This is a genomic window from Pseudochrobactrum lubricantis (genome assembly GCF_041929865.1).
Classification (GTDB): domain Bacteria; phylum Pseudomonadota; class Alphaproteobacteria; order Rhizobiales; family Rhizobiaceae; genus Pseudochrobactrum; species Pseudochrobactrum saccharolyticum.
Map to the genome: position 1 here is coordinate 481,761 of NZ_JBHEEE010000002.1, position 89,448 is coordinate 571,208.

Annotated in this window: 78 protein-coding genes and 2 tRNA genes (1 of these 80 cut by a window edge); 50 read left to right on the forward strand and 30 right to left on the reverse strand. The window is 51.3% G+C overall.

Going from position 1 to position 89,448, the window contains the following annotated elements:
* From JNC80_RS06745 to JNC80_RS06755, 3 genes are all read left to right on the forward strand, one after another.
* On the forward strand, positions 1-622 hold the 3' portion of the coding sequence (locus JNC80_RS06745) for an NAD-dependent succinate-semialdehyde dehydrogenase (RefSeq protein ID WP_151159028.1). Its footprint begins 836 nt before the window's first position; the window shows 622 of its 1,458 coding nt (coding positions 837-1,458); the start codon falls outside the window, past its left edge; the stop codon is at positions 620-622.
* A 343-nt stretch (positions 623-965) separates the two neighbouring features.
* A complete protein-coding gene (locus tag JNC80_RS06750) occupies positions 966-1,715 on the forward strand; it encodes a DUF1045 domain-containing protein (RefSeq protein ID WP_022711504.1) in 750 nt (249 codons plus the stop codon).
* Positions 1,716-1,738: 23 nt separating this feature from the next.
* Entirely contained in the window at positions 1,739-2,899 is a 1,161-nt protein-coding gene (locus JNC80_RS06755) for an alpha-D-ribose 1-methylphosphonate 5-triphosphate diphosphatase (protein WP_075654860.1), read from the forward strand.
* A gap of 152 nt (positions 2,900-3,051) precedes the next feature.
* Here the strand turns inward: JNC80_RS06755 and dusA are convergent, their stop codons facing one another.
* Positions 3,052-4,092, reverse strand: coding sequence for a tRNA dihydrouridine(20/20a) synthase DusA (gene dusA / locus JNC80_RS06760; protein ID WP_376709837.1), 1,041 nt, complete (start codon positions 4,090-4,092; stop codon positions 3,052-3,054).
* 86 nt (positions 4,093-4,178) lie between these two features.
* Positions 4,179-4,883, reverse strand: a complete 705-nt coding sequence (locus JNC80_RS06765; RefSeq protein WP_376709838.1) for a TIGR02281 family clan AA aspartic protease — start codon at positions 4,881-4,883, stop codon at positions 4,179-4,181.
* A gap of 180 nt (positions 4,884-5,063) precedes the next feature.
* Between JNC80_RS06765 and cobT the strand changes: the two genes are divergently transcribed.
* Positions 5,064-6,089, forward strand: a complete 1,026-nt coding sequence (gene cobT / locus JNC80_RS06770; RefSeq protein ID WP_376709839.1) for a nicotinate-nucleotide--dimethylbenzimidazole phosphoribosyltransferase — start codon at positions 5,064-5,066, stop codon at positions 6,087-6,089.
* A 467-nt stretch (positions 6,090-6,556) separates the two neighbouring features.
* On the opposite strand, the gene JNC80_RS06775 is transcribed toward cobT, so the two are convergent.
* From JNC80_RS06775 to JNC80_RS06785, 3 genes are all read right to left on the reverse strand, one after another.
* Positions 6,557-7,036, reverse strand: coding sequence for an Lrp/AsnC family transcriptional regulator (locus JNC80_RS06775; RefSeq protein ID WP_022711499.1), 480 nt, complete (start codon positions 7,034-7,036; stop codon positions 6,557-6,559).
* A gap of 118 nt (positions 7,037-7,154) precedes the next feature.
* The gene (locus tag JNC80_RS06780) at positions 7,155-7,817 is read right to left on the reverse strand and encodes a uracil-DNA glycosylase family protein (RefSeq protein ID WP_376709840.1); all 663 of its coding nucleotides are present in this window, start codon (positions 7,815-7,817) and stop codon (positions 7,155-7,157) included.
* A gap of 133 nt (positions 7,818-7,950) precedes the next feature.
* Entirely contained in the window at positions 7,951-8,493 is a 543-nt protein-coding gene (locus tag JNC80_RS06785; protein WP_376709841.1) for a thermonuclease family protein, read from the reverse strand.
* 787 nt (positions 8,494-9,280) lie between these two features.
* Here JNC80_RS06785 and JNC80_RS06790 point away from each other — a divergent pair.
* Positions 9,281-10,027, forward strand: a complete 747-nt coding sequence (locus JNC80_RS06790) for a tetratricopeptide repeat protein (RefSeq protein WP_183956639.1) — start codon at positions 9,281-9,283, stop codon at positions 10,025-10,027.
* Between the two features lie 92 nt (positions 10,028-10,119).
* Here JNC80_RS06790 and xth read toward each other — a convergent pair whose 3' ends face one another.
* Positions 10,120-10,899 (reverse strand): exodeoxyribonuclease III, encoded by a 780-nt coding sequence (gene xth / locus JNC80_RS06795; protein ID WP_075654865.1) that lies wholly within the window; start codon positions 10,897-10,899, stop codon positions 10,120-10,122.
* Positions 10,900-10,979: 80 nt separating this feature from the next.
* Positions 10,980-11,306 carry an iron-sulfur cluster insertion protein ErpA gene (erpA, locus tag JNC80_RS06800; protein WP_075654866.1) on the reverse strand — a complete coding sequence of 109 codons (327 nt, stop codon included), beginning with the start codon at positions 11,304-11,306 and terminating at the stop codon, positions 10,980-10,982.
* A gap of 266 nt (positions 11,307-11,572) precedes the next feature.
* Here erpA and JNC80_RS06805 point away from each other — a divergent pair, with 266 nt between their 5' ends.
* From JNC80_RS06805 to JNC80_RS06860, 12 genes are all read left to right on the forward strand, one after another.
* On the forward strand, positions 11,573-12,772 hold the full coding sequence (locus JNC80_RS06805; protein ID WP_376709843.1) for a deoxyguanosinetriphosphate triphosphohydrolase: 1,200 nt from the start codon (positions 11,573-11,575) through the stop codon (positions 12,770-12,772).
* 129 nt (positions 12,773-12,901) lie between these two features.
* Positions 12,902-14,659, forward strand: a complete 1,758-nt coding sequence (gene argS / locus JNC80_RS06810; RefSeq protein WP_376709844.1) for an arginine--tRNA ligase — start codon at positions 12,902-12,904, stop codon at positions 14,657-14,659.
* A 189-nt stretch (positions 14,660-14,848) separates the two neighbouring features.
* Complete coding sequence (locus JNC80_RS06815) at positions 14,849-18,421, forward strand: SPOR domain-containing protein (RefSeq protein ID WP_376709845.1); 3,573 nt, start codon at positions 14,849-14,851, stop codon at positions 18,419-18,421.
* A 190-nt stretch (positions 18,422-18,611) separates the two neighbouring features.
* On the forward strand, positions 18,612-19,634 hold the full coding sequence (nagZ, locus tag JNC80_RS06820; RefSeq protein WP_376709846.1) for a beta-N-acetylhexosaminidase: 1,023 nt from the start codon (positions 18,612-18,614) through the stop codon (positions 19,632-19,634).
* A 37-nt stretch (positions 19,635-19,671) separates the two neighbouring features.
* Complete coding sequence (locus JNC80_RS06825) at positions 19,672-20,574, forward strand: segregation and condensation protein A (RefSeq protein WP_376709847.1); 903 nt, start codon at positions 19,672-19,674, stop codon at positions 20,572-20,574.
* A gap of 35 nt (positions 20,575-20,609) precedes the next feature.
* Positions 20,610-21,320 (forward strand): SMC-Scp complex subunit ScpB, encoded by a 711-nt coding sequence (gene scpB, locus JNC80_RS06830; RefSeq protein WP_376709905.1) that lies wholly within the window; start codon positions 20,610-20,612, stop codon positions 21,318-21,320.
* Between the two features lie 285 nt (positions 21,321-21,605).
* Complete coding sequence (locus tag JNC80_RS06835; protein WP_022711486.1) at positions 21,606-21,830, forward strand: twin-arginine translocase TatA/TatE family subunit; 225 nt, start codon at positions 21,606-21,608, stop codon at positions 21,828-21,830.
* A 111-nt stretch (positions 21,831-21,941) separates the two neighbouring features.
* Positions 21,942-22,592, forward strand: a complete 651-nt coding sequence (gene tatB, locus JNC80_RS06840; protein WP_376709848.1) for a Sec-independent protein translocase protein TatB — start codon at positions 21,942-21,944, stop codon at positions 22,590-22,592.
* Positions 22,589-23,425 carry a twin-arginine translocase subunit TatC gene (gene tatC / locus JNC80_RS06845; protein ID WP_022711484.1) on the forward strand — a complete coding sequence of 279 codons (837 nt, stop codon included), beginning with the start codon at positions 22,589-22,591 and terminating at the stop codon, positions 23,423-23,425. The genes tatB and tatC overlap by 4 nt, the downstream gene beginning before the upstream one ends.
* A gap of 155 nt (positions 23,426-23,580) precedes the next feature.
* Complete coding sequence (gene serS / locus JNC80_RS06850; protein ID WP_376709849.1) at positions 23,581-24,861, forward strand: serine--tRNA ligase; 1,281 nt, start codon at positions 23,581-23,583, stop codon at positions 24,859-24,861.
* Between the two features lie 137 nt (positions 24,862-24,998).
* Positions 24,999-25,676 (forward strand): protein-L-isoaspartate(D-aspartate) O-methyltransferase, encoded by a 678-nt coding sequence (locus JNC80_RS06855; protein WP_022711482.1) that lies wholly within the window; start codon positions 24,999-25,001, stop codon positions 25,674-25,676.
* Between the two features lie 423 nt (positions 25,677-26,099).
* Positions 26,100-27,335: a LysM peptidoglycan-binding domain-containing protein gene (locus tag JNC80_RS06860; RefSeq protein ID WP_371257522.1), complete on the forward strand. Its 1,236-nt coding sequence runs from the start codon at positions 26,100-26,102 to the stop codon at positions 27,333-27,335.
* Between the two features lie 106 nt (positions 27,336-27,441).
* Here JNC80_RS06860 and JNC80_RS06865 read toward each other — a convergent pair whose 3' ends face one another.
* Positions 27,442-28,308 carry an ATP-binding protein gene (locus JNC80_RS06865; RefSeq protein ID WP_376709850.1) on the reverse strand — a complete coding sequence of 289 codons (867 nt, stop codon included), beginning with the start codon at positions 28,306-28,308 and terminating at the stop codon, positions 27,442-27,444.
* Positions 28,309-28,776: 468 nt separating this feature from the next.
* Between JNC80_RS06865 and yajC the strand changes: the two genes are divergently transcribed.
* The 4 genes from yajC to JNC80_RS06885 all read left to right on the forward strand — a co-directional run bounded on the left by yajC (position 28,777) and on the right by JNC80_RS06885 (position 33,220).
* Positions 28,777-29,118 (forward strand): preprotein translocase subunit YajC, encoded by a 342-nt coding sequence (gene yajC, locus JNC80_RS06870; RefSeq protein WP_022711479.1) that lies wholly within the window; start codon positions 28,777-28,779, stop codon positions 29,116-29,118.
* A 290-nt stretch (positions 29,119-29,408) separates the two neighbouring features.
* A complete protein-coding gene (secD, locus tag JNC80_RS06875) occupies positions 29,409-31,658 on the forward strand; it encodes a protein translocase subunit SecD (protein WP_376709851.1) in 2,250 nt (749 codons plus the stop codon).
* A gap of 292 nt (positions 31,659-31,950) precedes the next feature.
* Entirely contained in the window at positions 31,951-32,340 is a 390-nt protein-coding gene (locus JNC80_RS06880; protein WP_376709852.1) for an Mth938-like domain-containing protein, read from the forward strand.
* A 4-nt stretch (positions 32,341-32,344) separates the two neighbouring features.
* On the forward strand, positions 32,345-33,220 hold the full coding sequence (locus JNC80_RS06885; protein WP_376709853.1) for a phytoene/squalene synthase family protein: 876 nt from the start codon (positions 32,345-32,347) through the stop codon (positions 33,218-33,220).
* Between the two features lie 142 nt (positions 33,221-33,362).
* Here JNC80_RS06885 and trmFO read toward each other — a convergent pair whose 3' ends face one another.
* Positions 33,363-34,766, reverse strand: coding sequence for a methylenetetrahydrofolate--tRNA-(uracil(54)-C(5))-methyltransferase (FADH(2)-oxidizing) TrmFO (trmFO, locus tag JNC80_RS06890; RefSeq protein ID WP_376709854.1), 1,404 nt, complete (start codon positions 34,764-34,766; stop codon positions 33,363-33,365).
* A gap of 395 nt (positions 34,767-35,161) precedes the next feature.
* A complete protein-coding gene (locus JNC80_RS06895) occupies positions 35,162-35,314 on the reverse strand; it encodes a DUF1127 domain-containing protein (RefSeq protein ID WP_022711474.1) in 153 nt (50 codons plus the stop codon).
* Positions 35,315-35,763: 449 nt separating this feature from the next.
* On the opposite strand from JNC80_RS06895, the gene JNC80_RS06900 reads away from it, so the two are divergent.
* The 12 genes from JNC80_RS06900 (at position 35,764) to JNC80_RS06955 (ending at position 46,964) form a co-directional block, all read left to right on the forward strand.
* A complete protein-coding gene (locus JNC80_RS06900) occupies positions 35,764-36,219 on the forward strand; it encodes a hypothetical protein (protein ID WP_376709855.1) in 456 nt (151 codons plus the stop codon).
* A gap of 83 nt (positions 36,220-36,302) precedes the next feature.
* Positions 36,303-37,241 carry a sterol desaturase family protein gene (locus JNC80_RS06905; protein ID WP_376709856.1) on the forward strand — a complete coding sequence of 313 codons (939 nt, stop codon included), beginning with the start codon at positions 36,303-36,305 and terminating at the stop codon, positions 37,239-37,241.
* Between the two features lie 93 nt (positions 37,242-37,334).
* Entirely contained in the window at positions 37,335-38,510 is a 1,176-nt protein-coding gene (locus JNC80_RS06910) for a DUF2157 domain-containing protein (protein WP_376709857.1), read from the forward strand.
* Complete coding sequence (locus tag JNC80_RS06915; RefSeq protein WP_022711470.1) at positions 38,507-39,088, forward strand: GDYXXLXY domain-containing protein; 582 nt, start codon at positions 38,507-38,509, stop codon at positions 39,086-39,088. Before JNC80_RS06910 ends, JNC80_RS06915 begins: the two co-directional genes overlap by 4 nt.
* Before the next feature lie 133 nt (positions 39,089-39,221).
* Positions 39,222-39,304 (forward strand) — tRNA-Leu (locus tag JNC80_RS06920).
* A 283-nt stretch (positions 39,305-39,587) separates the two neighbouring features.
* Positions 39,588-41,054 (forward strand): metal-dependent hydrolase family protein, encoded by a 1,467-nt coding sequence (locus tag JNC80_RS06925; protein WP_376709858.1) that lies wholly within the window; start codon positions 39,588-39,590, stop codon positions 41,052-41,054.
* Between the two features lie 412 nt (positions 41,055-41,466).
* On the forward strand, positions 41,467-42,885 hold the full coding sequence (gene tig / locus JNC80_RS06930) for a trigger factor (protein ID WP_116087516.1): 1,419 nt from the start codon (positions 41,467-41,469) through the stop codon (positions 42,883-42,885).
* A gap of 103 nt (positions 42,886-42,988) precedes the next feature.
* Positions 42,989-43,456, forward strand: a complete 468-nt coding sequence (locus tag JNC80_RS06935) for a GNAT family N-acetyltransferase (RefSeq protein ID WP_376709859.1) — start codon at positions 42,989-42,991, stop codon at positions 43,454-43,456.
* Between the two features lie 247 nt (positions 43,457-43,703).
* Positions 43,704-45,203: an Asp-tRNA(Asn)/Glu-tRNA(Gln) amidotransferase subunit GatB gene (gene gatB, locus JNC80_RS06940; RefSeq protein ID WP_022711466.1), complete on the forward strand. Its 1,500-nt coding sequence runs from the start codon at positions 43,704-43,706 to the stop codon at positions 45,201-45,203.
* The gene (locus tag JNC80_RS06945) at positions 45,203-45,706 is read left to right on the forward strand and encodes a GNAT family N-acetyltransferase (RefSeq protein WP_022711465.1); all 504 of its coding nucleotides are present in this window, start codon (positions 45,203-45,205) and stop codon (positions 45,704-45,706) included. The genes gatB and JNC80_RS06945 overlap by 1 nt, the downstream gene beginning before the upstream one ends.
* A 214-nt stretch (positions 45,707-45,920) precedes the next feature.
* Entirely contained in the window at positions 45,921-46,316 is a 396-nt protein-coding gene (locus JNC80_RS06950) for an NADH:ubiquinone oxidoreductase subunit NDUFA12 (protein ID WP_022711464.1), read from the forward strand.
* A gap of 222 nt (positions 46,317-46,538) precedes the next feature.
* Positions 46,539-46,964 carry a DUF2155 domain-containing protein gene (locus JNC80_RS06955; RefSeq protein ID WP_051139045.1) on the forward strand — a complete coding sequence of 142 codons (426 nt, stop codon included), beginning with the start codon at positions 46,539-46,541 and terminating at the stop codon, positions 46,962-46,964.
* A gap of 12 nt (positions 46,965-46,976) precedes the next feature.
* On the opposite strand, the gene aat is transcribed toward JNC80_RS06955, so the two are convergent.
* The 6 genes from aat to JNC80_RS06985 form a co-directional block, all read right to left on the reverse strand.
* A complete protein-coding gene (aat, locus tag JNC80_RS06960; protein WP_022711462.1) occupies positions 46,977-47,591 on the reverse strand; it encodes a leucyl/phenylalanyl-tRNA--protein transferase in 615 nt (204 codons plus the stop codon).
* A gap of 5 nt (positions 47,592-47,596) precedes the next feature.
* A complete protein-coding gene (accC, locus tag JNC80_RS06965; protein ID WP_022711461.1) occupies positions 47,597-48,952 on the reverse strand; it encodes an acetyl-CoA carboxylase biotin carboxylase subunit in 1,356 nt (451 codons plus the stop codon).
* A 104-nt stretch (positions 48,953-49,056) separates the two neighbouring features.
* Positions 49,057-49,530 carry an acetyl-CoA carboxylase biotin carboxyl carrier protein gene (accB, locus tag JNC80_RS06970; protein WP_376709860.1) on the reverse strand — a complete coding sequence of 158 codons (474 nt, stop codon included), beginning with the start codon at positions 49,528-49,530 and terminating at the stop codon, positions 49,057-49,059.
* 220 nt (positions 49,531-49,750) lie between these two features.
* Positions 49,751-50,200 carry a type II 3-dehydroquinate dehydratase gene (aroQ, locus tag JNC80_RS06975; RefSeq protein WP_376709861.1) on the reverse strand — a complete coding sequence of 150 codons (450 nt, stop codon included), beginning with the start codon at positions 50,198-50,200 and terminating at the stop codon, positions 49,751-49,753.
* A 178-nt stretch (positions 50,201-50,378) separates the two neighbouring features.
* On the reverse strand, positions 50,379-51,152 hold the full coding sequence (locus JNC80_RS06980; RefSeq protein ID WP_022711458.1) for a DsbA family protein: 774 nt from the start codon (positions 51,150-51,152) through the stop codon (positions 50,379-50,381).
* A 108-nt stretch (positions 51,153-51,260) separates the two neighbouring features.
* Entirely contained in the window at positions 51,261-52,598 is a 1,338-nt protein-coding gene (locus JNC80_RS06985; RefSeq protein WP_116087922.1) for a M48 family metalloprotease, read from the reverse strand.
* Positions 52,599-53,192: 594 nt separating this feature from the next.
* Here JNC80_RS06985 and JNC80_RS06990 point away from each other — a divergent pair.
* Entirely contained in the window at positions 53,193-54,296 is a 1,104-nt protein-coding gene (locus JNC80_RS06990; protein ID WP_376709906.1) for a pyridoxal phosphate-dependent aminotransferase, read from the forward strand.
* Positions 54,297-54,404: 108 nt separating this feature from the next.
* Here JNC80_RS06990 and JNC80_RS06995 read toward each other — a convergent pair whose 3' ends face one another.
* Together JNC80_RS06995 and JNC80_RS07000 are read right to left on the reverse strand one after the other, a co-directional pair.
* Positions 54,405-57,380 carry a ribonuclease E/G gene (locus JNC80_RS06995; protein WP_376709862.1) on the reverse strand — a complete coding sequence of 992 codons (2,976 nt, stop codon included), beginning with the start codon at positions 57,378-57,380 and terminating at the stop codon, positions 54,405-54,407.
* Positions 57,381-58,515: 1,135 nt separating this feature from the next.
* Complete coding sequence (locus tag JNC80_RS07000; protein ID WP_376709909.1) at positions 58,516-58,707, reverse strand: hypothetical protein; 192 nt, start codon at positions 58,705-58,707, stop codon at positions 58,516-58,518.
* Here JNC80_RS07000 and JNC80_RS07005 point away from each other — a divergent pair.
* The 3 genes from JNC80_RS07005 (at position 58,634) to prfB (ending at position 64,073) form a co-directional block, all read left to right on the forward strand.
* Positions 58,634-59,818 carry an N-acetylmuramoyl-L-alanine amidase gene (locus JNC80_RS07005; RefSeq protein WP_376709907.1) on the forward strand — a complete coding sequence of 395 codons (1,185 nt, stop codon included), beginning with the start codon at positions 58,634-58,636 and terminating at the stop codon, positions 59,816-59,818. The two genes, JNC80_RS07000 and JNC80_RS07005, sit on opposite strands and share 74 nt — an antisense overlap.
* Before the next feature lie 381 nt (positions 59,819-60,199).
* On the forward strand, positions 60,200-62,668 hold the full coding sequence (locus JNC80_RS07010; protein ID WP_022711452.1) for a penicillin-binding protein 1A: 2,469 nt from the start codon (positions 60,200-60,202) through the stop codon (positions 62,666-62,668).
* A 276-nt stretch (positions 62,669-62,944) separates the two neighbouring features.
* Positions 62,945-64,073 (forward strand): peptide chain release factor 2 gene (prfB, locus tag JNC80_RS07015; RefSeq protein WP_116087919.1). Its coding sequence is split into 2 segments (ribosomal slippage): positions 62,945-63,013 and positions 63,015-64,073, totalling 1,128 coding nucleotides; the frame shifts between segments, so codons are not numbered across the junction.
* A gap of 67 nt (positions 64,074-64,140) precedes the next feature.
* On the opposite strand, the gene JNC80_RS07020 is transcribed toward prfB, so the two are convergent.
* Complete coding sequence (locus JNC80_RS07020; protein WP_075654887.1) at positions 64,141-64,500, reverse strand: hypothetical protein; 360 nt, start codon at positions 64,498-64,500, stop codon at positions 64,141-64,143.
* A 356-nt stretch (positions 64,501-64,856) separates the two neighbouring features.
* Positions 64,857-65,354, reverse strand: a complete 498-nt coding sequence (gene bcp / locus JNC80_RS07025; RefSeq protein WP_075654888.1) for a thioredoxin-dependent thiol peroxidase — start codon at positions 65,352-65,354, stop codon at positions 64,857-64,859.
* A gap of 382 nt (positions 65,355-65,736) precedes the next feature.
* Between bcp and JNC80_RS07030 the strand changes: the two genes are divergently transcribed.
* Positions 65,737-69,378, forward strand: coding sequence for a YhdP family protein (locus tag JNC80_RS07030; protein WP_376709864.1), 3,642 nt, complete (start codon positions 65,737-65,739; stop codon positions 69,376-69,378).
* A 74-nt stretch (positions 69,379-69,452) separates the two neighbouring features.
* On the opposite strand, the gene tyrS is transcribed toward JNC80_RS07030, so the two are convergent.
* Positions 69,453-70,706, reverse strand: a complete 1,254-nt coding sequence (gene tyrS / locus JNC80_RS07035) for a tyrosine--tRNA ligase (RefSeq protein ID WP_376709865.1) — start codon at positions 70,704-70,706, stop codon at positions 69,453-69,455.
* A gap of 251 nt (positions 70,707-70,957) precedes the next feature.
* Between tyrS and JNC80_RS07040 the strand changes: the two genes are divergently transcribed.
* A complete protein-coding gene (locus JNC80_RS07040; protein ID WP_376709866.1) occupies positions 70,958-72,079 on the forward strand; it encodes an anhydro-N-acetylmuramic acid kinase in 1,122 nt (373 codons plus the stop codon).
* 42 nt (positions 72,080-72,121) lie between these two features.
* On the opposite strand, the gene JNC80_RS07045 is transcribed toward JNC80_RS07040, so the two are convergent.
* Complete coding sequence (locus JNC80_RS07045; protein ID WP_022711445.1) at positions 72,122-72,796, reverse strand: alpha/beta hydrolase; 675 nt, start codon at positions 72,794-72,796, stop codon at positions 72,122-72,124.
* Positions 72,797-73,083: 287 nt separating this feature from the next.
* Between JNC80_RS07045 and JNC80_RS07050 the strand changes: the two genes are divergently transcribed.
* From JNC80_RS07050 to JNC80_RS07075, 6 genes are all read left to right on the forward strand, one after another.
* Positions 73,084-74,292 (forward strand): cysteine desulfurase family protein, encoded by a 1,209-nt coding sequence (locus JNC80_RS07050; protein WP_376709867.1) that lies wholly within the window; start codon positions 73,084-73,086, stop codon positions 74,290-74,292.
* A gap of 222 nt (positions 74,293-74,514) precedes the next feature.
* Positions 74,515-76,038, forward strand: a complete 1,524-nt coding sequence (gene sufB / locus JNC80_RS07055) for a Fe-S cluster assembly protein SufB (protein ID WP_376709868.1) — start codon at positions 74,515-74,517, stop codon at positions 76,036-76,038.
* 90 nt (positions 76,039-76,128) lie between these two features.
* Positions 76,129-76,884 carry a Fe-S cluster assembly ATPase SufC gene (gene sufC, locus JNC80_RS07060; RefSeq protein WP_022711442.1) on the forward strand — a complete coding sequence of 252 codons (756 nt, stop codon included), beginning with the start codon at positions 76,129-76,131 and terminating at the stop codon, positions 76,882-76,884.
* Between the two features lie 8 nt (positions 76,885-76,892).
* The gene (gene sufD, locus JNC80_RS07065; RefSeq protein WP_376709869.1) at positions 76,893-78,170 is read left to right on the forward strand and encodes a Fe-S cluster assembly protein SufD; all 1,278 of its coding nucleotides are present in this window, start codon (positions 76,893-76,895) and stop codon (positions 78,168-78,170) included.
* Between the two features lie 130 nt (positions 78,171-78,300).
* Positions 78,301-79,545 (forward strand): cysteine desulfurase, encoded by a 1,245-nt coding sequence (locus JNC80_RS07070; RefSeq protein ID WP_376709870.1) that lies wholly within the window; start codon positions 78,301-78,303, stop codon positions 79,543-79,545.
* 5 nt (positions 79,546-79,550) lie between these two features.
* Entirely contained in the window at positions 79,551-79,958 is a 408-nt protein-coding gene (locus JNC80_RS07075; RefSeq protein WP_139316353.1) for an SUF system Fe-S cluster assembly protein, read from the forward strand.
* Between the two features lie 33 nt (positions 79,959-79,991).
* Here the strand turns inward: JNC80_RS07075 and JNC80_RS07080 are convergent, their stop codons facing one another.
* On the reverse strand, positions 79,992-80,486 hold the full coding sequence (locus JNC80_RS07080) for an RrF2 family transcriptional regulator (protein ID WP_376709871.1): 495 nt from the start codon (positions 80,484-80,486) through the stop codon (positions 79,992-79,994).
* Positions 80,487-80,572: 86 nt separating this feature from the next.
* Between JNC80_RS07080 and JNC80_RS07085 the strand changes: the two genes are divergently transcribed.
* Positions 80,573-81,019, forward strand: coding sequence for a carboxymuconolactone decarboxylase family protein (locus JNC80_RS07085; protein WP_376709872.1), 447 nt, complete (start codon positions 80,573-80,575; stop codon positions 81,017-81,019).
* 54 nt (positions 81,020-81,073) lie between these two features.
* Here the strand turns inward: JNC80_RS07085 and JNC80_RS07090 are convergent, their stop codons facing one another.
* The gene (locus JNC80_RS07090) at positions 81,074-81,928 is read right to left on the reverse strand and encodes a cell envelope integrity TolA family protein (protein ID WP_376709873.1); all 855 of its coding nucleotides are present in this window, start codon (positions 81,926-81,928) and stop codon (positions 81,074-81,076) included.
* Between the two features lie 311 nt (positions 81,929-82,239).
* On the opposite strand from JNC80_RS07090, the gene sufA reads away from it, so the two are divergent.
* Positions 82,240-82,620: a Fe-S cluster assembly scaffold SufA gene (sufA, locus tag JNC80_RS07095; protein WP_075654899.1), complete on the forward strand. Its 381-nt coding sequence runs from the start codon at positions 82,240-82,242 to the stop codon at positions 82,618-82,620.
* A gap of 56 nt (positions 82,621-82,676) precedes the next feature.
* On the opposite strand, the gene JNC80_RS07100 is transcribed toward sufA, so the two are convergent.
* Together JNC80_RS07100 and JNC80_RS07105 are read right to left on the reverse strand one after the other, a co-directional pair.
* Positions 82,677-84,212, reverse strand: a complete 1,536-nt coding sequence (locus JNC80_RS07100; RefSeq protein ID WP_151159060.1) for a DEAD/DEAH box helicase — start codon at positions 84,210-84,212, stop codon at positions 82,677-82,679.
* A gap of 371 nt (positions 84,213-84,583) precedes the next feature.
* Positions 84,584-85,357, reverse strand: coding sequence for an NAD kinase (locus JNC80_RS07105; RefSeq protein WP_022711433.1), 774 nt, complete (start codon positions 85,355-85,357; stop codon positions 84,584-84,586).
* A gap of 141 nt (positions 85,358-85,498) precedes the next feature.
* Between JNC80_RS07105 and JNC80_RS07110 the strand changes: the two genes are divergently transcribed.
* Positions 85,499-85,574 (forward strand) — tRNA-Thr (locus JNC80_RS07110).
* Between the two features lie 262 nt (positions 85,575-85,836).
* Here the strand turns inward: JNC80_RS07110 and JNC80_RS07115 are convergent.
* Positions 85,837-86,148 (reverse strand): hypothetical protein, encoded by a 312-nt coding sequence (locus JNC80_RS07115; protein WP_376709874.1) that lies wholly within the window; start codon positions 86,146-86,148, stop codon positions 85,837-85,839.
* A 288-nt stretch (positions 86,149-86,436) separates the two neighbouring features.
* Between JNC80_RS07115 and JNC80_RS07120 the strand changes: the two genes are divergently transcribed.
* Positions 86,437-86,658 (forward strand): hypothetical protein, encoded by a 222-nt coding sequence (locus tag JNC80_RS07120; protein ID WP_139316355.1) that lies wholly within the window; start codon positions 86,437-86,439, stop codon positions 86,656-86,658.
* Positions 86,659-86,800: 142 nt separating this feature from the next.
* Here JNC80_RS07120 and JNC80_RS07125 read toward each other — a convergent pair whose 3' ends face one another.
* Both JNC80_RS07125 and JNC80_RS07130 read right to left on the reverse strand, forming a co-directional pair.
* Positions 86,801-87,001 (reverse strand): hypothetical protein, encoded by a 201-nt coding sequence (locus JNC80_RS07125; RefSeq protein WP_376709875.1) that lies wholly within the window; start codon positions 86,999-87,001, stop codon positions 86,801-86,803.
* A gap of 89 nt (positions 87,002-87,090) precedes the next feature.
* Positions 87,091-88,011: a DMT family transporter gene (locus JNC80_RS07130; protein WP_376709876.1), complete on the reverse strand. Its 921-nt coding sequence runs from the start codon at positions 88,009-88,011 to the stop codon at positions 87,091-87,093.
* A 117-nt stretch (positions 88,012-88,128) separates the two neighbouring features.
* Here JNC80_RS07130 and gcvA point away from each other — a divergent pair, with 117 nt between their 5' ends.
* Positions 88,129-89,031, forward strand: coding sequence for a transcriptional regulator GcvA (gene gcvA / locus JNC80_RS07135; RefSeq protein WP_376709877.1), 903 nt, complete (start codon positions 88,129-88,131; stop codon positions 89,029-89,031).
* Between the two features lie 255 nt (positions 89,032-89,286).
* Here gcvA and JNC80_RS07140 read toward each other — a convergent pair.
* Positions 89,287-89,448: porin (locus JNC80_RS07140; protein WP_376709908.1), on the reverse strand; the 162-nt coding region annotated here is incomplete at its 5' end.

The following is an 89,448-nucleotide window of genomic DNA, read 5'->3' on the forward strand; positions in this document are numbered from 1 at the left end:
CGCCAAGTTCCGCAATTCCGGCCAGACCTGTGTTTGCACCAACCGGTTCTTCGTCCAGTCCAAAATCTACAGCCGCTTTGTTGAGAAATTCACAGAAGCTGTGGAGCAGCTTAAAGTCGGCAATGGTATGGATTCCGGTACCCAGCAGGGGCCGCTGATTGATATGAATGCGGTCGAAAAGGTTGAAGAATTCATCGCTGATGCGACCAAAAAAGGCGGCCGCATTGTTACCGGCGGTAAGCGCCACGCACTGGGCGGCAGCTATTTCGAACCGACTGTGATTGCCGATGCCAAACCGCGTATGCGCTTCACCAAAGAAGAAATTTTTGGCCCTGTTGCACCGGTCTATAAATTCAAATCCGAAGAAGATGTAATCGAACAGGCCAATAATACCGAATACGGCCTTGCCTGCTATTTCTATACGCAGGATCTCGGACGCGCCTTCCGTGTGATGGAAGGGCTGAAATATGGTCTCGTCGGCGTCAATGAAGGACTGATCTCAACCGTTGAGGCACCGTTCGGTGGTCTGAAAGAGTCCGGTCTTGGCAAAGAAGGCGGACATCAGGGAATCGAAGACTATCTCGACACCAAATATGTCTGTATCGGCGGATTAGGTCTGTAAGCCTGAGCATATTTTAAATCGCCGGATGGCATATGGATATCAATGCCATCCGTTTCAGGCTGAGATTTTTGGCAGTTATCGGAAATCTTTTCTGACCTATTTTACCAATGTGATTGCCGGATTGACCAAAAGACGCTTAACTCTGTTGATTCAAAACGTCTTTTTGTAAAAACCTGTCCGGTGTTTTTCAGTTTTTTGGGTATTGAGGCGTTTTTTCAGCATCTTGTCATAATAGGTGCGGACTGTGATTGTATAGAGCCCGCATCATCAGGCCACTTATGGCAAAGCATGGTATGACATCGTCTGACATGCCGGTTCGTAAACCTGTGAAAAAGGGATTTTTATGCGATACGGAATATATTTCACACCCTCTGCTCATGATCCGTTGCTGCGGGTGGCTGCAAACTGGCTTGGCCGCAATGCCTTTAACGGTATGGTTGTGCGCACGCCGGTGATTGGTTCCGTCAGCCCTGATGAGGTCAGTGCTCTGACTGAAGAGCCTCGCCGCTACGGTTTTCATGCGACGCTGAAGGCACCGTTTCGCCTGCATGATGATTATGAAGAACATCAGCTTCTCTCTGCGATGATGCATTTTGCCTCCAGCTATCAGGCTGTGCAGCTGCCTAAGCTCAAAGTTTCGCAGATCGGACCTTTCTTTGCGCTGGTCGTGTCCGAGCCTTGTGCGGAACTTCAGCAGCTGGCCAATGATGTGGTGGTGCATTTTGAGCGCTTTCGTGCGCCGCTGAATGCACAGGAACTGGCCAAGCGCAAGCCCGAGAAAATGGATGCGATCCACCGTGCCAATCTCGACCAGTGGGGCTATCCTTATGTGTTCGAGCAATTCCGCTTTCATATGACCCTGACCGGCGCAGTGCCGGAGGAAAAACAGGCGCATGTGCGTAATGTGCTGGAAGAGTTTTTCGCGCCCGTGCTGAATGAACCGGTCAAGATCACCAATCTGGCTCTGTTTACCGAGGCAGAATCAGGTGTACCATTTGAAGTGCACTCGCTTCACCCGCTGACGGGTAAGCCGGTTGCTGCGCAGAATACGGTTTCAGCGGAATTGCAGCTGGAAAAAGCCGCGGCTGAATAGTCCTATAAAATTTAAGAGAAGATATGTCCGCTCCAAACCAAAGTAAATCTGCCGAAACAATCCTGACCAATGCACGGATCGTGCTGCCTGATGAAATTATCAGGGGCACGGTTGTCATGCGCGACGGAAAGATTGCTGCGATTGATAATACAATCTCGGCATCGGGTAAGGATATGCACGGGGATTATCTGATCCCCGGTCTGGTTGAGTTGCATACGGATCATCTTGAAGGCCATTATGCACCACGACCGAAAGTGCGCTGGAACCCGCTGGCGGCTATTCAGGCGCATGATGCGCAGATCGCCGCCTCCGGTATCACAACGGTTTTTGATGCACTGCGCGTCGGCCATGACGGCGAATGCGAAGTCGTGATTGATGACATGCTGTTGCTGGCGGATGCATTGCAGGCTGCACAAAGCAAAGGCCGTTTGCGCGCCGAGCATTATCTGCATCTGCGCTGCGAAGTTTCGTCCAATGATTGTATCAGTGCTTTTGAGCGTCTGCGTGGCGCATCGGGAGTGCGCCTTGCATCCCTGATGGATCACGCACCGGGGCAGCGGCAGTTTCCGGATATGGAATCTTACCGCATCTATTTCATGCGCAAGAACAAAGTCAGCGAAGACGATTATCAGGTCTATTGTGACCGGCGCGTTGGTGAATCACAGCGCAACTCCGCGAAAAACCGTGCGCTGATTGCTGATTATTGCCATGCCAACGGCATTATGCTGGCAAGCCATGATGATGCGACGCAAGCCCATGTCGATGAGTCCGTGGCTCATGGTGTGGCGGTTGCCGAGTTCCCGACAACGGTTGAAGCCGCTGCGGCATCGCACTCCAACGGTATCGGCGTGATGATGGGCGGGCCGAATGTCGTGCGCGGCGGCTCCCATTCCGGCAATGTCTCTGCTCTGGAACTGGCCGAAAAAGGCTATCTGGATATTATCTCGTCGGATTACATCCCTTTCAGCATGTTGCAGGGGGCTTTCAACCTTGCTCATGTGGTGGAGCATATTGATCTGCCGCAGGCTATCCGCATGGTCAGCACCAATCCGGCAAAAGCTGTCGGTATGACAGATCGCGGCTCAATCGCAGAAGGTCTGCGTGCCGATCTCGTGCGCGTTCATGCCATTGACGATGTGCCGGTAGTGCGCTCAGTCTGGCGAGAATCTAAAAGAGTGAGTTGATCTGCCCTCTGATGGCCTGCAAATTGCACCTTTTTCCGCTTCCGGTGCTCACGTACTATAAGTACGCTGCGCTCCGGTTCTCAAAAGGCACAATTTTCGTCTCACCATAAGGCAGATTAGGTCTGCGCTTTATATTTGCAGAATAGTTGCAATTATTCCGCTGCCTGTTCCGCACGGGCGGCGTTGTTTTCTTCCACCTCGGCAGCGGTTTCGCACATCACCTGATAGGCTTTGCGGATGATCTTGCTGTCCGCATCATTGCGTGTGGCATCTGTCGAGAGAATTTGCCGCCAGCGGCGTGAACCCGCCTGACCCTGAAACAGCCCGACCATGTGGCGGCTGATATGCGCAAGACGGCCGCCATCCGCAATATGCCGGTCAGCATAATCACACATCACGTCCAGCACCTCTTCCATCGACACCGGTGCGGTTTCATCGCCATAAACGAGGCGATCCACATCACGCAGCACCATCGGTGTGTGATAAGCCGTTCGACCCATCATCACGCCGTCTGTATGCTGCAAATGGGTTGTGGTGTCATCAAGGCTGGTAATCCCGCCATTAATGCCGACAAAATGCTGCGGATAATCCTGTTTCAGCCGGTAAACGCGGTCATAATCCAGCGGCGGGATATCGCGGTTTTCTTTCGGCGATAGTCCCTGCAGCCACGCTTTACGCGCATGTACCCACAGTGCATCTGCGCCTTCCGCAATCACCATGCGGCTGAGGTCTGAGAGTGCGGCTTCCTGATCCTGATCATCCACGCCGATACGGCATTTCACCGTTACCGGAATTTTCACGGCCTGTTTCATGGCGGCAACGCAGTCTGCCACCAGTCGCGGTGTCAGCATCAGACAGGCACCGAAAGCGCCCGACTGCACGCGGTCTGACGGGCAACCGACATTGAGATTGATCTCGTCATAGCCGAAGGATTCACCGATTTTGGCGGCCTCGGCAAGTTTCACCGGATCAGAGCCGCCAAGTTGCAGAGCGACAGGATGTTCCTGTTCCGAGAAGCCGAGCAGACGGTCACGCTTGCCATGGATGGCAGCATCGGCGACCACCATTTCCGTATAGAGCAAAGTATGACGGGTGAGCAGACGGTGCATAAAACGGCAATGCCTGTCCGTCCAGTCGAGCATAGGCGCGATGGAAAAGGTTTTGGCGGCATAGAGTTTTTCTGGTCTGGTCACAATGATCTTCTTTACGGCGTCTTCTCTGCGGATGTTTCTGCGCGGACATAATGGTTAAAGACCGGCCTGTCCAGCTTGACGGTTTTTCAGTCGGTCAGGATCAACTGATCGCGCTGCACAGTATAGGCGCTCAGGCTGTTCATGAAATTCATACCCAGCAGGCTGCCGCTGAGCTGGCCTTCCTGTGAAACCAGTGCGCGCAGGTTCTGGCGGGTGATATTGCCGATGCGGATTTCCTGCAACCGTACCGATGCAGCCATGGTGCGGCCATTGGCTGTGCTGACAGGATTCGTATAGCTGAGACTGCTGACATCAATACCGACTTTTTCAGCATCAACCTGTGTCAGCACGATTGTGGAGGCACCGGTATCGACCATGAAGCGCACGCGCTGGTCGTTCACCAGTGCATTGACCTCAAAATGACCGTTGGACGATTGGCCGATACTGACAGTTTCAGCACCATCAACACTATTTCCGCTGATTGCATTGCCCGGTATCAGCCCAGCGGTGACGCGATTGGCAATATTGGTCAGTTCATACTGATATTGATAGCCGGTGACGAGGCCGAGAATAATCACCGCCCAGATTGCAATATTGCGCATCATATGATTGAGCGGAATACCGGAACCCAGCAAACCGGCAGCCACGACAATGCCGAAAATGCTCATATAGGCCGCATCGGCAAAATCATCATTGGCAAGGCCGAGTGTTGTGCCGCTCTCGTCATTGACGATCAGAACGAGCAGGAGAATGGCAATTGCTGCGATAACCAGCCAGAATAAACGGTTCATGAAGTCATTGTTCCTGAGACTGTCGGATGATCCTGCCGAAGCAGGGCATGTCTTTATATGGAGGCTTTGGCCTGCGGGCACAATAATTTCATTTTTCTGCACTTTGAAAAACTGTGAGCAGGGCGTATAGCAGGCGCAGATGAATTTCCCCCACTACGGCTAAAAGACGGATTTGATAACGTGAGTACCAGCGGACTGCCATTTGATGATTTTCGTGAACTTATCAGCCAGCTTCCGGAAGCAAGCGAATTCGCTGGCGAAGCAGTGCGTGAACGTGAAGCGCGTTTGAGCAAACCTGTCGGCTCACTCGGGCGTCTGGAAGAGATCGCGGAATGGCTGGCTGCATGGAGTGGTAAAGCCAAGCCGCAGATCATGCGTCCTCTGGTGGCAATTTTTGCCGGTAATCATGGTGTGCTGGCGCAGGGTGTAAGCTCGCAGCCGCAATCGCTGACTATGGATATGGTCAATAATTTTGCTGCCGGCGGCGCTGCCATCAACCAGATTTGCATCGCCAATGATCTGGGGCTGAAGGTTTTTGATCTGGCGCTGGAGCATCCGACTGAGGATATTACCGTGACTGCGGCGATGGATGAGCGCACCTGTGCGGCAACTATGGCTTTTGGCATGGAAGCAATTGCCGGTGGTACGGATCTTTTGTGCATCGGTGAAATGGGCGTTGGCAATACGACCATTGCTGCTGCGATTTCTCTGGCGCTGTTTGGCGGTCAGGCTGAGGACTGGGTGTCACTGGCAGCCGGTGAAGATGCAAGTGTGTTGCCTGCAAAAATCGCTGCGGTGAAAAAAGCTGTTGCCCTCAATGAAGGTAATCTGCGTGATCCGCTGGAAGTGCTGCGCCGTCTGGGCGGTCGTGAACTGGCTGCGATCACCGGTGCAATTCTGGCCGCGCGTGCCGAGAAAATTCCGGTGCTGATTGACGGTTATGTCGCCAGTGCCGCCGCAGCCATTCTGCTGGCGATGAATGGTGATGCGCTGGATCATTGCCTGTTCTCCCACGTGTCTTCCGAGCAGGGGCATTGCTTATTGCTGGAGAAAATGGGTAAGACGCCATTGCTTGATCTGAATATCAGCCTTGGTTCCGGTACAGGTGCTGCACTGGCAGCCGGTCTGGTGAAAACCGCTGCTCAATGTCATGTCTCTATGGCAACTGCTGAAGATGCCGGTATGAATGGCCGCAGCGTTTCGTAATTCGAAACACAGTCTCAGAAATAAAAAAATCCGGCCGTGTGAGCGCGCCGGATTTTTTGCAACTTTGAGGCGGTGCTTTTTCGGTAATTTTTTATTGGGATTCAAAAATAATTTGCCAAAACTGCAATTAATTGCGGTTGTGCGCAGCCTGTCAGTTTTTAAGATAGATGCGTATTGGAGTATGAGGGTTTTAAGAGCAGGCGACAATTTTACTCAAAGTAATATTTGCTGAGAAGTCAGCCGAAGGATGTATTTACGCTGGTATATCCGCTGCGTTTTTTACAATTTATATTGGCCGGTATTTCATGTCGCCTGTAGCAAAAGTGGCACTATCCTTGCCGTGGGATAGTGCCATTTTTTGTGGAGCCGGGCATTTCCTTTTGGAATTGTAATACGGGAAATGCTCTGTCTGTTTATATTTCGCGCATCTTGTTCCGAAAGCCGTTTCACACTTTTCGGGATGCGCTTTAGTTACCGTCTTTATCCAGCACCATATAATCCAGCGGCAGTTCTGTCGTATATTTGATCTGCTCCATCGCAAAAGATGAAGAAACATTACGGATCTCGATTTTGCTGATCAGGCGCTTGTAGAAAGCGTCATAGGCGGCAATGTCCGGCACCACAACGCGCAGCAGATAATCAATATCGCCGCTCATGCGGTAGAATTCCACCACTTCCGGAAATTCCTGCACGACTTCAGCAAAACGCTTCAGCCATTCATGGCTGTGAGAGCTGGTGCGCACCGAAACAAAGACTGTGACGCGGGCATTGATCTTGACCGGATCAAGCACAGCGACGCGACGCTTGATAATGCCATCTTCTTCCAGTTTCTGAATGCGGCGCCAGCACGGAGTGGTGGACAGGCCAACTTTTTTGGCAATATCTGCTACTGCCAGCGTTGCATCTTCCTGCAACAGACGGAGAATTTTTCTGTCAAGTCTGTCCATTTTGCCTCACATTAAGCGCCGAATTGTATAATTTTGAAACTATATACCTTATGGATGAGCGCGCGATTAAACGCGAAGAATATAATACTATCAAATTGCATTAAGTTAGAAATTATTTTTATCTCGACAATAAAGGCCGGATTTTTTGACGAAGCACCGGCAAAAGCTCGTTTTCAAACCACGGATTACGTTTCAGCCAGCCGCTGTTTCGCCATGACGGATGCGGCAGCGGCAGCACGGCAGGGCCGTCATTCTGATTGCTCTCGATAAAGCGCCGCCAGTTTTTCACAGTCTCGGTCATATTGAGCGGTTTTTGCTGTGCCTGTAAATATTCGCGATAACTCGGATTGCGGGTGAGATGATATGCCTGCGCATGGCTGCCAATGGCAATAATCAGCTCGATTTGCGGCATGAGATCAAACAACCGGTCATGCCATGTCAGGCGACATTCACGGCGCGGGGGCAGGTCGCCGCCATGTTTGTCATAGCCCGGAAAGCAGAAACCCATGGGAATGATCGCAAAGCGCTCTGCGTCATAAAACTCTTCCGGCGTCACATCGAGCCATTGACGCAGCCGCACACCGGAGGGGTCGTTAAACGGAATGCCGGTATTATGCACACGGATACCCGGTGCCTGACCGCAAATGGCAATTCTGGCTGTCGGGGAGGAGATGCATACCGGCCTTGGCTCATGATCCAGCGGGCGTGGACCAAGCGGCTGGTCGCGGCAAATTCTGCAGTCATTGATCTGATGTTGCAGCGTCTGCAATGCCGTTGCCATATTACTGATTGCTCCGGTTGCGCTCATTCTAGAGCGTGTCGCACTTAAGTGTACTCATGTCACTCGCTCTAGAGTCTTTGTTTGGTCGCATTATCACAGCCGTCAAGTTGGTCCAACTTGACTGTGAAATGCTCTAGCGTGACTGATTTTCCCGCCGCCATTTGCCGGGGCGTTCAAATTCCCCCGCCCATAATCCGCGTTTATTCTTGCGTGCCTGTGCTTCCTCACGCTGATAGAGGCCGTAGGAGACTGCCCAGCCTTGCTCGACCATCGTGCGGTTGAGATCCGTCTCTCCGGCCTTGCAGAAGGCAAGGATGCGATCATACTGGTCGCGTCCGTCCGCTGTACAGGTAACAGTCTGATTGCCGATCAGGCGGCGTAATTCCGCAGTCGCATTGCGCCCGCAGCCATAATCTTTACCGTCCATATTACAGTTTTGTTGGGTTTCCGGCGTATCCATGCCTTTCAGCCTTATGCGCTGCCCCTGTATGGCAATTGTATCACCATCGTAAATATGCAGACTTCCGCCGCGACCGCTCAGTTGCGCAGGCAGGGCTTCATTCTTGTTCGCACGAACAGGCTGACGCGGCTGATTGCTGCCGGAAACAGTTTCTGCCCATTGCGGCATAAAAGACTGCATCAAAGCATATATGCCCAGCAACAGCAGTGCAGTCACAATCCCTGACCGGCGAAGGAAGGAATAGGGTTTGCGATAGTGCCTGCGATTGCTGCGGCGCTGCGGCTGTCGTCTGTAAGGTTGAGGTCTGCGCCCCGAAGCAGATGGTTTCATAAGGCGGACTATAAGGCGCTGTTGCCTGAAGAAAAGAGGATTATCGTAAGCACGGCTGAAATCGTATCTGCATCATCCTGAATTGCTGCCTGCATTCAGAGAATCGATTCTGGATAGCGATTCTTCAGAAAATCCTGCTTCTCTATAAAACCAAGATTTATAATCACTTGCTTAACTATATTTCGCAACGGGATGACAACTATGACGCTCTGAAACCGGATTGTTTCGTGGTTTTGAGGGGGCAATTTTATATATCAGCGTAAATTTGTGTTGTTTTGGTAACAGTATTTACCTTTCAGCCGCGCTAAGGTTCACGGAGACGAACTTGGCCTATTTCCCGCCATAAATGCGGAGCACCGATAGGAGGCAGGCAAAGTTTAGTCCTGACAAAATGTGAAACAATCTTTGCCCTTCATTGAGGTCGGTAATTGCAGAATTATAGTTTTTCTCAAAAAAATCCGCAGGTTAGCGTGCAGTCTTGCATGATGACTTCAGGTGCGGGCTCTGCTGAAGGAAATCTGTTTAGCCGACTTTATTCACAGGTCGCAATCTTGCCTGAAAAAATGGCTAGTTTTTCTCATCTTGTTAACTTGTCCTTTACCAAAGTTATTTTGGCAAACGATAATGAAAGAATGCTGTCGTGATCGGGTCGTTTAAGAAAATCGCGTATTCTGTGTGTGGAGCCGGTGTTGCACTCTATCTGGTGTGCAGCAGTGCGTTTGCCTTTGATATTCCGGACAATGCGGACAAGAAGAGCAATCCGTTTGAGGTTTTCAAATTCGGGGTATCCGCCTTTAAGAACGGCCATAAGGATGAAGCGCTGAAAGCTCTGCGCTATGCGGCAGATCAGGGACATCCGGGCGCGAACTGGAAACTGGCGAGCATGTATGCTCAGGGCGACGGTGTTCCGGAAAACGATTACGAAGCCTATAAAATTTTTGAAAAAATCGTTCATGAAGGCGCAGAGCCGGGTTCGCAGAACGAATCTTATGTGGCCGGTGCACTGGTGCAGATGGCGCGCTATCTCAAGCGCGGTATTCCCGGCACTCCTGTAAATTCCAATCCCGATATGGCCCGTGATCTCTATGTGCAGGCCGCATCCAATTTTGGTGACTCCACAGCCCAATATGAGCTTGGCGCTATGCTGCTCAAAGGTGACGGGGTAGAGAAGAACAAAACGCAGGCTGCACGATGGTTCCAGCTGGCTGCCAGAAAGGGCAATGCCAATGCGCAGGCTATGCTCGGCAATATGCTGTTTCAGGCCGGCAAGACTGTTCGCGGCCTTGCGATGCTGACGGCTGCTTTTGAGCGTTGTTCGGATCAGGATTGCGAATGGATCCGTGCGATGCAGGAACAGGCGTTTTCGGTTGCCGGTGAGGCTGACCGCCGTAATGCGATTGCACTCGTCGGCCAGCACTAACGTTGGGTAAAAACAGTTGTGCAGGCACCGTAACTTAGCAAAATGATTCAGTTTGCGGTGCTATGGTCTTCTAATCTTTGAGATAATTTATTTCAGCAGCTAAGCTGAATAACAACCGGCACATGGTCGGACGGTTTGTCCCATGCGCGTGTGTGTTTCTCGATTTCCGCACCATCCAGCAGATTGGCAGCTTCCGGCGACAGCATCAGATGGTCAATGCGGATGCCGTTATTTTTCTGCCATGCACCGGCCTGATAATCCCAGAATGAGAACATCTGTTCATCGCTGACATTGCGGATCGCATCATAAAAACCGAGATTTTCCAGGCGACGGAATGCCTGTTTGCTCTGTGGCAGGAACAGCGCGTCATTCACCCAGTTTTCCGGATGTTTGGCATCAATCGGCTGCGGGATGATATTATAGTCACCGGCGAGCACCAGCGGTTCTTCCAGTTCCAGACGGGTTTTCGCCCAGTCTTCCAGACGCTGCATCCAGCCGAGTTTATACGGGTATTTTTCCGTATCAACCGGATTACCGTTTGGCAGGTAGAGCGAGACGACACGGATCACACCTTTTTCAGTGGTGAATACGGCTTCGATAAAACGTGCCTGCTCATCGCTGTCATCACCCGGCAACCCGCGATTGACTTCAACCGGTGAGACCTTCGAGAGAATGGCAACGCCGTTAAAGCCTTTCTGACCGTGGGTTTCCACGTGATAGCCAAGGGCTTCAATTTCCAGTCGCGGGAACAGATCGTCTACGGATTTGATTTCCTGCAGGCAGGCGACATCCGGCTGGCATTCCTGCAACCAGTGCAGCAGATTTTCGATACGTGCTTTGACACCGTTAATGTTCCATGTGGCAATTTTCAAAGACGTATCCCCGTATTGAGTTTTATAAAAAAATCTGCCGCATTTCAGATCATGCGGCAGCTATTCATGGCAGAAACCGGTCAGATTGCGAAACTGACACCGCAGCCGCAGGATGACGTGACATTCGGATTGTTGATCTGGAAGGACTGTCCCATCAGATCATCAATAAAATCAATAACCGAACCGTCAATATAAGGCACGGAAATGCTGTCGATCAGCACTTTGGCACCGTCTTTTTCAATAATCAGATCATCATCATTGGTATCGCTGACGAGATCGAATTTGTAGGAAAAGCCTGAGCAACCGCCGCCCTCAACGGAAATACGCAGAGCTGATTTGTCGGCTTGTTTTTGCAGAATTTTGACAATGCGTTTGGCCGCCGCATCCGATACGGAAATGTCCGTCATAATAGTCACCTTAAAATCATGGGCGGTTCAAGTTCCGCACAGGATATATGTTGATAGGACTATAATATAGGTCAGAGGTGCAGAGGGCGCAATCTCCTGTCACACGTCATTTGCCCTAAAGTTTTATACTGCACTGCATATCAAACCTGTTATTTTGCACTGCAATCATGATAATGCAGCAGAGTGCAATTGTTGCGAAAGGCCAGATGTGCTTTGCGCAAGCTTGCAGATTTTTGGTTGATGAAACACAAATCATAACAGGAAGAATGATGGACAGTATTGGTTTCGGCTATCGTGAACGTGCTCCTTATGCATGCGACCCTGCGCAAACGCGCGGACGCCTGGTGCATGAGACCGAGAGCCGAACACGCACGCCTTATCAGCGTGACCGCGACCGCATTATCCACTCAACGGCTTTCCGACGATTAAAGCACAAGACACAGGTGTTTATCGCCCATGAAGGCGACCATTACCGCACAAGGCTGACCCACACGATTGAGGTGGCGCAGATTGCCCGTGCTTTGGCGCGCGCATTGCGGCTGGATGAAGATCTGGCAGAAGCCGTGGCGCTGGTGCATGATTTCGGTCATACGCCGTTTGGCCATACGGGCGAAGATGCCCTGAATGAGAAAATGGCGGATTATGGCGGCTTTGATCATAATGCGCAGTCGCTGCGCATCGTGACCTTGCTGGAAAAACGCTATGCGGAATTTGACGGTCTCAACCTGTCATGGGAAACGCTGGAAGGGCTGGTCAAACATAACGGCCCGCTGACCGGCGCTTATTCGGATGGGGAGCCGGTTCCGGGGTCGATCCTCAAATATAATGAGCGTTTTGATCTGGAGCTTTCAGGCTTTGCCAGTCTTGAGGCGCAATGTGCGGCCATTGCCGATGATATTGCCTATAATGCCCATGATATTGATGATGGTTTGCGTTCCGGTCTGCTCACGCTCGAGCAACTGGAAGAAGTGCCGCTCACCCGCGATATTCTGCAGGAAGTGCATCGCCTTTATCCGAAGCTTGATCCGGTGCGTCGTGGCCATGAACTGATGCGCAGGCAGATTACCCGTATGGTTGAGGATGTGATTGCGCATGCGCAGGATCAGATCAAAAAATTCAATCCGCAGAGTGTGGATGATGTGCGTGCGGCCAGTGAGATGATGGTGGGCTTTTCGCCGGATATGGCGATTGCCGAGAAAACCTTGAAGAAGTTTCTCTACCGGAATCTCTATTTCAACGCGCAGGTCGTGCCGATCCGCAAAAATGCCGATCAGGTCGTGAAAGACCTGTTCGATGCTTATATGACGGCGCCGGATGCGATGCCTGCCGACTGGCGGGCAGGGATTGCCGGTAACGAGACTTCGGCCTTTGCGCGCCAGATTGCGGATTTCCTTGCAGGTATGACTGATAATTATGCCGTGCGTGAACACCGACGATTGTTTGACCATACGCCCGACTTGGCTTAAACGGGCTGCAAAACTGCCATTTCTGACTGTGTGATTTGCGAGGCGCTGAGCTTCCCCATTGCATGACGTTCAATTGATTGAATGTGAATTGCGGCCTTGCTCCGCATTTATGTTCCGACAGGACAGATTATGAATATCTTTGCTGATTTCGACGTTAAAATTAAAAAGACACTGCAAGATCTTGGTTTGAAAGACAAAGACGGTGGTGAACTGGATGTTTCCCGTGTTGGTGTTGAGCCGCCGCGTGATGCCACACATGGTGATATTTCCACCAATGCGGCCATGGTGCTTTCCAAGGCGGTTGGCAGCAATCCGCGTGAACTGGCAGCCAAAATTGCCGAAGCGCTGAAAGGCGATGCGGATGTGGCCTCGGTTGATGTGGCAGGTCCGGGCTTTATCAATCTGCGCCTGAATGATGATTACTGGCAGCGTCAGCTGGGCGTTATGCTGGCAGAAGGCACCGATTACGGCCGTTCAAAAATGGGCGGTATGCGCAAGGTCAATGTGGAATATGTTTCCGCTAACCCGACCGGTCCGATGCATGTCGGCCATTGCCGTGGCGCGGTTGTCGGTGATGTGCTGGCTAACCTGCTGAAATTCGCCGGTTATGACGTAACCAAAGAATATTACATCAATGATGCCGGTGCGCAGATTGATGTTGTCGCTAAATCCGTGATGCTGCGTTACCGCGAAGCGCTGGGCGAAGATATTGGCGAAATTCCTGCCGGTCTCTATCCGGGTGATTATCTGGTGCCGCTGGGTCAGGCACTGGCCGAAGAATTTGGCTCGTCGCTGCTGGAAAAGCCGGAAGAAGAAGTTCTGCCGCTGATTAAAGACCGTTCGATTGATGCCATGATGGCGCTGATCCGTGATGATCTGGCCTCCCTCAATGTGCATCATGACCTGTTCTTCTCCGAGCGCAGCCTGCATGCTGACCATGCCAAGCTGATCCGCACCGCGATCAATGATCTGACGCTCAAAGGCCATGTCTATAAAGGCAAGCTGCCGCCGCCAAAAGGCCAGCTGCCGGATGACTGGGAAGATCGTGAGCAGACATTGCTGCGTTCGACCGAAGTCGGCGATGATATGGATCGTGCGCTGGTTAAGTCTGACGGCAGCTTCACTTATTTTGCTGCGGATGTTGCTTACTTCAAAAACAAGTTTGATCGCGGCTTTGAGGAAATGATCTATGTGCTCGGCGCGGATCATGGCGGCTATATCAAGCGTCTGGAGGCGGTGGCGAAAGCTGTTGCTGAAGGTAAGGCCGAGTTGACCGTGCTGATCTGCCAGATGGTCAAGTTGTTCCGTGATGGCGAGCCGGTACGTATGTCCAAGCGTTCAGGCCAGTTCATCACACTGCGTGATGTGGTGGATGAAGTTGGTTCCGATGCTGTGCGTTTCATGATGCTTTACCGCAAGAATGACGCGTCGCTGGACTTTGACTTCGCCAAAGTCACCGAGCAGTCCAAAGACAATCCGGTATTCTACGTGCAATATGCATCTGCGCGTGCGAACTCGGTTTTCCGTCAGGCGAAAGAGCAGCTTGGTCTGGAAAAAATCGAACGTGAAGAGGCGGCAAAACACCTGTCTCTGCTCACCGCTGAGAGCGAAGTGGCGCTGGTGCGTAAGCTTGCCGAATATCCGCGTCTGATTGAGACTGCGGCTATCCATCAGGAGCCGCACAGGCTCGCATTTTACCTCTATGACCTCGCAAGCGCGTTCCATTCTCAGTGGAATCGTGGCTCGGACAACCCGGACTTACGTTTTATTAAGGTTAACGATACAAACTTGTCACTTGCCAGGTTAGGGCTGGTGCAGGTTGTTTCTGATGTCTTGGTATCCGGATTGTCGATTATCGGCGCGGATGCTCCGACAGAAATGCGCTGAATAGAGTGAGGGCGGTTTAAGTTACCGCCTCTGATATTCAGGTAAAGACCGGCACGAAAGGCGCATTTGCTGCGTTTTCGTGCCGTTTTTGCAGGAAACTACTGTCAAGTTTTGCCCACATTGCCTTGCTATATTAGCAATGATTAGGGAGACGTCGGCGGGCGCTCCAGTTGAAATTAGGAAAACGCCATGACTGACAGTAGCGTGACGGGCCGCAATCAGAATCACAGTGATATTCGCGACGAATCGGCGCGGGATAATGATCCGCTGTTTGAATTGTCGCGCATTTTTGGCTTTGATGAACCGGCAGAACAAAAAAATATGCAGAATGCGCAGGCTGAACCGGAAATGTCTTCCGAGATGAGCCTTGAGCGGGAACTGATGGCAGATTTCGATGCTGAATTCGCGGCGGACTTCGCTGCTGAACCGGCACAGCCAGCCAGCAATTTCCAGCCGCAGGATGAAGCGTTCAGCCCTGTTCAGCAGACAGCTGCTGAGAGCCGCTCTTACCAGCAGGCTGTCGAGCCGCGCTTTACCGGCTATGCGCCGTTGCAGCGTGCCTATGCAGAAGAAAAAGCACCGGAACAGTCCCAGCCTGCCTTTCAGCAGGATATTCCGCAATATTATGCGGAAGAGCAGGATTATACGGCTGCGGAACCGCAGAATGCTTATTATGAGGCCTATTCCGATCTGCCTCAGGATGCAGCATTTTCAGAGCCTGTGCAGGCTGCGAATGAAGATTATTTCTCTTCGCTGGAAAATGAGCTGAGCCAGAGCTTTGAACCGGAAACCGCCTCGCAGGTTGCTGCTGAGCCGTATTATCAGGAGAACCAGTATGCCCAGCCTTATCAGGCGGGTTATGGTTCCCATGCGCCTGAATATTCGGAAGCCGCGGCCAATGTTTCGCAAGAGCAGGCCGCTCAGGATTTTGATCTGCCTGAACTGAATGCAGATGATTTCGATTTTTCTGATATCGGCCGTGAGCCGCAACAGGAATTTGTTGCCCAGAGCTATGACAATGTTTTTGCGGAAAACGAGGCTTACCGCCCTGTGAATGCAGCACAGCAGTCTGATACCAGCTTTGAGGATGAACTTTCATTCCTGCTGCAGGATGAAGCACCGGCTCAGACGGATAATTATGCTTATCAGGCACCGTTTGAAGCAACACCTGAAGCAACGGCCTATGCTGATCCGGTCGCGGCTTATGAGGATGAAGTTGTTCCGCTAACCGATATCGAGCCATTGTTTGATGCGCCGTCCATTGAGGTTGCCCCTGCTGTAGCCGATTTTGACGGTCAGGAGCCGGTTGCGGATCATTATGCCCATACAGATATGCAGGCCGAGGATGATTATACGCAGGCTGCACCGGTGCAGAATTACGATCAGATTGATGATGAGTTCTTTGCTGCTCCCGATCTGAGCCGCTTGCCAAACCGCACAGCCAGCGCCCAGACCAATTGGGAAGAGGACAGTGCTGATACAGCTGAAGCTCCGGCAGCCAGTTCCTTCGCGGATCTGTTCGGCGCCAGATCACAGTCTGATTACGCGGAAGAAACAACCGAAACCTATGAGCCGGAACAGGCTGTCGCTTTTGAAGAAGATCAGCAGACTGAAAACTTCAACTTCGGCGATGATTTCTACGAAGCAGAAGAAAATGCGCCCGTTGCAGAACAGGCCATAGAGCAGCCTTATGTACCGGAGCCGGCGGCTCCATTGGCGTATAATGAGCCGGAGGCTCCATTGACGTATAATGAGCCTGTGGCTCCGTTGGCGCATAATGCAGTGCGTGGTTATTCTTCCTACACATTCGGTGCGGCGACACCGGCAGCTGCGGCTGCAACCACATCTGCAGCAAGTACAGCAGAACGCTCTGTCAGCAGCTTTGCGGATACGATTGCAGCTATTCCGTCTGCTTATGCTTCGCAGCCTGTGCGTGACACTGCTCCTGCTGCAGCTTCCTACGAAGAACCGGCTTATGAAGAACCGGCTGCGGCGGATAATTTCTTCAGCAATGATGATTTCGATTTCTCATTTGATGAAGACCTGCAGCCTGCCGATGATTTCGCCGTTGCAGAAGCATCGGAAGAGCTGCCGCTTGATCTTGATCTGAATGATGAACCGGAGATTCCGGCCTATCAGCCTGCTCAGAGTGCAGCCTCCAAGCCGTTTGTACCGGCACCGGAAATCGAATCTGTTGTTGTGTCGGAAAACAAGGTTGAGCAGACACAGGCGCTCGATCTGCCTGAGGTCAGCTATGGCGATGATGTTAAAGAAACGGGGCTGAACAGTCTCGAATCAGAATTCGCAGAAATTTTCAGCACGATCAGTGTGAATGAAGCTGCCGCACCGGATACAACCAGTGAGGCGGATAAGGCTTTCGAAAATATCCTGCAGGATAATTTCGCAGACTATCATACGAGCGTCAAAACTGAGCCGGGAGAAACCGATTCAACTGGTGCAGGTTTCGGCACTATTGCCGGTGCTGCAGCTGGTCTTGCCGGTGCAGCCGTAGCGGGTGCAGCATTGCGTGGTTCTTCCGCGCAGAGCGGTGCAGGCCAGACAGGCAAGGCCACGCAGGATGATTATTATAATCACTGGGCGGCTCAGGGTGCGCAGAATAATGATTTCGACACCTATAATCTGTCCGAGAATTTTGCCCGTGATGAGGATGACTATACGGAAGCCCGTCCGCGTGAAGAGAACCCGTTGCGTAAACCTATCCTCTGGGCATCAGTCGCTGCAGCGGCTCTGATCGTTCTGGGCGGCGGTTACTATATGCTCAAATCCGGCGGTGTTGTCGGCGGCGAACCTGCTGTTCTGCGGGCTGACAGCCAGCCGGTTAAAGTCCAGCCGGAAAATCCGGGCGGTATGGTTGTACCAAATCAGGACAAGGCTGTTTACGATCAGGTTTCCGGTACCAAACCTGCTGCGCCTGAACAGAAAACCCTTATCAATACGGAAGAAGAGCCGGTTGATGTAGGTCTGTTGCAGGGTGCGGATGCGGAAGAAGACCGTTTGCTGTCAGATGAACCGGAAAGCACCAATAGTGCGACGCCTCCTGCTGCCAATAATCCGGCACAAGAGGCTGAGCGTGAGCTGGTAACACCACGCACGGTGAAAACCATGGTCGTGCGCGCTGACGGTACAATCGTACCGAGTGAAGCACCGGCGGCCACTGCGCCTGCAAATAATAATGCAGCTGCAACCGATAATGGTCTTGATGAGGCATCCCGCCTGATCAGCCAGAGTGCTGTTCCTGAACGTCTGGGTACTGATGCACCGGCACCTTCTGCACAGAGTGCAGCAGCACCGCGCGTTGTACAGACGCAGACTTTCACCGCTTCCGGTGAACAGGTCAAACCGCGTGAAGTGACAACAGCTCCGGTTGTGCCGTCCCGTCCTGCCGAGCAGCCGGTTAATGTTGTAGGCAATGTGGAGCGCCCTGCACAAAATACAACACCGCAGCAGGTTGCCAGCGCCACTGCGCCTGCAGCCAATGTTTCGGCCAATGTTCCTGCGGGCACATGGTTCATTCAGATCGCTTCGCAGCCGAGTGCAGAGCTGGCACAGAAAAGCTATGCCAATATGAGCTCGCGCTACGGTAATGTTATCGGTGGTCGTGGTGTTGATATCAAAAGAGCGGATATTGCCGGTAAAGGTACTTATTACCGTGTCCGTATTCCGGGTGGCACCAAGGCTGAAGCCGCAGCGCTCTGTGAGCGTCTGAAATCTGCCGGCGGCAGCTGCTTCCCGACACTCTGATCCGAAAATATGTAAAACAAACATGAAATGCGCTGTGTATCTTTAAAATACGCAGCGCATTTTCTCTTTATGGGTTATGCAGAGAGCATTATCTGATTTGTCGCATTATCGCGGACGTTAAATGAAGTCATTTATCTGCGAAATGCCTGTCTGATTTGTCATATTCCAATAGGCGAGGAGCATTGCCGCAATGACATTTAAAGCCATGATTACCGGTTTCGAAGGTACCACGCTGACCGAAGCCGAGCAGGAATTGTTCCGTCGTGTGCGTCCGTGGGGCTTTATTCTGTTTGCCCGCAATGTGGAAAGTCTGGAGCAGTTGCGCGCATTGACCGCGCAAATCCGCGATGTAACCGGACGGGATGAGACACTGATCTTTATCGATCAGGAAGGCGGGCGTGTGCAGCGTCTGCGCCCGCCGCTGGTGCCGAATTATCCGTCAGCATCGCAGATCGGTGCGCTTTATGAACAGGATGAAGAACAGGGTATGCGCGCCGCCTGGCTGCTCGGCCGTCTTCATGCTTTTGATCTGATGGGCGTTGGCATCAATGCCAATTGTCTGCCGGTGCTGGATGTGCCGGTTGAAGGCTCTCATGAGGTGATCGGTTCGCGCGCTTACTCCTATGATCCGGAAACTGTTGCGGTATTGGGCAATGCGGTTGCTGAAGGACTGATGGCCGGTGGTGTGCTGCCGGTGATGAAACATATGCCGGGGCATGGCCGTGCATTTGCCGACAGTCATAAGGAACTGCCGAGCGTTGATGCGCCTTTGAGCGAACTTTGTGCCCGTGATTTTGTACCATTCTGCCAGCTGGATGATCTGCCGGCCGCTATGACTGCGCATATTGTTTACAAGGCGCTTGATCCGGAACGTCCTGCAACGCTGTCACCGGTGGTTATCAATTGTGTGATCCGTGATATGCTGGATTATGACGGCTTGCTGATGAGCGACGATATTTCCATGAAGGCGCTGTCCGGTAATCTGGATGATATTGCCCGTGAGATTATCGCTGCCGGTTGTGATGTGGTGCTGCATTGCAGCGGCGTGCTGGAAGAAACTATTGCCGTTGCCGCTGCTATTCCTGATCTGAAAGATGAGAGCCTGCGCCGTGCGGAACTGGCTGAAGTCTTTGCAGGTGAAGCGGATCTGAGCAATGAGGCAGCGATCCGTGCGGAATTTAACGCTTTATTCCCAGAGGTCGCTGTTGCCTGATAATCGGGCAGAACTTCAATAAATAACAGGCCGGATGATGAGTACCGAAACCGCAAAGACGGATAATCCCCAGACACCAAAGGCCGATGTGCCGATGGATGATCTGTGGCAGTCAGAGACGGCACTCATCATTCCGCCGGATAGTGCCGAAGATCTGACCCTGCATGTGGATGTGCAGGGTTTTGAAGGCCCGATGGATTTGCTGCTGCACTTGGCACGCAATCAGAAGGTTGATCTGACACAGATTTCCGTGCTGGCGCTTGCCGAGCAATATCTGAAATTTATCGAGCTGGCACGCGACCGAAAGCTGGAACTGGCTGCCGATTATCTGGTGATGGCGGCATGGCTGGCCTATCTCAAATCGCGTTTGCTGATCCCCAAGGCCAAAGATGAGGATGGCGAGACCGGCGAACAGCTGGCTTCCGTCTTGCAATTCCGGTTGAAACGGCTTGAAGCGATGCGTGATGCGGCGGGCAAGCTGGTCAATCGTGACCGGCTGGGGCGCGATGTATTTGCCCGTGGTATGCCGGAAACGGTGCTGGTGGAAAAGACCAGCCTTTACAGCGCTTCGCTTTATGATCTGCTCACGGCTTATGCTTCACAGCGTCAGAGGCAGGCGGTTTCCCATGTGCAGATTGCCAAGCGCACAGTCTGGTCGCTTAAAGAGGCGCGGGTGCTGCTGGTGCGCATGGTAGGTGAATTGCAGGACTGGGTGGCGCTGGATGCGTTTCTGCTGGATTATATTGCGCGACCGGAAGATCGTGCGAGTGCGATTGCCAGTTCCTTTGCCGCCAGTCTTGAGCTGGTGCGTGAAGGGCGGATGGAATTACGCCAAAATGCAGCTTTCGAACCGATTTTTGTACGCGCTGCCGAACGTAAACCGGTGAGCAGTGTGCCAGATGATCTGAAGGCGGATCGCGAAGATAAGGATGAAGCGTGAGCGAGACTGAAATTTTGACAGCTGCTGAGGCTGAAATGCCGATCATATCTTCCGATGATGCCAATCCGTCCGTGCCGTCACGCGAGGCGCTGGGTGATGTGGTGCGTATGGTTGAGGCGATTATTTTCGCGTCTTCCGAGCCGGTGACGGAGAAAATGCTGTCGGAGCGACTGCCGCTGGATGTGGAACTGTTGCCGGTGCTGAAAGTGCTGCAAAGTGAATATCGTCTGCGCGGTGTCAATCTGGTCAAAGCCGGTGACGGCTGGGCGTTTCGCACAGCATCGGATTTAAGCTTTCTGATGAGCCGCGATCTGGTCAAACAGAAGAAACTGTCGCGTGCGGCGCTCGAAGTGCTGGCAATTATTGCTTATCATCAGCCGGTAACCCGTGCGGAGATGGAAGATATTCGCGGCGTGGAAACCTCAAAAGGCACATTGGATGTGCTGATGGAAACCGGCTGGGTGAAACTGCGCGGTCGCAGACGCACACCGGGACGTCCGGTGACCTATGGCACGACAGACAGTTTTCTGGATCATTTCGGTCTGGCAGAGATTCGCGATCTGCCGGGTATGGATGAGTTGCGCGGGGCAGGGCTGCTCTCCGCACGTCTGCCTTCGAATTTCTCTGTGCCGGTGCCGAGTGTTCGGCCGGATGAGTTGCTGGCGGATGAAGACCCGCTGACTGCCGGTGATATTGAAGAGCTAGGTCTTTTCATGCCGAAGGTCGAAGATGATGAGCGTAAATAGCCTTTTTCGCTGCTTCTACTGTTAAAATTGTCATAATTCTGTGCTTGTTAACTTTTAAGCAGCGGCGGGGTTGCAGCCATTTCAAACAGCGGCACGTTACCGGGTAAGGGCTTCAGCGGGGTTCTGCCGGATAAATGTTTTTTATTTTTGTAACTATGCTGTAGAACAAAGAGAAATTTCACCGGTTCTGTTTGAACAATGCTGTGATTGCGCTTAAATAGAGACTGAATTTGGATAATCCTGCTCCGGTATGAATATGCCGCGAGAGCATTTAGGGGATATAAGATGGGTAGTTTTTCGATCTGGCATTGGCTTATTGTTCTGGCGGTTGTGCTGCTGTTGTTTGGCCGCGGCAAAATTCCTGAACTGATGGGCGATGTTGCCAAGGGCATCAAAAACTTCAAGCAGGGCATGAACGAGCCTGAAGAAACCGATGTTGCTTCTTCCAAGACCATCGACAATGAGACCGGCGAACAGGTCAAGCCGACGAAGAAAACGACAAAACTGTAATTACAGATCATTCTGCCGGACTGTGCCGCCTTATGCGGCGCAGACAAACTTTGGCCACGCGTTCGCTTTGAACACAGGCCAAAGGCGGACAGATGGTGAAATGGAACGCCGATGTTAGATATAGGCTGGTCGGAGCTTCTGGTAATTGCGGTTGTTATGATCGTTGTTGTCGGCCCGAAGGATCTTCCGAAAATGTTGCGCGCCTTTGGCAAGGCAACAGGAAAGCTGCGCGCCACGGCGAATGAGTTCCGGACGCATTTTGATGAAGCAATGCGCGAGGCAGAGCTGGACGAAGTCAAAAAGACAATTGACGGCGTGAAGCAATATGACCCGCGCAAAACGGTGACGGATATTTTTGAACCGGTGCGCAGCGCCGGTGATGATTTGCGTGCCAGCCTGAATAATGCATCGCCGAAGCCGGAGGAAACACCGGTCGTGCCTATGGATTCGCCGCTCGATCTCTCTGAAATCAAAGAGGAAGAGGCGAAAGCGGCAGCGCCTGCTGCACAGCCTGTTGCTGCAAAGCCTTCAGCTGCTGTTGCCGAGCCTGCTGCTGCAGAACCGGTGAAAAAAGCCGCGAAACCCAGAGCTTCAAAAGCTGCGGCTGACACAGCGGCAAAACCTGCAGCAAAGAAAGCGCCGGCAAAAAACGATTCTGCGGTTAAAGCTGCACCGGTAAAGCAAGCCGCAGAGAAAAAAGCTGCTGCGCCCCGTGCAAAAGCCGCAGCGAAAACAACAAAAAAGACAGGAACTGAGCAGTGAGCAGTGATCAGGATGAAATAGACCAGAGCGCTGCGCCTTTGCTTGAGCATCTCATTGAGCTGCGCCGCCGCCTGATCTGGTCGATTGTGGCCTTTTTTCTGGCCTTTGTACTCTGCTTTGCTTTTGCCAAGCATCTCTTCAATTTGCTGGTTCTGCCTTATCAATGGGCGCTGGACTGGGCAGGGATGGATCGCAGCAAAGCCGCATTGATCTATACCGCACCGCAGGAGTTCTTCTTCACGCAGGTGAAAGTGGCGATGTTCGGCGGTCTGGTTCTTGCCTTTCCGATGATTGCTTCGCAGATTTACAAGTTTGTTGCGCCCGGCCTTTATAAGCATGAGCGTATGGCGTTCCTGCCGTTTCTGGTTGCCTCGCCTTTGCTGTTCCTGCTGGGTGGCGCACTGGTTTATTTCTTCTTCACACCGATGGTGATGTGGTTCTTCCTTGCCATGCAGCAATCGGGTGCGGATGGCGAAGTGCAGATTTCCCTGCTGCCGAAAGTGTCGGAATATCTCAGTCTGATTATGACGCTGATTTTCGCCTTCGGTCTGGTGTTCCAGCTGCCGGTTATCACATCGCTGATGGCCAAGGTTGGGCTGGTGACTGCGCAGGGCCTGCGGGATAAGCGCAAATATGCGATTGTGATTGCCTTTGTGGTGGCTGCCGTGCTGACACCGCCGGATCCTGCAAGCCAGATCGGTCTTGCTATACCGGCAATCCTGCTCTACGAAATCTCGATCTGGCTGGCACAGATGATTGAGAAGAAGCGCGCTCAGGCCGAAATTCTCAATAATCTCACACCTGCAGATGATAATGAGCAAAAATCGTCCTGATTTTCGTATCATGTGATAGAAATTGAAGGCAGCATTTATGCTGCCTTTTCATGCATTGCAGCGGATCAGTTGTGATCGTGTTGCGATATAAGATCCTGCCGTAACCGCTTGTTGTGATTACGGTGAACCTGAACCTAAAAATAACGGTACTTCCAATGCTGGACATTAAATGGATACGCGAAAACCCTGAAGCTCTTGATGCTGCTCTGCAAAAGCGCGGAGCCTCTGCTGTATCCTCCGATGTGTTGGCGCTGGATGAAGCCCGCCGTCAGCATATTGCCAAGGTGCAGGAAGCGCAGGAGCGCCGCAATGCCGCCTCGAAAGAGATCGGCAAAGCGATGGGCGAAAAAGATATGGCGACCGCTGACCGCCTGAAGGCGGAAGTTGCCGAGCTGAAAACCTTCCTCACTGAAGCGGAAGAAGAAGAGCGTCGTCTCGATAAAGCGCTGAATGATGTTCTCTCGAGCCTGCCGAATGTGCCTTATGACAGCGTTCCTGTCGGTAAAGACGAGAATGATAATGTCGAGACACGTCGTGTCGGCAATATCCGTAATTACGGTTTTGAACCGAAAGAGCATTTTGAACTGGGCGAAGCCCTCGGTCTGATGGATTTCGAGCGTGCTACCCGCATGTCCGGCTCGCGCTTTACCGTGCTGAAAGGTGCGCTTGCGCGTCTGGAACGCGCGCTCGGTCAGTTTATGCTTGATCTGCACACCACAGAACATGGTTATTCTGAAACCATGGTTCCGCTGATGGTGCGTGATGATGCGGTATATGGCACAGGCCAGCTGCCGAAATTCTCGGAAGATCTGTTCCGCACCACTGATGGCCGTTGGCTGATCCCGACAGCGGAAGTGCCGCTGACCAATCTGGTTAATGGCGAGATTGTGGATGGTGCTGAACTGCCGATGCGTGTGACTGCGCTGACGCCTTGCTTCCGCTCAGAGGCCGGTTCTGCCGGACGTGATACACGCGGTATGCTGCGCCAGCACCAGTTCTGGAAAGTGGAAATGGTATCGGTAACCGATGCTGAAACCTCGGAAGCCGAACTGGAACGCATGACCGGTTGCGCTGAAGAAGTTCTGAAGCGTCTCGGTCTGCCATTCCGCACTGTTACACTTTGCACCGGTGATATGGGCTTCGGCGCACAGAAAACCTACGATATCGAAGTATGGTTGCCGGGTCAGAATACATTCCGCGAAATCTCCAGCTGCTCGGTCTGCGGTGATTTTCAGGGACGTCGCATGAATGCGCGTTACCGTGCTGCCGGTGAAAAAGCGACCCGTTTTGTTCACACGCTGAACGGTTCCGGTGTTGCTGTTGGCCGTGCGCTGATCGCTGTGATGGAAAATTATCAGGAAGAAGATGGCAGCATCACCATTCCTGAGGCTCTGGTGCCTTATATGGGCGGCATGACCCGTATCGAAAAAGCCTGATATTCAGGTCTGGATTAAGGAAATGCCGGAGGCGGAAATGTCTCCGGCATTTTTATTTCTTCGCATTATCTCTGAATTTACAATTTTAAAGGATGATGCTGCCTGATCGGCTATAAATCTGACTTCGGGCAGGGTTCATGAATATTCACATGCAGGCAAATACGGGCAAATATCGCATGAGCGGCAAAGAAGGTTTTGCCTCTTTTGTATTGCGTATGCGCAGTCGCGGTTTGCACGATCCGCGTTTGTTTGCAGCAATTGAAGCTACGCCGCGTCAGCATTTCATCAATTCGGCCTATCAGGATTTTGCCTATAGCAATCGTGTTTTGCCGCTGGCTTGCGGCGAATCAATTGAGGGGCTGGACGATCAGGCGCGTTTTCTTTCGGCTTTGTCGCTTGAAGCGGGACATCGCGTGCTGGAAATCGGCACAGGCTCGGGTTTCACTGCCGCTGTTATGGCGCGCCTTGCCGCGCGTGTGACAACGATTGAGCGTTATAAGACTCTGGCAGAAGCCGCGCGCAATCAGTTTCAGGCACATCAGATCGAAAATGTTGTTTGCAAACATGCAGATGGCCGCCATGGTGTAGCTGGTGGTCCTTATGACCGCATTATCGTCTGGCTGGCTTCGGATGCAATGCCGCGGCAATATCTGGATTTGCTGGCAACGCATGGCGTGATGATTGCACCGGTCGGGCAGGGTGACGGGCAGCAGGTCATGTGCCGCATGGCCAAAGTCGGCAGCCGTTTTGAGCGTGAAGACCTGATGATGGTGCGTTATCAGCCGTTTATCGAAGGCTCTGCTGCGTTTCTCTGAAACTTCGGCTGATTTTATTTCCCGGTTTTTATGGTTGTCACAGCGCTCTGACAGGCTTCGGAGCAGCATGTCGTGTATCAAATTTGCCTGATTTAGCGATTATGGTATCCGTTTGATGAATCTTTTAATTTTTTTACAGCAATTTTAACCAGCAGGTAACATTAACGCGCTTTAATAAGTCTACTTAGAGTTTCGGGTATGGACGGGTTGAATATGCGTAAAAAAGTTTTGCATCATGCGTCCGAGCGTCTTCTGCGTCATAGCGCGGTCATCCTGCTTGCAGGTGTGGTTGCTGGCTGTAGCGGGGATATGACACGCTTTACGGATGGCCTTACGACTGGATCGACGAATAATCAGCGCGCGATTATGCAGTCACAGAATCAGTCCTATCAGCAGAATAACGGCGCGGATAATTATCCGTCGATGCCGGCTGCGCAGCGTGTGGCTTCCGGTAATGTGCAGCGTAACGAGTTGCCGCCGGTAGGAACTGCCGCACCGATGGGCGCTGCACAGGTTGTGCAGAATAATGTTCAGAACTCTGTTCAGTCCGTGCGCGATCAGGCGACACAGCAGGTTGCAATGGCTGGCAGCAATATGACCAATGCTGCGGCAAGTTCGGTTAATAATGCGATGGTGCAGCCGGGTGAAACACTTTACGGCGTTGCCCGCCGGTTTAATGTGTCTCCGAATGATCTGATGGCTGCGAATAATATTACTGACCCGAATATGTTGCGGGCAGGGCAGACACTGACAATTCCGGGCGTTAAAGCCGCTGCCGGCGGCGCATTGGTTGCTGCTGCCAATGGCGGTACGCAGACCCTTGGTCAGCTGAAATCAAACGGTACACAGGCTGTTGCCAATGCTCAGCAGGCTGCGACGAATAAAGTGAATAATGCTGTTGCCAATGCAGGCGCAAAAGTAGCTGCTGCGACCGGCGGTTATACTGTGCAGAGCGGTGATACGCTGCATGCGATTGCCCAGCGCAATGGTGTGACGGCTGCAGCTCTGAAACAAGCGAACGGCATGAGCGACGGTACAATCCGCGTCGGTCAGTCTTTGGTGATCCCTGTTGCAGCGACTGCTGCTGCAACGCAGGTCGCGGCTGTTGCCAAGCCGGTTCAGGCCGCAGTTGATACGACAGTAAAAACAGCTTCAACCCCGCCTGCAGCTGCAAAACAGGTGCCGGATGGCAGCGTGAAACCTTATACACCGCCGCAGGCGAGCAATAAGGTGATTGAAGAAGCCGAGCAGGATGTCGCCATGGCGCCTTCTGCAACCGGTATCTCGCAGATGCGCTGGCCGGTGCGCGGCAAGGTGCTGACCAGCTTTGGTCAGCGTGACGGCGGTACTGTGAATGACGGTATCGACATTATGGTGCCGGAAGGTACGCCGGTTAAAGCAGCCGAAAACGGTGTGGTTATCTATGCCGGAGACGGGCTGAAGGAATTCGGTCAGACTGTTCTGGTGCGCCACGAAAATGGTCTTGTGACTGTCTATGGTCATAACAGCAAGATCAATGTGCAGCGTGGTCAGAAAGTACGTCGCGGTGAGGAAATTGCCCGTTCCGGTATGAGCGGCAATGCAAAATCGCCAAAGCTGCATTTTGAAGTGCGCAAGAACTCAACGCCGGTTAATCCGTCGAAATATCTGGAAACATAATTCCCGGAATATAGAGCGCCGCGTGCCATGCAAAGGACGTTCTAACCCTTTAAAATTATGTTCTGAATTGAAAAAGCCCGCTGCATCATGCAGCGGGCTTTTTGGTTTATGCATGAATGGAAATGCCAAGCCTTCCGGCCAAATCTTGTACATATTGCCAGGCAACGCGGCCTGAACGGTTGCCGCGTGTGGTTGACCATTCAAGGGCTTCCGCATGCAGCTTCTCAACCGGATAATTGAAGCCGTAATGCGCGGCATAGCCGTCGACCATTGCCAGATAATCATCCTGATTGCATTTATGGAAGCCAAGCCACAGACCAAAACGGTCGGAGAGTGAGACTTTTTCTTCTGTCGCTTCCGACGGATTGATAGCGCTGGAACGCTCATTATCAATCATTTCACGCGGCATCAGATGACGGCGGTTGGATGTGGCATAGAAAATCACATTATCAGGACGGCCTTCGACACCGCCTTCAAGTGCAGCTTTCAGTGATTTGTAGGATGTGTCGTCATGGTCGAAGGACAGGTCGTCACAAAACAGAATGAAACGGTAGTCGCTCTCCTTGATGAGATTCATCAATACCGGCAGGCTGTTGATATCTTCACGGTGAATTTCAATGAGTTTCAGTGGTTTCTGCGCCGTTTGATTAACTGAAGCCTGCGCGGCTTTGACCAATGAGGATTTGCCCATGCCGCGTGCGCCCCAGAGCAGCACATTATTGGCGGGCAGGCCGCGGGCAAAACGCTCGGTATTGCTCACCAGCTGGTCGCGCACATGGTCAACACCATGAATGAGACCGAGATCAATACGGTTGACCTTTTTGACCGGTGCCAGTTCAAGGCGGGAAGGCTCCCAGACAAAAGTATCGGCACGATCTGCCTGTATCGGTTTCGGGACAGGTGGTGCCATACGCTCAAGAACAGCCAGCAGCTGATCCAGTTTTGCACTCAATATTTGCTCAGTCGTGTTCATTTTAAAGCCTGTATTCTATCCGCGGCACTCTTGTATCCGGTCATCAGACTTATGGCGGGATGCAAGAATGCCCGGATTTTAAGTAAAGCACTTGAGCATTCGCTACCGGCTTTACCGGACTGTTTCTGTTTGCTTCTTAAAGACTGCCTTCAAGAACAGTCTGACTTTAGCAAGATTATTGCCTTTGAATAGTACCCATGGGTACGGTTGTGTGAAAATATTGTATTTGTGCCTGTAGCCAAGGCCGGAGTGAAAAAAATGATGGCCGCACTGGTAAAGTGGATTAAGAATTTGCATCTATGGTTGCATAACGGCGTATAACCGTTGTAATGCGCAGTGAATAAATTTGATGCATGCCGGTGAAATATGACGGCTTTGACTACATAATTCCCTAACCCGCAATCGGTTTAAGGAATTCTGCAGCCGAGAAGCATCGGACAGTTTTCAGTTTGACGAGGAGTCACTTTCATGTTTGTTACCCCTGCTTACGCTCAGGCCGCCGGTGGTGCCGGTGGCGCGGATATGCTGATGAGCATTCTGCCGTTTATTCTTATTTTCGTTGTTATGTATTTCCTGATTATCCGCCCTCAGCGTAATCAGATGAAAAAACGCGGCGAAATGCTGACCAATATCCGCCGCAATGACACGATCATTACCGGTGGCGGCATCATCGCTAAAGTTACCAAAGTAATCGATGATAATGAACTGGAAGCTGAAATTGCTGACGGTATCAAAATCCGCGTTCTGCGCTCCACCATCGGTGATGTGCGCACCCGTGGTGAACCGGTTGCCGACAACAAGAACAAGTAAGCTTATTGCTTATTGTTATTAAAGCCCGCTTCGAGCGGGCTTTTTTATTGGTCTGAAACTATAATTTGATGTGCTGCAATAGCGCATCATCAGCTTAAAATCTGCGCCATCCGCCTGTGTGCCTGCTGAGATTTGTACGAATCACGTATAAGATCAGAAAATGAGGTGGTGTAAGCAGAATTTGCCGTGTTTTATTCGGCAGTTATTCTCAAAACATTGCTGTTACGTCTGATCCTGTCTGTTTTGCGGATTTGCTGCAAAGCGGCATCAATTTTACGGATGGATTGCCGATGCTCTATTTCCCGCGCTGGAAATCGGTACTGATCTGGCTGGTCGTTCTGGCCGGTTTTATCTTTGCATTACCTAATTTCTTTTCCGCTCAGCAATTGTCGGGTCTGCCTGACGGTTTCCCGAAAGGGCAGATTATCACCGGTCTTGATCTGACAGGCGGTACGCGCGTTGTTCTGGCATCGCCGAAAATTACTGCGGAAGATCTGGATAAAAGCGCAGCCGTTATGGCCGACCGTCTGTCTGAGCTGGGCTATGATAATGCCCGTATCAATGTGCAGAACAAAAACCAGATACGCGCTGAAGTGCCGGATGTTTATGATGCACAGCTCATCAAAGATCTCCTGAGCCTGAAAGGCGATATCAATTTCCGTCAGGCGAAAATTGTAACGACGCCTGATCCGCTGGCTGAGGGGCTGGTTCCGCAGGATTCAGAAATCATCTATTCGTTTGATGATCCGCCGGTTGGCTATATTGTTAAAAAAGCACCGGTTCTTACCGGTGAAGACATTGCCGATGCGGAAGTCGGCGTAAATACCGCGCAGGATTCAGTGATTACCATCTCCCTGACGGAAGAGGGCACAAAGGATCTGGCCGATTTTACGACCAAGAATACCGGCTCTGTTCTTGCTGTTGTGATTGATAATCAGATTGTGTCGGCTCCGCGTATTCAGGAGGCAATTACGACCGGTAATCTGCAGATCACCGGTGATTTTGATCTGGAAACACTGAGCAATCTTGGTGTTGTTCTGCGTTCGGGGCCGCTTGCTGCTCCAGTTCAGGTTCTGGAAGAGCGCAGCATCGCTTCGGCGCTTGGCCAGAATTATACAAGCTACGGACTGATTACTGCACTGAGCGCGCTTGTGGTTGTCGCTCTGTTTATGGTGCTGTCCTATGGCCTGCTTGGTCTGATCTCTGTGATTGCACTTGGCGTCAATGTCATGCTGATGATTGCCGTCGTGTCATTCTTCGGCGTTGCAGTCGGGCTGGCAACCATTGCCGGTCTGGTGCTGACAATCGGCATGGCCGTGGACAGCAATATTCTGCTGTTTGAGAAAATGCGTGAAGATCGCCGTAACGGTTATTCCGTTGTGCAAGCGATTGAATCCGGCTTTTCCCGTGCGCGTGCCTGTGTGGTGGATGCCAATCTGACAACGCTGATCGCGGCATTGGTATTGCTGATGTTCGGCAGCGGGCCGTTGCATGAATTTGCGATTATCGTGACCATTGGTGTTGCGACGTCACTTTTCACAACCTACACCTTCTCCCGTCTCCTGATTTCTCTCTGGGTTCGCCAGTCGAAGCCAACAGTGATTCCGGCGCGTTTCCTCAAGCTGGTGCCAACCAATACCAAAATCGGCTTTATGAAACTGAGCGGCATTACGGCGATTATCTCTGCCGCTGCCTGTGTTGCTGCCGTCGTGTTTTATTTCACCATGGGTCTGAATTACGGTATCGATTTCGACGGCGGTTCTTCTGTCGAGCTGCAGTCGCGTGAAGGACCTGCGGATCTGGATGATATTCGTTTGCGTCTGTCCGAGCTGAATATTGACGGTGCGCGGGTGGTGCAGGGTAAAAATGAAAACCTTGCCGAGCTGCTGATCGGTTCGCAGGATGCCGGTGATGATGCCGAGCAGACTGTTGTCGTGAAATTGCGCGACGAGTTCGAGCAGGATTATGATTTCCAGCGCGTCGAAGTGGTGGGGCCAACGGTTTCCGATCATTTGTCGCGGATTGGTAATGCAGCGCTCGGACTGGCACTGATCGGCGTTTTTGCCTATTTGTGGCTGCGTTTCCGCTGGCAGTTTGCTGTCGGTGCCGTGCTGGCAACGACGCATGATATTATCATTATGATCGGTGTTTTTGCGCTGTTCCGCTTTGAATATAATTTGTGGAGCCTTGCGGCACTGCTGACGGTGATCGGTTATTCGCTTAACGATACGGTGGTCGTGTATGACCGCGTGCGTGATAATTTGCGCCGCTATCCGCAGACGCGGGTCAGTATGCTGGTGGATGCTGCGATCAATCAGACGCTGTCCCGTACAATTCTGACCTCTCTGGTCACGTTGCTGGCGCTGATCCCGCTCTACATCTTTGGTGGTGCGGATATCGGTTCCTTTGCAGTGATGATGTCGCTGGGGATTATTATCGCGACCTATTCGTCGATCTATATTGCGGGGCCGTTGCTTTGGCTGCTCGGCATCAGACCGTCGGATGTCAGCGAAAATGCGGAACCGCAAACCGCAAGCTGAGTAATCAGCAATATATAACAATAAGCATTGCCCGCAGGTTCTCCTGCGGGCAATGCTGTTTTAATCAGGCTGAAATGCACTGTAATGAACTGGTAAAACTCCCATATTGTTGTAGAAGGGGCGCATATCAGTGCTTGTGCGCTTGAGCGTATCCCGAAAAGTGTGAAGCGGTTTTCGGATAAGATACGCGTAAAAACTAAAAGATAGAGCATTTCCTATGTTTCAAAATAAACTGGAAATGCTCTAGTGCGGGGCTGAGCAGATTATAGTGCTCAAGATAAAGAGAGACGAAATGAACACTGGCATTGAAATCCGTGAAGCGCATTTTCCGGGACGGGCACCGATTGATGCCTATGGAAATGGCGGTTTTCGTTTTGCGGAAATGTCGCATCGCGGTTCATTAATGTGTCTGCCGTCCGGCATTCATGGCTGGGAGCCAAAACAGCCGCCAATTCTGACGGTGGCTGATCTGGGCATGATCCTGCAGCAGGCAAGCGATATTGAAATTTTGCTGGTTGGCACGGGTATGGATCTGCGCCGGATACCGGAAGATGTTAAGGCTGTGCTGCGTGAACACCGCATTTCCTCCGATCCGATGAGCACCGGCGCTGCTGTGCGCACCTATAATGTGTTGCTTGCGGAAGACCGTGCCGTTGCCGCCGCTCTGATTGCCGTGGAGTGAGAGCGTGGCTGAAACTGACAATAAAGCCGTGACATTTTCAGCGGCCGAGACCGGACATTATCAGCATTGCCTGCAATTTCTGCGCCAGAGTGATTTTGACCGCTATCTGGCTGTGCTTTATGCGCCGGAAGATAAGCGGCCTGCGCTTGCTGCACTCTATGCATTCAATGCAGAAATCGCCCGTATCCGAGATGTGGTACATGATGCATTGCCGGGGGAAGTGCGTCTGCAATGGTGGCGTGATCTTATCAATGGCACCGAACATGGTGCAGTGACCGGCAATCCGGTGGCGGCTTTGCTGCTCAAGGCGATTGGCGATTATCAGCTGCCGCGCTCCGTGTTCGATGCCTATTGTGAGGCACGGATTTTTGATCTCTATAATGATCCGATGCCGAGCCGCAATGATCTGGAAGGCTATTGCGGCGAAACCGCTTGTGCCATTTTGCAAATGGCAGCAATGATCTTGGATGCCGATGCGGCGAAATCTTCGGCAGAACTCTCCGGTCATGCGGGTGTTGCGCAGGCTGTCAGCGGTTTGCTGCGGCTGATGCCTTTGCATCGCCGTCGCGGGCAGGTCTATGTGCCGGAAGATATGTTGCAGGCGGTGGGCGTTTCGACAGAGCAATTTATCAAGGGTGATGACAAAGCGGCGATGCAACGTGTCGTGGCTGTGGTGACAGCTCTGGCGAAGGAACATTACGCGGCTTTTGAAAAACAGCCGATGCCGGCAAGCCTGAAAGCAGCCTATCTGCCGGTGCGTTTGGTTCCGTTGGTGCTGAAACGCGCAGAGCGCAAAGCTGATCTGGTGGCCGAGCAGGGCATTGACCTGTCACAATTACGGCGCCAGTGGATTTACTTAAAGTCCTCACTCAAATCATAAGTAATAAAAAAGCCGCCTCTAGAGCGTGTTGCGTTTAAGCTGTGGCACTGTGCTCGCTCTAGTGCTTTGTTTTTACGCATGTCTTTACCCCAAAACCGGTACCCACTTTTGGGAGACATGCTCTGGAGGCGGCTTTAAAATGTTATTGCTGTTCTTGCAGCCAGATTTTGAAGTCACTCAAAGCGCGGGCACTAAGAGCGCGTTTTTTGGCCTGTGTCTTTTCCTTGCCGCGCAGACGCACACCTTCCTGTTTCGGAACTGTAACTTCCGGAAACAGGCCGAAATTCACATTCATTGGCTGGAAAGAACGTTTGCCCGGTTCATCATCGCTGACAAGATGACCGCCGGTAATGTGATTGAGCAAGGCGCCAAAAGCTGTCGTGACAGGCGGTGGCGGCAAAGTTTCACCACGCTGCTGCGCAGCCGCAAAACGACCGGCGAGCAAACCCATCGCTGAAGATTCCACATAGCCTTCACAGCCGGTAATCTGGCCTGCAAAACGGATCTGCGGGCGGGATTTCAGGCGCAGGCTTGTGTCCAGCAGGATCGGCGAATTGAGATAGGTATTGCGGTGCAAACCGCCGAGGCGGGCAAATTCCGCATTCTCCAAACCCGGAATCATGCGCAAAATCCGGGTCTGTTCGCCATATTTCAGCTTGGTCTGGAAACCGACCATATTATAGAGCGTGCCGAGTGCATTATCCTGACGCAGCTGCACAACTGCATAGGGCTTCACATCGCGATTATGGGCATTGGTCAGCCCCATCGGTTTCATCGGGCCGTGGCGCAATGTTTCAGGGCCGCGCTCTGCCATTACTTCAATCGGCAGACAGCCGTCGAAATAAGGTGTGCCTTCCCATTCTTTGAACTCGGTCTTTTCGCCGTCAATCAAAGCCTGAATAAAAGCCTGATATTGCTCTTTATCCATCGGGCAGTTGATATAGTCTTTGCCTGTACCGCCCGGACCAACTTTGTCATAGCGCGACTGGAACCAGCAGATATCCATATTGATACTGTCAAAATGGATGATCGGCGCAATCGCATCAAAGAAGGCGAGGGAATCGGCTTCAGTTTCCTGCGCGATTGCCTCTGCCAGTTCTGCAGCGGTCAGCGGGCCGGTGGCGATGATGGTGTTGCCCCAGTCTTCCGGTGGCAGACCTTCAACCACTTCACGCTGAATGGTGATGAGCGGATGCGCTTCAAGCTTTGCAGTGACCGCATCAGAGAAACCGTCACGGTCAACAGCCAGCGCACCACCGGCCGGAACCTGATTGGCATCGGCGCAGGCCATAATCAGCGAATTGGCCAGACGCATTTCAGCATGGAGCACGCCAACGGCATTGGTTTCAGCATCATCCGAGCGGAAGGAATTGGAGCAGACAAGCTCAGCCAGTCCGTGGGTCTTATGCGCATCTGTACCGCGCACCGGACGCATTTCATGAATGATGACGGGAATGCCTGCTTCAGCAATCTGCCATGCCGCTTCGCTGCCTGCGAGGCCGCCGCCGATAATGTGAACAGGTGAATAGGATGATAAATTGGACATGCTTTGTCCAATACCGCTTTTGCAACGCGGCATCAATCACCTCTGTGCCAGATCACAAGCTTTTGCGGATAGGAATAATGGATAAAAAAATAGCCCTGTCGCAGGAGGGAGGGCGACAGAGCTATCTTAAGGAGGACTGATATGGGGGGATATCAGTCAGCGCAGAATGGAGGACATAGTCCTGGCAGCGCTATGCCTGCTGAAAAACGGGAGGGACAACAGCAGGCAATAAAACATGACCGGTACGGGAGGAGGAATACCGGTCATGAAAGGGGAGGATGTTTATCCGTCCGCGCCGGTGGTTGAAAAACTCCGGCACAGATATTTCGTGGCATACATACTATCAGTTCAGGCGAATTCCCGATCCTGACAGTTTTAGCAATGACTTGCTTAAATTACATACCGGCAGTGTTGGACTTGCGGGCGATGTAAGGAATGTCGGAGCGGGAGATACCGAGATCACCGAGTTCACGGTTGGACAAACGGTTCAGTTCGGAAACTGTGTCACGGTAACGGCGCCAGTTGTTGAAAGAGCGAATGATGTTCATTTTTAAAACCCTCGATTGTGTTCAGTTGTGTTGTGTAATCTGTTGTCCTGTATATAGCCCGGGTAATCAGAAATGAGGAGAGACAAGATTGCATAGCTCCTCTGCGAGCCTTGCAGACCTCATTTAAACGATTTAAATCGCTATTTAGTCGCTATTTGGACAAAATTGGTGCCGGTCGCAATTTTCGTTCGTTAAACTGTGATTGCGGGTAATTTAAATGCGGTATCACGCATTAAGTCTCACAAAAATATCGCCTGTGGGTTGTGTAGAAATTGTGACATTTCAAGAGCTATGCAAAGCAGCACGGCATTAAGGTTAGCGACTGGTAAAATTGCGGGCTGGTTATTGAGTACCTGTGCGATTTTTGGATACTTGAATGCTGGGAATTTTCGTGGGAACCTTGTTTTCATGAAGGGGAACGGCTTGTTTATAGGGGGAGATCAGGTCGCTTGCTGAGTTCGCCTGTACTCATTGGCATGATCGTCGCCGGTATCATCATCGGCGCAGTGGCTGTTCATCTGCTTGGCGGTAACCGGCAGGCGGTTTTAAACACTGATAAGGATGTGCTGGAGCGTTTCCGGCAGGATTATCCGGAAAGCCTGATCACCCGCATTTATTATACTCAAGACCGGCGCACTGCTTTTTTCGACCTGCCGCAGCAGGGAACCGGTATTGTTCATGCGGTGGGTGCTAAATTTCTGACACGCATTTTAAAAGCGCAAGATATTGCGGAAATCCGGAAGCAGGATGAAACAAGACTGTTTCTGCAGATGCATGATTTTACATGGCCTGCGGCTGCTTTTTCTTTCGATGACAAAAAGACACGTGATCAGGTCTGTGAATGGCTGGAGCATTTCACAGTCAAGTTGGATCAACTTGACGCCCGTGATAGTGCGACCAAATAAAGAATCTGGAGCGAGCGCTATGATCCAATCTGCACGTAAACCGCTCTAGCGCGGCCTCAATAATAAAAAGGGGAGTTGTCTTTATGAATGATCCGGCATTCTTCGACGTGACACTGCTGGCAGTGCCCTTATATCTCCTTGCGATCATGATTGAGCTGGTTGCGGTGCGCTATTGGCATCGCAAGGGCGAATTTGAAACCCGTGATGCACTGACCAGCCTGTTAATGGGCACCGGTAATGTTGTGGCAGGGCTGTTGCTCGGTTTTGTTTCTGTCACAGCTTTGCTGTGGGTCTGGCAGTTCCGTTTCTTTGACCTCGGCCTGCATTGGTGGGTCTTTATTGCTGCCTTTATTTTTGATGATCTGCGCTATTACTGGTATCACCGTATTGCCCATCGGGTGCGTTGGGTCTGGGCGGAGCATGTCAATCATCATTCCAGCCAGCACTATAATCTGACCACAGCGCTGCGTCAGTCATGGACGGGGCAGATTACCGGCATGTTTATGTTGCAGGTGCCGCTGGTATTGCTGGGCTTTCATCCGGCAGTGATTGCTTTCGTCTATGGCTTTAATCTTATCTACCAGTTCTGGATTCATACCGAGGCAATCGGCAAAATGTGGAAGCCTATTGAACTCATATTCAATACGCCGTCGCATCACCGTGTGCATCACGCGACCAATCCGCGATATCTGGATGCGAATTTTGCCGGTACCTTGATTATCTGGGACAGATTATTCGGCACATTTGTGGAGGAACTGCCGGAGGATATGCCGCGCTACGGGATTGTGCGCAATATCGGTACTTTCAATCCGGTGCGGGTGGCATTTCATGAATGGGCGGGGATGATGAAAGATGTGTTTGCGCCGGGGCTGAGCCTGCGGCAAAGGCTGATGTATATGGCAGCGCCGCCCGGCTGGAGCCATGACGGCAGCCGTAAAACATCGGAAGATCTGAAAGCGGATTATGTGCGCCTGAACCCTGATGAAGCCGGTAAGCCGGGATTGCCTGAGCACTCGTCTTAATTTAACACGATAGTAAAGCTATGCGCTCGTCTATTGCATCGGGCAGGTTTGTTCTCATGCAAGCCGGAGCAACCATTATAACAGGATCGCCATTTGTCCATTTTTGTTTCCCTTGCAAGTCAGATCGACCAGTGGCAGTTACAAGGGCTGCTGGATCAGGAAACCGCAGACAGGCTGCGTCTTGATGTTAAAACCCGCAAGAACGGCTTTGGTATTGGCGGTGTTCTCGCCGTACTTGGTGCATTATTGCTTGGCGCAGCGCTGATCCTGTTTGTTGCAGCCAATTGGGAAGTTATACCGCGTGTCTGGCGCGTGGCGCTTATCCTGTTTGTCATGTGGAGCGGTTATCTTGGCGGCGCATGGTTGCAAAGGCGCGGTGAAAGCGGGCAAAGCAACACATTGGCGGCGATTTTTGCACCGGCGCTCTATCTGCTCTCGGCAATTACCTATGGTGCCGGTATCGCGCTGATCGGACAGATGTATCATATGTCCGGTGATATGACGACGGCGGCGCTGGCATGGGGCGTTGGTGTGCTGGTTGCTGCGGTGCTGCTGCGCGCGCCGATTTTGACCGCTGCGGCATTGGGTATCGGTGGCTTTTATCTGTCAACCGTGTTGAATGAGCTTGGCGGGCAGGTCAATCTGGTTGCATCCTATCGCTGGGTTATGCCGCTTTACATCCTCGCCTGTGTCGGAGCCATTATCTACACAAAAGCGGATAAGGCCATGCATTTGCTGGCAGCGCTGACACTGGCTTATTTTCTCACTCTGTATTTTGACATTGAAAATCAGGCGATCCTGATCCTGATGATTGCCCTTGGCGCTGTGCTGGTGATTTGTCAGGGGCGCTGGCCGGCCTTTGAACGCTACAGCTACGGATTTGGCTCGCAGCTGGCCGGTTATGGTCTGGCTTCTCTGCTGATCGCGCTGTTTATCTTTCAGGTTGAGCATAAAGACCTGTTCAATAGCTATGAGGCCGGTGCCGATGCGGTCTATTCGCTGGCGGCAATTGCCATCTGTGTTTTTGCGCTGATTATCGCCGGTGAAAAAAGCGGACAATTACGCTGGTTCGCCTATGCGGGCTTCTCTTTGCATGTGTTGTATCTGGCGACCGTGACTGTGGGGACGATGATCGGCACATCGGGTGTCTTCCTGATCGGCGGTCTGCTGGTGATGGGGCTGGCTTATTTGGTTACCCGTATGGAAAAATATCTGCATGGCTCAACTGTTAAAGCGGTGTCCGTTCATGATGGGGAGCAGCAGCCATGAGTTTTCTTAAAAAGCGCTGGCTTTATGTCGCTGCAATTCTTGCGGCATTGTTGCAGTCAGGTGTGATGCTGGCAGGTGTTCAGCAGCGTATAAGTATTCTGCGCAGCGGTTCGGAAGTGGTGCTGCGGACTTTGCCGGTTGATCCGCGTGATCTGATGCGCGGCGATTATGTTATTCTGAGCTATGAAATTTCCCGCCTACCTGCACATATGATTAGCGGTCAGCCGAAACGCAAAAGCGGATTGAACTATATTTATGTCGTGCTGGCGAAACAGGCCGATGGTTTGTGGGAGGCGAAGCGGGCGCAATTTGATGTTCCGGATGCATTAAAAGACGGCGAAATCTTTTTGCGCGGGGAGGTTGAGGCTCCGTTTCAGCTCTTTGACAGCTATTCAATCCTGCCCGTTGTTTATGGCATTGAGCGCTATTATGTGCCGGAGGGTGAAGGGCTGGCGGTTGAAAATGCCCAGCGCGACAGCAACGTGGATATCGTCCTGTCAGTGAATGAAAAAGGCGTCGCGGCGATCCGTGCGCTCAGGATTGACGGCAAGCAGGTTTTTGATGAACCGCTGTTCTGAGGTGAGGCAGCAAAGGGAAGTGATAAGATCTGTGTATGACAGTCTCTTATCAAAAATAATCTGTTTTTTCCCTTTGAAGCCTGAAAATTGAATGCTATAGAGCGGCGCACATCAAAGCATACGTGCTTCGGTTGCGGATATGGCGAAATTGGTAGACGCACCAGATTTAGGTTCTGGCGGGAGACCGTGGGGGTTCGAGTCCCTCTATCCGCACCACTTTTATTCTCTTTGATTTTTGTAAGTCTTTGTAATTGCTGCGTGTTTGATGCTGCAATTTTGGCGAAGGTGCGTTTTTGGCCGGTTTTGTGATACAAATTGTGTTACAATGCAGTTTGAGATGGCATTTTTTCTCATTGCCTGCTGTTTATAGTCTCCGTAGCAAATATATCCTGCCGGATCGTGCTGAATTTCATCAATTCTAAAACTTTATGGCCGAAGTTTCCGCATAATATATTTATGCTGATGCAGTCTTATCAAAGCTTTAGAAAGGTTTGAGGCTATGAGAAACTATGGTGCGCGTTACGGGCAATATGCTCATGGATTTGGATGCTTGTGCCATAGTCCGGCAATCACGCAGCTGAATGAACGCATTGGTCGCGGGCTGAGCCGCCGTTCTGTCCTGAGCGGCCTTGCGGCTGTAATGGCAGGTGCCGTAGTGGCTGATCCGGTTTCGGTACTGGCTCAGACGCCCGTTTCTGTTGCAGGCCAGCCTGTTTTGCTGAAAAATCTGCGCATTTTCGACGGAAAATCCTCAAAGCTGATTGAAGGGCATAATGTTCTGGTGAGCGGCGGAAAAATTGCGGATATTCTCAAAGCTTCAGAGAATGTTGCTGAGGCGCAGGTGATTGATTGCGGCAATCGCGTGCTGATGCCGGGTCTGATCGATGCCCATTGGCACAGTATTCTGGCGGCTATTCCGCAAATGGTGGCGATGACGTCTGACATTGCCTATGTGCATCTTGTTGCTGCACAGGAAGCGCAGCGCACTTTGATGCGTGGCTTTACGACCGTACGCGATATGGGCGGGCCTTCCTTTGCGCTGAAGCGTGCGATTGATGAAAAGCGTATTCCGGGGCCACGCATTTATCCGTCCGGCGCGATGGTGTCCCAGACCTCCGGTCATGGCGATTTCCGCCAGCGCAGTGATATTCCGCGCCATAGTGCGAATGATCTGAGCCTTGCGGAATCTGCCGGTATAGCTGCAATTGCGGATGGTGAGGCCGAAGTGCTGCGTCGTGTACGGGAGCAGCTGATGCTGGGCGCCAGCCAGATCAAGATTATGGTCGGCGGCGGTGTGGCTTCAGCCTATGATCCGCTGGATTCCCTGCAATTTACCGAGGCTGAAATCCGTGCGGCTGTCATGGCTGCCAAGGATTGGGGCACTTATGTCTGTGCACATGTTTATACGTCAGCCGGTATTCAGCGGGCGCTGGCTTGCGGCGTGCAGTCGATTGAACATGGCCAGCTGGCCGATGAGGAAACCGTCAGGCAAATGGCTGATGCCGGTGCATGGTGGAGCATTCAGCCGTTTCTGGCGGATGAGGATGCCAATGTTTATGCCTCGCAGATACAGCGCGACCAGCAGAAAATGATTGCCGAAGGCACGATCCGTGCATTTGAACTGGGGCCTAAATATAATGTCAAAATGGCATGGGGGACGGATATTCTGTTCAACCCGAAAGGCACAGCCTCGCAGGGACGTCAGCTGGCGAAACTGGCTCGCTGGTTTGATAATGGTGACGTGCTGAAAATGGCAACCGGCACCAATGCCGAATTGCTGGCGCTATCAGGAAACCGTAATCCTTATGGTGCAGCTGTCGGCGTTATCGAAAAAGGTGCAATGGCGGATATGCTGCTGATCGACGGTAATCCGCTGGAGGATGTGTCTCTGATTGCTGATCCGGACAAGAATATGAAGCTGATTATGAAAGACGGTATTGTTTATAAAAATATACTGACTGCATAATCCGCATCGGTAAAAGGCCGATAAAATCCGATGGATTGCAGGGTGAACATTCAATCGCATCTTGTATTTTGCGGGCGCTGATTGTAATGGGTTTGCGATAAATGGGATTCTGGCGCAATGCTGTCGCACGGGCTCTGTTACGAAATGTGACTTTATGCCGGTGAATGAGCAGATATTGTGCAGGAAATTCAATAGCAGAAATCAGGTATGGCTGCTTAAAATCCGTACCATTTATATATAGAGTCACTGTCATAATCCGGCAGGCTTTATATCCGTTCCGGGATGTCCCATAGCCTTTGCGCATATTTGTGCGCGGTATGTGACAAACAGAAAAACAAGAAATTTCGCTAGCCACGGCGGCTACGGTCATGTGGCCGGTCATGCGAAACGAAGACAAAGTGAAGGTTTTGACATGCAGGTTACCGAAACGCTCAATGAAGGGCTGAAGCGCGAGATCAAAGTCGTGGTTCCGGCACAGGATCTTGAAGCAAAGCTTGCTGAGCGCCTCGAAACCGCTCGCGGTCGCGCTAAGATCGATGGTTTCCGTCCTGGTAAAGTTCCTGCAGCACATCTGCGTAAGATGTACGGCAAGTCTTTCATGGCTGAGATCGTTAACGAAATTCTGAACGATTCAACCCGTTCGATCCTTGCTGACCGCAACGAAAAAGCTGCAACCCAGCCAGAAGTTGCAATGAGCGAAGACGAAGCAGAAGCCGAAAAGGTTCTGGCCGGTAAAGCTGATTTCGAATTCACCATGAATTACGAAGTTCTGCCGGCAATCGAAATCAAAGACGTTTCCGGTCTTAAAGTGACCCGTGAAGTTGTTGATATTTCGGACGAAGAAGTTGAAGAGCAGGTTAAGAAGATCGCTTCTTCCGCTCGTACTTTCGAAGCGAAAAAAGGCAAAGCTGAAGACGGCGACCGCGTTACCATGGATTACCTCGGTAAGCTGGAAGACGTTCCTTTCGAAGGCGGCGCAGATCAGGATGCACAGCTGGTACTCGGTTCCGGCCAGTTCATTCCGGGCTTTGAAGATCAGCTGGTCGGCGTAAAAGCCGGTGACGAAAAGCAGATCAAAGTAACTTTCCCTGAAAATTACGGCGCTGCCCATCTGGCCGGTAAAGAAGCAACCTTCGACATCACTGTGAAGGAAGTTGCTAAAGCTGCTGAGCTGGAACTGAATGACGAAGTTGCGAAGAAGCTCGGCATCGAAAGCCTTGACCGTCTGCGCACTGTTGTTCGTGAACAGATCGAAGGTCAGTACGGCCAGATCACCCGCCAGAAAGTTAAGCGTCAGATCCTCGACGGTCTGGATGCAGAATATCAGTTCGAAACACCAGAGCGTCTGGTTAATGCTGAGTTCAACAACATCTGGCAGCAGATCAATTTCGACCTGCAGCAGGCTGGCAAGACTTTTGAAGACGAAGAAACCACTGAAGAAGCTGCTCGTGAAGAATATCGCAAGCTGGCTGAACGCCGTGTACGTCTTGGTCTGGTTCTTTCCGAAATCGGCGAAAAGGCCGGTGTAGAAGTAACCGAAGAAGAACTGCAGCGCGCTGTTTACGATCAGGTTCGTCGTTACCCAGGTCAGGAACAGCAGGTTTATGAATTCCTGCGTAAAACTCCTGATGCAGTTGCTAATCTGCGCGCACCAATCTTTGAAGAAAAGGTTGTTGACCATCTGCTCGGCACAATCTCCGTCACCGATAAGAAAGTGACCAAAGAAGAGCTGACAGCTGAAGAAGAAGGCGCAGCAGAAGAAGCAAAGCCTGCTAAAAAAGCTGCTCCAAAGAAAAAAGCAGCTAAAAAAGCTGATGATGCAGCTGAATAATCAGCCCGCATAAAGTTATGAGAAAGCCGCGTTGCAAAACGCGGCTTTTTTGTTTGCTGTCAGAGGTGCTTTACTGTCACTTGCGTTGCGCTATTGTGCTGCAATGCAACCAAGACTGTATTATCATTTATGTAAATCGCTGAGTGACGAGCAGCGGCAACCTGTCTGGTCAAAGAATGTGGTTTTATCCGCCTTCCGGCCGGATATGATTGCAGAACTCCATACTTTGCTGTCAGCTTCCTATCAAGCTGTTGGCAATATAGTGCCGCCATTGCGTGACTGGTGGCAGGCCCTGTCCAATGATGAGGAATATGATGCCGGTCTGATTTTTCCGGTGACAGATATCCAAGGGCGGTTGATTGCTTTTGCGCAATGCTGGGGCAGTGCTTTTATCAAGGATATTGTCGTACATCCCGACTGGCGCAGGCAGGGCATCGGCGAAGCCTTATTGCTGCATTGTTTTCAGGTTTTCCAATTGCGTGGTGCGGAGAAAATCTGCCTTAAAGTGGAGAGTAATAACCCCTTTGGAGCAGAGCGGCTCTATCGCCGGCTTGGTATGGTCGGTATATGACCGTGCTGTGAGGTCATTTATCTTTGCAAGCCCATGCTTTGTTACGGGAATTTGTACTTTTTCCGTCAATGCAGGGTGCACTGTTGCACCATAATGTTTATAGTCCGCGCCATGATCGTTTATTGATGCTGAAACAGTGCTGTTGTGATGCACAGAACACTTGCCAGTCAGGCCGGTTTGTTTTAGCCAGAAGCATGAGAAAACGGCGGAGTTTAACTCGCGCCGCAAAACAGAGATTTAAGAGCCCATGTCCCTTATCGATACACGCACGCCAGACCCGAAACGCCTGATCTCCGGTGCCACCGGTGACTGGGAAATCGTGATCGGGATGGAAGTTCATGCGCAGGTGACTTCCAATTCCAAATTGTTCTCCGGTGCTTCCACCGAATTCGGTGCCGAGCCAAATGCCAATGTTTCGCTGGTGGATGCCGCGATGCCGGGTATGCTGCCGGTTATCAATGCGGAATGTGTGGCGCAGGCCATTCGTACGGGTCTCGGGCTGAAAGCACAGATCAATCTGAAGTCGGTTTTTGACCGCAAAAACTATTTCTATCCGGATCTGCCGCAGGGCTATCAGATTTCACAGTTTAAACAGCCGATCGTGGGTGAGGGCACTGTAACTGTGTCTGTTGGCCCTGATTCCAAAGGCCAGTTTGAAGATGTTGAGGTTGGTATCGAGCGTGTGCATCTGGAACAGGATGCCGGTAAATCCCTGCACGATCAGCATCCGAGCATGTCCTATGTCGATCTGAACCGTTCCGGTGTGGCGCTGATGGAAATCGTTTCCAAGCCGGATATCCGCTCATCGGATGAAGCACGCGCTTATATGACTAAGCTGCGCAGCATTCTGCGCTATCTCGGCACCTGTGACGGTAATATGGATCAGGGCTCGATGCGCGCAGACGTGAACGTGTCTGTTCGTCGTCCGGGCGGTGAATTCGGCACCCGTTGCGAAATCAAGAACATGAACTCGATCCGCTTCATTGGTCAGGCGATTGAATATGAAGCGCGCCGTCAGATCGGTATTCTTGAAGATGGCGGGAAGATTGATCAGGAAACCCGTCTTTATGATCCGGTAAAGGGTGAAACCCGCTCGATGCGCTCGAAAGAAGAAGCGCATGATTATCGCTATTTCCCTGATCCTGATCTGCTGCCGCTGGAATTCACACAGGCTTATGTGGATGAATTGGCATCAGCTCTGCCGGAACTGCCGGATGACAAGAAAACCCGTCTGGTCGAAACCATGGGTCTGTCTGTCTATGACGCATCCATTCTGATCACTGAGAAAGCCATTGCTGACTATTTCGAATCGGTTGCAGAAGGCCGTGACGGTAAAGTTGCTGCAAACTGGGTCATCAATGATCTGCTCGGCGCTTTGAACAAGGCCGGTAAAGATATTGAAGATGCTCCGGTTTCTCCGGAACAGCTGGGCGCTATTCTTGATCTGATCAAGGAAGGCACAATCTCCGGTAAAATCGCAAAAGACCTGTTTGAAATCGTTTGGAACGAGGGCGGTGATCCGAAAGAGATCGTCGAAGCCCGCGGCATGAAGCAGGTGACTGATACCGGCGCGATTGAAAAAGCCGTTGATGAAATCATCGCTGCCAACCCTGAAAAAGTGGCTCAGGCAAAAGAAAAACCGACACTGGCGGGCTGGTTTGTTGGTCAGGTGATGAAGTCAACCGGCGGTAAAGCTAATCCGCAGGCTGTAAATGATCTGGTTAAAGCGAAACTGGGCATCGAATAATGTGGCTGCGCTCTGCAAATAAGGATGATCTGAAGGCCGTGCACCAGTTGCTGGTCAAAACCTGGCATGCCACATTTGATGATGTGCTGGGCGTTGAGACCGTCAATAAGGTGACAGGTGAATATCATTCTGTTGCTGCGCTGACGCGTAATCTGGCCAAGCCTTATTCGGAATTTGTTGTGGCGGATGACGGCGAGGGCAACCTCGTCGGCATGGCTTATGCCAGCCAGAGCAAAGACGGTATTGCGGAGCTGCACCAGCTTTATGTCGATCCTGAGCAGCAGGTTCAGGGTATTGGCACTATGCTGCTGGCGGAGATTGAAATGGCTTTTCCTGATGTGGAGAAGCTTGCTCTCGAAGTGATTGCCAAGAATCAGAAAGCTCTGGACTTCTACACCCGCAAAGGTTTTGAAAAGACCGGCGAGACGAATGACTGGGGTACACTGAAGCTGGATATTCCGGTTATTAAAATGGAAAAGTCTCTGACAGGCTGGTCTATGTAACCGGAGCATCCCGCATTTAATTGTGCCTGTTGCGTCCGTACAAAGTTTTTTGCGTTAAGTGTTCTCTGGTGTTAATGGCATCACTTAACTGAGAAATGCTGAAAACAGCGGCAACTTGACCCTTGCGACGCGCCTCAGATAAGGGCATAAGCAGGGAATAATCTGCATGATCCTGTGCCTTTATGGTCAGGATAGTTCAGGATCCGGAAGTGCTATGAAAAAATTTATTATTCAGGTTTTTACCTGGTGGAACAGCCAGACTATCGGCACCCGTCTTCATACATGGCGCAAAGGTAAGCGCGTCGGTGAAGATGAGTTCGGTAATGTTTATTATACCGGTGGTAAGGATTCTGAAGGCCGCACCCGTCGTTGGGTTATCTTCAACGGCTATAGCGAAGCCAGTGCAATTCCTGCCGGCTGGCATGGCTGGATGCATCACCGCACCGACACGCCGCCGACTGAAGAAAACTATCAGCCGCGCGAATGGCAGAAGCCGCACCAGCAGAACCTGACCGGTACGCCTTATGCTTATCGCCCGCAGGGTGCGATCTCCGCATCCGGTCAGCGCCCTAAAGTGGGCGGCGACTATGATGCATGGACACCGAATTAAGTTTCAGTCCTGATAGATTTGACAGGCGGCATGGTTTTTCAGCTGTGCCGCCTTTATCTTTCCCCTAAAGTTATGTCCTGTGCAGTGGTATGCCGCTCTGGATTGGGGAAAACCCTGTCCGGCGAGTCTTTTTCTCACAAATGCCGTAAAGAACAGGCTAATTTTCCGGCGGGTGTTTTCTCCGCATCCGTTTATGCAACCAGTACCAAAGGCAGAATGTGTATGAATGTTTCTTCCGGACGATCTTTTGGAACAACATTTCTGCTGGTTGCAGGGCTGGCACTTGCCGGTCTGGGCGTAGCATCTGAGGCACGTGCCGAGCGTATTTCCAATAAAGTTGCGGAATTTTCCGGTCTGGACAAGATCACCGGCCGGATCACAACTTTTGACGTTTATATTAATGAGACAGTGCAATTTGGTGCGTTACAGGTAACGCCAAAGGTTTGCTACAGCCGCTCGGATAATGAAGCGCCGCGCACTGACAGTTTTGTGCAGGTGGATGAAATCACACTGGATCGCAAAATCCGCCGCATCTTCTCCGGCTGGATGTTTGCCGATAGTCCGGGTCTGAATGCTGTGGATCATCCGGTGTATGATATCTGGCTGAAAGACTGCAAGCAGACGTCAGACATTCCTGCGCCGCAATAAGGTTTGGCAGTTTCAGAACTGCGCAGGCGTTAAAATCGCTGGCAGCAACATATCTTCATAATCCTTTGCAGGAATTTCAACAGCGCCAAAACGCTGTAAATGCCCTGTAGTAAACTGCGTGTCCAGCAGTTTGAAACCATGTGCACGCAACCGCTCCACCAGATGCACGAGGCAGACCTTGGAAGCATCGGTGACATGGCTGAACATGCTTTCACCAAAGAATGCGCCACCCAGCGACACACCATAAAGACCACCGACAAGCTGCCCGTCCTGCCATGCTTCAACAGAATGGCAGTGTCCAGCTTTGTGCAGGGCAATATAGCCGTCACGGATCGTCTGATTGATCCATGTACCGGCATTGGGATCCCGCCTGATAGCACAACCTTCCAGCACCTGTTCAAAGGCGGTGTCATAGCTGATCTCGAACGGGGAGCGCTTCAGTGTTTTTTGCAGACTGCGGGAAATGTGGAACTTATCGAGCGGGATAATGCCGCGTTGTTCCGGTCGTACCCAGAATATTTCCGGATCATCAGCACTTTCTGACATAGGGAAAATGCCGGAGGCGTAAGCCCGGAGCAGAAGCTCCGGACTTAAATTTTGAGGCGGAGGGGATTTGCGTCCCGCCACCGGAGTTACTGACCCGATGCGTTTTTCTTTTCCAGATATTTTTCAAGCCAATGGATATCATAATCGCCATTGGCGATATCCGGATTGGCAATCAAATCCTGGAAAAGCGGCAGGGTTGTATCAACGCCGTCAACGACGAATTCATCCAGTGCACGACGCAGACGCATCAGGCATTCCACGCGGTTACGGCCATGCACAATCAGCTTGCCGATCATGCTGTCGTAATATGGCGGGATTTTATAGCCGCTATAGACGCCGGAATCGACACGAATGCCCAGACCACCCGGTGTGTGATAATGCTTAATCGTGCCCGGTGACGGTGTGAATGTGCGTGCGTTTTCCGCATTGATACGACATTCAATCGCATGACCGGAGAAACGTACATCGTCCTGCTTGACCGACAGGCCAAGACCGGCGGCAATACGGATCTGTTCATGAACCAGATCAATACCTGTGATCGCTTCGGTAATCGTATGTTCCACCTGAAGACGGGTGTTCATTTCGATGAAATAGAACTCGCCGTTTTCATAGAGGAATTCGATTGTACCGGCACCGCGATAGCCCAGTTCTGCAACCGCATTGGCGCAGATCATACCGATCTTGTCACGGGCTTCGGAATTCAGGGCAGGGGAATTGGCTTCTTCCCAGACCTTCTGGTGACGGCGCTGCAGCGAGCAGTCGCGTTCGCCCAGATGAACAGCTTTGCCTGCACCGTCGCCAACGATCTGAACTTCAATGTGACGCGGCTTTTCGAGATATTTCTCGATGTAAACAGCATCATCACCGAATGCAGCAGCTGCTTCCGAGCGTGCAGTATTATAGGCAACAGAGATATCTTCTGCCGATTTGGCAACCTTCATCCCGCGGCCGCCGCCACCGGAAGAAGCCTTGATGATGACCGGATAGCCGATTTCGGAAGCAATACGAATTGCATCCTGTTCACTGGCAACCCCGCCGTCAGACCCCGGAACAACCGGAATGCCGAGGCGTTTTGCAGTTTTCTTGGCTTCGATCTTATCGCCCATGATGCGGATATGCGCAGCGGTCGGGCCGATGAAGGTAATATCGTGAGCTTCAAGAATTTCAGCGAATTTGGCATTCTCGGAGAGGAAGCCGTAACCCGGATGGATTGCATCAGCACCGGTGATTTCGCAGGCGGCAACGATCTGGTGAATATTCAGATAGCTGTCGCGCGATGATGGTGGTCCGATACATACGCTTTCGTCTGCGAGACGCACATGCATGGCATCGGCATCGGCAGTGGAGTGAACGGCAACAGTCTTGATGCCAAGCTCCTTACAGGCGCGCAGCACCCGCAGGGCAATTTCGCCGCGATTGGCTATGAGGATTTTTTGAAACATCGGAGCTCCTGCCTCAGGCATAGTCTGAGGCAGACTATGCATTAATTCAAATTGGTCAGCGATGGTTGTATGTTTGAAAATACAGCCGTGATCTGTGAAAGATCTTATTCGATGACGATAAGAGGTTCGCCGAATTCAACTGGCTGGCTGTCGCTGACCAGAATAGCAGTCACTGTACCTGCACGCGGAGCAGCAATCTGGTTCATGGTTTTCATCGCTTCGATGATGAGAACGGTCTGGCCTTCTTTAACGCTCTGGCCGACTTCTACGAACTGCTTGGCACCTGGTGCCGGTGCGAGATAGGCGGTACCAACCATTGGCGAAGGCACGGCATTTTTGGATTTGTCAGCAGCTTTCGGTGCTTCTGCAGCCGGAGCAGGCGCAGCGGTGGCAACCGGTGCTGCGGCAGCAGGGGCAAAATATTGCTGAGGTGCTGCAGCCTGAACAGTGATATTGCGCGAAACGCGAATGCGCAGATCGTCCTGTTCAACTTCAATTTCTGTCAGATCGGTATCTTTGAGGATGTTCGCGAGATCGCGAATGATCGCCTGATCGATACCGGAGCTTTTGTTCGTCATGGGTCTGGCCCCTTTACCGCTGATATATATATTGTTGTTTCTTCAGAGCCTATTCCGATCCGGTTAAGGCAGATCGGAATAGGCTCCCATTTTTATTTTCGCAGTTTTGAACGGAAAACCGGTTCCCGTTTTTGCCTTAACTGCTTTTAGCATATGCCTGACGGTCAGGGTACATTATGCTGGTTTGGTATGCGTGGCATAATCCACTCTGAAAATCCGGTCAACTTTCGCGATTATGCTGATAACCGGCGAGAGCCCGCAGACCCATCAAATAACCTTCCGCACCGAAGCCGCACAGTACAGCTTTGGCAACCGGAGAAACGAAGGATTTGTGGCGGAACTCTTCACGGGCGTGAATATTTGAGAGGTGAACCTCAACCACTGTCACCTGAGCTGCGCGAATGGCATCAAGCAGCGCAATGGATGTATGTGTATAGGCTGCAGGGTTAATCAGAATCTGCGCGCCTTTCTCACCGGCTTCCTGAATCCATGTGACCAGATCGCCTTCGTGATTAGACTGACGGAAGTCAATTTCCACGCCCAGCTTTTCAGCTTCTTTGCGGCAGTTTACGTGAATATCATCAAGGGTCGTCGAGCCGTAAATTGCCGGTTCTCTTTTACCGAGCATATTCAGGTTCGGGCCGTTCAGAATGAAAATCACTTGTGCCATCGGGTGTGGTGTCGCTTTACGATTCCGTTATTCGTATGAATTCAGCTTGTCTGAAGTCTTTAACTCTTCCCATATAATGGGGAATGCTTTGCGGTTAAAGCCTGTAAATTGTATCCGTACAGGCTTTAACTGCATTTTCCGGCACTAAATTCAAATTTTATAGATAAAATTATGAATTTTATTTGTTGCCGGTGTTTGATTGACGCTGTTCAGCGATTTTTTCAGACAATGTTTCCAGACCGACCGCCCCCGGAACCAGCTCATTACCGATAATATAAGACGGTGTGCCGGAAATATTCAGCGCCTGAGCAACATTATAAGCGCTCTGGAAGGAGGTCACGACCTCTTTGCTTTTCATCAGTTCACGCAGTTTCGCTTCATCAGCGCCCAAAGAGGTAGCGATTTTCATTGCGCTCTCTTCGGTAGAGCTTTTCGGCTCTTTCATCAGCGCTTCGTGCAATTCCATGTATTTTTCAGGCATCAGACGCTTGAATGCCTGTGCAACCAGATGGGTGCGCATGGAATCCGGTCCGAGAATCGGGAATTCTTTCAGAACAAAGCGGACATTCGGATCGGCTTTGAGCAGCGCCTGCATATCCGGCATTGCGCGTTTGCAATAGCCGCAATTGTAATCGTAGAATTCAACTATGGTCACGTCGCCTTTCGGATTGCCGTAAACGGCATCATTGGCGTCGTTGAAAATCGAATCATGATTTTCTGCAATAATCTTGGACTGGCTGTCACGGGCTGATGCAGCCTGTTTTTCTTCCAGAGCGTCCTGCACTTCAAGCATCACTTCCGGATTGGCGATCAGATATTCGCGGACGATTTTCTCAACGGCAGCTTTATCGAGCGGCTTTGCTTCTTGTGCATGGGAAGCTGCAACGGCAGAAACCAGAGCAGCTGCGCCGAAAACAGTGGTAGCTAAACGGCGCTTGAAATGAATGGTCATAGGATCACTCCGGATAAACCGGCCTTGTCGTTCGGGTTAATGGTGGTAGTTCGCCATACTGGCGAAATGTGAAGTTCTGTTACGGAAAACCGGTATTGGTACCGTGGTTTATTTCTTTTTGGTCTTGGTATTGATGATGTCCTGCGCCCGCAGCCAGTCCGGCGAACCGGATTTCAGACGTGTCTGCGCACGGGTTGCGAAAATCTTAGCCTCATTGATACGGCCTGCATAATAATGCTGATCCGCAGTTGCGAGGTCCGAAAGCCCCATCTGTCCGGACTGGCCATAGGCCTGTGCCAGATAGCCGTAACCTTCCGAAAATTCCGGATCACGTACCATACCCGCTTTAAGCTCGCGGATAGCCGCTTCCATATTGGCTTTATTGCCGGTCAGCATCAAAGCGCGGCCATAGCTCATACGGATCAGGCTGGATTTGCGCGGATCAAGCGCGGCAGCCTGTTTGAACTCGGCAGCAGCACCGGCCGGATTATTGGCTTTCAGCAGCATTTCGCCCTTTATTTCGCGGAAATAAGGGTTTTTCGGCTGTTCTTTGATTAATGCATCAATTTTCGGAATGGCATTACGGGGATTGCCATTGAGGAAAGTGTAAATCGCATCGCCGTAACGTGCGCCTACGCCACGCGGATTGTTGCGGAACATGCGTTGCAGTGAGCCGAGGCCGCCGGAATAGGCCGCGATTTTTGCCCGCGCCATATCATGACGAAGCTGCAGGGCTTCCGGGTCTTTTTTCTCAAAATACGGGCTTTGATGAGCCAGTGTCGTCAGATTGGCAATACGGTCACGCGGCAGCGGGTGGCTGATACGATAGGCATCAACCTGTGTGCCGCTGATCGATAAGGCACTGGCAAAGCGCTCGAATGTTGTCAGCATGCCTTTGGCTGACTGGCCGGTTTTATTCAGATAATTGATTGCCGAGCGGTCAGCTGCTGCTTCTTCCGTGCGCTGATAGGACAGCAGGCTGCGCATGGCGATTTCACCGCCGCCCGCAGCAATACCGCCACCGGCACCGGCAATGGCGCTGTTACGGGTGGCTGCACCGGCAATCCCCGCACCAAGGCCGAGCAATGTGCCGATAACAGCCATGGTTTTGGCCTGTTTGAGTTGTTCACGCAGACGATCCTGATGGCCGCCGGCAAGATGGCCGGTTTCGTGAGCGATAACACCGATAATCTCATTCGGGGTTTCAGACTGGAGCAGGGCGCCGGTATTGATAAAGATACGCCGTCCGTCGACAAAAGCGTTGAAGCTCGGGCTGTTGACCAGAATTGTACCGATACGCTTTTTACCAAGGCCTGCGGCATTGAGAATTGGGGTCGTGTAATCGGTAACGAGGGCTTCAATTTCTGCATCACGCACGACCGGTACTGAGCGCGATTGCGCTGAGGCAGTGACTGCGGAACTGGCCAGAATAGCGGCGGAAATCATCAGAGAAAGCGGGCGGTACAACCTGTTGCGGACGGGAACCGGTGCCGGTGCTGCCGGTTGCGGCGCAGGGGCTGTATAAAGAAGAGCGGTTTCGGCCATCAATAAAATCCTGTTTTAAAAACGATCAAGAACGGTAGCACGGTATCGCATTCGCTCCGGACACTTTCATTTACCGCATGATGTATCCAAACAGGTCAGTTTGGACAGGGACATGCATCAGGTGTGAATCAGCTGCAATATTTATAATGCTGTTTTAGCTTACAGGATGCGAAAAACAGAATGATATATTCCGCCAGGAATCCGCAGTTGTGAACCACAGTTTATTTCATGATCTTTCAGGCCTTTTTTATGACCTGAACTGAAGTCAGGCTTAAGAAGTTTAAAGTTTCGGTTCGTTTTGCTGTTTTATAGCTAATATTTTGTGATTGTTATGCGGTTGTTGCGCTGTGCAGTTCGGGCTATGGAACAGCCGGTGTTTAAAGCTTAACCGGTTCTGCAGACTGCTGTTTCATACAGGCGGCAGAGCAGGTGTTTTTTGAGGGCAGAGAAGTGAGAGTTTTTTCCTACCGGAGTGAAGTTGATCCGTTTCATGCCATGGATGTGCTCGCTGAAGCGAACCGGCGCCGTGCAGAAGGCGCGCCGATGATCTCCATGGCGGTTGGTCAGCCTGCTGATCCGGCACCGCTCCGCGTGCGTGAAGCTGCGCAAAAAGCTCTGATTGATGGTAAAATCGGTTATACGGATGCGCTGGGCCTGATTGGTCTGCGTGAAGCGATTGCGGCCCATTATGCCGAGCAATATGGCGTTGAAGTCAGCCCGCAGCGCATTGCCGTGACGACCGGCTCATCGGCCGCGTTCAATTTGGCCTTCCTGACCTATTTTGATGCCGGTGACCGTGTGGCGATTACCCGTCCGGGTTATCCGGCCTATCGCAATATTCTGAAAGCGCTTGGCGTTGAAGTTGTTGAAATCGGCACCGGTGACGGTAAAAGTGCCAATCTGACTGCTGAAAGCCTGATTGCTGCCCATGCGGAAAAGCCGCTGAAAGGTGTGCTTTTCGCCAGCCCTGCCAATCCGACCGGCGCAATCATTGAAGATGATGAGCTGAAAGCCATTTTGGAGGCAGCTCGCGAACGCAATATTCGTGTGATCTCCGATGAGATTTATCATCGCCTGACCTATGATCGTCCTGACCAGACTGCACTGGCCTTTGATGATAGTGTGACGGTGATTAATTCCTTCTCCAAATATTATTGCATGACAGGCTGGCGTATCGGCTGGATGGTGCTGCCGGAAGAGGCGGTGCGCCCGAATGAACGTATTGCGCAAAGCCTGTATATTTCTGCACCGGAACTGTCACAGATTGCGGCGATTGAGGCTTTTAAGGCAACGGATGAGCTGGATATTATCAAGCAGCGTTATGCGCTGAACCGTTCTATCCTCGGTGAACATCTGCCGAAAATGGGGCTGACACTGGCCGCACCGATGGATGGTGCATTCTATGCCTATTGTGATGTGTCCCGCTTTACCAATGACAGCATGGCATTCGCCCGCAAAATGATTGCCGAGATTAATGTGGCCGCTACACCGGGGCTGGATTTTGATCCGCTGGAAGGTCACCGCACAATGCGCTTCTCCTATGCGGGCACAGCTGATGAAATGCGTGAAGCAATGCGCCGGTTGGAAGGCTGGCTCTGAGGTCAGTCCTCTTTTTGTACAAATTTGAAATTTAGTATGTACACGAAATAAAAAAAGCCGCCGGAAATTCCGGCGGCTTTTCTATTCTATGGGTTTTATCGGCAGGGCTTAAAAGAAGCCTTTTTTCTGCCACCAGCCGCCGCGTTTTGGCTGCTCTGCCGGTTCTTCCTGCTTTTCAGCCTGACTGATCTGCGAGGTCACAACCGGCTTGGATGCTTCCTGTGTGCTGCTGCGTTTACGGGCAGGCTTTTCTGCTTGCTGTTCCGCCGCAGGTTCTGCCACTTCAGTCACAATAACGGCTTCAGCAACTTCAGCCTGTGTTTCTGCAACCGGTTCCGCTGCTTTTTTAGCGCGCGGCTTGCGGGCAGGCTTGGCCGGTTTTTCTGCAGCTTTTTTGCTGGTGGTTTTGGCCGGAGCTTCATCACTCACAGTTTCAGCTTCCGCAACCACTGCTTCTGCAACAACCGGTTCACCGGCAGGTTCTGCCACTTCAGTCACAGTTTCCGCAGCGGTTTCAGCCGTTGCTTTTGCACCGCGTGGCTTCGCAGGGCGTTTACGGGCAGGTTTTGTAGTCTTCTTCTCGGATTTTGCCTCAGTCTGCGGGGCTGCTTCAGTCTTGGCCGGAGCATCCTGTGTCAGGGCCGCAGCCGGAGCCGCTGATTTCACCTGCGGGTTAAAGCCCACAAATTCCGGTGAAGGCAGAGGAGCCGAAGCTTTTTTCACTGCCTGTTTATAGGCAGTCAGACGGGTGACAGCTTCATCGCGACTGAAGCCGACAAATTCCACCGCAGGCATGCGGTTGTCATTGTCATATTCACCGCGACGGTTCTTGCGTCCGCCACGACGGCCGCGACGACGCTTCTTACGACGGTCTTCTTCCGACTGGGAAGGTGCGTCATCTGCGTCTGTATCATCGCCTTCATCTTCATCCGAAGCGGCTTCGCCCTGTGTTTCCGAATTATCGCGTTCACGGGCACCGCGACGGCGACGGCGGCGACGGCTGCGCTTGCGGTCGTCATTATTATCGTCGCGTGTGTTATCTTCATCGCCTGATGTTGCTTCGGTTTCCGCATCATCTTCCACATCGATGATTTCCGGATCATTTTCCTCGTCATAAGGCATGAACTGGATTGTCTGCGGAACCGGATTAACAGGACCGGCAGCCGGTGTGCCCTTATCAATCGCCAGATGCTGATGACCAACGGTTTCATCGATCTGCAGTTCAATTGTCAGGCCGAAACGGCTTTCCATTTCTGCAAGCAGGTGGCGCTTGTGGTTCAGCACATACAGCGCTGTGGCCTGCGGTGCGCGAACAGTAATATTGTTCTGCGAATTGCGCTGCAGGAATTCTTCAATCGAGCGGATGACATAAAGCGCCATCGAGGAATCCGAGCGGATCAGACCTGTGCCTGCGCAATGCGGGCAAGGCTGCATGGTGCTTTCAAGAACCGATGCACGGATACGCTGACGCGACATTTCGAGAAGACCGAAATGCGAAATACGGCCAACCTGAATACGGGCGCGATCATCTTTCAGGCAATCTTTCATGCGTTTTTCAACGGCACGATTGTTGCGCTTTTCTTCCATATCAATGAAGTCAACCACAACCAGACCGGCAAGGTCGCGCAGACGCAGCTGGCGCGCAACTTCTTCTGCGGCTTCCAGATTGGTCTGCAATGCAGTTTCTTCAATTGAATTTTCACGGGTTGAACGGCCGGAGTTGACGTCAACCGCTACCAGAGCTTCAGTCTGGTTGATGATGATATAGCCGCCGGATTTCAGTGTAACCTGCGGATGCAGCATCCGGTCAAGCTGGGCTTCAATCCCGTTGCGGGCAAAAATCGGCGTGGTTTCACGGTAAGGCTGGACGACGCGCGCATGGGTCGGCATCAGCATCCGCATGAAATCTTTGGCTTCGCGGTAACCGGCTTCACCGGCAACCAGAATATCCGTGATATCCTTGTTATAAAGGTCGCGGATCGAACGCTTGATGAGATTGCCTTCTTCATAGACGAGGGCAGGCGCCTGTGACTGCATGGTCAGCTGGCGGACATTATCCCACATACGCATCAGATATTCATAGTCACGGCGCACTTCTGCCTTGGTGCGGTTGGCACCGGCAGTACGCAGGATCACACCCATGCCCTGCGGCACTTCGAGTTCCTTGACGATATCTTTCAGGCGCTTGCGATCCTGAATATTGGTGATCTTGCGAGAAATACCGCCACCGCGTGCGGTGTTTGGCATCAGCACGGAATAACGGCCTGCCAGCGACAGATAGGTTGTGAGAGCTGCGCCTTTATTGCCGCGCTCTTCTTTAACCACCTGCACCAGAATAATCTGGCGGCGCTTGATAACTTCCTGAATCTTGTAGTGCTTGCGATGCGCACGGTTGCTGCCCGGCAGCTCTTCCATCGCATCTTCAGCGCCGACCGATTCAACCTGATCGTCTTCATCATCGTGATCGTCATCGTCGTCACTGTCTGATGCGTGCTGTTTACGCGGAGCTTTTTCACGGATTACCGGCTGGTCGGAAGAAGCAGCCATGACGGATGCATTATCATCCGCATCGTCATTTGCCTGTTCCTGAGCAGCATTGAGCAATGCTTGTGCATAGGCTTCCTGCGCTTCGGCAGCGAAGTCGCCGACAAATTCAGGTGCCGGTACAGCCGGTGCTGCAGCATGATCTCTGCTGTTGTTGTGATGACGGTGCCGGCCCGAGCCGCGACGGTCATTGTGACCGCGGCGATTGCGGCGTGGTGCTTCTTCACGCTCTTCATCATCTTCATCACGTGCTGCGCGGGCTTCTGCTTCCAGCAGCGCTTTACGGTCAGCTTCCGGAATCTGGTAATAGTCCGGATGAATTTCGGAGAAGGCGAGGAAGCCATGGCGGTTGCCGCCATATTCCACAAAAGCAGCCTGCAATGACGGCTCAACGCGGGTTACGCGTGCCAGATATACATTGCCTTTTAACTGCTTCTTATGCTCAGATTCAAAATCGAATTCTTCGATCTTGTTACCGCGCACCACTACGACGCGCGTTTCCTCCGGGTGGGAGGCATCGATAAGCATTTTGTTCGACATAAGTGTTTTTCCTTCCGGCGGAAAAACGCAAATCAAGAGGAACCGGAGACGCTTCGGGAGCGCCGGTTCGTATATATTCGCGGTTGCCGGATAAATTAAGGTTCGCCGGAACGCAGAGTACAGTCTTCACGCGCTGATGCCTTGCGGCAATCGCGATTTTCAGGCTGGCAATGGTCAAGTCTGCGTGACCCATAGCGGTTCCGATCGAAACGACCTCGAAAGACCTGATAAACAGGCCGATTATAGTGCCGCACAAATCCCAAAGGATAAAATATGCAGCAATTCAAAAGTGTTACGGCATTGTAAACTGCGTTTCTTACAACGCGTGATGCCGCAGATAACAGATTGCCGATTATGATTTCTCACATAGTCCGCAGTCTTTATGAGCAGTGGCCGGGGGAACCGTGCCAGTGCTGAATCCTTGTTCAGTTACGCTGAGCCGCCGGATAATCTTTCAAATCAGAATTATCACAAACGGCCGTTCTGCAGTTTTCTGACGGTTGTAACGTCAGGTTCTGAGCTGATCTGCCACGATAAGAGCCTGTCCGCGGGTGTTAACCGGACGCTGGACAGAGAATGATTCCGATGGCGGATCTGTAACCTGATAATGCTTTTAGGACCTGATCGCCCCTCTGACAAGCAGAATATAATAATGCGTCACACTCCGTTCAAACTAATCAGGCATGAATTTTATAATTTCGACATTTATCTCAATGTTTTAGAATGATTTTCTGATGTCGCTGACACGGGATTTAAGTGAAGATACGGCGGGCGGAATCTAAGCCGGCTTTATTTCATGCGTGATTTGTGCACGCAGCTTTGTCAGTTGCCTGTTATGACGGGAAATGGCATTGAAATTTTGTAATTATAAAAGCCTGATGCAGAGGCAGATTTGATGAAATTTGCAAAGGCTTCATTAACGATAAAGCTCTAGCATATCTGTGTTACGGGCGGTTGCAGCATCCGACAGAAGCGGGTGAGGCAGTGTGGTTTTTCTGAAACAGGAGAAATGAAACTGCTCAGACGTCACCGAACTGCCGCAAAGGCAATCATAATGCCCGAGCACGGGCGGGTGTTCGTAAATGCTGATTTGCGGGCAGGGGATTGCAAACTATGTGCAGGATCTGAACGAATCTCAGCTTTGCAATAATTTGATCGAGACGATGTTTTTACGAATTCTGACAGCCAATCTTTTTTCTTTAAAACCGGCTTTTCGCAAGTTTTTGCGGCGGCAGGCGCTGCTTTCGGCTTTTGTGGCAATAATACCGATAAATTCTGCATTTGCAGCGCAGGGCGCTAAGTCTGAACTCTCTGCACTGACCTTCAAAATGGCCGGTGATGATCTGCGCAGCCGTATCGTGGTTATGTTTGACAATGAGCCGAATGTAGAGACGCATCTTCTGGAGCGTCCGCATCGCCTTGTGATCGATCTGCCGGAAACCAGTTTCGGTTTTGACAAGGAATCACTGACGCCGCGCGGTCTGATTTCCGAGGTGCGCTACGGACTGATTGCGCAGACGCGGTCGCGATTGATTCTCAATGCCAAAGGGCCTTTCAAAGTTGAAAAGCTGGAAGTTGTAAAAAACGAATCTTCGTCCGGCTATCGTATGGTTGCCGATATTGTCGCCAGTTCTGACCGTGAATTTGCACAGGCTCTTGCCGATCAGAAAGTGACTACGGCCTCATTAAATGCGGACACTGGCGGGGCATCTCCTGCCATCAGCGATACGCTTGGCTCAAGCCACCAGTTTACTGTGATGATTGATCCGGGACATGGCGGCATCGACAGCGGCGCGGAAAGTGTGAGCGGCACGCTGGAAAAGAATGTGACGCTTGCTTTCGGGCGCGAGCTTCGTGATGAACTCATGAAGAACAAGAATATCAATGTTCTCATGACCCGCGAGGATGATACTTTCCTGCGGCTCGGGGAGCGGGTGCGTCTGGCGCGCCAGCATGAGGCGGATCTGTTTATCTCGCTTCATGCCGATACGATCCGCCATAAGGATATCCGTGGTGCAACGGTCTATACATTGTCTGACAAGGCATCGGATGATGTGGCCAGAGCTATGGCGGAACGCGAGAATAATTCTGATGCCAGTGCGGGTATTTACAGCGAAGAAGCACCGGTCGTTCATGATATCCTCATGGAACTGACCCAGCGTGAAACGCATTCTTTTTCGCTGAATTTTGCTGACGGGCTGGTCAAATCTCTGCAGGGCAAGGTTAATCTGATTAATAATCCTCATCGTTTTGCCGGATTTCAGGTGTTGCGTGCACCGGATGTTCCTTCGGTTCTCGTCGAAATCGGATATTTGTCGAATAAGGACGATGAGAAGCTGCTGAAAGATGCTTCATGGCGCAAACGTGCGGTGGAGCGTATTTCCCATGCAGTGGATAAATATTATACGCTGCGCAACAATGTTCAGGCGCAGCCGTAAAATCTGTGAGGGCTGCGTCAAAAGCGTCACAGAAATGAATAAAGAGTTAAAAACAGTAAATTCATCTTGTCTTTGACGTATTTGCTGTTCACTACCACGCTGTTGGTCTGGTTTAACACCGGATCAGGGTTCAGGTCAGGGCTCAGAGATGAATGGCTTGGAAGGGTTCATCAGGTTGAAAACAATTTTACGCTGCAAAGCCTGCTAAAATTGCCTGTGAATTTTTACCGGAGCGGATTACGTTCAAATTGGATCGCGGCATTCGTTCTGGATTCTTTAGTAGCCGCATTATCACTGTCGTCAAATTGATCCAATTTGACTGTGAAATGCTCTAAGTTAATGATATGTAGCAGATAATCTGAAACGGACACCGGATAAAATATGGTACGGCTCATCGGATATTTTTTCGGCATCGGAACGGTGCTGATGCTGATCGTTGCGGGAGGCGTTGCCTTCTATGTCGGCAGCATAAGCAAGGACTTGCCGGATTATGAAGTGCTGGCCAAATATGAGCCGCCGGTAACAACGCGCGTGCATGCCGCAGACGGTAGTCTGATGGCGGAATATTACAAAGAACGCCGCATGTTCCTGCCGATTCAGGCGGTTCCTGATCGAGTGAAAGCAGCCTTTGTTTCAGCGGAAGACAAGAGCTTTTATCAGCATCACGGGCTGGATTATCTCGGCCTTACCCGTGCGGTCTCCACCAATATTGTCAATAAGCTGACCGGTAATGACCGCCGTCCGGTGGGCGCGTCGACCATTACGCAGCAGGTTGCCAAAAATATGCTGCTCACTTCCGAGCAGACCTATGACCGTAAAATCAAGGAAGCGATTGTTGCGCTGCGTATGGAGCGTACTTTCAGCAAAGACCAGATTCTTGAGCTTTATCTCAATGAAATGTTCTTCGGTATGGGTGCTTACGGTATTGCCGGTGCTGCGCTGACCTATTTCGACAAGTCGGTCAATGAACTGACCATCAGCGAATCTGCCTATCTTGCAGCACTCCTCAAAGGCCCTGCCAATTATCATCCGTATCGTTATGCCCAGCGCGCGATTGAGCGCCGCAACTGGGTCATCGATCGTATGCAGGAAAACGGCTATATTTCTGTTGAGGATGCAAAAGAAGCCAAAGAAACACCGCTGGGCGTGAAGCCGCATAATGCGGATGGCCGTCTGTTTGCCAGTGAATATTTTGCTGAAGAAGTGCGTCGTCAGATTGTAACCCGTTACGGCAATGCTTCGCTGCTTGAAGGCGGGCTTTCCGTGCGCACAACGCTTGATCCGCAATTGCAGGTCATGGCGCGTAAAACATTGCATAACGGTTTCATCCGTTATGATGAGGCGCAAGGCTATCGCGGCCCTGTCAAACATCTCAATCTGAGTACAGACTGGGGTCAGGAACTGGGTGAAGTTGCCGGTCTGACCGACGTGCCGGAATGGCATCTGGCTGTTGTGCTGGACGCCACACCGGATGCGCTGGAAATCGGATTGCAGCCGGCCCGTGATCCGTCCGGCAAGATCAGTGAAGAACGTGCGACCGGCCGCGTTGCCGCTGCGGATATGAAATGGGCGATGCGCATGAATATCGGCGGCAAGCGCTCGACAGCGAAATCACCGGCAGGTGTGCTTGAGGTCGGCGATGTGATTTATGTGGAGAAAAAAGGCGAGGGCAGTGATGCTTACCGTCTGCGTCAGGTGCCGAAAATCTCCGGCGCGCTGGTTGCTATGGATCCGCATACCGGCCGCGTGCTGTCTATGGTTGGCGGCTTCTCCTATGCGCAGTCGGAATTCAACCGCGCCACGCAGGCCTATCGCCAGCCAGGTTCGGCCTTCAAACCGTTTGTTTATGCGGCAGCGCTGGATAATGGCTACACACCGGCATCCGTGGTGCTTGACGGCCCGATCTCTGTCGATCAGGGCGGTTCGCTCGGCGTCTGGAGCCCGAAAAACTATTCCGGCAAATTCTCCGGCCCTTCAACCCTGCGTTATGGTATTGAACAATCCCGTAACCTGATGACCGTGCGTCTGGCACAGGATATGGGCATGAAGACCGTTGCGGAATATGCAGAGCGTTTCGGTGTTTATGACAAGATGATGCCGGTGCTTTCCATGTCGCTTGGTGCCGGTGAAACCACTGTGCTTCGCATGGTCACAGGCTATTCGATCATGGCCAATGGCGGACGTTCGATCACGCCTTCAATGATTGACCGCGTGCAGGATCGTTACGGCAAGACTATTTTCAAGCATGATATGCGTCAGTGCCAGAATTGCAATGCGGAAGAGTGGAACAATCAGGAAGAACCTGAGCTGGTTGACGAGCGCGATCAGGTGCTCGACCCGATGACTGCCTATCAGATCACATCGATGATGGAAGGTGTTGTTCAGCGCGGTACTGCGCGTATGCTGCTGAGCCTGAACCGTCCGATTGCCGGTAAAACCGGTACGACAAATGACGAAAAAGATGCGTGGTTTGTCGGTTTCACGCCGGATATGGTTGTCGGTCTGTATCTCGGTATGGATCAGCCTGCACCACTCGGCCGCGGCGGTACAGGTTCCGGCCTCGCTGTGCCGGTGTTCAAGGATTTCATGACCGTGGCAATGCAGGGAGCGCCGAAAGTGGACTTCCGTGTGCCTGAAGGCATGACCATGATTGCAATCAACCGCCGTACCGGTATGCGTGCAACGCCGGGTGGCCCTGATGTGATTATGGAAGCCTTTAAACCGGGAACAGGCCCAGCTGACAGCTATTCTGTGATCGGTGCCGACAGCTTCCAGGAAGGCTCACCGGTGCAGCCGCAATCGCCGCAGGCGAATAAGGCAATTAATTCCGGATCTGGCGGTCTTTATTAAGCCTGCCCTGAGCCTGAAATATTGACAGGCTTAAACACAATCAGCATACAGACTTATAGAGCGGTTATTTTTCCTAAGCAGGAAAACCGCTCTATATCTTTATATTAACGCAGTTTCGGACGAATCGAAGCGAGATAAGAAAATAGTCCTGTGAACTGTTTTCCTCGCTGAGGCGGTTTCCACTTTTTCTGAAACTGCTTGTAGCGCCTGTATGCTTTTTTATTAAGGCCATGTGCTGACTGCGAAATTATTAAGACTGACAAAGGAGCCGCAGCTATGCGTGCTGAGATTGAGAACTTGGTTGACGAAATCAAGCAGGCCATAAGCCTGCTGAGGAGGCATCTTTGACTGGGATCAGTCACTGAAGAAACTCGAATATCTGAACAGCCGTGCTGAAGATCCGACCCTGTGGAATGACCCGCAGGAAGCACAGAAGCTGATGCGTGAACGCCAGCAGCTGGATGACAGCATTAACAGTATTCTGGCGCTGACCCGTTCGCTCGATGACAATATCGAGCTGATCGCGATGGGTGAAGAAGAGGGCGACAAGTCCATCATCACCGATGCGGAAAACGGTATTCGCGAGATCAAGGCGGAACTCGACAAGCGTCAGATTGAAATGCTGCTCAGCGGTGAAGCTGACGGCAATGATGCTTATCTGGAAGTTCATGCCGGTGCCGGTGGTACGGAAAGTCAGGACTGGGCGTCTATTCTGCTGCGCATGTATTCGCGCTGGGGTGAGCGCGACGGCCGTAAGGTGGAAGTTCTGGAAGTTCAGGCAGGGGAAGAAGCGGGTATTAAATCCGCAACCATCCTCGTGAAAGGCCATAATAGCTACGGTATGTTGAAAACGGAATCAGGCGTGCATCGTCTGGTGCGTATTTCGCCGTTTGACTCCAATGCCCGCCGCCACACATCCTTTGCCAGTATCTGGGTCTATCCGGTGATCGACGACAATATTGAAGTCGAAGTATCGGAATCCGATGTTCGTATTGATACTTACCGCGCCTCCGGTGCCGGTGGTCAGCACGTTAACACCACAGATTCGGCGGTTCGTATTACGCATATTGCCACCGGTATTGTGGTGCAGTGTCAGACCCAGCGTTCACAGCATAAAAACCGTGAACAGGCCTGGTCGATGCTCCGCGCACGTCTTTATGAAGAAGAGCTGAAGAAGCGTGAAGAAGCCGCCAATGAGGTGAATTCTTCCAAGACAGATATCGGCTGGGGACACCAGATCCGCTCTTATGTCATGCAGCCTTATCAGCTGGTCAAAGACCTGCGCACCGGTGTTGAAAGCACAAGTCCGGACGATGTTCTGGATGGTGATCTGGATGAGTTTATGGAAGCTGCTTTGGCGCAGCGCGTACACGGCAAGGATGCCGATGTACAGGATATTGACTGATCTGAGTTGATTAAATGAAAAAAAGCCGCCGGTGAGATGATCTTACCGGCGGCTTTTTTATGATCGGTTATTTCGGAACCGGGCCGGTGATGAAAGGATCAATTCCGGCAAAACTGGCAGCGGTGTTCAGATCAACCACGCCTTCGTGGAATCTGGCATCATAAATCTGATCCGGCAGTGGCGGCATCGGCTGGGCGGCGACACTCTTCTCAGATTTCAGCATGGTCAGGGATGTGTCAGGCAGCGGAGCCTGAGCCGGTAGAACAGAGGCAGCCAAAGCACCGGCAATCAGCACACCTGCACTCACACCATAGCCGATGAGTCCGGCAAGCAGAAAATTGCCTGCGCGGGACGGCAAACGCAGTCGCGCAACCGATGCGGAGAGTGGTGAGAGATAACGGGTCATGATCTTACCTGTGACTGACATAGTCTTATCCCGTAAAGCCTGCTATTCGTTCTGCTTTTCATCAAAGAAAAGCAGCTCTGTGATATTATCTCAGACAGATTTGCGGGTTTTGTATGGCAGAATGAGCTGCCTTTACTGCCTTGCAATTACCGTCTGAGCGGATCACTTGCAGAGCGGTTCTAGTAAAGTTGAAGCGTAGAACCGCTCTGTCTTATCTTTATTTCGCATTATCCAACGCAAAACCGGTTCCCACTTTTGCTGGAAATGCTGCAACTATAACAAACTGTGCGGACGGGTAAAACTATTCTGGACTGTTGCGCAGATCATACACCGTAACAGAGTTAATAAAGGGTTTCCGTGCCGGATTTTTTCGGTCTTCAACCGAGTTTACGGGCGGCTTCAAGCACAGCCTCGGCATGACCGGCAACTTTTACCTTGCGCCAGACCTGTGCGATTTTTCCGTCTTTGCCGATCAGGAAGGTGGAGCGCTCAATGCCCATATATTTGCGACCATACATGCTCTTTTCTACCCATACACCATAAGCATTGCTCAGAGCTTTTTCTTCATCAGCAAGAAGCTCAATGGTAAGATCATGTTTATCGATAAATTTGTCATGCTTGCGTACGCTGTCAGGGGATACGCCGATAATACTGACATTGATGGCATTAAATTCCGGTTTCAATGCGCTGAAGTCAATTGCCTCGCGGGTGCAGCCGCTGGTGTCGTCTTTCGGATAAAAATACAGCACATAGGCTTTGCCCTGAAGAGCGGCAGATGAGAGCATGTCATCACCGTTTTTAGGCAGGGAAAATGCCGGAGCCGGATCACCTGCCTGCAAAGCAATTGCGGCAACATTATCTGTCGGGTTGGTCATAAGTGCGCCTTTCTTCATCCTTATGGGAGCAAGGACTGAGCGTGTTACGTTTCATCTGATCCACGATACTGCTCTGCCTGTTATTCATGTGAATGGTTGAGGATGTGTTCTACAATGATTCTGCACGAGGATTAATGTTGTGCCGGATAATAGAAAAACTCAAAGCATCCGGTGTCATTTTCCCGGGGGTAGGTGATTTGATTTATTTCCGCGACTTGTAATCATGTGTTGTTTCTGAAATTTTGTCAGTTAATCAGGGCTTTGAAATAACGATTCATCAATGACAGCAATCTGATCTGTTTTATATTGATGAGAAATGACAGAATTTCTTTTGAAAATTATGCAGTTCAGGTGCAGCCAATCCGGATAGTGATTTAAGTTTTTGAAAGAAAAACCAAGAAAAATCCGCTTTAACAAGCGTGACATACAGCATCTTGATCAGTATCCGTCATCCGGTGCGGGGCCTGAGAATAAAGCTGTGCTGAAAGACTGCCCTGATTATAAGACCGGCTTACACAACAGAGCGGCCCGCAAGGCCGCGCGCAGAAAGCGCAAAGGCTTTATTGCGAAGTGCTGGCGTGCTTTCATCTCTGTCAGTTTCGCTTTGATTGTTTTGGCCGGTATCGGTTTTCTCGTACTGCGTACCGGTATCAGCAGCGATATGTTGCGCGATGAAGCACAGCAAAGATTGCAGGAAATCTTAGGGCCTGATGCCGGTGTGTCGATCAGCAAAGCGCAGGTTTCGCTGGACGGTAACAGACATCTGGCAATTGAAGCGCGTGATGTTGCTCTGAACAGCCGCATTCAGGATGTGTCCGTAGAAAAGCTGGGCGTTGTCAGGCTGGGGCTGGCACCTTTGCCGCTGTTGACCGGCTCTGTTCAGGTTGCCCAGATTGAAATCGGCGATGCTTTAATCCGTCTGCAAGAGGGGGAAACCAAGCCGAAGCCTTTTATCCGTTTGCCGTTTAATGACAGGGGACTGGTCGATTTTGATCAGCTGTCACGTGAAGTCTTTGCCGGTATCGATCAGACACTGGCACTGCTGGATATGCGCGGCACAAAAGCAATTGCATTGCACGATGTGACATTTGCTTTTCGCGCGATGGAGAAAGATCAGGAAATCCTGATCCGTAATGCGCAGGTCAGGCAGAACGGGCAGAAAGTTACGCTGGATGCCGAATTTGTCTGGCAGGGCAAAAGCACGGCATTGCAGGCGGAAATGATCCGTTCCGATGATCCCGCACATGCTTCTAACTTCTCTCTAACGCTGGATAATATTCCGGTCAGTCTTGGCTCGCCGGAAGAGGTCATGCCGCAAATGGGCAATGACCGGCCAAATCCGGCTTATTTTCATGTGAACAGCACGGCATCACTGGCTTTAACCGGACAGGCCTCTACTGAGGTGCAAAAGGAAACCCTCTCCGGCAAGCTGACGCTTGATGATGCTGTCGTGGATATGGGGCGTGAGCGCGGCATCAAAGGCAATATGGCACTGTCTTTTGAGCATATCGCCGGGGGTGAAAAGCTTGAGATTAAGGCGCTTGATCTCAATCTTGGCGGCTTGTCCACGGTGCTTGAAGGTGCATTCGGGGTAGAGCCGGTTGCTGAAACGGAAACGGCCGCGCAAAAAATCCGCGAACAGGCAGCGCGTATTGCGAGTGGTGAAATGTCAGCTGCAGGGCAGCAAACAGACACTCTGCCTGTTTTGAAGAGTGCACGATCTGCGATCGCGCAAACGGAAACCGATATTGCGGAGAAACCGGCTTACCGTTTTGAGCTTGTATCCAGAAAAGCCGTCAGTGCGCCGGAAAATTCTGCCGAAGCGCCTTTGCCATTCGGCGTGAAGATTGCCGGTCGTCTGATGCAGAATGCCAGCCGCGTTGACTTCAATGATCTGAATGTCAAAACAGATTCCGGTGAGCTTTACGGGCAGGGGCGCATGATCTTTGGTTATGGCTCTCCGGCGATGATTTTTATGCTGCGCATACCGGGTATGCCGGTGGCACAGGCCAAGCAGCTCTGGCCGCTCAATGTGGCTGACGGCGCGCGCGACTGGGTGCTGAAAAATCTGTTCGGCGGTCATATGACCGAAGGCCGGATTGATATTGCACTGCCTGCCGGTCACTTCAACGGACCGGGACTGCCGCCGGATTTGACGGAATCCGATATCAAGGCTGATTTCAGGGTTGAAGGCACACGTTTTGACGTGATCGGTGAGATACCGCCGGTGCGTGATGCAACAGGCACGATTGCGGTGCGCGGTGCGCATACAACCATCAAGCTTGAAAAAGGCACGGCCTTTACACCGGTTAATCGTCAGATCAATGTGGATGGCGGAACATTATTTGTGCCTTGGGGACGTCAGCGTCCGGTGATTGCGGATCTTGATCTGGATCTCAGCGGTGAGGCACCGGCGATCACAGAGCTTGTTGGCTATAAGCCGATCAATGCCTTGCGCAAACTGCCTTTCAGCGCTGAAGATCTCAGCGGCAATGTGAATGCGAAAGTAAAAGTGGCGTTTTCGGTTACCAAGGATGCACCAAAGGATAGTCTGAAATGGCAGGCTGATCTGGCTTTCAGCGATGTGACTTTGAAGAAACCGTTTAACGGTCAGAATGTGACGCAGGCCAAAGGCAATCTGAGCGTCAATGATGATGTGGCTAAAATCGATGCGACTGCACGGCTGAATAATATTCCGGCCAAGCTGGCACTGGTTGAGCCGTTGGCGGATACAAATATCAAGCGTCAGCAAAATATCCGGCTGGAGCTGGATGATAAAACGCGTGAGACTTATTATCCGGGGCTGAATGATATTTTTAAAGGCCCGCTGACGCTGGATCTGGGCGAGGAACAGGGCGAGATGCGCAAAATCTCCGCTGATCTCGGAAAAACACAGGTCAATCTGCCATGGCTCGGCTGGAAAAAAGGTACAGGCATTCCTGCGAAGCTGACAATGGATATGAAGCTGCCGAAGGAAGGCAAAGGGCCGGTACTGGTTCGTAACTTTGTCTTTGACGGCACCGGTTTTCATGTCAGCGGTGATCTGACGCTTGAAAATAATGAATTGCAGAGTGCAAATATCCGCAAGCTCAATCTGACGCGCAATGATGATCTCAGCCTTGAAGTGCGCAAATCCGGTAATGGCTTCCGTGCGGATGTTCGTGGTACGGCTTTTGATGCGCGGGCGCTGATCCAGCAGGCGGTTTCAGGCAATACGGATGAAAAGAAAGCCGGTCAAAGCAAAAACGGGGTGATGCCGCGCATTGTCGTCAATGCACAGATTGATGATGTGAAAGGGTTCTATGATGAGAGCCTGCGCAATGTCACCGTGTCTTATGAAACAGCAGGGGCGAAAGTCTCCGGCGTGTCACTGAATGCGGTGACAGGAAATGGCGCACAGGTCAGCGCGACATCCAGCAATCAGAAAGGTGCCAGTTCTGTGGCGCTGAGCTCGGCTAATGCCGGAGCGGTGCTGCGCTTCTTTGATTTTTACGACAAGATGCGCGGTGGCAGAATTACCGTTAATCTGACCTCGCAGGGCACGGGGCCCCTTTATGGCGCTATTGATGCTCGTGATTTCTCGGTCATTAATGAGCCGCGTCTGGATAAGCTGGTTTCTACCAGTTCCAATGGCGGCAAGAGCCTCAATCAGGCCGTGCGCGGTAATATTGATGTGACGCGGGTCGACTTTGAACGCGGCTATTCGCAGATTGAAAAGGGCTCCGGTTATCTGACTCTGAAGAACGGTGTTGTTCGCGGCCCGCTGATCGGTGCGACTTTTCAGGGCATTCTCTACGACCGAAACGGCAATATGGCGGTTACCGGCACATTCATGCCTGCCTATGGTCTGAACCGTTTATTTGGTGAAGTGCCGGTGCTGGGCGCAATTCTCGGCAATGGCCGCGATCGTGGTCTGATCGGGATTACCTATAAGCTGGCAGGCAATGCCAAGCAGCCGAATATTATCGTCAATCCGATTTCTGCGATTGCGCCGGGGATTTTCCGCTCAATCTTCGAATTCTAATCGGGTTTTGAAATTTGATAATAAAAAAGCGCGGATTACTCCGCGCTTTTTTGATTTCTCGTGATGAGAACTGCTTATTCCGGACGAACCAGAATGTGCTTTTTCTTACCCAGCGACAGCTTGATGATACCGTCTTCGGTTACGTCACCGGCAGTGATACCAGCGCGTTCATCCTGAACAGCCACATCATTGATACGCACAGCACCGCCCTGAATATGACGGCGTGCTTCACCGTTAGATGATGCTAGGCCAGCTTTAACCAGCAGAGCCTGAATACCGAGACCGGCAACCAGTTCGTCTTTGGCAATGCTCAGGCTTGGCAGGTTGTCAGAAATTGCACCTTCTTCAAAAGTTTTACGTGCAGTTTCCGCAGCCTGTTCCGCAGCTTCACGGCCGTGGAGCATTGCAGTGATTTCGGTGGCCAGAATCTTCTTGGTTTCGTTGATTTCCGAGCCGCCAAGTGCTGCCAGACGCGCAATCTCATCCATAGGCATGGTGGTGTAGAGCTTGAGGAAGCGTTCTACGTCGGCATCTTCAGTATTACGCCAGTACTGCCAGAAGTCGTAAGCGCTCAGCATGTCAGCATTGAGCCAGACAGCGCCATTGAGCGACTTGCCCATTTTCGCACCGGAAGAGGTGGTCAGCAGCGGCGAAGTCAGCGCGTAGAGCTGCGGTGTACCCATGCGGTGACCGAGATCAATACCATTAATGATATTGCCCCATTGGTCGGAGCCGCCCATCTGCAGGCGCATATCGTAGCGCTTGCTGAGTTCAACAAAGTCATAAGCCTGAAGGATCATGTAGTTGAATTCAAGGAAGGACAGTGACTGTTCACGATCAAGGCGGGTTTTAACCGAGTCAAAGGACAGCATGCGGTTGACGGAGAAATGACGGCCGACATCACGCAGGAACTCAAGATAGTTGAGACCTGCCAGCCAGTCGGCATTATTGACCATCAGCGCGTCGGTTTTGCCTTCGCCGAAAGTGAGGTAATTGGTGAAAACCTTTTTGATACCGGCAATATTGTCGGCAATGGTTTCAACCGTCATCAGCTTGCGGGCTTCTTCTTTAAATGACGGATCACCGACCATACCGGTGCCGCCGCCCATCAGCGCAACCGGACGATGACCGGTTTTCTGCATCCAGTGCAGCATCATGATCTGAATGAGGCCGCCCGCATGCAGACTGGATGCTGTCGGGTCGAAGCCAATATACGCAGTCACAGTTTCCTTGGTGAAGAGTTCATCCAGACCTGATTCATCGGAGACCTGATGAATAAAGCCACGTTCGGAAAGTGTGCGTAGAAAATCGGACTTAAAGCCGGACATTGATTTTTCCTGTCTGACAAAGGATTGTGATATGGGAAGACCCCAGAGAGCAGGCCGTGAATATTATTCCGGTGACTGACACAATCCAGCGTTTAACATTATTGCAGGGCAAATCACAATAAAGGTGTGACATCGTAAAAGGCGATTTTATCGCAAATTGCTGTCGTTTTGTGCCGTTTGTGTGGTTTATGTAACCTGCTTGTACCTGCCAACTGTACAAAACCGGAAATATTGAAAGCGGAAAGACAAAGATGACTGCACTCTATCGCGCACTCGGATTGATGAGCGGCACCTCTATGGATGGCATTGATCTGGCGCTGATCAAAACAGACGGTGAGCAGGTGGTTGAGCGCATTGCTGCGGGTAGCATGAATTATTCCGATGCGTTTCGTGCCCGTTTGAAACAGGGGCTTGTCGATGCCCGAAGCATCACGCAGCGTGATGAGCGAATTGGTATTCTTGAAAAACTTGAGCATGATCTGACATTGCTGCATGCGGTGGCGGTGCAGGATTTTCTGTTTGCCAATGGTCTGAATGCGGATGATGTTGATGTCATCGGCTTTCACGGGCAGACAGTGCTGCATCGCCCTGATGATGCGCTGACCGTGCAGATCGGTGACGGCGCATTGCTGGCACAGGAAGCCGGTATTGATGTGGTTTATGATATGCGCGCTGAGGATATGCGCCATTGCGGGCAGGGCGCGCCGCTGATCCCCGCTTATCATGCGGCCTTAGCATATAATCTGGAGCAGCAGCTGGATATGCCGGTTGTCTTCGTCAATATTGGTGGGATTTCCAATCTGACCTATGTCGATGAGACAGGGCGGCTGGCAGCTTTTGACAGTGGTCCCGGCAATATGCTGATCGACCAGTGGGTGGAACTGCACGGGCAGGGCAGTTTTGATGCCGGTGGTGCACTGGCATTGAGTGGTGCTGTAAATACCGAGTTGGCCGCGCATTATCTGGGCAATGCATTTTTCACCGGTAATCAGCGCCGCTCACTGGATCGCGGGGACTTTGCTGTGCCTTCAATCGGTGTTGTATCGGTTGAGGATGGTGCCCGTACATTGGCCTATGTCGCGGCGGCTTCGATCCTGCAATCAGCGTCCCATCTGCCGCAGAAGCCTCGCAGTTATGTTGTGAGTGGCGGCGGACGTAAGAACGCGGCAATTATGGCTGAACTCTCTGCCTTGGTGCAAGCTGAAGGTGCAGTTGTGCTTGATGCTGATACAGCAGGGCTGGACGGTGATTCCATGGAAGCCGAGGCTTGGGGCTATCTGGCTGTGCGTAGTTTGAAAGGCTTGCCGCTGACTTATCCCTCAACAACCGGTTGCGACAAGCCGGTGAGTGGCGGTGTGTTGGTAAGGGCATAAATAAAAAAGACCGGCGATTAGCCGGTCTTTTGCTTTTGTCGATTAGCGCAAGCGCTTCTGGCGGACTTCTGTCAGCTCACCCATCAGGCGGCGATCCAGATATTCTGAACATTCCGCAATCAGCTCATCACCCATGCCGGAAAAGAAGTGATTGGCACCGGCCATAGTGTTCTGCGTGATGGTGATACCCTTCTGGGTTTTCAGCTTGTCAACCAGAACCTGCACATCTTTAGGTGGTGCAACCTTGTCCTGATCGCCATGAATGATCAGGCCCGATGAAGGGCAAGGTGCGAGGAACGAGAAATCATAAGTGTTCGGCTGCGGCGCAATCGACATGAAACCTTCGATTTCCGGACGGCGCATCAGCAACTGCATACCAATCCACGCACCGAAAGAATAACCGGCAACCCAGCAGGTTTTGGAATCAGGATGCAGCGACTGCACCCAATCCAGTGCGCTTGCCGCATCGGACAATTCACCCGCGCCGTGATCAAACTCACCCTGACTACGTCCGATTCCGCGGAAGTTAAACCGCAGAGTCGTGAAATTGCGGCTCTGGAACATGTAAAACAGATCATAAACGATCTTGTTATTCATGGTGCCGCCGAATTGCGGATGCGGGTGCAGGATGATGGCGATTGGTGCATTCTTCTCGCTTGAAGGCTGATAACGCCCTTCAAGGCGACCCGCAGGACCATTAAAGATGACTTCTGGCATATGTACTCCGCTATAACCGCCGGGTTGCGTGACCAAATGGCTGGTTCGCAACACAAGTGTCGTATTTGTTATTTATAAGCCTGATTGTTACCAATCATGACTTTACGGCTTAAATTCTGAGCAAATCCTTGACTGTTTCGCTCATAAATCTTACAACCGACTTTAGAATCTTTCAAAACTGGAGGGTGTAAAAAAACACTCATGCAGCTTAATAGTCTGCTCTGGTTTGAAATTTCAAGATAATTGCGCGTTTAACGCAAATATGGTGCTTCGCGAAAGAGTCTGCAATGCCAAAGCCGCGTATCTATTTCGATTATAATGCCAGTGCGCCGCTGAGTGAAGCCGCGCGCGAGGCTGTGGCCGCGGCATTGAATGTGACAGGTAATCCGTCTTCTGTGCATCAGGAAGGCCGTGCAGCGCGTGCGCTGGTTGAATCAGCACGACGTGACGTGGCCGCCCTTTGCGGTGCGAAGCCGGATCATGTGTTTTTCACCTCCGGTGCAACCGAAGCAGCAAACACATTGCTGACTCCGCTTTATAAGATGGGGCGCTCGGAACTGCGCCTGTCGCATCTTTATGTTTCGGCCACTGAGCATCCGTGCATGTTGTCCGGCGGGCGTTTCGCTGCGGAAAACATGACTGTGCTGCCGGTTGATCATCAGGGCATTGTTGATCTTGATGTGCTGGAACAGGCGTTAAAAGCGCATGATAAATCCAAAGGCCTGCCGCTGGTGGCAATCCAATGGGCGAATAATGAAACCGGTGTTATTCAGCCGGTAGCGAAAATCGGTGCGCTGGTAAAAGCTGCCGGTGGTTTCTTCATTGTGGATGCCGTGCAGGCTGCAGGGCGCATCGCGCTTGATATTGCTTCTGCGGACTATCTCATTCTCTCTTCCCACAAAATCGGCGGCCCTAAAGGTGTTGGTGCTGTGGTAGCTATCTCTGATCTGGTTATGCCGTCTGCGCTGGTACGCGGTGGCGGACAGGAGAAAGGGCATCGTGCCGGTACTGAAGCCTTGCCGCTGATCGCCGGTTTTGGTGCAGCTGCACGCGAAGCTTTGGCAGCGCAGCAAGAGGGCAGCAATCTGCCGCGCTGGTCGGATGCAATCCGTACGGTAATCGAGAACGGTGTGCGCAAGCTGGCCGGTGATGTGCTGGTGCATGGTGATGCTGTGCCGCGCCTGCCGAATACGAGTTTTATTTCTTTGCCCGGCATGAAGGCCGAGACCATGCAGATCGCCTTTGATCTGGGCGGTATTGCACTTTCTGCCGGTTCGGCCTGTTCTTCCGGCAAGGTTGGCGCAAGCCATGTGCTGGCGGCGATGGGCTATGAGGATGAATGCGGTGCATTGCGCGTCTCGACAGAAAAGTCGGCGACAATGCAGGACGCGGAAGCATTTCTGACGATTTTCGAAAGACTGGTAGCCAGACGGGATCAGACTCGCAGTCCGGTTCAGGCACCGCTTTTGAGCGAATCGGAAAACAATGCCGCCTGAAAGGGCAGGTATTTCTGAATGGCCATTGTGGTTTTACGCACAGTAATGTGATGCAAAACCGGCCGGAGTTCGAAGTCTGGAGTAGTGCCTGTTTTTAACATGGCCAGCAATCAGACTTTTATAGCGCCCCAATGCGCACTATATGTTTATGACAGCAACATGATTGCTGCCATAACGTTTTTAACTGTCGGGCCTTGACCCTGACAAGGATGGAGAACGGCGATGCCTGCAGTGCAGGAAACGATCGATCAGGTCGCCACGCTTGACGTGGACCAGTACAAATATGGTTTTGAAACAACCATCGAAATGGATAAGGCTCCTAAGGGGCTGAACGAAGATATTATCCGTTTCATTTCTGCTAAAAAAGAAGAGCCGGAATGGATGCTGGAATGGCGTCTGGATGCTTACCGCCGCTGGCTCACTATGGAAGAGCCGAAATGGGCGCGTGTTGATTATCCGGAAATTGATTTTCAGGATATCCGCTATTATGCGGCTCCTAAAAATCAGACCGGCCCTAAGTCTCTGGATGAAGTTGATCCGGAACTGCTGCGTACCTATGAAAAGCTCGGAATTCCGCTGCGCGAGCAGGAAATTCTGGCCGGTGTGCGCAAACAGGGTGAACCGAGCGAGATTGACGGCAATCCGGCAGACAATGTCTATGCATCAGGCCGCGTGGCTGTTGATGCGGTGTTTGACAGTGTTTCCGTTGTCACCACTTTTAAGGCTGAGCTTGCCAAAGCCGGTGTGATTTTCTGCTCGATTTCGGAAGCTATTCGTGAGCATCCGGATCTGGTGAAGAAATATCTGGCTTCTGTTGTGCCGGTTTCGGACAATTATTACGCCACACTCAACTCCGCTGTCTTTACGGACGGATCATTCGTCTATGTACCAAAAGGCGTTCGTTGCCCGATGGAACTGTCGACCTATTTCCGTATCAACGAAAAAGACACCGGCCAGTTCGAGCGTACGCTGATTATTGCCGAAGAGGGCGCTTACGTGTCCTATCTGGAAGGCTGTACAGCACCGCAGCGTGATGAAAACCAGCTCCATGCAGCTGTTGTTGAGCTGATCGCGCTTGATGATGCCGAAATCAAATATTCCACAGTCCAGAACTGGTATCCGGGCGATAAGGAAGGCAAGGGCGGTATCTATAACTTCGTGACCAAGCGCGGCGATTGCCGTGGCGACCGTTCGAAGATTTCATGGACACAGGTCGAAACCGGCTCTGCGGTCACATGGAAATACCCGTCCTGTATTCTGCGCGGTGATGATTCACGCGGTGAGTTCTACTCGATTGCGGTATCCAACGGTTATCAGCAGATCGACAGCGGTACCAAGATGATCCATCTCGGTAAGAACACATCGAGCCGCATCATCTCCAAGGGTATTTCGGCAGGTAATTCCAACAATACCTATCGCGGTCAGGTTTCTGCCCATCGTAAAGCCACCAATGCCCGTAACTTCACCCAGTGTGACTCATTGCTGATCGGCAATGATTGCGGTGCGCATACTGTGCCTTATATCGAAGCGAAAAACTCGACTGCGCAGTTCGAGCATGAAGCAACAACCTCGAAAATCTCTGAAGACCAGCTGTTCTATGTGATGCAGCGCGGTATTCCGGAAGAAGAGGCGATTGCTCTGATCGTGAACGGCTTCGTTAAGGAAGTTATTCAGGAACTGCCGATGGAATTTGCCGTGGAAGCTCAGAAGCTTATCGGTATCTCGCTCGAAGGTTCGGTTGGTTAAACAGGGATGGCGGAGTGAGACTTCGCCCCTTTAACTAACATTCATTGATATTTTCGGATCCTGAGAGATCCGGTATAAAAGGTTACACTCATGTTAGAGATCATTAATCTGCACGCCAAAATCGCTGACACGGATACAGAGATCATCCGTGGTCTGAACCTCACTGTTAAAGCCGGTGAAGTGGCTGCGATCATGGGTCCGAACGGTTCGGGTAAATCCACGCTGTCTTACATTCTGGCCGGTCGTTCGGACTACGAAGTTACCTCCGGTGATATTCTGTATAACGGCGAAAGCATTCTGGAACTCGATCCTGCGGAACGTGCAGCCAAGGGCATCTTCCTTGCATTCCAGTATCCGCTGGAAATTCCAGGCGTTGCCACAATGGAATTCCTGAAAGTTGCGATGAATGCGCAGCGTAAGGCACGCGGTGAAGAAGAGCTGAAAATTCCTGAACTGCTGCGTCGCGTTAAGGAAGCTGCCGGCGGCCTGAACATGGATATGGCTATGCTGAAGCGTCCGCTCAATGTCGGTTTCTCCGGCGGTGAGAAGAAACGTGCGGAAATTCTGCAGATGCAGCTTCTGGAACCATCACTCTGCGTTCTCGACGAAACCGACTCCGGTCTGGACATTGATGCGCTGAAGATCGTTTCCGATGGTGTGAATGCTCTGCGTTCGCCTGACCGTGCTGTGATCGTGATCACCCACTATCAGCGTCTGCTTGAATATATTGTACCGGACAGTGTGCATGTTCTTTACAAAGGACAGGTTATCAAATCCGGCGATAAGAGCCTCGCTCTGCATCTGGAAGAAAACGGATACGCTGAAATCATCGGCGCAGCTGCTTAAAGAGAGGGATGAATATGAACGTCCATCTTCAGAAGGTCAGAACGCCGGCTGAGAGTGCATTGATTGATGCATTCGCTGTCCGCGTCGGTGATCTGCCGGGTGATACGGAAGTCGTAAGCGCCCGCGATAACGCACTGGAAGCTTTGAAAGTCAACGGTCTGCCTGGCCGTCGTATTGAAAGCTGGCACTATACAGATCTGCGCACATTGCTGCGCTCGGTTGCGCCGTTCGATGCGAATGTGAGCCATAAATCTGTTGCGCCGCTGCTCGACGGTTCTGCCGTGCTGACCGTTGCCAATGGTGTTGCGCAGAAGCCTGTGCAGATCGAAGGCGTACGCGTTGAAGCGATCCGCGATATTCTGGGACAGGGCATTGCTGCCCATACTCTGAAAACCCGTGGTGACGATGATGCGATCGGCCAGATCAACGCAGCCTATGCCAGCGATGGCTGGGGCCTGTCCGTTGCTGACGGTACCGAGCTGGAACAGGCTGTTGAGCTGCAGAATTTGCAGCCTTCCGGCCAGTCCCATGTGCGTTTTCCGGTTAAGATCGGCTCGAATGTCAAAGCGACATTTATCGAGCGCCAGATCGGCGGTGAAGCAGAAACTTTCGCAACCAGTATCGGTCATGTGACCATTGCTGATAATTCAGAGATCGTCTGGGTTATCGTGCGTGAGCATACGGATCTCTCCACGCAGTTGTCGCAGATCAATGTGACAATTGGTGAGAATTCCAAGCTGATCCTGTTCGTGATGAATGCCGGCGGCAAGCTGGTGCGTCAGGAAATCAATGTGGATGTAAAGGGCGAAGGCTCTGACTTCCAGCTGCGTACGCTCAACCTGCTTGGCGGCGAAACAGTGACTGACGTGACCATGAATGTTGGTCATCTCGTTGAAAACACCACCTCGACCGAGGTTGTGCGCAATGTGGTGACAGACAAAGCGCGCGGTATTTTTCAGGGCATGATCCGCGTTGCGCAGATCGCTCAGAAGACTGACGCGAAAATGGCCTGTAACACATTGCTGTTGTCAGATGACGCGGAATTTGCGGCCAAGCCTGAGCTGGAAATCTTTGCTGATGACGTGGCCTGCGGTCACGGTGCGACTGTGCGTGAGATTGAAAAGGATCACCTTTTCTATCTGATGGCGCGCGGTGTGCCTGAAAATGCAGCCCGTGGTCTGCTGGTCAAAGCCTTTATCGCAGAAGTTATCGAAGAGCTGGAAAACGAAATCCTCGTTGAAAAGCTTGAAGATATTTTGCAGAGCTGGCTCGAAAAGCACGCTTGATGATGTAAAAAGAGCGGGAAATTTCCCGCTCTTCTTCCCTGATATAGAGCACATGTTGCCTTATTGATTTTTGTGAGCACCTAGTGCTCTTGCCTGCTTTTTTGAGCACAAAGTGCTCAGGAGTACGATTATGAATCAATTATCGTCTGTACTGCAAAATTATGATGTTGAAGCAATCCGTCGTGATTTCCCGATCCTGTCGCGTGAAGTCTATGGCAAGCCGCTGATCTATCTCGATAATGGTGCCTCGGCACAGAAGCCGCAGGCGGTTATTGATGCGGTGACGAATGCCTATTCCAATGAATATGCCAATGTGCATCGCGGCCTGCATTACCTCTCTAATGCGACGACCGATGCCTATGAGCGTGCACGTGAAAAAGTGCGCAACTTTCTCAATGCCGGTTCTGTAGACGAGATTATCTTTACCAAATCGGCGACTGAGGCGATCAACACGGTTGCCTATGGTTATGGCATGCCAAAAATCGGTGAGGGCGATGAAATCCTGCTCACTATTCTTGAGCATCATTCCAATATCGTGCCTTGGCATTTCATCCGCGAGCGTCAGGGTGCCAAACTGGTATTCGCGCCGGTGGATGATGAAGGTGTGTTCCACCTTGATGAATTCGAGAAATGCATTACCCCGAAAACCAAACTGATTGCGCTGACCCATATGTCCAATGTGACGGGTACGGTTCTGCCGATTAAAAAGATCGTCGAACTTGCTCATGCGCGCGGCATTCCGGTGCTGGTGGATGGTTCGCAGGCTGCTGTGCATATGCCGGTGGATGTGCGTGATCTCGGTTGTGACTGGTATATTATGACCGGCCATAAACTCTATGGTCCGTCCGGTATCGGCGTGCTGTATGGCCGTATGGAAATGCTGGAACAGATGCGCCCGTTTATGGGTGGTGGTGAAATGATTGAAGAGGTAACCGTCGATAATGTTACCTATAATCATCCGCCGCATCGTTTTGAGGCCGGAACCCCGCCGATTGTGCAGGCTATTGGATTGGGCGCAGCGCTTGACTATATAGAGAGCATAGGTCGTGAGGCTATTGCTGCCCATGAGGCTGATCTGCGTCTCTATGCGCATGAGTCTTTGGCGAAAATTAACTCACTGCGTATTGTCGGCAATGCACCGGATAAAGGCGCGATCATTGCGTTTGAGATGCAGGGTATTCATGCCCATGATGTTTCAACTCTGATTGACCGTGCAGGAATTGCAGTGCGGGCAGGCACCCATTGTGCTCAGCCATTGCTGCAGCGCTTTGGAGTAACATCAACCTGCCGTGCTTCCTTCGCTATGTATAATACCCGCGCGGAAGTGGATGCTCTGGTTGCAGCGCTTGAAAAAGCAAGACAGTTTTTTGGATGATGAATATGGATACTAAACAGCAAGTGCCGGTCGCAGATGTGATCGCAGCAGATGAAGAAAACAGTGCTTCAAAAGTGTTTTCCGCTTCCGCAATTCCGGAAGAAGAATTGCTGCGCCTGACCGATGATATTATCGGCGCGCTGAAAACTGTCTATGATCCGGAAATTCCGGCAGATATTTATGAGCTCGGCCTGATCTATAAAGTTGATATTGAAGATGACCGTACCGTCAAAATCGATATGACATTGACTGCGCCTGGTTGCCCTGTTGCCGGTGAAATGCCGGGTTGGGTGGAAAATGCCGTTGGCGCGGTTGAGGGCGTTTCCCATGTGGAAGTGACCATGACCTTTGATCCGCCATGGACACCGGACCGTATGTCCGAAGAAGCTCAGGTTGCTGTGGGCTGGTACTGATTTTAAACGCTGCGGAAACGCAGCGTTTTTTATTTAGCGGGCATGTAAGCTAAGATAATCGGATACGAGTAACTTGCTGGAAGGGCTGATCTGCTGCTCGCCGTCCTGCATGAGATCGGCAATAGTCTGGCTGCGTAAAGCATCGCGCCAGAGCTGTTCAGCGGCCAGCATCCGCGATTTGATGAAACAATCTCTCTTATAGTTGCAGGAATCTTGCGATTTTCCCGGTGCGCGGCGGCGGATTTCCCTGCAAATAAAAGCCGGTTCTTTGCCGTCAATCGCTTCCACAATATCGAGCAATGTAATCTGTTGCGGAATATGTGCGAGCCGGTAGCCACCACGCGGCCCCGGAATAGCTATAATCACATCAGCAGCGGTGAGGGCACGCAGGTGCTTCAGCAGATAGCTCTCAGATACGCCGTGCAGCTCCGCCAGATGTTTCCCAGCCAGAACCTTATTCTCCGGTAGTCCTGACAATACGAGTGCGCAATGCAATGCCGCCTCAACACCGTCGCTCATTTTGCGCATATCACAACCTTGAGATTTGTTAATTTCCTATCGTCGATATAATATATCGATGATTCTCGGGCAAACTTTTATTTCGGACAAAACCTATGCAAAGCAGAATGAATATCGCGAAAATTACACCAGAGCTTTATCGGTCGATTAAGGTGCTGGACGCAGCCGTTGATGCAGCGGGGTTGGATAAGCGTCTGCTGCATCTGGTGAAAATCCGCGCTTCACAGATTAACGGCTGCTCCTATTGTACGGATATTCATGTCCGTGATGCTCATAAAGACGGTATGGATATGCAGACTTTATATATGACAAGCGCATGGCGTGAATCGCCGTGCTTTGATGCGCGTGACCGTGCTGTGCTGGAATGGACCGAACATCTCACGCGAGTTGCAGAACTTGGCGTGCCGGATGCTCTTTATGAGCGTGTGAAGGCACTGTTCTCCGAAGAAGAGATTGCCAAGCTGATTGTGGCTATTGGCATGATTAATTTGTGGAACCGGATTGGTGTCAGTACACAGCTCATTCATCCGCGTAAGCCATAAAACAAAAAGCCTGTCAGTGATGACAGGCTTTCCTACAGGTGATCGACAGAGGAGTTACGGAGCACCACATTCTTCCGGCACGCTTTTTTCAAGCGGCAGCGGTGATTTTGACAGCGTGCCTGCCATGATTGCCATTGGTTTGAATGGCGGCACTGCCTGCATGGCAGGATTGCTCATGCTGATCGTGTAGCAACCGGTATAAACCTGCGACTTACCTTCAGCGAGTTTGGATTCGATAGCAATCGGCACAGACCAATAGATCTGACCGGCACCCGGATCAGGTTCGCTGCTGCCGAGTTTAATGCTGACAGATTCTGTACCGGCATAGCCCTTGGCATATTTCTCAAAATCATCGCCTTGCTGGCCTTCAGCATAATAGCTGTAGGCACGCACATATTCTTTGCGGTTAATGGCATTGTAATAGGATTCCAGCAATTTCTGCGGTGTGCTGCGGTCATCCACATAATCGGGCAGAACCAAACCCTCAGCCACTTCTTTTGTGGCTTCAGGTGCCGGAGCATCGGGCTTGTCTGTGGCTTCTGTGGATTTTTTAGCGTCCGGCTTATCTGCAGGCACAGCATCTTCTTTCGGCTTTTCAGCTTCAGTTTTCTCCGCTTTCGCTTTCTCTACCTTGGCTTTTTCTTCCTCAGAATCTTTAGCTGCTGCTTCACCGGCCTTTTTCAGAGCATCGGGCTTTACCTTTTGCTGTGCTGCAGGCTTGTCTTTGGTTTCAGCTGTTCCTGCCGCCTTGGCATGAATCGCACTGCCGGTCAGCAAAGCTGCACCGATAATCGTGGTTCCAAGCAACCGCATGATAGTAAGGCGCTGTTGCTGAGCGCGACCCTGTGTGATGGCCAATGCAACGGGACGATGCGATGCGGGGTTATGACGGCTCTGCTGAATACCCATTAAAATCTCCGCTTAGCTGAGGCAAAGAACCTGAGATGCTCTTTTATTCGCAAAAGACTGCAAACAGATCATGGCAATTTTACGCGTTTTGCGAATTATTCATTTTATTCTTATGCGCTGTAAAGAACAGAAAATCTTGCGTTAAATGCAGGATCAGAGCGTTGCTTTACTTGCAGTCAGGACTGTGTGAGACTAGATAGAGTATCAGAGGTAAACTGGACAATCGGGGCTTAGTGCAGGATTTCAGGTTGGCCTCGCAAGTTGAAACTACATGGCCTTGAACCATGTAACAGATACAAGTGAGAAATTTTATGGGACGTTTTTCCATCATGACCCTGACCGACGCAGCAGCGGAACGCGTGCGCGAAATTCAGGCCTCTCATGAGGATGCTCTGGGTATCCGCGTGGGAGTGAAAAAGGGCGGCTGCGCCGGTATGGAATATACGATTGCGCTGGCTGAAGAAGCCAAAGCCGGTGATGACCTCATCGAGCATGAAGGTGCAAAAGTCTATGTGGCACCGGAAGCTGCGTTGTTTCTGCTCGGCACGCAGATGGATTTTGAAGTGACAACTCTGCGCACAGGTTTTGTTTTCAATAACCCGAACCAGACATCGGCCTGTGGCTGTGGTGAATCCGTTGAGCTGGCACCGGTTACTCAGGAAGCACTGGATGCTGCGCATCGCGCTGCCTGATTTTTAATCTGACTTACAGATAATAAAAAACCCACCATTCGGCGGGTTTTTCTTTTTTAAATATTGATCGGTATCAGCATGAAGGCCGGAATATCATCGCCGAAGCCCAGCGGTGACGGTTCATCGTCAAAATCACGGCGATGACGTTTATTCTGCTGGCCATTCTGGTTGTGGTTCTGGCGGCGATCTTCATGGCCGTTTTTGTGCGGAGCAGGGCGAACCGGTTCCGCTGTAACGGCAGTGCCGATGGAGACATTATCCGGCAGAACAGGCTGCGGCGCATTGAGCGCGGAAATGTCTGCCACGGCCTGAGGTGCTTCAGCAGTTTTTTCTTCTGCAACGCGTGGCTGTGCCTGTTTTTCCTTGTGATCTTTATCACGGGATTTCTTGCCGTTCTTACCACGGTTGTTGCGGCCGCGGCGACCGGTCTCTTCGGTCTCTTCCTGTGCAGGCAGAGTGGAGAGATCACCGTCCAGCCATTCAATCTTTTCGCCGATCATTTTTTCGATGGCATCAAGATATTTGGTATCTGCACCGGTGATGATCGAGAATGCCTTGCCCGAGCGGCCTGCACGACCGGTACGGCCGATGCGGTGGACATAATCTTCCGCATGGATCGGAATGTCATAGTTGAACACATGGCTGACATCCGGAATATCCAGACCACGGGCAGCCACATCGGAAGCCACCAAAAGCTGAAGATTGCCGTCTTTAAAATTGCTCAGCATGGTCATGCGCGCGCGCTGATCCATATCGCCATGGAGCGCACCGGCATTGAAGCCGTGCTTTACCAGCGAGCGGAACAGTTCTGACACATCCATTTTGCGGTTGCAGAAAATGATCGCATTTTTCAGATCATCGCCTTCAGCCTGAATAAGATCACGCAGCACTGCACGCTTATCCCAAGGTTTCTTAGCCGATTTAACCAGACGCTGGGTCACAGTTTTGGCAGTTGTTGATGCTTTGGCAACCTCAACGCGCGCCGGTGAATGCAGGAACTGCTCAGTCAGCTTGGTGATTTCCGCAGGCATGGTTGCCGAGAAGAACAGGGTCTGACGGGTGAAAGGGATCAGCTTGCAGATACGCTCGATATCAGGAATGAAACCCATATCCAGCATACGGTCTGCTTCGTCGATAACCAGAATTTCAACGCCGGTCAGCAGCAGTTTACCGCGCTCAAAATGATCGAGCAGACGACCAGGAGTAGCGATCAGCACATCAGCGCCGCGTTCCAGCTTGCGCTCCTGCTCATCAAAGGAGACACCGCCGATCAGCAGAGCAACGTTAATACGGTGATTAACACCGTATTTTACAAAATTCTCTTCAACCTGCGCTGCGAGTTCGCGGGTTGGTTCAAGAATGAGTGTGCGCGGCATACGTGCGCGTGCACGGCCTTTTTCAAGCAGATGCAGCATCGGCAATACAAAGGATGCTGTTTTGCCGGTACCGGTCTGGGCAATACCGAGAACGTCTTTACGTTCCAAGGCCTGAGGAATGGCGCCAGCCTGAATAGGAGTAGGGGTGGTGTAACCGGCGGCTTCTACCGCTGCCAGTATTTTCGGTGACAGACCGAGTTCTGCAAATGTCGTCAATGGAGGCGTAGCTCTCTTTTTGGAAGAAGCGCACTGGACCCGACCGGTAATGTCCGCATGACAACAGGACAGGAAAAGCGCTTATGTTTGCGCATTGCGTTAAAATTAATAAAGCCGTTACGGGGAACAGGCCAAAAAGTCAACAAAAATGCCGTTTTTGCTTCGATTTAGGTTGATATAATTGATATTCCGGCAGCCCACAACTGTATGATCTGCCAATAGAAGCATCGCATTGTTATAAAGCGATGCTGTTTATCTCTGTTTTATCAGTGGTTTTGCAGATCCGTGTATGACTAACTATGCGGTTTAGGCCGGATTTTTCTTGGCTTTCTGACTAATACGAGTTTTGTGCGCCAATAGGCGCACGGCGCTTAATAACGAAACTGCTCATTGAGGATGCGTTCATCCCATGTGTGCTCTTCATCAAAAAGCAGGGTGACGCGGTTTTGCGTATCTTCGCGCACGGTTACAGAAGTGACGGACTTTACTTCTGTATGATCCGCCACGGCATTGACCGGTCGCTTGTCGACTTCAAGAATATCCATCCGCACAGTCACTGATTTCGGCAGCAACGCACCGCGCCAGCGACGCGGACGGAAAGGACTGACGGGTGTCAGAGCCAGCAGCGGAGAGTCGAGCGGCAGGATTGGTCCCTGAGCGGAAAGATTGTAGGCGGTGGAGCCGGCAGGGGTAGCCACCATCAGTCCGTCGCAGATCAGTTCTTCCAGCCGTACCTTGTCATCAATGCTGATGCGGATTTTCGCTGCCTGGTAAGATTGGCGCAAAACTGACACTTCATTAATGGCCAGTGCTTTGACGGTGCCGCTCTCACGTGATTCAGTAATCATTTCAAGAGGGCGGATGGTTTCTGCATGAGCGGCTGCAACACGCTTGGGTAAGTCTTCCTCGTGATACTCATTCATAAGGAAACCGACCGAGCCGCGATTCATGCCGTAAATCGGGCGCTCGTGATTCATATGATCGTGCAAAGCCTGCAACATGACCCCGTCACCGCCAAGCACGATGAGGGCATCTGCTTCATCTGCAGGTGATTCACCATAACGATTGCGTAATGATTCCGCGGCCGAGACCGATTCCGGAGTGCCTGAAGTGATATAAAAGAATTTTTTATACGGGTATTTCATCAGTTTCTGCCGAAAAGCTGCATGATTGGATGAGGATTTGTAGCCTAAATGTGGATAAGAGGCAAAACATTGTTATTTTTTCTGCGTCTAAGCGATTTTCCGTTTTACAAACAAAAAGAATATGCTATCTAGCCGTCAGTTGCCCTTATAGCTCAGTTGGTAGAGCACCTGATTTGTAATCAGGGGGTCGGGAGTTCGAGTCTCTCTGGGGGCACCACTTACAATCTTCTCATTGTAATTGTTGTGCTTTTTCAACTAATCTCAGAATTGAGATTTGATAATACGAAGCATTTATAATCTTTTCCCACACATATTATCGCTTAATGCAAAGGCTATTCCTGCCATCTCTTTGGTAGCATGTTTGATGCTGTGTAATCATTGACTGACCGAAGGTTGATTCTCCGCTGTCAGGATTCGACTTCCTGTTCGCTATTGTCAGAGCGCTGGGGAGATTAAAATTATAGTTTTGAAAAGGCGGCTTAATGGCCGCTTTTTTTATGGACGAGCCAGAGATGTAATATCTGTAAGCCAATCATCACGATGCCCAGAAAAATAAGGGATTGAGTTGTTGACTGCTCATGCTCTGAAATACTGGTGACAATAAGTGCAGAGCTGATCACCGCAAAAATGGCAGGAAATGAAGCCAGTGCTATAACTCTCGGAGCTGACCAGTTAACCTGTCCGGAAAGACTCCATTGCATCGGAAGTCTATGCAGATGATGAAGTTTATTATTTGCTGCTATGGCAATTAAACTCATTACCAACAGAACGATAAACCCAGCAGCATACATTATCGACCTCGGATGTTGGGGGGATTTTACTTATTCGTTTTTATCATCGCTGTAATGTGTGAAGTTTTGGTGCGGATAGTGCCTGCTGCCAATCAGCATATCGGCTGAGAGGCTGAATTGCGTCTGACGGTTATAATTATCCGTTTACTGCTTAAGCCACCAGTCCAGAACGTTGTGTCCGTGTTCTAACCGTCGCTTATTGCGGGACTTTAATTGTGGCCTCAGAACTGGGATTTATTTCGTGCCAAACTACAATATTATTAATTTCGTATATTGGAGGGTGGATATATGAAGAAATCTATTATTGTCGTATTTTTAATAGCTTCAATGGCTACCGGATCAAGTCTCGGGGTCGCCAATGCTGGCCCGTGGTGTGATGCTGCCCGAGAACAACAAATTAAGCCGCCATCGGGAAATCCTGCAGTTGGAAACCCGTACAAGAGTGGGGAAGCCGGTGCAAATTGGGGCAGTTTTTTTGCTCAAGTGATTTTTTGCGCTTTTGATTTGTAGAATTAAAGAGACGTGCTGTTTAGTATATGAGCTTGCGAAACTTTACCCCGCTTCGGCGGGGTTTTTTATAATGTCGCTGGCATTTGTTGTGGCTGATGTGTCCGGTGTTGAGCGGACTCCTGAATTATTGCATCATTGCATATTATGGCTGCGTTGCCGGCTCAGTCGGGTTTGAGCACGGCTCTTGTCCTTTGAAGTTTTTGGACATGCAGGCGTAACGGTCAAAGCTTTTTCCTGAGTCCATTGCAGTTTTGCCCGCGCCGCAGGCCGTTAATGCGAGGGCGGCAATGAGCAGAGGAATAGCTCTTTTCATTTCAAAACAAGCTCTTATCAAAATTTTCATTCCTGTGCGGCGTGTTGCAATGTTCAGATAAGGAAATACATGGTGCGATTTTGGCAATTATACGTCGGCTGATTGATCGATACCTATATTTACCGTGCCTTTTTATTACGCATAGTGAGTGCGAGACCTGCCAATATAAGTGAGACACCGAGCAAAAATTGTAAGCCAATATCGTCACCGAACAGGATGGCTGAAGCAATGATCCCAAATACTGGCTGAAGATATTGAATGCTGGCTGCGACCGGTGCCGGTACATTCTTTAAAATACTGATCCATAAGAATAATCCGGCTACACTCACGATTAATCCAAGATATGCAGCCGCACCGAGTGAAACGGCTGTGAGTGTAAAGGGAGCCTGATAAGTTTCCCAGGCAGCAAGCGGGATCATTGCCAGTAGCCCGAAGAATGTGCTCCATGTTACGACCACGACTGTTCCATATTTAAGTGTCAGTTCAACACTCCAGACATAATAGAATGCAACCGCAATTGCCGAAATCTGTATCCAGACGGGTCCCGAAAACGTGGTGGCTATGTCAGGAGATGTGTTCTCAAATGCAACAACGACAATGCCAATAAACGCTGTAGCAACACCGCATATCTGAATAATCGTGATCGGCTGCTTTAACCGGTATGTTGCAAAGATCACAATAAACAAGGGAATGGTTGCGGAGAGAATGGTTCCGACTGATGCCGATGTACCATTTACACCTATTGTTTGTGCGACCTGTCCCAAACCAATGCCGATGATGCCAAGCATAGCAACGGTGGGAACTGCTTTCCACGGTAAAGGCTTTTTCCCGATTAACAGCAATAGCATAAACGGCACGGCGACTGCATAACGCAATGCGGTGAGTGTCAAAGGTGGTGTTGAGTTTAAACCCAGCTTGGTTGCCGGTATCGAGAGCCCCCACATCAGCGCCAGAAGCAACATTGCACCAAAGCTGACAAGCGTGACCGGCTTGTGAGAAATTGCCATATATGCAGTTTTGTTGCTTAAGGTTTGACTCATTGAGAAATCCTCAAAATAGCGCGAGCTTTTCTTAAGATTTACCGCTCTCTGCCTCTTGCAGACAAACCATTTATAATCACACTATGCGTGAGATTTTGTCATGTATGGGTGTAAAATATGGCAGGCCATCTTCCTCCGTTACAAACGCTTCGTGCTTTTGAGGCTGCGGGCAGGCGATTGAGTATGACGCTTGCTGCAGAAGAGCTGTGCGTCACGCACGGAGCCGTCAGCAGGCAGATCAAAGCTTTGGAAGATGATCTTGGTTGCAGGCTGTTTAAGCGCTTGACGCGGAAAATTGAGTTTACGGATGACGGGGCAAATTACTTTGCCGCAGTTACTCACTTGCTGTCGGAACTGGCGCGGGAGACTGAAAATATCCGGACTAGAAATACTGACGCAAAACTGGTCATCAATTGCAGTATTTCATTTGCGAGCAAATGGTTAGCGCAGCGTTTGCATCGCTTGATGAGCTGTTACCCCGATTACGATATCCATCTCGAGGTGAATGAAAATGCTGTCGATTTTAATGTTTCCTCCGCGCATGTCGTTTTACGTTACGGGAATGGCATATATCCCAATGCGGATAGTGAGCGCATCATGGACGAGACTGTAAGTCCGGTTTGTTCACCTGCTTATCGTGAGAAAACGGGAGATATAGCCACTGCCTCAGATTTGCTTTCCTGTAAATTGATACATGAAAACGGAATGAAAACAGACTGGCATCGTTGGTTTGAGCTCTTCGGGGTAAAAGGCGGTAATATACGCGGTGCCGGTTACAGTCATGGAAGTATGTCCATAGAGGCGGCAATCAGAGGTGAGGGCGTGGCGCTGGGACGCAGCGTACTTATTGCCGAGGATCTGGCCTCAGGCCGGCTGGTGGAACTGTTTCCTGCATTCCGTCTGGAAGTTGAGCATGGCTATGATCTTATTTACGCAAAAGGCAGTCGTGATCATCCGAAAGTTTGTGCATTCAGAGATTGGATGAATGAGGAAATCCGCCGGTTTAATATGCCTGAATAGCACTCTTATCCTCGGATAAGTGCTTGGCGTGCCAATCCTTTTCAATGAGAAGGATAATGCCGAAGGGCAGTTTATAAAAAGAGGCTGTAATATCTTATTGCGTTTAGAAAATAAAAACACGGCGAGATGTTTGATTTCCCGCCGTGTCCCGTGAGCGTAGCTGAATGGATAGTATTTTGATGACTGGAGGTCATAACCAAGTCTAGACTACGCTCTTAGGGAGATGCGTTATATTCATCCCCCTAATAAATTTTATTAGAACGAACGCTGGAAGCGGATCATACCACCGAATGCGCCTTCGCCACGAACGGCTGGAGCGTATTTGTCGGTGTCTTTCCATTTGGTGTAGGAAACTTCAGGAGTAATTGTGAAGCCTGGAACCAGCTGGTAAGCTACGTTTGCAGTGTAAGCCTGTTT

Excerpts from the sequence above, each read along its gene's own strand:
- JNC80_RS06750 (WP_022711504.1), top strand. The coding sequence starts at position 966 with ATGCGATACGGAATATATTTCACACCCTCTGCTCATGATCCGTTGCTG.
- JNC80_RS06755 (WP_075654860.1), top strand. The coding sequence starts at position 1,739 with ATGTCCGCTCCAAACCAAAGTAAATCTGCCGAAACAATCCTGACCAAT.
- JNC80_RS06765 (WP_376709838.1), bottom strand. The coding sequence starts at position 4,883 with ATGAACCGTTTATTCTGGCTGGTTATCGCAGCAATTGCCATTCTCCTG.
- JNC80_RS06775 (WP_022711499.1), bottom strand. The coding sequence starts at position 7,036 with ATGGACAGACTTGACAGAAAAATTCTCCGTCTGTTGCAGGAAGATGCA.
- JNC80_RS06780 (WP_376709840.1), bottom strand. The coding sequence starts at position 7,817 with ATGGCAACGGCATTGCAGACGCTGCAACATCAGATCAATGACTGCAGA.
- erpA (WP_075654866.1), bottom strand. The coding sequence starts at position 11,306 with ATGACGGACATTTCCGTATCGGATGCGGCGGCCAAACGCATTGTCAAA.
- JNC80_RS06805 (WP_376709843.1), top strand. The coding sequence starts at position 11,573 with ATGATGGACAGTATTGGTTTCGGCTATCGTGAACGTGCTCCTTATGCA.
- argS (WP_376709844.1), top strand. The coding sequence starts at position 12,902 with ATGAATATCTTTGCTGATTTCGACGTTAAAATTAAAAAGACACTGCAA.
- JNC80_RS06815 (WP_376709845.1), top strand. The coding sequence starts at position 14,849 with ATGACTGACAGTAGCGTGACGGGCCGCAATCAGAATCACAGTGATATT.
- nagZ (WP_376709846.1), top strand. The coding sequence starts at position 18,612 with ATGACATTTAAAGCCATGATTACCGGTTTCGAAGGTACCACGCTGACC.
- JNC80_RS06825 (WP_376709847.1), top strand. The coding sequence starts at position 19,672 with ATGAGTACCGAAACCGCAAAGACGGATAATCCCCAGACACCAAAGGCC.
- scpB (WP_376709905.1), top strand. The coding sequence starts at position 20,610 with ATGCCGATCATATCTTCCGATGATGCCAATCCGTCCGTGCCGTCACGC.
- JNC80_RS06835 (WP_022711486.1), top strand. The coding sequence starts at position 21,606 with ATGGGTAGTTTTTCGATCTGGCATTGGCTTATTGTTCTGGCGGTTGTG.
- tatB (WP_376709848.1), top strand. The coding sequence starts at position 21,942 with ATGTTAGATATAGGCTGGTCGGAGCTTCTGGTAATTGCGGTTGTTATG.
- serS (WP_376709849.1), top strand. The coding sequence starts at position 23,581 with ATGCTGGACATTAAATGGATACGCGAAAACCCTGAAGCTCTTGATGCT.
- JNC80_RS06855 (WP_022711482.1), top strand. The coding sequence starts at position 24,999 with ATGAATATTCACATGCAGGCAAATACGGGCAAATATCGCATGAGCGGC.
- JNC80_RS06860 (WP_371257522.1), top strand. The coding sequence starts at position 26,100 with ATGCCGGCTGCGCAGCGTGTGGCTTCCGGTAATGTGCAGCGTAACGAG.
- JNC80_RS06865 (WP_376709850.1), bottom strand. The coding sequence starts at position 28,308 with ATGAACACGACTGAGCAAATATTGAGTGCAAAACTGGATCAGCTGCTG.
- yajC (WP_022711479.1), top strand. The coding sequence starts at position 28,777 with ATGTTTGTTACCCCTGCTTACGCTCAGGCCGCCGGTGGTGCCGGTGGC.
- secD (WP_376709851.1), top strand. The coding sequence starts at position 29,409 with ATGCTCTATTTCCCGCGCTGGAAATCGGTACTGATCTGGCTGGTCGTT.
- JNC80_RS06880 (WP_376709852.1), top strand. The coding sequence starts at position 31,951 with ATGAACACTGGCATTGAAATCCGTGAAGCGCATTTTCCGGGACGGGCA.
- trmFO (WP_376709854.1), bottom strand. The coding sequence starts at position 34,766 with ATGTCCAATTTATCATCCTATTCACCTGTTCACATTATCGGCGGCGGC.
- JNC80_RS06895 (WP_022711474.1), bottom strand. The coding sequence starts at position 35,314 with ATGAACATCATTCGCTCTTTCAACAACTGGCGCCGTTACCGTGACACA.
- JNC80_RS06905 (WP_376709856.1), top strand. The coding sequence starts at position 36,303 with ATGAATGATCCGGCATTCTTCGACGTGACACTGCTGGCAGTGCCCTTA.
- JNC80_RS06915 (WP_022711470.1), top strand. The coding sequence starts at position 38,507 with ATGAGTTTTCTTAAAAAGCGCTGGCTTTATGTCGCTGCAATTCTTGCG.
- JNC80_RS06925 (WP_376709858.1), top strand. The coding sequence starts at position 39,588 with ATGAGAAACTATGGTGCGCGTTACGGGCAATATGCTCATGGATTTGGA.
- tig (WP_116087516.1), top strand. The coding sequence starts at position 41,467 with ATGCAGGTTACCGAAACGCTCAATGAAGGGCTGAAGCGCGAGATCAAA.
- JNC80_RS06935 (WP_376709859.1), top strand. The coding sequence starts at position 42,989 with ATGCAACCAAGACTGTATTATCATTTATGTAAATCGCTGAGTGACGAG.
- gatB (WP_022711466.1), top strand. The coding sequence starts at position 43,704 with ATGTCCCTTATCGATACACGCACGCCAGACCCGAAACGCCTGATCTCC.
- JNC80_RS06945 (WP_022711465.1), top strand. The coding sequence starts at position 45,203 with ATGTGGCTGCGCTCTGCAAATAAGGATGATCTGAAGGCCGTGCACCAG.
- JNC80_RS06950 (WP_022711464.1), top strand. The coding sequence starts at position 45,921 with ATGAAAAAATTTATTATTCAGGTTTTTACCTGGTGGAACAGCCAGACT.
- JNC80_RS06955 (WP_051139045.1), top strand. The coding sequence starts at position 46,539 with ATGAATGTTTCTTCCGGACGATCTTTTGGAACAACATTTCTGCTGGTT.
- accC (WP_022711461.1), bottom strand. The coding sequence starts at position 48,952 with ATGTTTCAAAAAATCCTCATAGCCAATCGCGGCGAAATTGCCCTGCGG.
- accB (WP_376709860.1), bottom strand. The coding sequence starts at position 49,530 with ATGACGAACAAAAGCTCCGGTATCGATCAGGCGATCATTCGCGATCTC.
- aroQ (WP_376709861.1), bottom strand. The coding sequence starts at position 50,200 with ATGGCACAAGTGATTTTCATTCTGAACGGCCCGAACCTGAATATGCTC.
- JNC80_RS06980 (WP_022711458.1), bottom strand. The coding sequence starts at position 51,152 with ATGACCATTCATTTCAAGCGCCGTTTAGCTACCACTGTTTTCGGCGCA.
- JNC80_RS06985 (WP_116087922.1), bottom strand. The coding sequence starts at position 52,598 with ATGATTTCCGCCGCTATTCTGGCCAGTTCCGCAGTCACTGCCTCAGCG.
- JNC80_RS06990 (WP_376709906.1), top strand. The coding sequence starts at position 53,193 with ATGGATGTGCTCGCTGAAGCGAACCGGCGCCGTGCAGAAGGCGCGCCG.
- JNC80_RS06995 (WP_376709862.1), bottom strand. The coding sequence starts at position 57,380 with ATGTCGAACAAAATGCTTATCGATGCCTCCCACCCGGAGGAAACGCGC.
- JNC80_RS07010 (WP_022711452.1), top strand. The coding sequence starts at position 60,200 with ATGGTACGGCTCATCGGATATTTTTTCGGCATCGGAACGGTGCTGATG.
- JNC80_RS07020 (WP_075654887.1), bottom strand. The coding sequence starts at position 64,500 with ATGTCAGTCACAGGTAAGATCATGACCCGTTATCTCTCACCACTCTCC.
- bcp (WP_075654888.1), bottom strand. The coding sequence starts at position 65,354 with ATGACCAACCCGACAGATAATGTTGCCGCAATTGCTTTGCAGGCAGGT.
- tyrS (WP_376709865.1), bottom strand. The coding sequence starts at position 70,706 with ATGTCCGGCTTTAAGTCCGATTTTCTACGCACACTTTCCGAACGTGGC.
- JNC80_RS07040 (WP_376709866.1), top strand. The coding sequence starts at position 70,958 with ATGACTGCACTCTATCGCGCACTCGGATTGATGAGCGGCACCTCTATG.
- JNC80_RS07045 (WP_022711445.1), bottom strand. The coding sequence starts at position 72,796 with ATGCCAGAAGTCATCTTTAATGGTCCTGCGGGTCGCCTTGAAGGGCGT.
- JNC80_RS07050 (WP_376709867.1), top strand. The coding sequence starts at position 73,084 with ATGCCAAAGCCGCGTATCTATTTCGATTATAATGCCAGTGCGCCGCTG.
- sufB (WP_376709868.1), top strand. The coding sequence starts at position 74,515 with ATGCCTGCAGTGCAGGAAACGATCGATCAGGTCGCCACGCTTGACGTG.
- sufC (WP_022711442.1), top strand. The coding sequence starts at position 76,129 with ATGTTAGAGATCATTAATCTGCACGCCAAAATCGCTGACACGGATACA.
- sufD (WP_376709869.1), top strand. The coding sequence starts at position 76,893 with ATGAATATGAACGTCCATCTTCAGAAGGTCAGAACGCCGGCTGAGAGT.
- JNC80_RS07070 (WP_376709870.1), top strand. The coding sequence starts at position 78,301 with ATGAATCAATTATCGTCTGTACTGCAAAATTATGATGTTGAAGCAATC.
- JNC80_RS07075 (WP_139316353.1), top strand. The coding sequence starts at position 79,551 with ATGGATACTAAACAGCAAGTGCCGGTCGCAGATGTGATCGCAGCAGAT.
- JNC80_RS07080 (WP_376709871.1), bottom strand. The coding sequence starts at position 80,486 with ATGCGCAAAATGAGCGACGGTGTTGAGGCGGCATTGCATTGCGCACTC.
- JNC80_RS07085 (WP_376709872.1), top strand. The coding sequence starts at position 80,573 with ATGCAAAGCAGAATGAATATCGCGAAAATTACACCAGAGCTTTATCGG.
- JNC80_RS07090 (WP_376709873.1), bottom strand. The coding sequence starts at position 81,928 with ATGGGTATTCAGCAGAGCCGTCATAACCCCGCATCGCATCGTCCCGTT.
- sufA (WP_075654899.1), top strand. The coding sequence starts at position 82,240 with ATGGGACGTTTTTCCATCATGACCCTGACCGACGCAGCAGCGGAACGC.
- JNC80_RS07105 (WP_022711433.1), bottom strand. The coding sequence starts at position 85,357 with ATGAAATACCCGTATAAAAAATTCTTTTATATCACTTCAGGCACTCCG.
- JNC80_RS07115 (WP_376709874.1), bottom strand. The coding sequence starts at position 86,148 with ATGTATGCTGCTGGGTTTATCGTTCTGTTGGTAATGAGTTTAATTGCC.
- JNC80_RS07120 (WP_139316355.1), top strand. The coding sequence starts at position 86,437 with ATGAAGAAATCTATTATTGTCGTATTTTTAATAGCTTCAATGGCTACC.
- JNC80_RS07125 (WP_376709875.1), bottom strand. The coding sequence starts at position 87,001 with ATGAAAATTTTGATAAGAGCTTGTTTTGAAATGAAAAGAGCTATTCCT.
- JNC80_RS07130 (WP_376709876.1), bottom strand. The coding sequence starts at position 88,011 with ATGAGTCAAACCTTAAGCAACAAAACTGCATATATGGCAATTTCTCAC.
- gcvA (WP_376709877.1), top strand. The coding sequence starts at position 88,129 with ATGGCAGGCCATCTTCCTCCGTTACAAACGCTTCGTGCTTTTGAGGCT.